124 protein-coding genes and 3 riboswitches (2 of these 127 only partly in view) are annotated in these 115,343 nt (G+C 40.7%); of the genes, 9 read left to right on the forward strand and 115 right to left on the reverse strand.

What is annotated here, in order from left to right:
- Both K7887_RS12305 and K7887_RS12310 read right to left on the reverse strand, forming a co-directional pair.
- Positions 1-135, reverse strand: partial view of a YppE family protein gene (locus K7887_RS12305; RefSeq protein WP_223489539.1) — the 5' portion only. Its footprint begins 228 nt before the window's first position; only the first 135 of its 363 coding nucleotides appear in the window; the start codon lies at positions 133-135; its stop codon lies off the left edge, out of view.
- Positions 136-171: 36 nt separating this feature from the next.
- A complete protein-coding gene (locus tag K7887_RS12310) occupies positions 172-429 on the reverse strand; it encodes a hypothetical protein (protein WP_223489541.1) in 258 nt (85 codons plus the stop codon).
- Positions 430-620: 191 nt separating this feature from the next.
- On the opposite strand from K7887_RS12310, the gene K7887_RS12315 reads away from it, so the two are divergent.
- Positions 621-725, forward strand: a complete 105-nt coding sequence (locus K7887_RS12315; protein ID WP_010193728.1) for a hypothetical protein — start codon at positions 621-623, stop codon at positions 723-725.
- Between the two features lie 91 nt (positions 726-816).
- Here the strand turns inward: K7887_RS12315 and ltrA are convergent, their stop codons facing one another.
- Together ltrA and K7887_RS12325 are read right to left on the reverse strand one after the other, a co-directional pair.
- Positions 817-2,091, reverse strand: a complete 1,275-nt coding sequence (ltrA, locus tag K7887_RS12320) for a group II intron reverse transcriptase/maturase (protein ID WP_223489544.1) — start codon at positions 2,089-2,091, stop codon at positions 817-819.
- A 537-nt stretch (positions 2,092-2,628) separates the two neighbouring features.
- On the reverse strand, positions 2,629-3,645 hold the full coding sequence (locus tag K7887_RS12325) for a DUF2515 family protein (RefSeq protein ID WP_223489545.1): 1,017 nt from the start codon (positions 3,643-3,645) through the stop codon (positions 2,629-2,631).
- A gap of 94 nt (positions 3,646-3,739) precedes the next feature.
- On the opposite strand from K7887_RS12325, the gene recU reads away from it, so the two are divergent.
- Positions 3,740-4,336 carry a Holliday junction resolvase RecU gene (gene recU, locus K7887_RS12330; RefSeq protein WP_223489546.1) on the forward strand — a complete coding sequence of 199 codons (597 nt, stop codon included), beginning with the start codon at positions 3,740-3,742 and terminating at the stop codon, positions 4,334-4,336.
- A 45-nt stretch (positions 4,337-4,381) separates the two neighbouring features.
- Positions 4,382-7,090 (forward strand): PBP1A family penicillin-binding protein, encoded by a 2,709-nt coding sequence (locus K7887_RS12335; protein WP_223489547.1) that lies wholly within the window; start codon positions 4,382-4,384, stop codon positions 7,088-7,090.
- A 50-nt stretch (positions 7,091-7,140) separates the two neighbouring features.
- Here K7887_RS12335 and K7887_RS12340 read toward each other — a convergent pair whose 3' ends face one another.
- The 18 genes from K7887_RS12340 to K7887_RS12425 form a co-directional block, all read right to left on the reverse strand.
- Positions 7,141-7,644 (reverse strand): YpoC family protein, encoded by a 504-nt coding sequence (locus K7887_RS12340; RefSeq protein ID WP_223489548.1) that lies wholly within the window; start codon positions 7,642-7,644, stop codon positions 7,141-7,143.
- On the reverse strand, positions 7,644-8,297 hold the full coding sequence (nth, locus tag K7887_RS12345) for an endonuclease III (RefSeq protein ID WP_223489549.1): 654 nt from the start codon (positions 8,295-8,297) through the stop codon (positions 7,644-7,646). The genes K7887_RS12340 and nth overlap by 1 nt, the downstream gene beginning before the upstream one ends.
- Positions 8,298-8,368: 71 nt before the next feature.
- The gene (locus tag K7887_RS12350) at positions 8,369-9,070 is read right to left on the reverse strand and encodes a DnaD domain-containing protein (RefSeq protein WP_223489550.1); all 702 of its coding nucleotides are present in this window, start codon (positions 9,068-9,070) and stop codon (positions 8,369-8,371) included.
- Positions 9,071-9,617: 547 nt separating this feature from the next.
- The gene (gene asnS / locus K7887_RS12355; protein WP_223489552.1) at positions 9,618-10,910 is read right to left on the reverse strand and encodes an asparagine--tRNA ligase; all 1,293 of its coding nucleotides are present in this window, start codon (positions 10,908-10,910) and stop codon (positions 9,618-9,620) included.
- Positions 10,911-11,043: 133 nt separating this feature from the next.
- Positions 11,044-12,231 carry a pyridoxal phosphate-dependent aminotransferase gene (locus K7887_RS12360; protein ID WP_223489554.1) on the reverse strand — a complete coding sequence of 396 codons (1,188 nt, stop codon included), beginning with the start codon at positions 12,229-12,231 and terminating at the stop codon, positions 11,044-11,046.
- Positions 12,232-12,252: 21 nt separating this feature from the next.
- The gene (locus K7887_RS12365; protein ID WP_223489556.1) at positions 12,253-12,726 is read right to left on the reverse strand and encodes a cell wall elongation regulator TseB-like domain-containing protein; all 474 of its coding nucleotides are present in this window, start codon (positions 12,724-12,726) and stop codon (positions 12,253-12,255) included.
- A gap of 12 nt (positions 12,727-12,738) precedes the next feature.
- On the reverse strand, positions 12,739-12,909 hold the full coding sequence (locus K7887_RS12370; RefSeq protein WP_168862580.1) for a YpmA family protein: 171 nt from the start codon (positions 12,907-12,909) through the stop codon (positions 12,739-12,741).
- A 373-nt stretch (positions 12,910-13,282) separates the two neighbouring features.
- Entirely contained in the window at positions 13,283-15,817 is a 2,535-nt protein-coding gene (locus K7887_RS12375; protein ID WP_223489557.1) for an exonuclease domain-containing protein, read from the reverse strand.
- A 182-nt stretch (positions 15,818-15,999) separates the two neighbouring features.
- Positions 16,000-16,386, reverse strand: a complete 387-nt coding sequence (gene panD / locus K7887_RS12380) for an aspartate 1-decarboxylase (protein WP_223489558.1) — start codon at positions 16,384-16,386, stop codon at positions 16,000-16,002.
- A gap of 3 nt (positions 16,387-16,389) precedes the next feature.
- Positions 16,390-17,250: a pantoate--beta-alanine ligase gene (gene panC, locus K7887_RS12385; RefSeq protein WP_223489559.1), complete on the reverse strand. Its 861-nt coding sequence runs from the start codon at positions 17,248-17,250 to the stop codon at positions 16,390-16,392.
- 5 nt (positions 17,251-17,255) lie between these two features.
- Entirely contained in the window at positions 17,256-18,086 is an 831-nt protein-coding gene (panB, locus tag K7887_RS12390) for a 3-methyl-2-oxobutanoate hydroxymethyltransferase (protein ID WP_223489560.1), read from the reverse strand.
- 248 nt (positions 18,087-18,334) lie between these two features.
- Entirely contained in the window at positions 18,335-19,288 is a 954-nt protein-coding gene (locus K7887_RS12395; RefSeq protein WP_223493640.1) for a biotin--[acetyl-CoA-carboxylase] ligase, read from the reverse strand.
- Between the two features lie 2 nt (positions 19,289-19,290).
- A complete protein-coding gene (locus K7887_RS12400; protein WP_223489561.1) occupies positions 19,291-20,508 on the reverse strand; it encodes a CCA tRNA nucleotidyltransferase in 1,218 nt (405 codons plus the stop codon).
- Between the two features lie 16 nt (positions 20,509-20,524).
- On the reverse strand, positions 20,525-21,658 hold the full coding sequence (gene bshA / locus K7887_RS12405) for an N-acetyl-alpha-D-glucosaminyl L-malate synthase BshA (RefSeq protein ID WP_223489562.1): 1,134 nt from the start codon (positions 21,656-21,658) through the stop codon (positions 20,525-20,527).
- Entirely contained in the window at positions 21,659-22,369 is a 711-nt protein-coding gene (bshB1, locus tag K7887_RS12410; RefSeq protein WP_223489563.1) for a bacillithiol biosynthesis deacetylase BshB1, read from the reverse strand.
- Complete coding sequence (gene mgsA / locus K7887_RS12415; RefSeq protein ID WP_223489565.1) at positions 22,362-22,781, reverse strand: methylglyoxal synthase; 420 nt, start codon at positions 22,779-22,781, stop codon at positions 22,362-22,364. The genes bshB1 and mgsA overlap by 8 nt, the downstream gene beginning before the upstream one ends.
- Before the next feature lie 13 nt (positions 22,782-22,794).
- The gene (gene dapB, locus K7887_RS12420) at positions 22,795-23,598 is read right to left on the reverse strand and encodes a 4-hydroxy-tetrahydrodipicolinate reductase (protein ID WP_223489566.1); all 804 of its coding nucleotides are present in this window, start codon (positions 23,596-23,598) and stop codon (positions 22,795-22,797) included.
- Positions 23,598-23,936, reverse strand: a complete 339-nt coding sequence (locus tag K7887_RS12425; protein WP_223489567.1) for a nucleotide pyrophosphohydrolase — start codon at positions 23,934-23,936, stop codon at positions 23,598-23,600. The genes dapB and K7887_RS12425 overlap by 1 nt, the downstream gene beginning before the upstream one ends.
- Before the next feature lie 157 nt (positions 23,937-24,093).
- Between K7887_RS12425 and K7887_RS12430 the strand changes: the two genes are divergently transcribed.
- Entirely contained in the window at positions 24,094-24,969 is an 876-nt protein-coding gene (locus K7887_RS12430) for a YitT family protein (protein ID WP_148988378.1), read from the forward strand.
- A 245-nt stretch (positions 24,970-25,214) separates the two neighbouring features.
- Here the strand turns inward: K7887_RS12430 and K7887_RS12435 are convergent, their stop codons facing one another.
- The 38 genes from K7887_RS12435 to K7887_RS12620 form a co-directional block, all read right to left on the reverse strand.
- Positions 25,215-25,895, reverse strand: coding sequence for a zinc metallopeptidase (locus K7887_RS12435; RefSeq protein ID WP_223489568.1), 681 nt, complete (start codon positions 25,893-25,895; stop codon positions 25,215-25,217).
- 84 nt (positions 25,896-25,979) lie between these two features.
- The gene (locus K7887_RS12440; protein WP_223489569.1) at positions 25,980-26,777 is read right to left on the reverse strand and encodes a sporulation protein YpjB; all 798 of its coding nucleotides are present in this window, start codon (positions 26,775-26,777) and stop codon (positions 25,980-25,982) included.
- Positions 26,778-26,836: 59 nt separating this feature from the next.
- Positions 26,837-27,433, reverse strand: coding sequence for a lipoprotein heptaprenylglyceryl N-acetyltransferase LhaT (locus K7887_RS12445; RefSeq protein WP_223493641.1), 597 nt, complete (start codon positions 27,431-27,433; stop codon positions 26,837-26,839).
- Positions 27,434-27,505: 72 nt separating this feature from the next.
- Entirely contained in the window at positions 27,506-28,300 is a 795-nt protein-coding gene (locus K7887_RS12450; RefSeq protein WP_223489570.1) for a menaquinol-cytochrome c reductase cytochrome b/c subunit, read from the reverse strand.
- A 36-nt stretch (positions 28,301-28,336) separates the two neighbouring features.
- Positions 28,337-29,011, reverse strand: coding sequence for a menaquinol-cytochrome c reductase cytochrome b subunit (gene qcrB / locus K7887_RS12455; protein ID WP_010193681.1), 675 nt, complete (start codon positions 29,009-29,011; stop codon positions 28,337-28,339).
- 3 nt (positions 29,012-29,014) lie between these two features.
- Positions 29,015-29,524, reverse strand: a complete 510-nt coding sequence (locus K7887_RS12460; RefSeq protein WP_223489571.1) for a Rieske (2Fe-2S) protein — start codon at positions 29,522-29,524, stop codon at positions 29,015-29,017.
- 246 nt (positions 29,525-29,770) lie between these two features.
- A complete protein-coding gene (locus K7887_RS12465; RefSeq protein ID WP_223489573.1) occupies positions 29,771-30,229 on the reverse strand; it encodes a YpiF family protein in 459 nt (152 codons plus the stop codon).
- Positions 30,230-30,379: 150 nt separating this feature from the next.
- Positions 30,380-30,916, reverse strand: coding sequence for a ReoY family proteolytic degradation factor (locus tag K7887_RS12470; protein ID WP_223489575.1), 537 nt, complete (start codon positions 30,914-30,916; stop codon positions 30,380-30,382).
- Between the two features lie 32 nt (positions 30,917-30,948).
- Positions 30,949-32,208 (reverse strand): tetratricopeptide repeat protein, encoded by a 1,260-nt coding sequence (locus tag K7887_RS12475; RefSeq protein WP_223489577.1) that lies wholly within the window; start codon positions 32,206-32,208, stop codon positions 30,949-30,951.
- A gap of 47 nt (positions 32,209-32,255) precedes the next feature.
- On the reverse strand, positions 32,256-33,167 hold the full coding sequence (locus tag K7887_RS12480; RefSeq protein WP_223489578.1) for a hypothetical protein: 912 nt from the start codon (positions 33,165-33,167) through the stop codon (positions 32,256-32,258).
- Between the two features lie 435 nt (positions 33,168-33,602).
- Entirely contained in the window at positions 33,603-34,895 is a 1,293-nt protein-coding gene (gene aroA / locus K7887_RS12485; RefSeq protein WP_223489579.1) for a 3-phosphoshikimate 1-carboxyvinyltransferase, read from the reverse strand.
- A 16-nt stretch (positions 34,896-34,911) separates the two neighbouring features.
- Complete coding sequence (locus tag K7887_RS12490; RefSeq protein WP_223489580.1) at positions 34,912-36,024, reverse strand: prephenate dehydrogenase; 1,113 nt, start codon at positions 36,022-36,024, stop codon at positions 34,912-34,914.
- Between the two features lie 57 nt (positions 36,025-36,081).
- Entirely contained in the window at positions 36,082-37,176 is a 1,095-nt protein-coding gene (gene hisC / locus K7887_RS12495; protein ID WP_223489581.1) for a histidinol-phosphate transaminase, read from the reverse strand.
- A 9-nt stretch (positions 37,177-37,185) separates the two neighbouring features.
- On the reverse strand, positions 37,186-37,992 hold the full coding sequence (trpA, locus tag K7887_RS12500; RefSeq protein ID WP_223489582.1) for a tryptophan synthase subunit alpha: 807 nt from the start codon (positions 37,990-37,992) through the stop codon (positions 37,186-37,188).
- The gene (gene trpB / locus K7887_RS12505; RefSeq protein WP_223489583.1) at positions 37,989-39,188 is read right to left on the reverse strand and encodes a tryptophan synthase subunit beta; all 1,200 of its coding nucleotides are present in this window, start codon (positions 39,186-39,188) and stop codon (positions 37,989-37,991) included. The genes trpA and trpB overlap by 4 nt, the downstream gene beginning before the upstream one ends.
- Positions 39,163-39,828, reverse strand: coding sequence for a phosphoribosylanthranilate isomerase (locus tag K7887_RS12510; protein ID WP_223489584.1), 666 nt, complete (start codon positions 39,826-39,828; stop codon positions 39,163-39,165). The genes trpB and K7887_RS12510 overlap by 26 nt, the downstream gene beginning before the upstream one ends.
- Positions 39,821-40,585, reverse strand: coding sequence for an indole-3-glycerol phosphate synthase TrpC (gene trpC / locus K7887_RS12515; protein ID WP_223489585.1), 765 nt, complete (start codon positions 40,583-40,585; stop codon positions 39,821-39,823). The genes K7887_RS12510 and trpC overlap by 8 nt, the downstream gene beginning before the upstream one ends.
- A complete protein-coding gene (gene trpD, locus K7887_RS12520; RefSeq protein WP_223489587.1) occupies positions 40,575-41,600 on the reverse strand; it encodes an anthranilate phosphoribosyltransferase in 1,026 nt (341 codons plus the stop codon). The genes trpC and trpD overlap by 11 nt, the downstream gene beginning before the upstream one ends.
- The gene (gene trpE, locus K7887_RS12525) at positions 41,593-43,107 is read right to left on the reverse strand and encodes an anthranilate synthase component I (RefSeq protein ID WP_223489589.1); all 1,515 of its coding nucleotides are present in this window, start codon (positions 43,105-43,107) and stop codon (positions 41,593-41,595) included. The genes trpD and trpE overlap by 8 nt, the downstream gene beginning before the upstream one ends.
- Positions 43,108-43,397: 290 nt before the next feature.
- Positions 43,398-43,778 (reverse strand): chorismate mutase, encoded by a 381-nt coding sequence (gene aroH, locus K7887_RS12530; protein WP_223489591.1) that lies wholly within the window; start codon positions 43,776-43,778, stop codon positions 43,398-43,400.
- Positions 43,779-43,802: 24 nt separating this feature from the next.
- Positions 43,803-44,897, reverse strand: coding sequence for a 3-dehydroquinate synthase (gene aroB / locus K7887_RS12535; protein ID WP_223489592.1), 1,095 nt, complete (start codon positions 44,895-44,897; stop codon positions 43,803-43,805).
- Positions 44,881-46,053: a chorismate synthase gene (aroC, locus tag K7887_RS12540; protein ID WP_223493642.1), complete on the reverse strand. Its 1,173-nt coding sequence runs from the start codon at positions 46,051-46,053 to the stop codon at positions 44,881-44,883. Before aroC ends, aroB begins: the two co-directional genes overlap by 17 nt.
- 128 nt (positions 46,054-46,181) lie before the next feature.
- Positions 46,182-46,964 carry a CheR family methyltransferase gene (locus tag K7887_RS12545; protein WP_223489593.1) on the reverse strand — a complete coding sequence of 261 codons (783 nt, stop codon included), beginning with the start codon at positions 46,962-46,964 and terminating at the stop codon, positions 46,182-46,184.
- Between the two features lie 327 nt (positions 46,965-47,291).
- Positions 47,292-47,738, reverse strand: coding sequence for a nucleoside-diphosphate kinase (gene ndk / locus K7887_RS12550; protein WP_223489594.1), 447 nt, complete (start codon positions 47,736-47,738; stop codon positions 47,292-47,294).
- 136 nt (positions 47,739-47,874) lie between these two features.
- Positions 47,875-48,837 (reverse strand): heptaprenyl diphosphate synthase component II, encoded by a 963-nt coding sequence (gene hepT / locus K7887_RS12555; RefSeq protein ID WP_223489595.1) that lies wholly within the window; start codon positions 48,835-48,837, stop codon positions 47,875-47,877.
- 18 nt (positions 48,838-48,855) lie between these two features.
- Positions 48,856-49,569, reverse strand: a complete 714-nt coding sequence (locus K7887_RS12560) for a demethylmenaquinone methyltransferase (RefSeq protein WP_223489596.1) — start codon at positions 49,567-49,569, stop codon at positions 48,856-48,858.
- Positions 49,570-49,572: 3 nt separating this feature from the next.
- On the reverse strand, positions 49,573-50,391 hold the full coding sequence (locus tag K7887_RS12565) for a heptaprenyl diphosphate synthase component 1 (protein ID WP_223489597.1): 819 nt from the start codon (positions 50,389-50,391) through the stop codon (positions 49,573-49,575).
- Positions 50,392-50,618: 227 nt separating this feature from the next.
- Positions 50,619-50,840: a trp RNA-binding attenuation protein MtrB gene (gene mtrB / locus K7887_RS12570; RefSeq protein WP_223489599.1), complete on the reverse strand. Its 222-nt coding sequence runs from the start codon at positions 50,838-50,840 to the stop codon at positions 50,619-50,621.
- 31 nt (positions 50,841-50,871) lie between these two features.
- A complete protein-coding gene (folE, locus tag K7887_RS12575) occupies positions 50,872-51,438 on the reverse strand; it encodes a GTP cyclohydrolase I FolE (protein ID WP_088018553.1) in 567 nt (188 codons plus the stop codon).
- A 135-nt stretch (positions 51,439-51,573) separates the two neighbouring features.
- Complete coding sequence (gene hbs, locus K7887_RS12580; RefSeq protein ID WP_010193643.1) at positions 51,574-51,846, reverse strand: non-specific DNA-binding protein Hbs; 273 nt, start codon at positions 51,844-51,846, stop codon at positions 51,574-51,576.
- A 359-nt stretch (positions 51,847-52,205) separates the two neighbouring features.
- Positions 52,206-53,684: a stage IV sporulation protein A gene (spoIVA, locus tag K7887_RS12585; RefSeq protein ID WP_010193642.1), complete on the reverse strand. Its 1,479-nt coding sequence runs from the start codon at positions 53,682-53,684 to the stop codon at positions 52,206-52,208.
- Between the two features lie 247 nt (positions 53,685-53,931).
- Positions 53,932-54,663: a hypothetical protein gene (locus tag K7887_RS12590; protein ID WP_223489601.1), complete on the reverse strand. Its 732-nt coding sequence runs from the start codon at positions 54,661-54,663 to the stop codon at positions 53,932-53,934.
- 21 nt (positions 54,664-54,684) lie between these two features.
- A complete protein-coding gene (locus tag K7887_RS12595; protein WP_223489603.1) occupies positions 54,685-54,891 on the reverse strand; it encodes a DUF2768 domain-containing protein in 207 nt (68 codons plus the stop codon).
- 343 nt (positions 54,892-55,234) lie between these two features.
- Positions 55,235-56,272, reverse strand: a complete 1,038-nt coding sequence (locus K7887_RS12600; protein WP_223489605.1) for an NAD(P)H-dependent glycerol-3-phosphate dehydrogenase — start codon at positions 56,270-56,272, stop codon at positions 55,235-55,237.
- Between the two features lie 17 nt (positions 56,273-56,289).
- Positions 56,290-57,600: a ribosome biogenesis GTPase Der gene (der, locus tag K7887_RS12605; protein WP_223489607.1), complete on the reverse strand. Its 1,311-nt coding sequence runs from the start codon at positions 57,598-57,600 to the stop codon at positions 56,290-56,292.
- A gap of 216 nt (positions 57,601-57,816) precedes the next feature.
- Positions 57,817-58,002 carry a capping complex subunit for YIEGIA gene (locus K7887_RS12610; RefSeq protein ID WP_223489609.1) on the reverse strand — a complete coding sequence of 62 codons (186 nt, stop codon included), beginning with the start codon at positions 58,000-58,002 and terminating at the stop codon, positions 57,817-57,819.
- Positions 57,992-58,891, reverse strand: coding sequence for a YIEGIA family protein (locus K7887_RS12615; RefSeq protein ID WP_223489611.1), 900 nt, complete (start codon positions 58,889-58,891; stop codon positions 57,992-57,994). The genes K7887_RS12610 and K7887_RS12615 overlap by 11 nt, the downstream gene beginning before the upstream one ends.
- Positions 58,888-59,493, reverse strand: coding sequence for a YphA family membrane protein (locus K7887_RS12620; RefSeq protein WP_223489612.1), 606 nt, complete (start codon positions 59,491-59,493; stop codon positions 58,888-58,890). Before K7887_RS12620 ends, K7887_RS12615 begins: the two co-directional genes overlap by 4 nt.
- Positions 59,494-59,616: 123 nt before the next feature.
- Between K7887_RS12620 and K7887_RS12625 the strand changes: the two genes are divergently transcribed.
- Positions 59,617-59,748: a YpzI family protein gene (locus tag K7887_RS12625; protein ID WP_010194104.1), complete on the forward strand. Its 132-nt coding sequence runs from the start codon at positions 59,617-59,619 to the stop codon at positions 59,746-59,748.
- A 451-nt stretch (positions 59,749-60,199) separates the two neighbouring features.
- Here the strand turns inward: K7887_RS12625 and fni are convergent, their stop codons facing one another.
- From fni to prsW, 9 genes are all read right to left on the reverse strand, one after another.
- Positions 60,200-61,261 carry a type 2 isopentenyl-diphosphate Delta-isomerase gene (gene fni / locus K7887_RS12630; RefSeq protein WP_223489614.1) on the reverse strand — a complete coding sequence of 354 codons (1,062 nt, stop codon included), beginning with the start codon at positions 61,259-61,261 and terminating at the stop codon, positions 60,200-60,202.
- Between the two features lie 38 nt (positions 61,262-61,299).
- Positions 61,300-62,442 (reverse strand): 30S ribosomal protein S1, encoded by a 1,143-nt coding sequence (rpsA, locus tag K7887_RS12635; protein ID WP_223493643.1) that lies wholly within the window; start codon positions 62,440-62,442, stop codon positions 61,300-61,302.
- A 294-nt stretch (positions 62,443-62,736) separates the two neighbouring features.
- Positions 62,737-63,318: a lysophospholipid acyltransferase family protein gene (locus K7887_RS12640; protein ID WP_223489616.1), complete on the reverse strand. Its 582-nt coding sequence runs from the start codon at positions 63,316-63,318 to the stop codon at positions 62,737-62,739.
- A 2-nt stretch (positions 63,319-63,320) separates the two neighbouring features.
- On the reverse strand, positions 63,321-64,004 hold the full coding sequence (gene cmk / locus K7887_RS12645) for a (d)CMP kinase (RefSeq protein WP_223489618.1): 684 nt from the start codon (positions 64,002-64,004) through the stop codon (positions 63,321-63,323).
- Positions 64,005-64,102: 98 nt separating this feature from the next.
- Positions 64,103-64,285 carry a YpfB family protein gene (locus K7887_RS12650; protein ID WP_223489619.1) on the reverse strand — a complete coding sequence of 61 codons (183 nt, stop codon included), beginning with the start codon at positions 64,283-64,285 and terminating at the stop codon, positions 64,103-64,105.
- Positions 64,286-64,348: 63 nt separating this feature from the next.
- Complete coding sequence (locus K7887_RS12655) at positions 64,349-65,011, reverse strand: flagellar brake protein (RefSeq protein ID WP_223489620.1); 663 nt, start codon at positions 65,009-65,011, stop codon at positions 64,349-64,351.
- Positions 65,012-65,107: 96 nt separating this feature from the next.
- Positions 65,108-66,448 carry a germination protein YpeB gene (ypeB, locus tag K7887_RS12660; protein WP_223489621.1) on the reverse strand — a complete coding sequence of 447 codons (1,341 nt, stop codon included), beginning with the start codon at positions 66,446-66,448 and terminating at the stop codon, positions 65,108-65,110.
- A gap of 18 nt (positions 66,449-66,466) precedes the next feature.
- A complete protein-coding gene (locus K7887_RS12665) occupies positions 66,467-67,510 on the reverse strand; it encodes a cell wall hydrolase (RefSeq protein ID WP_223493644.1) in 1,044 nt (347 codons plus the stop codon).
- A 196-nt stretch (positions 67,511-67,706) separates the two neighbouring features.
- Complete coding sequence (prsW, locus tag K7887_RS12670) at positions 67,707-68,357, reverse strand: glutamic-type intramembrane protease PrsW (RefSeq protein WP_223489622.1); 651 nt, start codon at positions 68,355-68,357, stop codon at positions 67,707-67,709.
- A 144-nt stretch (positions 68,358-68,501) separates the two neighbouring features.
- Between prsW and K7887_RS12675 the strand changes: the two genes are divergently transcribed.
- Entirely contained in the window at positions 68,502-69,476 is a 975-nt protein-coding gene (locus K7887_RS12675) for an asparaginase (RefSeq protein WP_223489623.1), read from the forward strand.
- A gap of 44 nt (positions 69,477-69,520) precedes the next feature.
- Here the strand turns inward: K7887_RS12675 and K7887_RS12680 are convergent, their stop codons facing one another.
- The 10 genes from K7887_RS12680 to K7887_RS12725 all read right to left on the reverse strand — a co-directional run bounded on the left by K7887_RS12680 (position 69,521) and on the right by K7887_RS12725 (position 79,183).
- A complete protein-coding gene (locus tag K7887_RS12680) occupies positions 69,521-70,489 on the reverse strand; it encodes a YpdA family putative bacillithiol disulfide reductase (RefSeq protein ID WP_223489624.1) in 969 nt (322 codons plus the stop codon).
- A gap of 113 nt (positions 70,490-70,602) precedes the next feature.
- Positions 70,603-71,883, reverse strand: coding sequence for a Glu/Leu/Phe/Val family dehydrogenase (locus K7887_RS12685; RefSeq protein ID WP_223489625.1), 1,281 nt, complete (start codon positions 71,881-71,883; stop codon positions 70,603-70,605).
- Positions 71,884-72,083: 200 nt separating this feature from the next.
- Complete coding sequence (locus tag K7887_RS12690) at positions 72,084-72,674, reverse strand: genetic competence negative regulator (protein WP_223489627.1); 591 nt, start codon at positions 72,672-72,674, stop codon at positions 72,084-72,086.
- A 99-nt stretch (positions 72,675-72,773) separates the two neighbouring features.
- Positions 72,774-73,688 (reverse strand): MerR family transcriptional regulator, encoded by a 915-nt coding sequence (locus tag K7887_RS12695; RefSeq protein ID WP_223489629.1) that lies wholly within the window; start codon positions 73,686-73,688, stop codon positions 72,774-72,776.
- Between the two features lie 151 nt (positions 73,689-73,839).
- Complete coding sequence (locus K7887_RS12700) at positions 73,840-74,616, reverse strand: metallophosphoesterase (protein ID WP_223489631.1); 777 nt, start codon at positions 74,614-74,616, stop codon at positions 73,840-73,842.
- 68 nt (positions 74,617-74,684) lie between these two features.
- Positions 74,685-75,140 carry a DUF2663 family protein gene (locus tag K7887_RS12705; RefSeq protein WP_223489633.1) on the reverse strand — a complete coding sequence of 152 codons (456 nt, stop codon included), beginning with the start codon at positions 75,138-75,140 and terminating at the stop codon, positions 74,685-74,687.
- 136 nt (positions 75,141-75,276) lie between these two features.
- On the reverse strand, positions 75,277-75,981 hold the full coding sequence (locus tag K7887_RS12710; RefSeq protein WP_223489635.1) for a LysM peptidoglycan-binding domain-containing protein: 705 nt from the start codon (positions 75,979-75,981) through the stop codon (positions 75,277-75,279).
- Positions 75,968-76,591: a CPBP family intramembrane glutamic endopeptidase gene (locus K7887_RS12715; RefSeq protein WP_223489637.1), complete on the reverse strand. Its 624-nt coding sequence runs from the start codon at positions 76,589-76,591 to the stop codon at positions 75,968-75,970. Before K7887_RS12715 ends, K7887_RS12710 begins: the two co-directional genes overlap by 14 nt.
- Entirely contained in the window at positions 76,588-78,120 is a 1,533-nt protein-coding gene (locus K7887_RS12720) for a RecQ family ATP-dependent DNA helicase (protein ID WP_223489639.1), read from the reverse strand. The genes K7887_RS12715 and K7887_RS12720 overlap by 4 nt, the downstream gene beginning before the upstream one ends.
- Positions 78,092-79,183 (reverse strand): YpbB family protein, encoded by a 1,092-nt coding sequence (locus tag K7887_RS12725; protein WP_223489641.1) that lies wholly within the window; start codon positions 79,181-79,183, stop codon positions 78,092-78,094. Before K7887_RS12725 ends, K7887_RS12720 begins: the two co-directional genes overlap by 29 nt.
- 251 nt (positions 79,184-79,434) lie before the next feature.
- On the opposite strand from K7887_RS12725, the gene K7887_RS12730 reads away from it, so the two are divergent.
- A complete protein-coding gene (locus K7887_RS12730; protein ID WP_010194489.1) occupies positions 79,435-79,683 on the forward strand; it encodes a ferredoxin in 249 nt (82 codons plus the stop codon).
- A gap of 62 nt (positions 79,684-79,745) precedes the next feature.
- Here the strand turns inward: K7887_RS12730 and K7887_RS12735 are convergent, their stop codons facing one another.
- Positions 79,746-80,330 (reverse strand): ECF transporter S component, encoded by a 585-nt coding sequence (locus K7887_RS12735; protein WP_223489643.1) that lies wholly within the window; start codon positions 80,328-80,330, stop codon positions 79,746-79,748.
- A 179-nt stretch (positions 80,331-80,509) separates the two neighbouring features.
- Positions 80,510-80,645: riboswitch (FMN riboswitch) on the reverse strand.
- Positions 80,646-80,845: 200 nt separating this feature from the next.
- On the opposite strand from K7887_RS12735, the gene serA reads away from it, so the two are divergent.
- The gene (serA, locus tag K7887_RS12740; protein WP_223489645.1) at positions 80,846-82,420 is read left to right on the forward strand and encodes a phosphoglycerate dehydrogenase; all 1,575 of its coding nucleotides are present in this window, start codon (positions 80,846-80,848) and stop codon (positions 82,418-82,420) included.
- Between the two features lie 70 nt (positions 82,421-82,490).
- Here serA and K7887_RS12745 read toward each other — a convergent pair whose 3' ends face one another.
- From K7887_RS12745 to K7887_RS12855, 22 genes are all read right to left on the reverse strand, one after another.
- Positions 82,491-83,303: a histidinol-phosphatase gene (locus K7887_RS12745; protein WP_223489647.1), complete on the reverse strand. Its 813-nt coding sequence runs from the start codon at positions 83,301-83,303 to the stop codon at positions 82,491-82,493.
- Between the two features lie 96 nt (positions 83,304-83,399).
- Positions 83,400-83,567 (reverse strand): hypothetical protein, encoded by a 168-nt coding sequence (locus K7887_RS12750; RefSeq protein ID WP_223489649.1) that lies wholly within the window; start codon positions 83,565-83,567, stop codon positions 83,400-83,402.
- A 16-nt stretch (positions 83,568-83,583) separates the two neighbouring features.
- On the reverse strand, positions 83,584-84,360 hold the full coding sequence (locus K7887_RS12755; protein ID WP_223489651.1) for a 3-hydroxybutyrate dehydrogenase: 777 nt from the start codon (positions 84,358-84,360) through the stop codon (positions 83,584-83,586).
- 21 nt (positions 84,361-84,381) lie between these two features.
- On the reverse strand, positions 84,382-85,668 hold the full coding sequence (locus K7887_RS12760) for a GntP family permease (RefSeq protein ID WP_223489653.1): 1,287 nt from the start codon (positions 85,666-85,668) through the stop codon (positions 84,382-84,384).
- 622 nt (positions 85,669-86,290) lie between these two features.
- Positions 86,291-87,562, reverse strand: a complete 1,272-nt coding sequence (locus K7887_RS12765) for a hypothetical protein (protein WP_223489654.1) — start codon at positions 87,560-87,562, stop codon at positions 86,291-86,293.
- Positions 87,552-88,088, reverse strand: a complete 537-nt coding sequence (sigX, locus tag K7887_RS12770; RefSeq protein WP_223489656.1) for an RNA polymerase sigma factor SigX — start codon at positions 88,086-88,088, stop codon at positions 87,552-87,554. Before sigX ends, K7887_RS12765 begins: the two co-directional genes overlap by 11 nt.
- 420 nt (positions 88,089-88,508) lie before the next feature.
- A complete protein-coding gene (locus K7887_RS12775; protein WP_223489658.1) occupies positions 88,509-89,060 on the reverse strand; it encodes an ECF transporter S component in 552 nt (183 codons plus the stop codon).
- Between the two features lie 2 nt (positions 89,061-89,062).
- Positions 89,063-89,485 carry a DUF4430 domain-containing protein gene (locus K7887_RS12780; RefSeq protein ID WP_223489660.1) on the reverse strand — a complete coding sequence of 141 codons (423 nt, stop codon included), beginning with the start codon at positions 89,483-89,485 and terminating at the stop codon, positions 89,063-89,065.
- 213 nt (positions 89,486-89,698) lie between these two features.
- A riboswitch (cobalamin riboswitch) is annotated at positions 89,699-89,900 on the reverse strand.
- Between the two features lie 78 nt (positions 89,901-89,978).
- Positions 89,979-91,763, reverse strand: coding sequence for an ATP-binding protein (locus K7887_RS12790; RefSeq protein WP_399208328.1), 1,785 nt, complete (start codon positions 91,761-91,763; stop codon positions 89,979-89,981).
- Entirely contained in the window at positions 91,760-92,479 is a 720-nt protein-coding gene (locus K7887_RS12795) for a response regulator transcription factor (protein ID WP_010194457.1), read from the reverse strand. The genes K7887_RS12790 and K7887_RS12795 overlap by 4 nt, the downstream gene beginning before the upstream one ends.
- A 69-nt stretch (positions 92,480-92,548) precedes the next feature.
- Complete coding sequence (ccsB, locus tag K7887_RS12800) at positions 92,549-93,712, reverse strand: c-type cytochrome biogenesis protein CcsB (protein ID WP_223489661.1); 1,164 nt, start codon at positions 93,710-93,712, stop codon at positions 92,549-92,551.
- 2 nt (positions 93,713-93,714) lie between these two features.
- A complete protein-coding gene (gene resB / locus K7887_RS12805; protein ID WP_223489663.1) occupies positions 93,715-95,376 on the reverse strand; it encodes a cytochrome c biogenesis protein ResB in 1,662 nt (553 codons plus the stop codon).
- 12 nt (positions 95,377-95,388) lie between these two features.
- Positions 95,389-95,919: a thiol-disulfide oxidoreductase ResA gene (gene resA / locus K7887_RS12810; RefSeq protein WP_223489664.1), complete on the reverse strand. Its 531-nt coding sequence runs from the start codon at positions 95,917-95,919 to the stop codon at positions 95,389-95,391.
- A gap of 186 nt (positions 95,920-96,105) precedes the next feature.
- Entirely contained in the window at positions 96,106-96,834 is a 729-nt protein-coding gene (locus K7887_RS12815) for a pseudouridine synthase (protein ID WP_223489666.1), read from the reverse strand.
- 611 nt (positions 96,835-97,445) lie between these two features.
- The gene (locus K7887_RS12820) at positions 97,446-97,979 is read right to left on the reverse strand and encodes a spore maturation protein (protein WP_223489668.1); all 534 of its coding nucleotides are present in this window, start codon (positions 97,977-97,979) and stop codon (positions 97,446-97,448) included.
- 3 nt (positions 97,980-97,982) lie between these two features.
- On the reverse strand, positions 97,983-98,573 hold the full coding sequence (locus K7887_RS12825) for a nucleoside recognition domain-containing protein (protein WP_223489670.1): 591 nt from the start codon (positions 98,571-98,573) through the stop codon (positions 97,983-97,985).
- Positions 98,567-99,721: a D-alanyl-D-alanine carboxypeptidase family protein gene (locus K7887_RS12830; protein ID WP_223489672.1), complete on the reverse strand. Its 1,155-nt coding sequence runs from the start codon at positions 99,719-99,721 to the stop codon at positions 98,567-98,569. The genes K7887_RS12825 and K7887_RS12830 overlap by 7 nt, the downstream gene beginning before the upstream one ends.
- A gap of 120 nt (positions 99,722-99,841) precedes the next feature.
- Positions 99,842-100,732, reverse strand: coding sequence for a superoxide dismutase (locus K7887_RS12835; protein ID WP_223489674.1), 891 nt, complete (start codon positions 100,730-100,732; stop codon positions 99,842-99,844).
- Between the two features lie 119 nt (positions 100,733-100,851).
- On the reverse strand, positions 100,852-101,340 hold the full coding sequence (locus K7887_RS12840) for a YpuI family protein (protein ID WP_223489676.1): 489 nt from the start codon (positions 101,338-101,340) through the stop codon (positions 100,852-100,854).
- A gap of 116 nt (positions 101,341-101,456) precedes the next feature.
- Positions 101,457-101,888, reverse strand: a complete 432-nt coding sequence (locus K7887_RS12845) for a hypothetical protein (RefSeq protein WP_223489677.1) — start codon at positions 101,886-101,888, stop codon at positions 101,457-101,459.
- 90 nt (positions 101,889-101,978) lie between these two features.
- Positions 101,979-102,557: an SMC-Scp complex subunit ScpB gene (scpB, locus tag K7887_RS12850; RefSeq protein WP_317849209.1), complete on the reverse strand. Its 579-nt coding sequence runs from the start codon at positions 102,555-102,557 to the stop codon at positions 101,979-101,981.
- Positions 102,544-103,326 carry a segregation/condensation protein A gene (locus K7887_RS12855; RefSeq protein WP_223489681.1) on the reverse strand — a complete coding sequence of 261 codons (783 nt, stop codon included), beginning with the start codon at positions 103,324-103,326 and terminating at the stop codon, positions 102,544-102,546. Before K7887_RS12855 ends, scpB begins: the two co-directional genes overlap by 14 nt.
- Before the next feature lie 118 nt (positions 103,327-103,444).
- Between K7887_RS12855 and K7887_RS12860 the strand changes: the two genes are divergently transcribed.
- The gene (locus tag K7887_RS12860; protein WP_223489683.1) at positions 103,445-103,963 is read left to right on the forward strand and encodes a DUF309 domain-containing protein; all 519 of its coding nucleotides are present in this window, start codon (positions 103,445-103,447) and stop codon (positions 103,961-103,963) included.
- A 71-nt stretch (positions 103,964-104,034) separates the two neighbouring features.
- Here the strand turns inward: K7887_RS12860 and K7887_RS12865 are convergent, their stop codons facing one another.
- The 13 genes from K7887_RS12865 to K7887_RS12925 all read right to left on the reverse strand — a co-directional run.
- Entirely contained in the window at positions 104,035-104,397 is a 363-nt protein-coding gene (locus tag K7887_RS12865; RefSeq protein WP_010194428.1) for a GNAT family N-acetyltransferase, read from the reverse strand.
- 155 nt (positions 104,398-104,552) lie between these two features.
- Positions 104,553-105,017: a 6,7-dimethyl-8-ribityllumazine synthase gene (gene ribH, locus K7887_RS12870; protein WP_060667020.1), complete on the reverse strand. Its 465-nt coding sequence runs from the start codon at positions 105,015-105,017 to the stop codon at positions 104,553-104,555.
- Positions 105,018-105,196: 179 nt separating this feature from the next.
- The gene (locus K7887_RS12875; protein WP_223489685.1) at positions 105,197-106,399 is read right to left on the reverse strand and encodes a bifunctional 3,4-dihydroxy-2-butanone-4-phosphate synthase/GTP cyclohydrolase II; all 1,203 of its coding nucleotides are present in this window, start codon (positions 106,397-106,399) and stop codon (positions 105,197-105,199) included.
- Positions 106,400-106,413: 14 nt separating this feature from the next.
- On the reverse strand, positions 106,414-107,067 hold the full coding sequence (ribE, locus tag K7887_RS12880; protein WP_223489687.1) for a riboflavin synthase: 654 nt from the start codon (positions 107,065-107,067) through the stop codon (positions 106,414-106,416).
- 4 nt (positions 107,068-107,071) lie between these two features.
- Positions 107,072-108,175, reverse strand: a complete 1,104-nt coding sequence (gene ribD, locus K7887_RS12885; RefSeq protein ID WP_223489688.1) for a bifunctional diaminohydroxyphosphoribosylaminopyrimidine deaminase/5-amino-6-(5-phosphoribosylamino)uracil reductase RibD — start codon at positions 108,173-108,175, stop codon at positions 107,072-107,074.
- A 141-nt stretch (positions 108,176-108,316) separates the two neighbouring features.
- A riboswitch (FMN riboswitch) is annotated at positions 108,317-108,467 on the reverse strand.
- A gap of 228 nt (positions 108,468-108,695) precedes the next feature.
- On the reverse strand, positions 108,696-109,136 hold the full coding sequence (locus K7887_RS12890) for a peptidylprolyl isomerase (RefSeq protein ID WP_223489689.1): 441 nt from the start codon (positions 109,134-109,136) through the stop codon (positions 108,696-108,698).
- A gap of 517 nt (positions 109,137-109,653) precedes the next feature.
- Positions 109,654-110,979, reverse strand: a complete 1,326-nt coding sequence (gene lysA / locus K7887_RS12895; RefSeq protein ID WP_223489690.1) for a diaminopimelate decarboxylase — start codon at positions 110,977-110,979, stop codon at positions 109,654-109,656.
- Between the two features lie 221 nt (positions 110,980-111,200).
- Positions 111,201-112,676 (reverse strand): spore germination protein, encoded by a 1,476-nt coding sequence (locus K7887_RS12900; protein WP_223493646.1) that lies wholly within the window; start codon positions 112,674-112,676, stop codon positions 111,201-111,203.
- Entirely contained in the window at positions 112,624-113,241 is a 618-nt protein-coding gene (locus K7887_RS12905) for a stage V sporulation protein SpoVABEA (RefSeq protein WP_317849210.1), read from the reverse strand. The genes K7887_RS12900 and K7887_RS12905 overlap by 53 nt, the downstream gene beginning before the upstream one ends.
- On the reverse strand, positions 113,242-113,592 hold the full coding sequence (gene spoVAE / locus K7887_RS12910) for a stage V sporulation protein AE (protein WP_223489692.1): 351 nt from the start codon (positions 113,590-113,592) through the stop codon (positions 113,242-113,244).
- Positions 113,592-114,602, reverse strand: a complete 1,011-nt coding sequence (spoVAD, locus tag K7887_RS12915; protein ID WP_223489693.1) for a stage V sporulation protein AD — start codon at positions 114,600-114,602, stop codon at positions 113,592-113,594. The genes spoVAE and spoVAD overlap by 1 nt, the downstream gene beginning before the upstream one ends.
- 12 nt (positions 114,603-114,614) lie before the next feature.
- Positions 114,615-115,073: a stage V sporulation protein AC gene (spoVAC, locus tag K7887_RS12920; protein WP_223489694.1), complete on the reverse strand. Its 459-nt coding sequence runs from the start codon at positions 115,071-115,073 to the stop codon at positions 114,615-114,617.
- Between the two features lie 14 nt (positions 115,074-115,087).
- Positions 115,088-115,343 carry the 3' portion of a stage V sporulation protein AB gene (locus K7887_RS12925; protein WP_223493647.1) on the reverse strand. The gene runs 167 nt beyond the window's last position, so 256 of the gene's 423 nt are visible here — the last part of the coding sequence; its start codon lies off the right edge, out of view; it ends in the stop codon at positions 115,088-115,090.

Genomic DNA, 115,343 nt, shown 5'->3' on the forward strand with positions numbered 1-115,343 from the left:
ATATGGCTTAACTGTTTGGAAAAAATCAGGTTCTTGTTTACTAGCTTTCGCTGACATAAAGTTTTCTTCTATCCTGTCCAATTCCATTAAAATTTGTTTTGTTAATTCCCTTACACTTTTATCATTGCCAGACATTTCTCTTCACCTCTAGCAATACATTACCACATCTTCTTATACAGAGTAAGCACTCTGCCTAAAGTCAATTGATTTTGGAGAGTGCATTTTCAACATCCGTTGCTCACCCATCACTTTTTCCACTTCATCCAGAGTGACATGCAGCCGCTTAATTTGATGTTTCATCACTTCTTCCATTTCTTCTCGTTCTATTTTAAGTGAATTTGACATTGTCTCCTCCAATACATCCATTTGAAGCATCATTTCATTGAACAAGTCCGCAATCTCATTTCTTGAAACAACTACATTGGACATACAAATCCCCTCCATACTTTGTTAGTTTATATTTTCTGCATTCATCCTCTACTCCCTTCCTGTGTGACAAAACTAGAAGCAATTCGTCAAAGAAAGTGTTTATTTGCAAAACACCTCCCATTTTTCGCATGATTGCTTACCTATTTGTAAAAAATAAGAAGGTAAAAAATACAGTAATAGGAGGTACAGTAATGTCTAAACAAAAGAAAAATCAACAACAACGTAAAAATCAAGTAGAAAGCGCACCAGGCCAGGAAGATAAAAAGTTAAAAGGGCCAAACCGCCCTTCTACCTGATATCAACCAATCGAGTAGAGGGAAAATAACTTAAATTATTTTCGCCCCTCTCACACCACCGTACATACGGTTCCGTATACGGCGGTTCAATTTATATTACAGTGTGTACTTTTAGATAATGTTCTAAAGCAGAGGGGAATCCCCTCTGCTTTAATCTTTTGTTTGAGATAGCTCTATGAATAACTTTTGATAGTCCGATGAACCGGTAACCTCTCCGACAGAAAGTTAACCCTTTCGCTTCTTCCTTCGGAATTCCTAGTTGGACAAGCGATTTGATTTGTTTTTTCGGTACCTTCCATTGCTTCCAAATGATAACTCTGATTCTGGAGCGAAGCTTCTGGTCTATCTCAGTCATTGCTGTTTTCATATTTGAAGTTCTAAAGTAATTAACCCATCCGATTATGACTTGTTTTAGTTTTATTATTCGATAGTCCAACCGTATACTCCAATTTCGCTTTGTTAATTTCCGAAGCTTCCGTTGGAATTTTTGAATGGAGTCAGGATGAGGTCGTACTTGATATTTCTTACTTTTACTATCGTAGTAGTAACCAAAACCTAAGAATTTCAAGTCATTGGGACGAGAGATTTTACTCTTTTCCATGTTGACTATCAGTCCTAATTTCTTTTCTATGAACCGTACAATTGAATCCATCACTCTATTAGCCGCTTTCTCACTCTTCACAAAAATTAGGGCGTCATCTGCATATCTTACAAATTGGAGTCCTCTACTTTCTAGTTCCTTATCCAATTCGTTCAACATAATATTACTCAGAAGTGGACTTAGGTTTCCTCCTTGCGGAGTCCCAACTGGTGTGGTCTCATATCTTCCATTCACCATCACTCCACTGACGAGATATTTTCTTATTAGAGAGATGACATCTCCATCATCTATTGTGTTAGAGATGATTCGCATGAGTTTATCATGGTGGACTGTATCGAAAAACCTTTCAAGATCAATGTCCACAACCCAGTTATGTCCATCATTTAGAAATTCAAGGCTTTTAATAATTGCCATCTCACAGCTTCTTTTGGGTCTGAAGCCATAACTAAATTCGCTGAACTGCTTTTCAAATATCGGGCTGAGTATTTGATGGATGGCTTGTTGAACTACCCTATCCACTACTGTTGGTATTCCCAATTTGCGCATCTTGCCATTTTCTTTTGGGATTTCCACTCTTAAGGCAGCTTGTGGTTGGTATTTTCTTGTTCTGATGCGCTGACGCAGCTCGTCTTTGTGCTCTTTCAGATATTGCTTTAATTCATCGACCGTTATTCCGTCGACCCCACTCGCACCTTTGTTTTTATAGACACGAAGGTAAGCTTCATTCATGTTTTGATTACTTAGTATTTGTTCTAAAAGTTCCACACTCGTTTCTCCTATCCGTTCACGTAGTAAGTGATTATTCCATTTTGGTTATCCTCTGAGATACGCTCATACGTTCACCATTAACACATTCGGAACACTTCACTTACGCATTCGTGGTGTCGAAACACTATAAATTGTTCAGCCCTTCATGGAATAATTCCACTACTATGGCTTCGGCTGACTTCTTGCGGCAAACCTTTTTCGACTGTACCTTGGTACATCCGCAAGACCTCCCAGGGTAAGACAACTATCTTTCCTCTTTTACTCGCCTGATTTACCCTACAAAGTTACGCACATCTTTTGGACTTTGACTTGTTGAGGAGCCTCATCCCTTTGAAGAGCCTTAGTATCAGATTTCTGTTCGTCGAGCCAAGATTTTATTCCACGCTTCCTCCCGCCCTTACCTCACGGTAAGTACCTTGCGCTTCCTTAGTGGTTGGTCGATGTGTACCCCCACAGTGGACTTTCACCACCTAGATAGATGCCATGCCTGGCACACTCAAAAAAACAGCTCTTTAATCAGAGCTGTTTTATTCCTTATAACCACTTTTTCAAAGCAATTAAGCTATGCATCTGATGCTGTTTGTGAATAAACCACTTCGTAATATCTATCTCCTCTCTATCTGTTTTCGGTTGCATTTCACTCCATTTAGAAAGATGTCTTGCCTGTCTAAAAACCCAGTCGTCTTGGTGAAAAGGCTGATGGGAAACCACAGGGTATACCGCTCTCAGAAAAGGAGTTTCTCGAAAAAACCCTTTATGGACATACTGCTCATAATCAAACCTAGACCCTGTATGTTCTGTGTTCTGTGAAAAGTTTAAAAAGGAGTTCGAAAAATCCGGGTCAAATAAAAGATTTGCCAATCTCTTCCCTAATTCAATTCTATTATGGAGCTTTTGAAACCCATGTACAGAATATCCATACAACTTTCCCTTAAGTGTTGGAAAAATGACACAACTGAAATGACCAAGATCTTGAAAGGCGTATACGCTAGTTCCATAGACCTTTCTTTTTAGTTTTTTGTTATGTAGAACCGGTTCTTGGATTAAATTTTGTTCATTTATAATGAGAGAAGTCATCAACCTTGCTACATCCCTTTTCTCCCAAAAATACTGCCATTCTGCTTCCATGAAACAGGAAACATGAAAACCTTTTAATAAATGAAATAATGGTTTGTTATATTTTTTGGACAACTCATATACTAATAATTGTGGATACGCATCATGGAATATCATCCAATTTGCTAATTCGTAGGTCATAAAAATCGGGTATCTCTTCTGCCATTTTAATGCAAGCTTGAACCATTTCCCCTCCAGATCCGTCATATTCCAGCCTGCATTTCGGGATACCATGCTCGCCAAAAAGGCCCACCGAATTTCTTTGTTTCTATCATAATAAGCTGCATAGGCTTTTGTCCTAGAAATATTGTCAACATTGTATTTCGCTGTATTTTTTCTAATAGTAGTGATAAAATTATTTTCTTGAAAGGAGTACTTATATTTCAATCTTCTTTCTCGTATTTCCGAATAGAGAGTTACCTGTTTCACGTACATACTCTCCTCCTTTCAAACGAAAAGTGACAAAGTTTACAAAAAGATGACGTTTTTTTCTAATATAAGATTAGTTTTAGTCTAGAGGGGGAAATTTATGACTATACGATACCCAAATGGTAAAGTATTTCAGGCAAGTAGCAATTCGCCTTCCAAAAAGACTGGTCCAACATTGTATGGCAACAGAGGGATGAGTTTAGAAGATGACCTTCATGATTCCAATATGTATTACCTCCACCAAGAAATTGCTGTTGTCCATAAAAAGCCGACACCAATCCAGATTGTCGATGTGCATTATCCAAAAAGAAGTGCCGCCGTCATTAAAGAAGCTTACTTCAAACAAGCTTCGACCACAGACTTTAACGGAGTATACAAAGGTAGGTATATTGATTTTGAGGCAAAGGAAACGAAAAATAAAACTTCCTTCCCTCTCCAAAACTTTCATGAGCATCAAATTCAACATATGCGCCAAGTTGTGAAACAAAATGGAATCTGTTTCGTCATATTAATGTTCAGTCTTTTTAATGAAGTGTATTTGTTGCCGGCCGATAAATTATTTCATTATTGGGACAGGAAAGAATCCGGTGAAAGAAAGTCTATTACAAAACAAGAGGTCGAACGTGATGGCTACTTGATCCCTCAAGGTTATCAGCCAAGAATCGATTACATCAAAATAATAGACATGTATTATTAACAGCTCCGGAATAACTGTATGTGTGAAGAAAGGCAGGTCTGAAACATGACTGAAAAGTATCAATCAAGAGAACAGAGACGACAAGCTATGGAAGAAGAACGCAGTGCAAAATCCGGCACGAAAAAGAAAGGCCCAAAGAAAGGTCTATTCAAAAAAATATTCTTATCTGCACTTATTATCGGTATTGTAGGATTATTAACAGGTATAGGAACTTTCGCTTATTATGTCCAGAGCACACCACCGCTGGATGAGACATTACTAAAAGTCCCTGTTCCTTCCAAAGTTTATGGGATGGACGGAGAGCTTGCTGCTGAAATAGGCGGGCACGAAGCCAGGGAGTATGTCGATTCAGATGAAATTCCTGATCTCGTAAAAGATGCCTTTTTGGCTACAGAGGATGTTCGTTTTTATGAGCATAATGGAGTGGATTATAGACGTCTAGCTGGAGCAGTATTGGCAAACGTTACAAGAGGCTTTGGTGCTGAAGGTGGAAGTACCATTACTCAGCAGTTAGTAAAATTATCATTTTTGTCAACTGATAAAACCTTAAAGAGAAAAGCGCAGGAATTCTATTTGGCTTATCAATTAGAATCCCGTTTTACTAAAGACGAAATTTTGGAAATGTACTTAAACCGTATTTATTTTTCAAATTATGCTTATGGAATTTCCAATGCCGCACAGAATTATTATGGAAAGTCCCTTGACGAGTTAGAACTGCATGAAGCAGCTATGCTTGCAGGACTTCCACAAAGTCCCAACAATTATAATCCTGTCACAAACCCTGAAAATGCTGAACAACGACGTAACATCGTCCTGACTCTTATGGTGAAGCATGGAAAGATCACAGAAGAAGAAGCGGATGAAGCAAGAGCAATTCCAGTAGACTCCACTTTGGCTGACGATGTGGAGAAAACAAATTACTCCAATAAATACAACGCGTTTATAGATCGTGTCATTGAAGAAATATCTGAGCAATTAGGGGATGTTGATCCACAAGCAGACGGCCTTGAAATTTACACAACTCTTGATGTAAATGCACAAGAACAAGTGGAATACATCTTATCCGATGAAAGTGGCATACCGCATCTAGAAAACGAAGATTATCAAGCAGGAATTGCTTTAATTGATACTCAAAGTGGTGAAATTCGCGCTATTGGCGGCGGTAGAAACCATATGAAGACAGGTACCAATTATGCAACAGATATACGAGTTCAACCAGCATCAGCGATTAAGCCGATTCTTGACTATGCACCTGCAATTGAGTTCTTGGATTGGTCCACCTATCATCAAATTAATGATGAACCTTACAGTTACTCATCCGGAACAGAGATTAATAACTGGGACAACAAACATAAAGGTTACTTAAGCATGAGACAACATCTGGCAGATTCCCGTAATATTCCTGCATTAAAAGCTCTGCAAGAAGTTGGTTTGGATAAAGCAAGGGACTTTGCTGTTAAACTCGGCATACCACTTGAAGAAGAAATAAATGAAGCTTATGCTATTGGCGGATTTTCGAATGGTATCTCCCCTCTTCAAATGGCTGGAGCATACAGTTCATTTGGAAGCGGTGGAGTTTATACCGAACCATTCGCAGTAACGAAAGTCGTTTTCCAAGATGGTACTAGCGTTAACTTGAACAAAGAATCAGAAGTAGTTATGAAGGATTCCACTGCATTCATGATTACAGATATGCTTAAAACATCTGTACGAAGCGGATTAGCCACTGCAGCAAATGTACCTGGATTGAATATCGCAGGAAAGTCAGGAACCACTAACTTCTCTGAGGATACAATATCAGAATATGGAATACCTGAAGGTGGAGTTCCAAGCACTTGGTTTGCCGGATACACCCCAACTTATACTGCAACAGTTTGGACTGGTTTTAGGAAAAACGGAACAGATAATTATTTGCGACCAATTGACGGTGTAAACCAAGATCAATATTTATCAAGAATTATCTTTAAGCAATTAATGGAGAACATATCCACGACAAGTGAAGACAAAGCAGACTTCCCTGTTCCAAACAGTGTTGTCCGTGTTCCAATTGAAAAAGGATCAAATCCTCCATTAAAAGCAAGTGAGTTTACGCCATCAGATCAAATTACGAATGAATATTTCGTAAAAGGAACAGAACCTACAAAAGTTTCCAAAGAATATGATAAGCTCCCTACTCCATCTGGTTTTACTGCAAAGTTTGACGAGGAAGCAAATGTCATTAATCTAGATTGGAAATACCCTGAGGAACGTTTAGAAGGTGTAACATTTACTGTAAATGTAGCTGTTAATGAAGGATCTCCTCAGCCTCTAACTGAAACGAAAGATCTCGGTTTGGTTGTGGAGTCACCAGACCCTGGTGCTACCTTCACCTTTGAAATTATTGCAGTACAGGATGAAAACAATGAAAATAGAAGTGATGCTGCAACACAGACCATAACGATTCCTGAAGCGGTCGAAGAGGATGATGAAAGTATCATTCCAGAGATTCCGAATCCTCCTGGTGATGGTGAAGAGCCTCCTGGCGACGGTGTAGAACCTCCTGGTGACGGCGAAGAACCTCCTGGTGACGGCGAAGAGCCTCCTGGTGACGGCGAAGAGCCTCCTGGTGACGGCGAAGAGCCTCCTGGTGATGGTGAAGAACCTCCTGGTGATGGTGAAGAGCCTCCTGGTGATGGCGAAGAATCTGATGACGCAAATACACAGAGCAACACAAATCGAAATGGACAACGTGATGATTCCGAGGATAACGATTAACACGAAAAAGGCTACCTGCAATGGTAGCCTTTTTTATATACTATTTTTCTTTATTTCTTCTCTACAGCCTTCATTTTATAAAAAAGCTTGGCGCTTTCCGTGAAAAGCTGTTGAAGCTGAATAAATGCGTGATACATCTCAGGTTTCTTAATGATAAATTCAAACCTCTCATCCACATTTACCGGCTTCCATTTTAATTTTTCCACTTCTTTTTTCCAATCAACTAAACTTCTTACAGGGTGACCATTCATCCAAAACAACATCTGCAGGAACCAAGCAATCGGAAGAATGATTTCTTCTCTCGCCTCCTTGCGATTCCTAATTTCATGAAGAGAATTTAAAAGGGTTTCTTTTTCTTTCCATCTATTGAGAATAAGCGGTATCGAGTCACTTGTCTTTTCCCAAGGTAATTGATGTGGTGCTGCTCCCTGATAGTAAGCTATATCATATTTGAATGGGATTTCAATAATATCTTCCAATCTAAAGGTCTTTATGGGAATGGAGTCTTGCTTTGAATAAAAATGGGGATGGAGAAAGGTAACCGGTATCTTCATTAGCCCACCTTCTTCTTCATTCTCTTCTTACCTTCTCTGCACATCTCAAGTAAAGGACAGCTTTCACATTGAGGGTTCTGAGCTTTACAATGATATCTCCCAAAGAAAATAAGTCGATGATGCGTGTCAGACCATTTCTCTTTTGGTATTTTCCTCATCAGTGTCTTTTCTACTTCTAATACGCTGTCCTTCCACTTGCAAATGCCTAAACGCTTACTAACTCGTTCTACATGTGTATCAACCGCAATCGCCGGGACACCAAAGGCAACGGATACTACCACATTGGCTGTTTTTCGGCCAACACCTGGCAACTTAATAAGTTCATCCCTGTCTTTAGGGACTTGTCCATTGTATTCTTCAAGAAGGAGTTGGCATAAACTCCGAATATTTTTTGCTTTATTTCGAAACAATCCGATGGATCGAATATCTTGTTGCAATTCTTCTAGGGTAACTGCAAGATAATCCTCAGGCTTCTGGTATTTTTCAAACAGGTTCTTGGTTACTTTATTTACAAGTGCATCCGTACACTGAGCGGACAACGCAACTGCAATTACTAACTCGAAAGGATTTTTATGATTTAACTCACAATGTGCATCAGGAAACATTTCCCCCATGACATCTACTACTTCTTTTATTTGCTTAAGATTTAACATTCGATAAGTCCTGCCTTTCCTTAATTGATAGAAAAAGGAACACGCAATTCCACATTACGTGTCCCCTTTTGTTAATCAAGCCAGTTATAAAATGGAACAGTTGAATTGCTTGATTTACTTGGTGGTACAGATGTTGCCTTTTGTTGATTTTTACGAAACTTTTTGCCATACTCATTGGCTTGATTAATTGTCTTTATGCCATTCTTCTTCCACTCAAAAAGAATCCTATCAATATAACGAAAATTCAACTTACCCGAAATTACAGCCTCTCTTAATGCAGCTTTAATAATGGTTGGATCATGATGATCCTGGTCCATCCACATATTAAGGGATTCGCACTCAAACGGAGATAAAGGTCTTCCGAATTCCTGCTCAAACACTGTGTAAAGGTTGATTTCTTGTTGTTGATTCAATTGTTGTGAAGCTTGTTTGTTTTGATCCATCATATAGGTGATCATTTTTTCCCATAGGGGTTGGAGAGAATATCGTTCGTATTTGATGGAGTACTCGTCCATTTCATCACTGATGGACACATACCCTTTTTGAAGTAGATGACGTAAGATTTCCATGCATTCTGTAGGATCTATTGTCATCTTATCTGCGATTTCCATAGGGGTTGGAAAAATTATGCCGCTTTCTACAAATGAATGTACATGTAGAAGTAGTAGAAACTCTTTTTCATTTAACCCAAGTTTTACGTAATTGTTTAACAAATATTTAGGAACGGACAGGTTGCCCTCTTCCATGAATTGAATAAATTGCTCTTTTTTCATTTGAGACACCTCTCCGATAAGTATAACAAATTTCTACTGATTCTTCATAGGTAATATATTTCAATCTGATGATCATTATTAAAAGCTTCACCCACTTTAGGTGAAGCTTTAGCAGATAATGAAGACCTCTCTCACTATTTTTTGAAGCAATTGAAGTCTTCATACACCTTTTCAAGACCTCTCCCATCCTTGGTAGACGCAACTGAGGTCTTCATACACCTTCTCAAGACCTCTCTCATCCTTGGTTGACTCAACTGAGGTCTTCATACACCTTCTCAAGACCTTTCTCATCCTTGGTTGACGCAACTGAGGTCTTCATACACCTTTTCAAGACCTCTCTCATCCTTGGTTGACGCAACTGAGGTCTTCATACACCTTCTCAAGACCTCTCTCATCCTTGGTTGACGCAACTGAGGTCTTCATACACCTTCTCAAGACCTTTCCTATCCTTACTTGAAGCAACTGAGGTCTTAAGATGAGATTTTTCTTACGAAATATAATCATAAAAACAGTCACCCGACTTCAAGGCGGGTGACCATTGTTATTATTATGGATATAGACGGTTTAGTAATCTTGGGAATGGAATTGCTTCACGGACGTGCTCTGTTCCGCTGATCCATGCGACCGTACGTTCAAGGCCTAGTCCAAAGCCTGAATGAGGCACTGAGCCGTATTGACGAAGCTCTAAGTACCACTTATATGCATCAGACTCCAAGTTATGCTCTTCTAAGCGTTGTTTTAACAGGTTATAGTCATGAATACGTTCAGATCCACCAATGATTTCTCCGTAGCCTTCAGGTGCGATAAGGTCTGCACACAACACTACATCGTCTCGCTCAGGGTGTGGTTGCATGTAGAATGGTTTGATTCCTACAGGATAATGCGTAATGAAAACAGGCATTTCATAGCTTTCAGCAATCGCCGTTTCATGAGGTGCACCGAAATCATCGCCCCACTGGATATCATCAAAACCTTTTTCATTTAAGAATTTAATGGCATCATCGTAAGAAATTCTTGGGAATGGAGCTTGGATTTTTTCAAGCTTTGATACATCTCTATCCAGAATTCCCAATTCCAATTTACAGTTTTTCACAACTGATTGAACGATGAAAGAAACATATTGCTCTTGAACAACAAGGTTGTCTTCGAACTCATAGAACGCCATCTCAGGCTCAATCATCCAGAACTCAATTAGGTGACGTCTTGTTTTAGATTTTTCCGCACGGAATGTCGGTCCGAATGAGAATACTTTACCAAGCGCCATTGCTGCAGCTTCCATGTAAAGTTGTCCACTTTGAGATAGATATGCGTCTTCGTCAAAGTATTTCGTAGCAAACAGTTCAGATGTTCCTTCCGGAGCACTGCCTGTTAAGATTGGAGGATCTACTTTAGAGAACCCATTATCGTTAAAGAATTCGTAAGTCGCACGAATTACTTCATTTCTAATTTTCATGATGGCATGTTGTTTTTTGGAACGCAACCATAAGTGGCGGTTGTCCATTAAGAATTCTGTTCCATGATTTTTTGGAGTGATTGGGTAGTCAACCGCTTCATGAATCACTTCTACTCCTGTTACACCTAGCTCGTAACCGAATGGGGATCTTTCGTCCTCACGCACGATTCCCGTTACATATACAGAAGTTTCTTGCGTAACAGATTTTGCTGCTTGGAATACAGACTCATCTACTTCCGCTTTTACAACTACCCCTTGAATAAACCCGGAACCGTCACGTAATTGTAGGAATGCAATCTTCCCGCTTGATCTTTTGTTGGCAATCCAAGCACCAATGGTTACTTCTTCTCCAACATGTTTATGTACTTCAGATATTGTTGTTTTCACTACTTTATTCCCTCCAGCATTGTTCTTGCAATGTATTTACACTTTTATGTACATATCCTCTATTATACAAGCCTGTAATATGGTAAGCAAACACTTTTCCATACATTCTATAAAAGGGGAAAGCTAAGTAATATTACTTAGCCGCCACTTTTGCCATATAGTTTGCGATTCGCTCAACAGCACTTTCCAATAAGTCAAGACTTGTTGCATAAGAAAGACGAACATAATCATCCGCTCCAAATCCGGAACCAGGGACAAGTGCCACTTTTTCTTCTTCCAGCAAAGCTTTTACAAAACTGTCTACGTCATTAAAACCAGCCATTTTTGCAGCTTCAATCGCTTTAGGGAACAGGTAGAAAGCTCCTTGTGGTTTAAGACAATGGAATCCTGGAATTTGATTCAGTTTTTCAAAAATGATATTCAGCCTTTCTTCAAACGCTTCACGCATTACTTCTACATCATCCTGCGGGCCTTGATATGCAGCAATGGTTGCATATTGGGAGATGGATGTAGGGTTGGATGTACTATGACTTGCTAAGTTTGTCATCGCGCTGATAATGGTCTGGTTCCCTACAGCATATCCTATTCTCCAACCAGTCATAGAATGGGACTTAGAAACGCCGTTAATGATGACTGTTTGCTCTTTCAGTTCCGGAGAAAGTTGAGCGATAGATACGTGCTTGTTTCCATCGTATAGAAGCTTTTCATAAATCTCATCCGATACAATTAGAATATTATGCTCAAGACATACTTTCCCTAATTCTTCTAATTCTTCCTTCGTGTAAACCATACCTGTTGGGTTACTTGGAGAGTTCAATACTACTGCTTTCGTCTTTGGAGTGATCGTGGCTTTCAGTTGCTCCGCAGTAATTTTAAATTGATTTTCTTCCTTCCCTTCTACATATACAGGTACTCCTTCAGCAAGCTTTACTTGTTCTGGGTAACTAACCCAATAAGGAGTTGGAATGATCACTTCGTCCCCTTCATCAAGGATAACTTGGAAAAGTGTATATAGAGCGTGTTTGGCACCGATGCAGACAATAACTTCGGACGGTTTGTAAGTTAATTCTTGATCCCGCTCAAGCTTGTTGATGATTTCTTTTTTTAATGCAGGCAGTCCACCTGATGGCGTGTATTTAGTAAATCCTTTATCCATTGCCTCTTTTGCAGCGTCCATTATATGTGCCGGTGTATTAAAGTCAGGTTCACCTGCGCCTAAACCAATGACATCATGACCTGCGTCTTTAAGTTCCTTTGCCTTGGCCGTAATTTCCAAAGTTGTGGATGGTGTTAATGTTGATACCCTTTTGGCTAATTTCATTTTTACTTCCTCCCGCTACCATTAAAAGATTATTCGTTGAAAGTATTCTCCATTTTCGAATTTCACGTAATAGAGATTATATTGATCATTGCTGTCTTTAAATTTAATTTCCCACAATGGAGTGTTTTTTTCCATCGCTAGAGAGATGGAAATAATCTCTTTCGGTTCCCTGTCTGTTTGAAGATAGTTCAACACTTCTTCTTTTGGGATTCCGTCTTTCTTTTTCATTGTATGGACAATTTCCTTGCTTTCTTTCACCCACACAACAAGTTCTTCTTTTTCGCTGTCCATTCCTTGTACAATAACATAGGAATTTGTACCATTGTATGCCGCTACTTCTTCCACTGTTTGTAGCTCTGCCCCTTTTTGGGCAACTGCCACCCCTTTTTCTATCTCATCTTTAACTGGTGACATGGCTGTTTGATATATAGAGATAAATTGCCACAAAAAGATGATGGCAACCATAATAATGCTAAAAATAATCCACTTTTTCATTTCATCACTTCTTTATGTACGATATATTGTAAAAACTGCTTTTTCTTTATCATCCTGGTCTAAAGCCAAGCCGAACATAAGGTTTTCTCTTTTTAATGTTCTGTTTAATGTATCCACGATTTTATATAAATCGGATGAATTCTCCACTGTCACAGTTGACAAGACCTCTATTTTACTTTCCATCCCAAAATCCTCCTGCGTTTAAACAATTTTTGTTACTTATACTGACCTGTATTGTCGGTTAGAATATAAGTACTGAATCACCTATAGTGTTCAAACACATTATAACAGTTTCTATTCAGTTAAGTACATTGATGTACGTGAAAGTATAAAATTTGCTCCTATCCCACACCAACTTGATGGGTGAATCTTTCTAATATGGAAGATTCACCCCTTTTTTAGTTATGGTTTCATAAACGTCGCAGTTGATTTCCGCAAAAGGCTTCGCTTTCCTAGGGGCGCTGCTGGAGCCTCCTCGGCTTTGCCTGCGGGGTCTCCACCTAGCGCTATCTCCCTCAGGAGTCTTCGCCTTTTGCTCCAATCAACTGCTTTAGGTCTAATTTATTCTACTCATAATGGCAAAGAAGGAGTCTTTTTTGACGATGGCGTTTGGGATGGATTGTAGGAAGGTGTTACCGTATCTTTTTTCCACCACTCGCTTATCAAAGATAAATATTTCTTTTGGACCTTCTGCTTCTAAAAAGCGACTTATCATTGCTTTAAATCTTAGTACTGCTATTGGTAATGATACATCTGTGAATGAATTGCGGCCTTGTCCTTCAATAGTGGCAATTTTAGCTGCCATCACCGGTTCATCCATTGACTTAAATGGCAGTCGCATGATCACGAGTGTGTCTATTTTTTCATCTTGTAGGTTAACTTCTTCTAGGAATCCGTTTGTTACAAACAAAATGGCTTTTTCGAAATTGGCTGCAGCTTTAAGAATTTTTTGCTTTCCGCCAGACAAGCTGCTTTGACTCACCACTACAGTTTCTTCTGCATTTGGCAGGGATTTGATTGCTTGGTAAACAGCACTCAACATTTCAAGGGAAGAAAAGGTGACAAGAATTCTTCCGCCCCTATCTTCTAAAAGCTCTAAAAGTTGCATGGCAGCGATCTCGTTAAATGCTTCATTTTTCCCTCTTGTAATTGCCGGCATGTCTGTCGGAATAAATACGCCTGGATAATTAGTTCCTGCGTTTTCAACAGATATGGTCTTGGGGTAAAAGTCTGTCAGCCCTAACTCCTCAAGCATGTAGTCAAAGTTTTTGTCCACACTTAACGCAGGTGAAACAAAGAGCACACTGCTCTTTTGCTGATAAAATTTTTCAGCAAGATTACCGGAAACATCAAGTGGTTGCTCATAGATGGTAACCGAATTTTTTGCCCCTTTAGTGTGAACATCAAACCATGTTAATCCATGCTTCTCAACACTGAATAACAGGGCGTGAAAGGTATCCCTCATTTTTTTTAAAGGTGTTGATTCAGCCTCTTTCTCCAATGATAAAAGGACTTCTGTCAACTTCATATACAACCTTTGGGCAGCTTCTAGAACAGCATACCACCCTGGTGATTTTTCCTTCAACACATCATATCTGTATATTACTCTTGATTGACCTTTCTTTGTTCTCAAAAGGCAGTAACTTCGTATCAACCGGAAAGCCTCGTCCAGCTCTTCTTTTGCCTGTTGGACGACAGTGGTGTCCTTTAGTCTTGATAAGGTAAAATATAAATCCAGGTAGCTGATTTCTTTCCCAAGGAACCTGCCTACACTTTCTTGAAACAGTCCTGCATCTTCTACAAGAAAATAATCCATTTGCATGAATGCTTCGGGTTTCCAAATCTCCTTTGCCAGGAACATATGATTAGTAAAGATGATAGAGGCACTTTTCACTCTATTCTTTGCTCTAGTATAAAAACAGAGATCATCCAAAGAGTCATCTGTTGAAACTCCGTAAGAACAGTTTATTGAATCCCAAAGCAACCTTCCACCAGACGATAGAGAGAGCTCTTCCATATCTCCTGTTTCCGTTTCCGTTAACCAAACGAGAATCTGCGCCTTTGTTAATACAGCATCATAGTTATCGTCCGCTTCTGCTAGGACCGTAACTAACCTCGACAAGCTTAAATAATAATACTTTCCTTTTATTTCTGATAACAGAAATGCTGCATGCTTATTTTGTGATAATATTTGTTGTTCAAGCTCCTGCTTCGTTTCTTTTGTTGCAGAACTCACTACCACTTTTTTATTATTTTCCAGAGCAAAAGCGAGTGCACCTAACGTATGCAATTTGTGGGAGGCTGTAATTTCCAATAAACCATGTTGCCGAGCATCAAGCAGGGCAGTTAATTCTTTATCAAAGGGACTTAATAAGCCTTTCACTCCGGTTAGCATCTCGCTTTTGGCTTTTTCTAGTTCTTCTATAGGCTCTAGCGAAGCTTTTCTAACAGCTAGCTTCTCATCATATAGAACATGGTTAAGAGAAGATGACACACCCTTTTGTTGAAATAATAGGTGAATATCACTCTTCATCGTATGTAAGAATGTATGTAATTGGTTTATCGTAACGGAAGGAAGACTTTGAATCTTCTTCAAAAGCTTCAGAAAAATAATGGCGGTAGCTTCTGCATCACTATCCGCTCTATGTGGATTATCATGATTCAATTCATAATAAATCGATAAATCCGTTAATTTATAGCTTTTCTGTGTAGGCAGTAAAATCCTTGCCATTTCCACTGTATCAAATGTATTTCCTGAAAATGTGGGATGACCGCTTGTTTTCAGCTCATGTTGTAAAAAAGAAAGATCAAAAGGTACATTGTGTGCCACTAATGATGATCCTTTTAGCATTTCACACAGCATAGGAGCGATTTGTGCAAACGTTGGTGCCCGATCGACCATTTCCTGATTAATATTGGTTAGTTGTTCAATAAAAGGCGGAATGGTACATTGAGGGTTCACAAAACTTGCAAAGCGCTCGACTATTTCACCATCTTCTATTAAAACAGCGCCAACTTGTATTATTTTGTCATTTTTCTTGGGAGTATTCCCTGTCGTTTCCAAGTCAAGAACGACAAACCGCTGTTTCATTTCATTCCACCTCATTACATCTCTTCAACATATATAAAAGGTACCATAGACACGAACTGAAAAAAATATGTATTTTTATTTTTCCCATGTTTAAATAGAAAAACCCCCTGTTTTGAGGGGGAATTCCACTTAACAGTTGATTTTCGTGCCTTCCACTACAATCAAGGTTGTTGCATTCAAATTTATACCATAACGGTTGCGGCTGGTTCTGTGCCTAGCATTTCGATTATTTCGTTGTTTTCGTTCATGACCGCGACTTTAGGTTGATGGTCTTTTACTTTTTCCTCAGCCATCATTGCATAGGATATAACGATTATAACATCTCCTTCTTGCACTAGTCTTGCGGCCGCACCATTTAGGCAGAAGTCTTTTCCGCCTCTTTTACCTGGTATAATATATGTTTCAAAACGCGCACCATTATTATTGTTAACAATTTGCACTTTTTCGTTAGCAGCCATACCAACTGCATCGAGAATGTCCTCGTCAATAGTGATACTGCCTACATAATTCAAATTAGATTCTGTAACCCTAGCTCGATGTATTTTTGCATTCATTAGTGTACGAAACAATTACTATTCCCCCTTAGAGTATGAAAAAACAATGTTGTCTATTAGCCTTGCCTTTGAAAATTTCACTGCAATAGCAATGATGATGGTCTCCTCTTCCTTTACCTTCTTCCGTTCTTGAAGGGTCGGGTACGCGTAGATCTCCACATATTCCGCTTTGTATCCTGTATGAAGGAAAATATACTCCTCTATTTCTTTTTTAACGGAATGGACATCCATTCCTTCTTCCAATTTCACTTTGCCGAGTGTAAGTGCTTGGTACAGGGATGGGGCTTTGCTTCTCTCCCCTTCACTCAAATACACATTGCGGGAGCTTTTCGCAAGACCGTCTTCTTCCCGGACTGTCCCCACTCTGACCAATTCAATTGGCAGATGGTAGTCTTTTATCAAACCGTCAATCACGGCAACTTGCTGTGCATCCTTCATGCCGAAGTAAGCTGTGTCTGGTGTGACAATCTGAAACAGTTTCATGACAACGGTCGCTACTCCGTCAAAGTGGCCCGGACGATGTTTTCCACAAAGAACATCCACTCGTTGTTCCACTTTAATGATCGTTGTACGGTTCTCTTTGTACATTTCTTCTACTGAAGGGTAAAAAAGATAGTCCACTCCACGTAATTTTGCAATCTCTTCATCCCGTTCAAAGTCACGTGGATAAGCCTCTAAATCTTCATTAGGTCCGAATTGCAAAGGGTTTACAAAAATGCTTAACACGACGATGTCATTGTTTTCACGAGCTTCTTTTAGTAAAGTTTGATGCCCTTCATGAAGAAAACCCATGGTAGGAACGAAACCGACTTTTTTCCCTTGCTGTTTTTCTATTTTAATGACATGTTGCATGTCAGATATGTGTTTAATAATTTTCACGTTTCTTATCCCCCATATAATCGATGCAGCGTTTCCTCTTTCATCGTAAAACTATGTTCCGGCTTAGGAAAAATATTTTCTTTCACCTCATGAACATACTGTTGCAGACCATCTTTCATCAACACCTGGGAATCCACATAGGATTGCACAAATTTCGGAACCCGGTCTACTCCGTATTTCACGACATCATGGTAAACGAGCACCTGACCGTCCACATCAACACCTGCACCTATCCCGATTACAGGGATGGTAAGTTGAGCAGCTATATCCTTGGCAAGTTGCTTTGGCACGCATTCTAAAACCAGAGCCATTGCCCCAGCCTCTTCAGCTGTCCTTGCATCTTGAATCATTTTCTTGGCACTTTCCACATCTTTCCCTTGCACTTTATAGCCTCCAAGGACACCCACTGATTGCGGCGTCAGACCTAAATGTGCCACCACTGGTATTCCAGCGCTTGTCAAAGAGGAAATAACATGGAACACTTCCCCGCCGCCTTCCACTTTCAACGCATGTGCCCCTGAATCCTGAACAATCCTTTTGGCATTCAAAAGGGTGTTTTCCATGGAAAGATGATAGGACATGAAAGGCATATCTGTTACGACAAACGTAGATGGTGCCCCGCGTTTTACTGCCTTGGTATGATGAATCATGTCATCCACCGTAACAGGTACCGTCGATTCATAACCAAGGACGACCATGCCAAGAGAATCTCCCACAAGTATCATGTCCACTCCCGCTTCTTCTGCGAGCTTGGCAGATGGGTAGTCGTATGCCGTTAACATGGCGATTTTTTCCTTGTTTTTTTTCATTTTCAAAAAGTCCGATGTAGTTTTCATTTTCCTTCCTCCTTTTTAATAAGGGGAGGAAAAGAACCGAAAAAAATCCCTCTTTTGCGCATGCGAAAGAAGGATGTTGTGTACAGCTCAAAAAAATCATTCAGTTCAATCCCTCTGTCCCAGTCCTTTGGATCAAGGCAGATATTTGGTTGGTTGTTAAAATAACTAAAAAGTTGTCAGGTGCAGTTCTTTTATAGATACTGCCCAACACCACTATTATAGTGTAAGTGATGAAAGAATGCCATCATTTAATCGCTTCCAATTTGTATATCCGCTGAGTGTATATAGTGGACTACTTCTTGGTCATCTTCTAGCATTAACACACCGTCTTCTGTTATCCCCTTTGCTCTTCCTTCAAGGGTACCTGTTATCGTACGGGCAATAATTCTCTTTCCAATACTGATAGCATAGGACTCCCATAGTAGTTTTATCGGATAAAACCCATGTTGGAGATATTTTTGATACAAATTTTCAAATTTCAGGAGAATGGTTTGTATAAGCTCTGCACGATTGACTTTTTCCCCGAGTTCTATGGACAAGGAGGTTGCAATGGAATGAAGATCTTCAGGGAATTGTTCCAAAGATTGATTCACATTTATCCCCATGCCGATAATGACAGAATTGATTTTATCTGCTTCTGCCTGCATTTCAGTCAGGATACCGACTGTCTTCTTTTTATTGATCAATATATCATTAGGCCATTTAATATCAGGACGCAAGCCGGTCACCTCTTCAATCGCCTGAGTAATCGCAACTGCTGTCAATAACGTCAATTGGGGTGCTTTGGCAGGTGGTAAGTTAGGACGTAAAATCAAACTCATCCAAACACCGGTATATTTTGGTGAATACCAGGCCCTGCTTAATCTCCCTCTGCCGGAAGTTTGTTCCTCCGCCACCACCAATGTCCCCTCAGGTACACCGTCATAGGCTAATTGATGGGCAATTTTTTGGGTCGAAGTGACGTAATCTTCAAAATGGATTTTCCGCCCCAGTGTTTCCGTTTTTAACCCTAAAGAGATCTCATTGTGGGATATTTTATCGGGAATTGTTTTTATGCGGTATCCTTTTCTTCTTACTGCCTCAAGCTCATACCCTTCCTGCCTCAAGTCTTCGATATGTTTCCAAACGGCTGTTCGTGAGCACCCTAACTCTTCGCTTATCTTTTGGCCGGAAAGGAAGTCACCTTCAATTTCAGTGAACATTTTTAATAGTTTGGATCGTATTTCTGTAGCCAATTGTACACCCACTCCTTCAAAGCCGCTCTTTCATTTTCTGTTTTCTCATGAATCAAAGCCATCTCCATGTCTGAGAGTATCTCGGAAATCCACTTTCCTCGTTTTCCTCCTGCCAGTTCCATTAGGTCATGACCGTCGAACACAATATCTTTCAAACTGTATATCGGCAAATTCTCATATAATTCATATATCTTCTTTTTAGAGGTTTCTTCGTCCAAACCTAGCACACACATCACTTGGTGAGCTTCTAGTGACCGCTCAAGTCCCGCTCTGTATACAGATTCCCTTTGCCATCCATCTTGTTGGATCTTTTCCATAAGCAGTAAGTTCTCTATTACTGACTTATTGATCTTCTTTGGCAGTTTCCAACTCGTTAAAAAACCTTCCACTACATGCTTGTCAATCTTCAAAGTGTATGCCAATATCGTCCAAATTGCTGACCGGTTTTTAATGCTTTGGAGCGGCATGTCCCCTAGCTCCAACAATTGCTTTTCTTTCCCTTCAAGCTGCGGGAGGAAAGAATGAAGGCCTGCGGTGACCAAAAGTTCTAATCCAAACTTAATCCCTTGTCCAAGTAAAAGCTTTTCCATTTCTATCGTTTTTCTTTCAATAGAAACGTTCGCAAGCAGCGCTTTGTCTTTTTGAATTCCCAAAAAAGTGTCTGCTTCTAAAGAAAAGGACAATTGACTGGCAAACCGGACAGCACGAAGCATTCTCAAGGCATCCTCCTTGAAGCGGTCCGTAGCCCTGCCTACAGTCCGAATGACTTTCCTGTTTATATCCTTCTCTCCGTCAAATGGATCAAGAATTTTACCGACTTTATTCATCGCAATTGCATTCATCGTGAAATCTCTTCGTTTCAAGTCTTCCTCTAAGCTCTTCACAAAGATCACTTCATCTGGATGCCGATTATCTGTATAGTTTCCATCTGTACGGAACGTTGTCACTTCATAGCTTTCCTCTTCTGAAGAAACAACAATGATTGTTCCATGTTCCGCACCGACATCTACCGTTTTTGGAAATATGGCTTGTATTTCTTCTGGAGTGGCGGAAGTGGCAATATCAATATCCCCTATCACTCTGTCCATCAGGGTATCCCGAACAGAGCCCCCTACAAAGTAAGCTTCATGTCCGTTCTCTTCTAAACGCTCAATGATTTCGATTCCTTGTCGGAAGGCTTTGTTCATGGTTACTCCCCCGTTTTCATCCCTCGTGCTTAATCAATTGTTTATACATATCTTCATACTGTTGCACTATTCTCCGTGAACTGAAATGTTCTTTCACACGAGAAATGGCATTTTCAGCAAACTCTTTATGAAGTGTTGCATTATCCAATATTCTTACTGCATTTTTCGCTATATCTTCCACATCTCCAACATCACTTAAGAATCCGGTTACTCCATCGTCTATCACTTCTGGAATTCCACCAATCTTGGTGCCTACAGAAGGAACACCGCACGCCATTGCTTCTAATAACACCAGTCCGAAACTCTCTTTTTCTGATAAAAGTAACATAAGGTCACTGATAGAGTACAAATCCTCAAGGTTTTCCTGCTTTCCTAGGAATAGCACCTTATCTTTTAATCCAAGTTCTTTTACTAAATTACAGACTACTGAAATTTCGGGTCCATCTCCAACAAGCAGCAACTTGGATGGTACTTGTTTTTCAATCAAATGGAATGACTTCACTACATCTTGAACCCGCTTTACTTTTCGGAAATTGGACACATGGATGACGACTTTTTCAACATCTGATATGCCATATTGCGTTTTCAGGTCCTGCGTATCCTTTTTAGAATAAACCCGTTCATCAATAAAATTATAAACAGTTTGAATGGCTTTTTGTGGTTGCAGAAGGTCATATGTCTGTTGAACAAGCGACTCAGAAACTGCTGTTACCACATCCGACCCTTCTATTCCAAAACGGATCATATCATTTAACGATGGATCGTAGCCTAAAACCGTGATGTCCGTTCCATGCAGTGTGGTTACTATTTTTAATTTGTCATCCGTCATTTTTTTTGCCAAATAAGCACAAACGGCATGTGGAATGGCATAGTGGACATGCAGCAAGTCTAACTTTTCCCTTTTTGCCACTTCTGCCATCTTGCTTGCTAAAGCCAAGTCATAAGGCGGGTATTGAAACACAGAGTACTGATTCACCTGTACTTCATGATAATAAATATTGCTATACACTTTATTTAGTCGAAAAGGCATACTTGAGGAGATGAAGTGAATTTCATGCCCTTTTTCTGCTAAGAGTTTCCCTAATTCTGTTGCAATTACCCCAGATCCCCCAACCGTTGGATAGCAGGTAATGCCTATTTTCAATTTCAATTAAATCCCACCTAGTAAATCATAGTTTAGGACAAGTGGTCCTTTGGCAAAAAAGCCTTCTGCATACTTGGAACCGATTTGCTTTCCATATGCCCGTTCGCGGCTGATGACTGCGTCCACATACCCATTGGTAAGAGGCGTGTCGACTCCGTCTTTATCTTTTTCAAATTGACTTGTATAAGCTTGAAGCGCCGATTCTTTTTTATTTATTTGATCAGATATATCTATGTAAAATTCGGGTTTATTCATCCCATTTATTTGATAAAAATATAGGTTTTCTGGTTTATGTGCCTTTTGGTTCTTATCGTCTTCCACCATTCTGACGCCAGAAGAAAACACGGCCTCTTCCACTAGCTTGGCGCAATTCCCATGATCAGGATGGCGGTCCTCATGGTAAGGGGCAAAGACAAGTCTTGGCCTATATGTTCGAATGACAGAAATAATCTCGGTTATGTATTCTTCTTTCATAAATAAGCCTCTATCGGGCAGTGAAAGCTGAATAAGTTCATCAAGTTCCAAAATACTTGCGGCTGTGGCTGCTTCTTTCTGACGGATTTCTACGGTTCCATTAGAAGATTTCTCTGCATGAGTCAAGTTACAAATGCCGGTTCTATAGCCTTTTTCTTTAAGCTTGGCAAGTGTTCCCGCCATACCGATTTCGACATCATCCGGGTGTGCCCCAAAAGCCAGGATGTCCAGTGGTTCAGTCATGGCTCTGTGCCTCTTTACCGTGAACAATCTCTCTCCAGCTAAGTTCTCCTCTTGCAAGGCCATGAATTAAAATTTCCGCAGTTCCCATATTGGTTGCCAGTGGAATGGAATACACATCACATAATCGAAGCAATGCCGTCACATCCGGTTCATGTGGTTGTGCAGTCAATGGATCACGGAAGAAAATCACCAAATCCATTTTATTTTGAGCAATCATGGCACCAATTTCTTGATCGCCGCCAAGTGGTCCGGACTTAAATCGATAAACAGTCAAACCTGTAGCCTCCGCAATTCTAAGGCCGGTTGTACCGGTCGCGAAAATCTCATGCTTTTCCAAAATGGTTTTATAAGCGGTAGCAAATTGTATCATATCCGGTTTTTTCTTATCGTGTGCAATTAAAGCTATCTTCATGACAGTTCCCCCGTTACTCGATAATATTTTCCAAGCCGTACACTAGCTCTTCCAAATTCATGATCGTTTCCACAGACAATTTAACACCAGACATGAAGCTTGCTCGATTGTAGGAATCATGGCGAATCGTCAAGGATTGTCCTTCTCCTCCAAACATCACTTCTTGGTGCGCAACAAGACCAGGCAGTCTGACACTATGAATGCGAATTCCGTCTTTCGTTTCTGCGCCTCTTGCTCCTTGGATTGTTTCCTCTTCCTCAGGATGACCCTGGCGTTTAGGCTCACGAGTTTTGGAAATAAGTTCTGCCGTCTTTATGGCTGTGCCAGACGGAGCATCCAATTTTCTGTCATGATGCAATTCCATGATTTCCACGTCTTGAAAATGCTTCGCTGCCATTTGGGCAAACTTCATCATGAGAATAGCCCCCACAGCAAAGTTCGGAGCAATAATGACACCGACTTTTTTGGATGCTGCAAGGTCTTTAAGTTCTTTAAGCTCCTCTTCATTAAAGCCGGTCGTGCCTACTACAGGGCGAATCCCATATTCCATCGCAAGCTTCGTATTGATCTTTCCGATTTCAGGAGTGGTAAGGTCGATGAGTACATCTGCTTCCACATCTTGAAAACAAGTTCTTGGGTCATTGTAAATTGGCGCATCAATTTTAGGAAACCCTTCCACATCAGAAAGCAGTCTGCCTTCATTCACTCTATCAAGGCAAGCAACCAACTGAAAATGTTCGGTATTATGTATTAAATCCACTGCTTCTCGTCCCATCCGTCCACGTGGGCCCGCAAGAATGATCTTGATGTTTTTCATTATTTCCCTTCCCCCTCAATCCTTGTCCATCTATCTTTATCTCTCGTTTGAAACTTTTCCATCACACGGTCGTGTGCTTCCTGTAAATCTATATTAAGAGAATTGGCGAAGCAGATCATGACAAACAGCATATCACCTAACTCTTCTTCCACCGTATTTTCTTTCTCTGTGCTTTTTTTCGGCTTTTCCCCATAATAGTGATTAACTTCCCGCGACAACTCACCAAGTTCCTCTGTCATCCTCGCAAGCATCGCTAACGGACTGAAATAACCTTCTTTAAACTGGGAAATATAATTGTCAACTTCCTTTTGCATCTCTTGCATCGTCTTTTCACTCATGCATATGTCACCTCACCCTATCATGTTAGCTAAAACCTTATCATTTGACAAATGATTGAGCTTGATTCTTTACTTCATCAGTTATCTCATTTACTTATCTTCCTCCTGTCTATTATAATAGAGAGGTTGTAAACTATCTAGGTCTTGGAGGTTCATCATGTTAAAAGGCTTGAAAATAAAAAATATTATCTACATACTGATCGGTTCTGCCATTTTTGCATTTGGTCTTGTCAACTTCAACATGCAAAACAATCTAGCAGAAGGCGGCTTTACTGGTATTACCTTGCTTTTATATTTTCTGTTCCGGTTCGATCCTTCCTATACCAACCTGTTACTGAATATCCCTATCTTTTTCATCGGTTGGAAGCTGCTTGGAAGAAACACGTTCTTTTACACATTGATCGGGACATTCAGCTTGTCCTTGTTTTTATGGATATTCCAAAGGGTTCCTTTGATGTTCCCCCCTCTTGAAGATGATTTGACTTTAGCAGCGTTGTTTGCAGGAGTATTCATCGGGATAGGTTTGGGAATTATTTTCCGATACGGAGGAACCACGGGCGGAGTCGATATTATCGCACGTCTTGCGCATAAGTACATTGGATGGAGTATGGGAAAAGCGATGTTCATGTTTGATGCTGTCGTTATTGTCCTCTCATTAATCATGTACTTAACCTACCAGGAAGCGATGTACACGCTTGTTGCTGTGTTTGTTGCCGCTCGTGTAATTGATTTTATGCAAGAAGGAGCTTATGCTGCCAAAGGGGCAACCATCATTTCCGAAAAGAATGAAGAAATCGCATCTAAGGTTCATGCGGAAATGGATCGCGGAGTGACTATATTACGTGGACAAGGCTCCTTTTCAAAGGTCGAACGCAATGTGTTGTATTGCGTTGTTGCGAAAAATGAGCTGGTAAAGTTGAAAAATGTCATCACCTCTGTTGATCCGCATGCGTTTGTGGCGGTCAGTGATGTACATGATGTGCTTGGCGAAGGATTTACGTTGGATGAGAATAAGAATCCGATGGAGCGCTAGGTATTGCTTTTGTAAGGTTAGCTGTGAAATTGTCTTGCATGCACTATGAAGACAGTTCCACAGCCTTTTTTCTGTTCAGATTGTCTTCATCACCCTTATAAAGACCGTTTCACAACGTTTTTCCTGTCAAAATTGTCTTCATCCACATCATGAAGACAGTTCCACTATAATTTCTGGCTCAAAAGTGTCTTCATTGCAAAAATAAAAAAGAGCAGCCACTAAAATGGCTGCTCCTAAACAACTAACTATTCCCTACTACCCAAATATATCAAAATAAACCTAACCAGCTCGGCTACCGCGACAGCAGCCGCTGCCACATAGGTCAATGCCGCCGCATTCAGTACCTTCTTTGTCTCCCGCTCTTCATTGTTATTAATGATACCAAGCGACACCACTTGATCCATCGCTCTATTTGAAGCGTCAAACTCAACAGGAAGCGTAACAAGTTGAAACAGCACTGCAGCTGCCATAAAGATGATCCCCACAAGAATCAGGTTACTTGCACCGAAGATTATCCCGGCGAAAATCAAGAAAAACGACATATTCGAACCAAGGCTAGCAACCGGTACTAAAGAATGACGAAACCGTAAAAATGCGTAATCCTGGTTGTCCTGAATGGCGTGGCCTACTTCGTGAGCAGCAATTGCCGCACCTGCTATGGAATTCCCGTGATAATTATGGGATGACAGTCTGATGGTTTTTGAGCGGGGATCATAATGGTCAGTCAAATGCCCCCTGGTCTCTTCCACCCTGACGTCGTGAATTCCGTTATCGTGTAAAATTCTCCTGGCAACCTCTGCTCCGGGCATCCCGGATGAGGAAGCAACTTTAGAATATTTTTTATAAGCGCTTTTCACTCTTGACTGCGCCCATAATGGGACAATCAGTAAGAAAGCAAAGTAGATTAGATACATTCCCAATCCCATTAGCAAGTCCCTCCTTAGCTTTATATCACAAAGCTATTGTAGTCTTCCTATTAGGATTATTTTATTTGCTTTATTTTATCCCTGTCAATCTTTAAGCTTTTTGCGCATCTCGAGTTTTTTAGCCCCCAAGTATTTACGGAAGGCTACATAAGAAAGTGTTAATAAAATAAAACTCCCTGTTGAAATCATCACCCATAAAAACGACGGGTCTGTCTCATCTTCTTTAAGCTCTTTAAAAAGGGATTTAAGATCGGCTTCAATTACCTGCATATCATCGAATTCCTCTGAATGGGAAAGCAAAGCCTCCCTGTTTTTATCTAAATAATCAATATGGGCATCGACTTTTTGTATATACTCTGGCTTAACATCCATCCTAACACTAGGATGAATCATATCGTATTCCAATAAGAGTCTACGATATAATAATTCATAAGTATCGCTGTCCCTCGTATCAACAGAATCCTTCAATTGTTGAAAAGTCATAATCAAAGGATCTTCCATCTCCACCCACATCGGCTGGTGTTCGGATGTCATGGCATCTACAGCCAAACGGAGTCTGATGATCGCCCTGACTTTTTCTTCGTGTGGAAGGAGTGTATCACTTAGGGAGGCCATTGATTGTTGATGAACGACAGAAATAATTCTTACCTCATCAGATGGGATCTGCTGGTTTGTCACCATCAGCTTTGTAAATTCGTCTGAAAAAATGTCGAGCAGGTTGTGCGCTTCTACATATCTTTCCGTTTTTACAAGCTGAAGAGCGTCATCCATAATAAAATTCAGAGCAAATGGCTCCAATGATTCATGAGAGTGTGCTTTTATACCTGTCGGGAAAATAAGTAAAAATAATAGAATGGCTACTATAAGTCTTTTTGCTTTCATCGCTTGTCCCTCCCATATTCTCTACTAAATGTTATGAGAGTGTGGACAAGGTTAGAACATTAATCCAAGGACAACTTCATTCTATTATTCCGTAAAGAAAAATAATACGCGATGCCGATGGAAAATATACTTAACCAAAATGTGAAATAACCAATCTGAGGCAAATATTTCATTAGGCTGCCGTACCAAGGCATCATTTTAAAGACATAGTCAATAACATCATTATGTAAAGTCCAAATCCCTGCCGCAACAAGGTGCCATAGTTTGAAGCGATAATACGGACTATACAGAACTCCTTGCACAGCCATTGCTCCATGGGAAACGATCAGCATATACCCCTCTATCGGCAAATAGCCAGTTTCCATGAGTGTTAATATATTCATTACCACAGCCCATATTCCATATTTCACTAGCGTAATGATCGCTAACGCCTCAAACAGTTTGAAATTCCTTTTTAAAATAAATCCTACCAAGACAAAGCAGAGAAATAGACTTGCCGTAGGACTGTCCGGGACAAAGATAAGAAAAATGGCAGGGGTTTCTGCTAATTGATAGCCATACCAAACATACCCATAGATGGTGCCAAGAACATTAATGATCAACACCAACCATAGCATCACCGGTGTCTTCAATAAGTGTATAAACCAAGTTAACATCATGTTTCCTCACTTTTTTCAATTGATGTTTCCATTATACAAAAAAGCTGGCTAAATTAGCCAGCTTCTTTGTTATTCTGCTTCTGCAGCTTTTTCATTCATTTCAACTAAGTAGTCACCTAGGATTTGAAGTTCTTCATCTGTTCCTTTGAAAAGGTCAGCAGGCATTCCGCCAACACCTTCAACTGCAATCTTCTGATAATCTTCAGAAGCGAAGTCAGGGTTGTCGATTAGAGATGGAGCCATACCAGGACTACCTTGTAGGTTGTCACCGTGACAGGATAGGCAAGTGTTTTCTTGAAGAATGACATAGCCTTCTGCTTCCATGTCTATTTCAATATCAATTTCATCTGTGATTTCACCTTGCTCAGCTGCCGCTTCCCAGTCATGAGAATCAACAGACTGCCAAGTCAAGAAGAAAATTGAAGCGATACCGAGTAACATAAGACCTGTAGCAATTGGACGCTTACTTGGGCGACGTTCAGGACCACGATCTAGGAATGGAGCAAGTAACAATGCACCAAACGCAAGACCTGGCATGATCATTGCACCAATAACTGTGTATGGTCCAGCTGCGTATTGATATTTAAGTAACTCGTATAAGAATAAAAAGTACCAGTCTGGCAACGGGATATATCCAGTATCAGTCGGATCTGCCACACGCTCCAATGGTGATTGGTGAGCGACAGTCAGGCATAGGAATGCGATTAGGAAAACCGCACCAACCATCCATTCTTTTAGCAAGAAGTTTGGCCAGAATGCTTCCGTTTTACCAGGAAACTCGGAATAATCTTTTGGAATATTAGGTTTGCGTACTGCCGGGACACGCGAGTCACCAACAAACTTCATACCTTTTCCTCTATGCATATAGGTTCCCCTCCTTTGTTATCAAAATAATGAATCTTATAGCGGTCCTGAAATACCTTGCTTACGAATCATGACAAAGTGAGCACCCATCAAGCCGAATAGAGCTGCAGGTAAGAAGAATACATGAATCGCAAAGAAACGAGTCAGTGTTTGTGCACCAACGATTTCAGGATGTCCAGCTAGTAGCGTTTTCACCATATCCCCTATCAATGGGGTTGCAGCGGCGATCTCTAACCCTACTTTTGTAGCAAATAATGCTTTCATATCCCAAGGTAATAGGTAACCTGTAAAACCAAGACCTAACATGATGAAGAAGATAAGTACTCCTACCACCCAGTTAAGTTCACGTGGTTTTTTATATGCACCTTGGAAGAAAACACGTAGTGTATGTAAAAACATCATTACGATAACCAAACTGGCTCCCCAGTGGTGCATACCGCGTACGATTTGACCGAACGCAACTTCATTTTGTAAGTAGTAAACGGATTCCCACGCATTTTTAATGTCCGGAACATAATACATAGTCAGGAACATACCTGAAAGTACTTGGATAACTGTTACGAAGAACGTCAATCCACCAAAGCAATAAACGAATGCGGAGAAGTGATGTGCTGGGTTTACGTGCTCAGGTACCTCGTGGTCGGCGATATCGCGCCACATCGGCGTAATATCTAATCGTTCGTCAACCCAGTCATAAATCTTATTTAACAATTATTACGCCTCCCCTTTTGGTTTTGCGCTACCTAAATATACAATACCATCTTTCACTTCATGAACGTATACATCAAGCGGAGATAGTGGTGGTGTATTAGGTACGTTGTCACCATTTTTGTAGTATAAACCGTAATGGCATGGACAGAAGAACTTATCCGGGTTACCTGGGTCTGATGCCCAGTTAACAGTACAGCCTAGATGTTTACAAACTGGAGATAAGGCAATAATATCACCCTTTTCATCCTTGTAAATCCAAGCAGTTCTAGGCTCTTCAGATTCATACCAAGCATCAACCTGCTTAATCTTGAAAGGGAAGTTTTGCGGCTCCGCAGTTAGTTCACTTTCTTCACATACAGCAACTAATTCTTGGTCATTTCCAGCTTTAAGTACCGGATCAATTGCAAAACGGACCATTGGCATCAGCATACCTGCTGCCATGAAACCGCCTACACCAGTAAGGGTATAGTTTAAAAATTGACGTCTAGACACGCGATGGTTTTTCTCACTCATTGTTTTCCCCCCTCTATAGAAAGAACTAAGTCCATACGGACAGTAGATTATAACACATAGAAAACTAGGACATTCTCATGATATATCAATCTTGTCCCAAGGTCAATAATCTCCTGCCTTGAAAAAATGGCAAGGTTGTGACTTATTTTCAATCCTTTTAAAATATTTTTGTTTTTTTATTGCTTTTTTAATATCATTTTGCTAGCAGTTTGCCTTTTGGGATATTTTGCACCATTTTCTATACTTTTAATCCTGCCATTTTTGAATAAACATCGGTAATAATTGATTCATCTGATCTTGAATGATTTTCTGTTTGTACTTATCTTCCATATCCTCTAATGGAATCGCGGGAAGCCATACAAGCTTACCTTCTAATTGCTGCTCATTTTGACTCCAAGAACTGTCAGATGTCATGAGAAATACATGTTTAATATTGTTTTCTTTTATATGTAGAGAGAGATTGTTAAGCTGCTCTACTTTCTTCTCCGCTTGATCTGTTTCCACATAGCTGAATGGCGGCAACAGGATAACCCTTCCTTTAAACTGCCTTTCCAATTCGTAACTTAATATGTTTATGTATTCTCCGTGAGATGCGATCGTCTTGATATTCTCACCGAAACTAATCGGCATCAGGGGAATGATGACGGTATCTATGTATTCTTTTGCTTGAACGTACTGGGATATATCTTTGCTTGTCCATTTCATGGTTTCGTTTCAACTCTTTCTTTTGTGGATTTATTGTCGTTCTTTAAATATAAGTTTTGTGGTGGGTGAGGTCAAATGTTTTGGGCATTACATAAGATTTCTAAATCAACAAAAACCCCCGCAACATTCGAGTTGAGGGGGTACAAATTCTTATAATCTTTTCAACTGACCTGTCAGTTTACGAAACGCCTCTTCATCCTGGCGGTCCAGAGCATCATCGATCAATTTCAGTAGCTTTTCTTTTTGAAAGGTGTAAATGGATTCTTCTAGCATCCGCTCTGCTAAAATCCGATCCTTTTCATTGATTTGGGGCTGCTTCGGCATAAACGGATTATCTTCCAGCACCGCTGCGTATTGTGGTGAATGATAGACAGATCGGAAATTTAACTGTATATAAATATCCTCATCACGATTAAGCCTAATGTCATGGAAGGACTTTTCGGCGTCCGTCGTCATCACATTTTCCTTATAAAACCTGAATGGCACTTCCTCTACACAATGGGTTGACATGATAATTCCCCGTGGACAGAACTGAGCTTGCTCGACAAAGTGAACTTTCTTCATCAATTGGTCATGACTCATCAAATAGTTTAAAATCCATACACATTCACGTCTTTTTAACTGATAGTTTCCTAAGAACCACCTTATAAAGTCCTTCTTCTCGTTGACAGATACAGGGGTAGCCACAACTATCGTCCCTCCTCTGCGTAGAATATTCCCTACTCTTGTAAATTTAAATACAGATCTTGCAATTCTATGTTGGTTGGGTCAAGTTGTATTAGTTTTTCAAAAAGCGGCTTTGCTTCTTCTCGTTTCCCTTCCTCCAATAAGAAGTGTGCATAATCGTAAAGGAAGCTGCTGTCATCTTTAAAAGAAGTATATGCTTGACGGTAATGATTTAATGCATCAGAATATTTTTCGGTTTGTTGATAGGCAACAGCTAGGTCCCAATCATATTGCGGGTCTGTCTCTCCAAAGTTAATGAGTTCATTTAGGCAGTCTATAACATCTTCATAGCGCTCTTCCTGCAAGAAGATTTTCGTTAAAGTTAAGGCTGCTTCCACATATCCGGGATCGATGGCAATGGCTTCCCTCAGTAACTTTTCTGCTTCTTCCACATTTTGCTGCTTCATTGCCACTTTCGCTCCGTAAACTTGCAATTCTTTGTTATATTCATTAACCGCTAATCCTTCTTTTGCAACACGCAAGCTGTCTTCTAATAATCCTTCGTGTTCGTATGCTTTTGCAAGATATAAGTAAAGAGAGGAGTATTCATAATCCATTTCTTTTACCTGATTAAGTTTTTCGATACTGGTCTTGAAATATCCTGCCTGAAAAGCGGTAAATCCGTATTGAAATAATACGTCAATTTTCAACTCTTTCTGCAAGGCCTGGTCGAAATAAGGCATCGCTTCCTCAAATTGACCTGTAGCACTGTAGCATTCAGCGAGTCTTTCTTGCAAGGAGAACTCAATTTCATCCGCATGTGGAAGAACTGATTCATAATATGGAATGGCTTTCTTATAGTCACCTTGAGACAGATACACTTCCCCTAAAGCAAGGCTGATGATTGGTTCCTTAGGAGCAAGCTTTTTGGCAGCAAGCAATTTTTGCTCGCTGACCTCAAATAGTCCCTGTGCCTGATAAAGGTCTGCAAGAAGAAGCAGAGACTGAATGTAGACCTCATCATCGTCCCCTATGTTTTCTAATAAACCCATCGCTTCATCTTCTTCATCAAGGTCAATGTGGACTTCAGCCAATGAAATAATGAGGTCCGACTCATTCGGAAACTGGTATAGGAGGTTTTGGTAAAGTTGTTTGGCGTCTTCAAGCATGCCGAGTTGCTGATAGATCTGGGCAGTTTGAAATAAATCCTCTTCTCCAAATTTTGATTCGTTTTCTTTTAGGATAGTAAGACCCTGTTCTATTTCCCCGTTATCTATTAGTTCTAGAGCTTTATCAATTACTGTGTAAGACAAAATACTACTTCCCTTCATTTTTAAAATCCGCAGTCACACGTTCTTCTTCAAATCTTTTCAGAGAGTAAGAAATGCCCTGGAATGGTTACTGTACATTCTTTTCCAAAGCCTGGACGAAATAAAACCTCATCTCCCGCTTTGATAACCGTTCCTTTTTGAACTGTAACTTCTGGAATATGACTATCATAATCCAGATTTTCAATAGTTTCAATAATATGGCCTTCTGGTGACAAATAGAGATTATAGTCTAATTCTCCACCGACCCGCAAATCTCCTTTAGTCGGGTAGATACCAATTTTCATTAATAGATCCAAATCAAGAGGTTTCCCCTGTTCTGGGCACTCGGTGGAATGTGTTAATTTCTCTTCTTGCATGATTAATTTCCACTCTTTTTTCTTCCTGGTTTTTTTGGATGGAGAAATGTTTTGCCAACACGGCAGAAATGTGATCGGAAATTGATACAAGGCATCTTTTATCCACCCCCATGGGACGGAAGAGAGTTCTGTTGTATCATCCATCTGCAAAAATATAGCAGAAATCTTATAGCGCCTGCATTGTCGTACAAAAGAAGGTGTGAGTTTATGGAAGGGAAGTCTTACCGCAAAATAATAATCAATCGGACTATTTAATAAGAAAGTTCTCGCTCTCTTTAATGTTTGCAATAATTCTTTTTCACGCTGAACGGTAATGAGAGAAAGAAGGGTTGTACAACCTTTTTTCAAATAGTTCTCGGTGATGAACTGTTTGAACTGCGGAAACGGCATTTGTTCAAGGTTATCGACAAGCATAACATGTCCGGGTGTGAGTACATAGGGGGAAATATCCATTCTCATGGATTTTGAATTGGTAAAAGGGCCTTCTTTCATGTAATGAATTTTGCTGTCTTTCACTAGCAGATTGGTATGGAGGAGTGTTGATTTGTTTTTGACCACATTTGCGGCTTCTATAATATATTCCATAGCATCCCCCTCTTAAATGTTCTTAAGACAAGCTATGCGACTGGAGGGTTAAATATGCTGTTTTGGAGTGTGATGATTTGGGGGACGGAAAAAGTTAGGGTTGCTAGTTGGAGGTCGGAAGTTCGGATTACTAATAAAAAGTTACATACCCCCTAGTGGTATCCTACCTCAGAATCGGGCGATATTTCGAATTTACGGGCGATTTTCAGCGTAATCGGGCGATAATTTCATTTTACGGGCGATTTTTAAGACTAATCGGGCGATAATCTAAATTTACGGGCGAAAATGAAATTTCACTAGCAAAATGGTTCCACTAACCCATGCAAAACTAGTAATATACCCCCTCTTAACCGACCAACGACCCTCGATGTTCAAAGCTAAAAAGTACAACAAACTAAAAGAGGCCCATCTCCATGGACCCCCTCATCTAAAAACTTACCCTCTTCTCAAACTCTCCATATGCTCAAAGAAGCTCGGGTAGGAGACATTGATTGCCCCATCATTTTGAAGAACTGTTTCTCCCTCCGCAATTAAGCTTGCGATGGCTCCCATCATGCCGATACGGTGATCTCCGTAACTGTCTAGGGTGCCGCCATGCAACTTTGTCTTGCCCTTAATGATCATCCCGTCCTCTGTTGCTTCAATGTCAGCGCCAAGCTTCTTCAGCTCGTTCACAACCGTATCAATTCGGTTTGTTTCCTTCACCTTCAGCTCTTCCGCATCCTTGATGACTGTAGTTCCTTCAGCCTGTGTCGCCATCAAAGCGATGATTGGCACTTCATCAATCAGGCGTGGGATGATATCGCCACCAATTTCCACACCTTTAAGTTCAGAAGATTCCACAGTAATATCGGCATAAGGTTCCGGTCCTTCCTCTACAACATTTGAATAGGAAAGACTTGCCCCCATATTTTTCAGAACATCTAAAACTCCAGTACGAGTAGGATTGAGCCCGACCCGGCGCAATGTAATCCTGCTGCCAGGCACAATCGCACCTGCCACAAGGAAAAACGCTGCGGAAGAGATATCTCCAGGAACAACAACATGCAGATCAGACACCAGTTTCTGCCCACCTACCACGCTTACCTTGCATTCTTCCTCTTCTTTTACTTCCACGCCAAACGCACGCAGCATCCTTTCTGTATGATCACGAGATTTAAAAGGTTCACTCACAGTGGTTACCCCTTCAGCCTGCAATCCTGCCAAAAGAATGGCGGATTTCACTTGTGCGCTTGCCACAGGTGACACGTAATCAAGGCCGCTTAAGCCACCTCCCTGAATAGAGATCGGCGTAAAGTTGCCATCCTGATTTCCTTGTATCCTTGCACCCATGTCGCGCAATGGAGCAGTCACCCGTTTCATCGGCCTTTTGGCGATAGACTCGTCCCCAATCAGGACAGAGTGTATAGGTAAGCCAGAGAGAATCCCCATCATCAGTCTTGCTGTTGTTCCCGAATTCCCGACATCCAATACTTCTGATGACTCTCGAAGTCCCTTCAATCCGTTTCCATATACCGTCACATTGGAGCCATCCTGTTCTATCTTCACTCCAAGCTTGGAGAAACAACTGATTGTACTTAGGCAATCATCACCCGGTAAAAAGTTTTCCACTGTCGTTTTGCCTTCCGCCATAGAGCCGAACATAACGGAACGGTGGGAAATGGATTTATCTCCGGGGATTTGGATGGTTCCTTTTAACCCACTAGCGGTACCTGTAAGTTTTTTCATTTACACTCTCTCCTAACTAGACAATATAAGTTTCATACATGGTGTGTTTACGTAAGCAATCTTCTGCAGATTGGCGATCGTCCTCTGACTGGAAGCTAAGTCTCAACACGCCATAGATTTCTTCTCTTGTTTCCATGATACGAATATTGGTAATGCTTATTTTTTCTTTTGCAAGAATACCGGTGATTTCTGATATGATCCCGGGATAATCAGGAACATCCACATATAAATCGTAAAATGACGGAATCGCACCTTTGGACTTTACCGGAAGGCCGTCACGGAACTCCTTGGCCTTGCTGAAATACTCAAGCAAGAAGGCTTCGTTATCCTGTGACAAATGGTCTCTCACCACTTCCATTTGCTCCATCCACTGATCTAAAAGTGTTAGGATGGTTGTTTTATTATGTATCAGGATGTCTTTCCACATCGTCGGGTTGCTTGAGGCAATCCTTGTGATATCCCTAAATCCACCAGCTGCAAGTCTTGAGACAAACGGGTTGGTAGATTGCATGTCCTCTGCCTGATGAACAAGGCCAGCTGCGACCACATGAGGAAAATGGCTGATGACTCCGGCAACCAGATCATGTTCTGAAGCAGACATGGTGATAAAATTCGCCTTCGTTCCGGCAAGCCACATTTTGGTTAAGGCCACTTCTTTTGGATTCGCATCTTCTTTAAATGGAGTAAGCACATAAAAAGCATTTTCGAAAAGATGGCTTTTGGCAGCAATTACACCACTCTTATGGGAACCTGCCATGGGATGCCCCCCTATGAATGTAACATTTTCCTGAGGGAAAAGGGTAGCCGCTAAAGTGGTAATGCTATTTTTCGTGCTTCCTACATCGGTAATGACAACTTGTGGTTTCGTGAATGTTATCCCACTTAAATGTTTTAATACTTCATTTGCCTGCATGACCGGTACAGAAATGACAATAAAATCTGCATCTCTTGCTTCAGCATCATAATTTTCACAGAACTCATCGATGACTTTTAATGACTTTGCTAATTTCGCCTGCTGGGTATTTATATCGTATCCTATTATACTCGCGTTAGGGTGTTCTTTTTTTATCGCAAGGGCTATGGACCCGCCAATCAGCCCAAGTCCGATCACCAACACTTTCCCGTTCAATTCACTTCACCGCCTGATGTCTTTATATATGTAAATAGAGAGGATATCTCCTCTCTATTAGATGGCTTGCTTCATTTTATATTCCTTCAAGTAAGAGATGATTTCTGCGTTTTGCTCTTTTGTTCCGACTGTAATACGTAAACAAGTCGGGTAACCTAATGCTTTTCCAGATCGCACAATATACCCTTTTTTCATCAAGTATTGAAACAATACATCGGAGTCCGTCTGAAAGTCTATCAAGATGAAGTTCCCCTCAGAAGGATAATAGGCAAGCTTCATTTCCTCGCAGAATGCGTAATATTGCTCTAAACCTTCTTTATTCTTTGTTACACACTCTTTTATAAAAGATTGGTCTCCTACTGCCGCCTTTGCGGCAACTTGGGCCAGGGAGTTTGTATTAAAAGGTTCCCTTGCCGGTTCGATAAGACGGATAAGCTTTTCATTGGCAATTCCATATCCGATGCGGAAACTTGCAAGGCCGTAAGCTTTAGAAAAAGTACGGGTAATCATAAGGTTCGGATATTCGTTTAGGAGTTTCACCGTTTCCGGGTAGTCCTGTGAAGTGACATATTCCTTGTAGGCTTCATCCACAACAACTAACGTACTGGCAGGGACTTTCTCTAGAAAAGAAAGAAGCAGCTCTTCCTTGATATAAGTTCCTGTAGGATTATTCGGACTGCATAACCAAACGATTGCTGTGTTCTCATCAATGGAGTTAAGCATTTCGTCGAGCTGGTGATACCCATCTTTTAATGGAACTTCTCGAACTTCTGCCCCTTCAATAATGGCGTTATGCTTATATTGCGGGAAAGAAGGAGTTGGCATGACAGTATTCTTACCAGGTTTTAATAGTGCCCGGCAGACAATTTGAATGACCTCATCAGAACCATTTCCGAAAATAAGCTCTTTTTCTCCTACACCTGTTTGGACTGCAAGTACTTCTCGCAAGTCTCTTGCGTAGCCATCAGGGTACGTAGCGGACTTGCTTAGCTCCGCGATCAATGCCTGTTGAACAGACGGAGAGCAACCATAAGGATTCTCATTAGAAGCGAGTTTCACTATTTTCTCAAGTCCTAATTCCCTCTTCACTTCTTCCATTGTTTTCCCTGGTTGATACGGGGTCAAGTTAAGCAGTTGTTCTTTAATATCCATCTTCAACATTCACCTTTCTGCTAAAAGTGGAGAAATAAGCTCCTCTATTTGTTGCTTTAATTCATGCAATGTTTTTTCTTCATCAACTTTAAATTGCTTTTCTTTTTGTTCGATCATGTTAATGAGTGCACTTCCCACCACAAATCCATCACAATATGGTTTTAAGGTTTGTATGTGTTCACTCTCTGAGATTCCGAATCCCACTGCAGTCGGTACGTTGCTTTTCTTTTTCACTTCTTCAAGAAAAGCATACAACTCCTCGGAAAATTCCTTACGCACCCCTGTCACTCCAAGGGATGAGATACAATATAAAAATCCTTGGGCATGTTCTGTGATCGTATTCATCCGTTCTTTGGAAGTTGGGGCAACAAGTGATATATAGGTTATAGCATGTTCGCTGCATTTCTCTCGTATGCGCCCGCTCTCTTCAAACGGAAGATCCGGAATGAGGAGCCCGTCTACCTGATTTTGCTTCGCTAAAGCGAAAAAGGATTCTTCCCCTAATTGTAACACAGGATTGAAATACGTAAAGAGGATGATCGGAATTTTCAGTCCTCTTCTTCTCATTTCTCCAGCAAGCTCCATGGTGCTTTTTATGGTTGTTTTATGAGCTAAAGCCCGCTTGGAAGCACGCTGTATAACAGGGCCGTCTGCCAACGGATCGGAGTAAGGGACCCCAAGCTCTAGTACGGATGCTCCAGCTTCCTCTAATAGAAGGGCCAGTTTTATTGTCAATTCCGGTGTTGGGTCTCCAGACATGATAAATGGAATAAACAGCTTGTCATGTTTTGGCAATCTCTCTAGATACGTAGTCATTCTACTGTCCCCTCCATTCTATTCATTAATGTATGCACGTCTTTATCCCCGCGTCCTGATAAACAAACGAGTATCGTTTTATCACTTGGCATTTTTGCCGCTTCTTTATAGGCAGTTGCGAGAGCATGAGCCGACTCAATTGCCGGGATGATGCCCTCTTCTTTTGCAAGGATATGAAGGGCTTCCAACGCTTCCTCATCTGACACACTTTGATATTCCACTCTGTTGCTGTCTTTTAAATAGGCATGCTCTGGTCCAATACCAGGATAATCAAGTCCAGCTGAAATGGAATATGGCTCAATGATTTGACCATGTTCATCTTGAATTAGGTAAGTGAGCGATCCATGAATGACTCCCTTCGTCCCTTTCGTTAACGTTGCAGCATGGTGGGGGGTATCGATGCCTTTACCGGCAGCTTCCACACCGATAAGTTCCACTTCATCATCCACAAATGGCGCAAACATTCCAATTGCATTGGAGCCGCCACCCACACAGGCTACGATTTTATCAGGCAAGCCACCTTCTCTTTCCTGGAACTGCCTCTTGGATTCTTCCCCGATCACTCGTTGAAACTCCCGTACCATATATGGATAAGGATGTGGGCCTACCACAGAACCAATCATATAGAAGTGGTCTTCACAATGCTGTACCCAGTAGCGAATCGCCTCATTTGTAGCATCCTTTAGCGTTTTATTGCCGCTTGTCGCAGGTATTACTTCTGCTCCTAATAATTTCATACGAAAAACGTTTAATGCCTGACGCTCAATATCTTCCTCACCCATGAACACCTTACACTCAAGTCCAAACTTGGCAGCAACCGTTGCTGCAGCCACTCCATGCTGTCCTGCTCCAGTTTCGGCGATAATCTTCTTTTTTCCCAAACGCTTTGCAAGCAAAGCCTGGCCGATGGCGTTATTAATCTTATGTGCGCCAGTATGATTCAAGTCTTCTCTCTTTAAGTAGATTTTCGCTCCACCAATACGGCTTGAAAGTTTTTCAGCGTATGTCAAAGCTGTGGGTCTCCCGGAGTATTCCTTTAAATAATAATGATAGTCTTCTAGAAAGGTTGGATCTTTTAAGGCCTCTTGTAAGCCTTGTTCTAATTCTTCCAACGGCAGCATCAATGTTTCAGGCACATACTTGCCCCCGAACTCCCCAAATCTACCGAAGCTATCTGGTGTTTGTACGTTTGTCATGTTCCCTCACCATTCTTTCTATCAGATTCATTTTTTCTTTACTTTTGGAAAAATTTTCTTCTACCCCACTCGATAGATCGATTCCTTGTGGAGAAAAGGGTAACAGCTCTTGCAATGTCGCTACATTTATCCCGCCTGCAATCATATACGGAATATTATATTGTTTTGAGAGCTTGTCATAGAGAGGGATATGCGCCCAGTTGAAGCTTGTTCCCGTCCCTCCGTACTGATTGCCGACCTTTTTATCTACCACAAAACCATCTATCGTTCCAATGAAAGGTATTAATTTTTCTACACTGGTTTCATCTACATGATGAATCACCTTCCAGATATCCACCTTACATTGTGACTTCAACTCTTTTATAAAAATCAGGTCCTCATCTCCATGGCATTGAACGATATCAAACGGAACAGTGCCGACAGCATGAAGGATTTCTTCTATAGTTTGATTGACAAAGATTCCTACGAGCTCTTTGTTCCGTGGAGGAAGGGTCGCTACCCATTCTGCCACCTGTTCGGGTTTTACCTGGCGCTTACTCTCTGCGAAAACAAAGCCTAGATAATCTGCGTCCGTATGAACGGATATCTTATAATCTTCCAAACTTTTGTTGCCGCAGAATTTAATCTTTGTTTTAAACACGTTCAAGCTCTCCAAATAATCTTCTTACTCCGGTCCCTGGCGTTTGATCTTTCATGAACGCTTCTCCTACAAGTACAGCGCTCGCTCCAAAACCTTTTACTTGGCGCAGGTCATCTGCAGTCAGTATGCCACTTTCACTCACAAGCAAGGAAGAGCTAGGAATATGAGCTGCCAGTTCCTTGGTCGTTTGAATATCTGTTTCAAAGGTTGCAAGATTTCTATTATTGACTCCAATGATCTTTGGAGTGATTGTTTGCAAAAGTTGAGTTAACCTATCCAAGCTGTGCACTTCTACCAGTACATCCAGGCCTAAATCTGTTGCTTGTTTGTATAAGGCAGCCAGTTTTTTATCGGGAAGAATTTCGGCAATCAACAATATCGCATCTGCACCAATACGGGCACTTTCCTCCACCTGAATCGGATCTATAATAAAATCTTTTCTCAGTACAGGCAGGCTTGTTGTTTCCTTTACCATCATCAAATCATGCTTTGATCCTTTGAAGTAGGCCTGATCTGTAAGCACCGATATCGCATCCACCCCAACTTTTTCATATTCCGCTCCAATATCTATAGGGGCAAAGCTTTCTTTTAGGATTCCCTTTGACGGGGAGGCCTTTTTCATTTCTGCTATTACGCCTAGATGACGCTTGGGATTGGCAAGTGCATCATAAAAGGAGTAACGCTGGACCTGTTTCTGAGAGGGAAGCGTTAGATTTTTCACTTCCAACTTTTTTGTCTCGACAATATTAGTTAACATGTTCCGTCACCCCTGCCTTCTTTAGTTGTTGTAGTAATTCGTACGGCTTATTCTCCTCAATCAATTGAAGGGCAAGTTCTACACCATTATGGATGGTGTCGGTAATTCCGGATACATAAAGAGCCGCTCCAGCATTTAAACAAACGATATTTCGTGCACTTTCATTGCTTTTGTTTTGAAAAATTTGTTTGATTAAATGGGAACTCTGTAGACTGTTAGATACCTGAATGTCCTCAAGTCTACCTCGTTCAAGCCCAAAGTCCTCTGGCGTTATCGTATAAGATGATATTTTCCCGTTTTTCACTTCCACCACATGCGTGCTAGCAGTGATCGTAATTTCATCCAACCCGTCTTCCCCTGCTACAATCAACACATGTTCGGAACCGAGCTCATTCAACACTTCCGCCATTTTATAAGCATAATCTGCTGAAAATACCCCAATTACCTGCTTTTTACAACGAACAGGATTGGCAAGCGGACCAAGCAGATTGAAGATAGTCCGGAATCCGATTTCCTTTCTAGGAGCGACCGCATGCTTCATTGCCTCGTGGTAAATAGGGGCAAAAAGAAAGCTCATTCCATTGACTTTAAGGTTTTCTGTCGCTTCTTCAAGTGTTTGCTGAACGGGAAGTTGCAGCTGCTCCAACACATCTGCACTTCCGCTAGATGAAGAAACTGCCCGATTTCCATGTTTGGCTACTTTTGCACCGCCACTTGCCGCCACAATTGCAGAAGCAGTAGAAATATTGAAGGTAGAAGCTCCATCCCCACCTGTACCGCATGTGTCGATTAAATGAGGATGCTCATAAGATATCGGCTTCATATGACCTCGCATTGCTTTTGTGAAACCCAACATTTCCTCGGAGGTCTCTCCCCGGAACCTTAGAATAGAGATAAAACTTGCAATCTGAATGGAGGTGACTTCCCCTTTCATCATTAGATCCATCGCACTTTCCGCTTCTTCTGTTGATAGGTTCGCTCCATCTATTAATTTCGTTAAATAGGCTTTAAACATAGCTGCATGACCCTCCCGTCTTTTTTGCAAAATATTTATTCGCTAGTTGGATTGTTTCAATTAATGCCGAGGCTTTATTGATCGTTTCTTTATATTCCAGTTCCGGAACAGAATCTGCTACCACGCCTGCACCCGCCTGAACATAAAAGCTGTTCTCGCGTTTTTGAATGGTCCTGATGGTAATGCAAGAATCAATATTTCCGTCAAAACCGATATAACAAATAGCCCCTGCGTATGTGTTTCTTACTGTCGGCTCGAGCTCTTGCAAAATCTGCATCGCCCTTACCTTTGGTGCCCCTGAAACAGTTCCAGCGGGAAAAGCTGCCAGCAGTGCTTCTACAGGTGTGTAACTTGGCGAAAGCTCTGCCTTCACAATGGAAATAAGGTGCATCACCCTTGAAAAATAAACAAGCTCTTTCATGACCGGCGTATGGACGGAACCATATTTTGCGACCCTTCCTAAATCGTTTCTCGCAAGATCGACAAGCATATAATGTTCTGCCTGTTCTTTTTCATCTTGCATTAGATCCTCCGCCAACCTTTGATCTTCCTCTTCACTTTTTCCTCTTTTCCTGGTACCGGCTATCGGATGAATCTCTAACTTCTTATCTTGAATTTGTATGAGCCTCTCAGGAGAGCTCCCTATCAGTTCCATTTCGTCATATTTGAGATAGAACAGGTAAGGCGAGGGGTTTTGTCTTCTTAGCACTCGGTAAACATCAAAACCTTCCATGTCTGCTTCTAACTCAAAACGCTGGGAAAGGACGCATTGAAAGATGTCACCTGTCTGGATATATTTCTTGATCTTTTCTACATGTTCAATGAATCTTTCTTTTGTGTAATTGGATTGAACAGCCAGCTCTGCTTTTTCTGGGTCCACTTCCACAAGCCCTTCATTCTCTTGGCGCTTTTTAATTAAAGAAACTTTATCAAGTATTGATTGTTTTGCCTGACTAAATCTATCCTTTAGCTCTTTTTCATCTTCCTCACCATCTAATCGGATATAATGGATAAAATGCAATTCATTTTCCTTGTGGTCACATACGACAATATCCTCGCAATACAATAAATTTGCTGTATGTTCCCCGCCGTAGGAAGGGTGCATTGCTACTTTTTCGATCGTTGGAATAAAATCATAACTTAGGTATCCAACCGCTCCCCCGGTAAAACCTATCTTCTTTTCCAGGAGTTTTACTTGCAGTAGTTTGTTAGCTTGTTGGATGACCTCATTCAATTCATTAGATTGAAAGAGAATGTGATTGGTCTTTTCTTCTCGCAAAGAAATCGTGGTATCCTCAGCGGTTATCTTTAAAAATGGATTTAATCCAATAAAGGAATATCTCGCCCAATCTGATTTAGGTTCTTTACTTTCCAATAGATAAACCGCTTCATTTCTTAAAGACTGAAAGATGGATACGGGTGTTAAGGTGTCTTCAAAAAAACTTTCCATAATGGGAATGGTTTTGTAATGTTTGCTTGCATGCAGAAATTCTGCAAACTGTTGCATGTGATCTCCTCCATTTTCAAGAAATGGAGAATGAGTATTGTAACGAGGCGTTACAGAATGAGGAAAAACAAAAACCCAAAGACAGAGGATAGTCTTTGGGTAGATTTATAGATACATTCTAACCTCAGCTAATCTCGACTCATTCTCAGCTATTCTCTTCTCAACTCGGCTCAATAATAAAGTTAATGGTTTTGATAATACTCTTTGGCTCTATAGCCCTCAACTTGTTACTCTCTAAACTAATCTCTAAACTGTTTTATTACTTGTAAGTACTATATGATAGAAGATTGCTAATTGTCAACCGATAAAGTTTTAGCAAGGTCCGGTCGTAAGCTTACCGCCTCATGCAAATAGATATGGAGAATGTCTTTTTGCGCTACTTCCGTGTTTACTGTCATCATGATTCTGATACAGGAAGGCAGTGAGTTCGGGACAGCAATTTCTTTTGTACACATGACAGGGACATAATCCCAGCCCTCAAGGTTTCTTAGTGCCTTGGCGGGAAAGCATGCCGTGATATCCGCCGTCACGGAAATGAGCACTTGCGCGACATCTTCTGCCACAATGTTGTTTGATTGGATCATGTTTTGTAATAATTCTTCTGTTTTACAGATGATTTCTTTTTCAGAATTCTCTAGAACAGTTGTTGCGCCTCTTACACCTCGAATCACCGAATTCCCCCTTTTAGATTATTTTTAATAAAACTCTTGTAAAGTTTCTAGTATGAGTTCATCTGGTACGGAACGCAGTCCTACATTTCCTACTGACTGGATCAATACCATATGTATATGACTGTTCTGTGTTTTTTTGTCTTTTTTCATCCAACCTAACAATTCTTCCGGGGAAACGGATGATCTTATCTTTGTTGGAAAGCCGTAACGTTCCCATGCTTCAGACAAGTCAGTGCTTAGTTCCAGTTCGGGATTCAGCTTTTCACTTAGTCTTGTTGCAAAAAGCATACCAAGCGCTACTCCGTCTCCATGCGTTACTTTTCCATAACCATAAGCTGCTTCAAGAGCATGACCTAATGTATGGCCAAAATTTAAAATTGCCCGCAAACCCGTCTCTTTTTCATCATTTGACACGACTTCCGCTTTGATTTTTATTCCGTTTTCCAAGCATACGAGCAGTCTGTCTTCTGTGAGGTCGTCCAGGCTTTTAATATTTTCTCTAATCCATTGATAGAACTCGTCGTCCCAGATAAGAGAATGCTTGACCACTTCTGCAAATCCTGAGCGCATTTCTTTTTCAGGAAGGCTTATTAGGAAATCAACATCATAAATGACTGCTTCCGGCTGATAAAAGGAGCCGATCATATTTTTCCCTAGCGGATGATTAATGGCGACCTTCCCGCCCACTGCACTGTCATGTGCGAGGAGTGTAGTTGGAATTTGGATGAATTTGATTCCCCTCATAAATGTAGAGGCCACAAACCCTGCAATATCGCCTACCACTCCTCCACCGAGAGCAATAATGACAGAATGGCGGTCCAAACCATTTTCAAGCGCAAAAGTCTGAATCGCATAATAATTGTCAAATGACTTGGCTTCTTCCCCATTAGGAAGTACATAAGAATGGACGGAAAAATTTTGCGTAAGACTTGAGACTATATTAGAAAGGTACAGGTCAGCAACAAGATCATCTGTCACAATTAGCAATTTACTTGGTTTCTTTTGAAAAGATTCAAGTAACTTTGGCAGTTGTTCTATTGCCCCTTTTCCCAAAAATACAGAATACTCCTTTGAGGCAGTCTGAACGGTAACCTGTTTCCCATTAGAATTTTGCGGCATGATCTCGCATCCTTTGGACATTTTCCTTGATAAGATCCATTCGATCCTGTCCGAATTGTTCTACAATAGCTTGAGCGATTTCCCAAGCGACCACAGCTTCCGCAACCACGCTTGCAGCTGGAACCGCACAACTGTCGGAACGTTCTATACTTGCCTGGAACGGCTCTTTTGTATCAATATCAACGCTTTGAAGCGGCTTGTAGAGGGTAGGAATTGGTTTCATGACTCCTCTTACGACAATCGGCATCCCCGTCGTCATGCCGCCTTCAAAACCTCCAAGATTATTGGATAATCTGTAATAGCCTCTGTCTTCACTCCAAGCAATCTCATCATGCACCTTGCTTCCCGGAAGGCTGGCAGCTTGGAATCCAACGCCAAACTCCACACCTTTAAAGGCATTGATGCTCATAATCGATGCGGCAACCTTTGCATCTAATTTCCGGTCATAATGCACGTAGCTCCCTACTCCAGCAGGAACACCTTCCACTATTACTTCTACTATACCGCCAATAGAATCTCCGTTCTCTTTGGCTGTGTCAATCGCATCCATCATCTCTTGCTCTACTTTTTTATCATAGCAACGAACTGGAGAAGCTTCGGTTTGCGCTTTTAAGTCATCAAGATTTTTGATAGGCTGGGGCTCTGCTTTCACGCCTCCTATTTCAGTTACATGGCCTGCTATCTTAATGCCTAGTTCAGCGAGGAATTTTCTTGCAACAGCACCTGCTGCTACCCTAACGGTCGTTTCCCTTGCGGAAGAACGCTCCAGCACATTCCTCATATCACGGTGACCATATTTAATCGCTCCATTTAGGTCAGCATGTCCGGGACGGGGCTTTGTCACCTTCCGTTTTACTTCTTCTTGATCTTCTTGGGAAAGAGGTTCAATCCCCATTATTTTCGTCCAATGCTTCCAATCATCGTTTGTTACCGCCAAGGTTATGGGAGAACCTAACGTTTGACCATGACGAACTCCACTTAGAATATCTACGGTATCCTTTTCAATTTGCATTCTTCTGCCACGGCCATGCCCCTTCTGTCTTCTTGCCAGATCATCATTAATATCCTCGACAGTCAGTGGCAGCCCAGCTGGGACACCTTCCAATATGGTTGTCAATTGCGGTCCATGCGACTCGCCAGCAGTCAAATATCTCATCGTCATCAGCCTCTCCTTTATCTCTTTAAAGCTTTTAAGCGTGTAAGTGAAATTAATTATGTAATACTATAACACAAGTGTAGCGGATTGTTCTAGTAAAAAAAATGTTCGTGCATAAAGTTTGAACGTCATATCTTCCTGTAAAAAAACGTGTCTACCACTTCAAAACCGTACTTTGCAGGCTGAAAGATCTGTTCGGTACTTCCTACAAAAAGAATGCCGCCCTTTTTGAGCGAATTACTGAATTTGTGGTAAAGCTGCTCCTTCGCTTCCTCCGTAAAATAAATCAAAACGTTCCGGCAGACAATCAAATCGTGTCCGGTTTCAAATGGATCAGAGAGTAGATTTAGCCTTTTAAAAATCACGGTATTCTTTATTTCATCTTTGACCTTATAGAAGTCATCTTGCTTGGTGAAATACTTATTTTTGACTCCCGAAGGAACTTCTTGGAGCGATCGTTCCTGGTATGTTGCTAGCTTTGCCCTTGCAATAACGTTTGAGTCTATATCGGTAGCTTTAATTTTTACATCTTTTAGTGGCAGGAAGTTGCTTAGGACCATGGAGAGTGTATATGGCTCCTCTCCTGTCGAACAAGCAGCACTCCAAACTTTTGGACTTTTGTTTTCTTTAATCATGTCAGGGAGGATCTTCTTCTCTAAGATTTCCCAACGTTTGTAATTGCGATAGAACTCAGAAACATTAATGGTCATTCGATCGAGAAACTCAAAAAGTTCTTGTCTATCTTTTTCTAGTAGCCGGTAATAATCATTAAAATTCTTCAGTCCCTTTTTTTCGTAGAGAGAGGTCAGCCTTCTTTTCATCTGCCCTTCTTTATACAATGCCAGGTCAATGCCTGTCTTCTTTTTTATTTGTTCAATAAACTGATTGTAATCGTCCCTCATGTTTTTCATCTACTTTCTCTCTGTATCTGTAATTTTAGTATAGCTGATTTGAGATTGGAGATGGGAAGTAGCCTCAAAAAATTTTCCGATGTACCTTCTACACTTAAATTTCACCCTTTTACCGTTTGGACTCCCACCTTCTACATTTCCCATCATACCTTCTACATTTTCCAAACAACCTTCTACCTTTCAGCTCAAATGTTCTACAAATTACCCTTCCCACCTAAAAAACAGTCACCGTAATTCGTCCTCACCATCAAAGAAAGCATCAAAAAACACCCCTCTCAATTTGAGAAGGGTGTCTTCAGATAAAGCGTTTTCAATTTATCGTAAATATTAGTAGATCCAGTTGTTTACGTCTCTTTTGTACTCAACAAGACCTTCGCCTTTGAAGAAAAGACCGATTTCGCGCTCTGCACTCTCAGAAGAATCAGAACCGTGAATGATGTTCTTGCCTACGATTACGCCGTACTCTCCGCGAATAGTTCCTGGAGCTGCATCTTTAGGGTTTGTAGCACCCATCATGTGACGCGCGGTAGCGATTACATTTTCACCTTGCCAAACCATTGCGAATACAGGACCAGAAGTGATGAATTCTACAAGTTCTCCGAAAAACGGACGCTCTTTATGTTCACCGTAGTGCTCTTCTGCCAATTCAGTTGGAATTTGCATTAATTTTGCACCAACAAGTTGGAAACCCTTTTTTTCGAAACGAGAAACGATTTCACCGATAAGGTTACGTTGTACGCCATCAGGCTTTACCATTAAAAATGTTTTTTCCATAATAATTTCTCCACCCCATTACGATTATGTAAGGTCAGGTAAACCCTAACCTACCAAAATATATCACGGTTTTTACAGTTTCGCAACAGAAGATGGAGAATTATCGTAATATTTTACAAAGTTCACGAAATTGGGCCTAATATTTACGTTTTCCAATATACTTTGCCACATTGTTGAAGGTTCTTTTAGCGACACCATTCGGAAGATTTTCCAGTTCCTTGAATGCTTTATTCAAATAACGATCACTTAGCGCAAAGGAACGGTCGATGGCATCTGACCCTTTAATCATATCAATAATCTCTTTTATCTCCTTAGAATCACTGTGTTCGTGAATGGTACGGATTTTTTCGTTCAATACAGGTGATTCCATGGCATATAGAACCGGTAACGTAATATTCCCCTGCAGAAGATCACTTCCAGCAGGCTTTCCGAGCTGTTCTTCGGTGGAAGTAAAGTCTAGTATGTCATCTGTAATTTGGAAAGACATTCCGACATAATAGCCAAACCAATAAAGGCTCTGGTGAACAGACGCAGGGACTCCGGATGTGATGGCGCCAAGCTGGCAGCTGACTGCAATTAGGATAGCGGTCTTCCTTTTTATTCTTCGCAGGTATGTCCGCAAGTTTTGATCATAGTTATACTTATCCCGGATTTGTTCGATTTCGCCCTTACAGAGTTCTACAAGAGTATTGGAGAGGATGCGGTGTGCTTCGATGTCTTCTACTTTTGTCATCATTTCAAGGGATCTTGCAAAGATATAATCCCCAGTGTACATCGCAATGCGATTATCCCATTTTGCTTTAATCGTCGCTTTACCACGCCTTAACTCCGCGTCATCGATGACATCGTCGTGAACAAGGGATGCCATATGCATGAGTTCGAGGGCGACCGCCACATTCTTGACTTTATGAATGTCGTACGTTCCTAGTTTTGCGGCCAATAGAACAAAGACTGGTCGAATCCTTTTCCCGCCAGCCTGAAGTAAATGTAACGAAGCCTCTTGCAACAAAGCTCGTTCCGTTTGAATTGTAGCTTCTAATTCATTTTCAATTATTTGCAAATCGTTATTTAAAAAGGAATACATCATCTTTAATTTCATGTAGGTCACCTTTACAAACTATTTTCTAGGTTTAACTCCTAAATGCATGGCAGCGACTCCACCTGTATATGCCTTTACCTCAACTGGTTGGAAACCTACTTTTTCATACATCTTTTTCAGTTCTTTCATTCCCGGGAAGTCCTTAGCCGATTCATGTAACCAAGCGTACTCATTATAGCTTTTGGCGAAAACCTTTCCAAGCATCGGCATTACGTATTGAAAATAAAGAAAATAGACTTGACGGAAGCCTGGCATGGTAGGTTGTGATGTTTCTAAACAAACAACCTTTCCGCCTGGCTTGACCACCCTGTACATCTCTTTCAAGACTTGGAAATAGTCAGGCACATTACGTAACCCGAAACCAATCGTCACATAATCAAACGTATTATCTTCAAACGGAAGTGCCATCGCATTTCCATGAATCAATTCAATATTTTTCTTTCCAAGGTTTTTCACTTTTTCTTTGCCGATAGAAAGCATGTTTTCACTAAAGTCCAGGCCAACCACTTTTCCACTCGTGCCGACCGCCTCTGCCATAGCGATGGTCCAGTCCGCTGTTCCGCAGCATACGTCCAATGCTGTAGCGCCATCTGCCACATTCATTCTTTTCATCGTATCTTTACGCCATGCTACATGACGTTGGAAACTGATGACTGAATTCATTTTGTCATAGTTTTTATATATTTTTTCAAAAACGTTATGAACACGCTCTTCTTTAGATGGATGTTGCATGGCTTACCCTTCTTCCGCATACTTTTTCGATGAAAATGGGATTTCATAGAAAAGGTCTTGTATTCTTGTTTCTAATAGTTTGTTCATTGTTGGAATGGAATGCGTCAACTGTTCTATTCTTTGTTTGATATGATCGATATACCGGTCAATAAGGTATAACATATAGGTTTCCTGTTCTTTGGAAGCAACATCCTTTTCCCCTTTAGAAAAGGCAATTCTTCGCAAAGTGTCAAAAAGGAAAGTAGATCTTTCGTGACAGAAAAGTTTGCGTTCCTGAATTAAGCGCTTTAATAAAAGAAAGTTGCCGCTTAATTCTTTCAGAACCGAGTTGGAGAAAAAGCCGGATACCGACTGAATAAGAGAGGATTCGATCTTTCCCAGACTGTCCATTAACGGTTCAATTCCTTCCAGCTCTTTATGATAATAGGCAATTTTATGCTCATTTATTTGTTTTATGGAATGTGCGAGTGTTTTTATCATGGAAATGTCATTAACATCTGCCAGGAGCCTGTAATAAAGGCCACTATAAAAATCCCCTGCCAAAACAGTCAATTGACGACTTTTTTCATCGCCGTCTTGTAGTTGACCCGCTTTCGCATTTGTCACCATATCATGGGTATCAAGGGCAATCTGGACAAGCATGGTCGATAATATGTATTGTTCTTTTTTTTCGTCAGATATATCAATGGATTCCAAGATGGAATAAAGTAGCAATAACTTATCCTCATCAATGGCAGGGTATTCAATATGTTTATTTAAATATGGATGTGTAATCAGATTATGTAGTTTCTCTTTTATTATGGATATATGTATATGACTCACTAAAGACCACCCTTGTTCCCTTTTCTTGACTAGCATCGTCTGTTTCACAAAAGCTTTCAGACAATAAAGTCGAACTAAAATAGACAAAGTTAATTATAGCACATTAGTGAAGCATATTGTTTAAAATGGGCTATCTTTCTTTAGTTTAACCCGCTATTGAATAGATAATAAGAAAAGCAGAGAAATATTTATTCGTCTGCTTTCTTACTCTAGGTTTATAATAGCTTTCAGTCTGTTTCCATTTCTCCATGGGAAGATTGGATGAGCGCTTTGCCTCTTATCTTGATCGCGGAGGTATGCTCTGTGAACTGGGCAATCATCACTTCTCCTCTGTCAAGCTTTTCGGAATGATGGAACCGCGTGTCTGTTCCTCGTGTAAGGCCAATGACACTTACGCCATCTTCCTTCGCTTTGATTACAATAAAGTCGTTCGAGTTTGTTTGACTCATGACAATCCTCCTTCTAGTTTACAGTATTGGTTTATCCTTTAATTAAAGATAAAACTTCCGCTCTTGCTGCAGGATCATTTTCCAATACACCGCGAACTGCAGATGTAATGGTCATTGCACCTGGCTTTTTGACACCGCGCATGGTCATGCACATGTGCTCTGCTTCCACTACAACCATTACTCCATGTGGATCAAGGGATTCTACAATGGATTCTGCTATGGTAGAAGTAATTCTTTCTTGGAGTTGTGGTCTTTTTGCAACCGCCTCCACCGCACGGGCAAGTTTACTGAGTCCAGTAACTTTTCCGCCTTTAGGTATGTATGCCACATGGGCTTTTCCGAAGAAAGGAACTAAGTGATGTTCACACATGGAGAAGAAAGAGATGTCTTTAACAAGTACCAATTCTTCATGCGCTTCCCCGAACACTGTCTTAAAATGCTCTTTAGGATCTTCATTTAGGCCGGCAAACACTTCCGTGTACATCTTTGCCACACGTTTAGGTGTATCTAGTAGTCCTTCGCGATTTGGGTCTTCCCCGATTGCTTCCAAAATCATTCTTACTGCTTCTTCTATTTGAGCCTTATTTACTTCTGTCATTTATTTATCCTCCTACATTACCGCAAAATAGCTGTAATGTGATTCTAGCATATGTTTTTTTAAAAAAGCAAAAATAAAGAGGCGCAAACTATGCGCCTCTTCAAGATGACATTCATTTGACTATGTAGCTGTCAATTATTTCACAGCATCCTTAAGTGCTTTACCAGGTTTGAAAGCTGGTACTTTGCTTGCAGCGATTTCGATCTCTTCCCCAGTTTGTGGGTTACGACCTTTACGCGCAGCACGCTCACGTACTTCAAAGTTACCAAAACCGATTAATTGTACTTTGTCACCGTTTTTAAGTGCGTCAAGAATTGTATCGAAAACAGCATCAACTGCTTTAGTAGCATCTTTCTTGGAAAGTTCACTAGCTTCAGCAACTGCATTGATTAAATCTGTCTTGTTCATGCCATTCACCTCCTCCCAAAGGAGTTATCGCTATTCTAAACCAAAATAGCATTTTAGTCTAGCAAAAGCCTTTAGTACTAACATTTGTTCACAATTTTGATTGATTCTATACATAGTAGAATCGCTTAATCTTGTAACTAGGCTTATATTAACCCATTAAACACTAGATTTCAACAAATTTCTCACAAAAAAGTGCTTCTAGAGGAATATTTCGCCAATTTAGAGAAGATTTTCTGTTTGTAGATTAACATAAGAATCCCTTTATATCAAGCGTTTCTCTGTTTTAATACACAAAATAAGCTTCCCATCTGTGTTATTTCCACAGTTGGGAAGCCTTTAAACCTTTTTCGACAGAAGTCTTATAGAATTATTGCGATTAGGCCGCCGGAGCCTTCGTTGATGATTCGCTCTAGTGTTTCTTTCAGCTTGTATCTGGCGTTTTCAGGCATTAGCGATATCTTTGCATGGATTCCTTCTCTAACAATGGAGCTCAGGGAGCGTCCGAAGATATCGGAATTCCAGATAGATAGTGGGTCATCCTCAAAGTCTTGCATCAAGTAGCGGACAAGTTCCTCGCTCTGTTTTTCGGTACCGATAATCGGTGCGAATTCACTTTCCACATCAACCTTAATCATGTGAATAGATGGCGCCACAGCCTTTAATCTGACCCCAAAGCGAGATCCTTGGCGGATAATCTCTGGTTCTTCAAGACTCATATCTGTAAGAGCAGGAGAGGCAATGCCGTATCCTGTCTGTTTCACCATTTTCAGTGCATCTGAAACTTGATCATACTCCGCTTTTGCATAAGCAAAATCTTGCATTAATTGCAGCAAGTGATCTTTTCCTCGGATCTCCACTCCCACTACTTCTTTGAGAATGTGATCGTACAGATCGTCTGGAGCATATAGATCGATTTCCGCAATCCCCTGCCCCATCTCTATTCCTGCAAGACCGGCCCTGTCAATGAATTCATACTCGCTGAATTGACCCACCACACGGTCCACGTCACGTAGACGCTTAATATCCTTTACCGTGTCTTTTACAGCCTCTTGGTAGCTTTCACGCAACCAGTGGTTATCTTTAAGCACCATAACCCAGCTTGGAAGATTAACATTCACTTCAAGTACCGGGAATTCAAATAGTGCTTCTCTTAACACATTGTAGACATCGGATTCCCTCATGCTTTCGACACTCATCGCAATTACCGGGATATCATATTTTTCACATAGCTCCCGCTTTAACGCCTCTGTTTCCGGATGATGCGGCTGTACGGTGTTGATAACCATGATGAATGGTTTACCAACTTCTTTTAACTCTTCGACAACCCTTTCCTCTGCTTCGATGTAATCTCTGCGAGGAATTTCGCCTATTGAGCCATCTGTTGCAATGACAACACCAATGGTGGAATGCTCTTGAATTACTTTTCTGGTTCCAATCTCCGCTGCCTCATGGAATGGGATTGGCTCTTCATACCACGGAGTATTGATCATCCTCGGACCATTTTCATCCTCATACCCTTTTGCACCAGGCACAGTATAGCCCACACAGTCTACAAGACGGATATTTACATCAAGGCCCTCATCTACTTTAACCTTAACTGCCTGGTTAGGAACAAATTTAGGCTCTGTTGTCATAATCGTTTTACCAGCTGCACTTTGCGGCAGCTCATCTTGAGCACGAGCTTTATCAGACTCGTTTCCTATATTCGGCAGAACCACTAACTCCATGAACCTTTTGATGAACGTTGATTTCCCTGTACGAACAGCTCCTACGACCCCTAAATATATATCGCCGCCCGTACGTTCAGCGATATCTTTGAAAATATCTACTTTTTCCAAGTGATTCCCTCCCGACATTTATCTTGGGATTTTCATTTTCTAGTAAGGATATAATCTATGACACTATATGTGTATGATGTTGTCCTAATTAAATATGACTACTTTAATAGAAAATTCATCCCGTTTCCCTCTTTATTTTTATATATGGTTGATATCATGAATTAGGGGGGCATTATGTTTCATGTTAATAAAACAAAAAACCCTTCTTTAGAATGTATTCTCTAAAAAAGGGTTCATGACAACTATTCTATTCTTTATTTAAAAACACTGGTTCATTGTTCTCATCTACCGTGTAGGCAAGCGAGAAAGCAGGTACAAACACGGAATGTTCCACTATGATGTCACGGATGTCATCCCCTGGTTTATACTTATGTTCATGTTCTTGCAGAAAATCGTACAAGTCAATAGAATAATCTAATTGAGCTTGTCCTGCGTTATTTAAAACAAATGGCAAGTTTTTACCAGAGATTGGACTTTCTGCAAAAGGCTCCGATTCATAGCCGAGTTTTTCCCAATCCAATTTGAACGCCTGATCATTAATTACTTCTTTTATCGGGGCATAACCGTTATTCGAGCGCTTGTACATATCAATTCTAATGTTAATATCGCGAATCTGCTCAGCCACCCGAAGGTCGATCAGCTTCACTTTAGGATCTTCTTCAACATCCACAAGCACATAAAGGTAGACTCCACCACTCTCAAAGGCCGTTCCAGGTGGTTCTTGTATGTATCGTGGAGATAGTTTATTAAAATCAATTGGATACTTTTGATAGATCGGTGTCTCCATATCCCTGTCTTTTATCGGTAACAAGCCACCAGATGCCTCGCGGTATTGATCGACTGAGGACTGTACCGCTTCTAGTTGATCTAAATAAGGGACTTGGTTTTCCTTTAAACGATCTTGGGGGTATAAACAGCCAGTAAGTACGCTGCTTACCATCATAAGTCCTACTAGTAGAAAGAACCTATTTAATTTCATAAATTATTCCTTCCTTCATCATTATTGCTCCGGTACAGGACCACTGAATACAACATAAAAAATTATTAGACCGGCAAATAGAATCAATAAAAAAGCAACCGTATTCAAAATACCTCTGATAATGGCGTTTTTCACCTTGAATCTAGTAAAATAAACCGTTAAAACGGATACAATCATGAATCCCATCGCTACAAACGATATCCACATCTTCATTAATGCAGGTGACATCCTCATCTCTCCTTTTCCGTGAAACATTATAGCATAAGATATACATGAAGTGAAACAACAAAAAAAAGCTGAAGTAAAAGGGGCCCTTTTTACTTCAGCGGTAAAAGAAAGACTAAATAATCCAATCCCACAGCTCAACCAGTGATATCCTCATACACATCTTATGCGGCACTTTACATACATGCATCGCCAAATGCCTATTTATCGCAAAAAAGCTTGTAAAAATTATGGATTTCTTTCCTGAGCACCCTCCTATGGTTTCTTCCTTATAAGTTATGCACATCAAAAGGATGGGTGTTTGTTTATTTTATGCTTCTATTATTTTTAAAAGTGGCATTAAAGTTTACTGAACTCTGTCACCAAGTAGCTGTGCAAGATCATCCAATTCTGTGGTTTTGGAACGGCTCATTAGCTCATCCACCGCATCCTTTGGGTCCACTCCGTCAAATAATACATGATAAAGTGCAGATGTCAGCGGCATTTTCACTTGCAGCTTCTGGGAGAGCTGATAAGCAGCCTTAGTTGTACGTACACCTTCTACTACCATTCCCATGCTATCTAATACCTCTTCAAGCTTCATGCCTTTCCCTAACATGTTTCCAGCTCTCCAGTTTCTACTGTGAACACTTGTACATGTTACGATAAGGTCTCCCATCCCTGTCAATCCCAGGAATGTAAGCGGATTGGCACCAAGACAACTTCCAAGGCGAGCAATTTCAGCCAGCCCTCTAGTAATCAAAGCAGCTTTCGCGTTATCCCCATAGCCAAGTCCATCTGTAATACCGGCAGCCAACGCAATGATGTTCTTAAGAGAACCACCGATTTCGACTCCTACTACATCACTATTTGTATAGACACGGAAATGCTGGTTGATAAATAGGTCTTGTACCTTTTCAGCAGCAGCAACATTTAATGAAGCCGCTGTAACCGTCGTAGGTTGTCTCATGCTTACTTCTTCTGCATGGCTCGGTCCTGAAAGAACGACAACCGCCTCACGGATAGATTCTGGCAATTCATCTTCTATCACTTCCGACACTCTTAAGTGTGTATCAGGTTCAATTCCTTTACTTACGTGAACAAATAAAGCAGGTGCCTTCAAATAACCTTTTAATTGTTGGCACACTTCCCTCATCGCTTTTGTAGGTACTGCCAGCACAATGGCTTCTACAGATTCAACAGCCTCTTCCATAGATGTGAATCCTACAATCTTTTCGGATAGCTTAATATTCTTTAAGTATTTTTCATTCGTATGACTTTGATTGATTTCATCAATTTGAGCTTGTTTATGCCCCCATAGACGTACTTCATGATTATTGTCGGCAAGTACCATTGCAAGGGCAGTGCCCCAGCTTCCCGCTCCCAATACAGCAACCTTTTTCACTGACTCACTCCTCCCTTTTACTTTCGTGGACGTGCGATTAGTTTAATAGGTGTTCCTTCAAAGCCAAACGCATCTCTGATACGGTTTTCCAAGAAACGTTTGTAAGAGAAGTGCAGAAGCTCTGGATCATTGACGAAAATAACAAAGGTAGGCGGTTTTACTGCAACCTGTGTCGCATAATAAATTTTCAATCGTTGCCCTTTATCTGTTGGCGTCGGGTTCATCGCAACTGCATCCATGATAACATCATTCAACACCGTTGTTACCACACGCATAGAGTGATTTTCACTTGCCATGTCAATTTTAGGAATAAGTGTATGAACTCGCTTCTTTGTTTTAGCAGACAAGAACACAATCGGTGCATAATCCAAGAACAAGAAGTGATCTCTGATTTTTTGCTCAAATTCCTTCATTGTCTTTTCATCTTTTTCTACGGCATCCCACTTGTTAACTACTATAACAATGGCTCTTCCCGCTTCATGTGCATATCCTGCGATTTTTTTGTCCTGTTCAATGATTCCTTCTTCTCCATTGATCACAACTAAAACAACGTCAGAGCGTTCAATCGCACGTAGCGCACGTAATACACTGTACTTTTCAGTCGTCTCGTATACTTTTCCTTTTTTCCGCATACCAGCTGTATCGATGATAACGTAATCTTTCCCGTCATAGGAGTAAGGAGTGTCGATTGCATCTCTTGTTGTACCTGCAATGTCACTTACAATAACACGATCTTCGCCAAGCAACGCGTTTACAAGGGAAGATTTCCCGACGTTTGGACGGCCAATTAATGAAAATTTAATGATATCCTCATCATATTCCTCTTCTTCATCTTTCGGGAAGTTCTCGATTACAAAATCAAGTAAATCTCCCAACCCCAAGCCATGTGATCCCGAAATTGGAATCGGCTCACCAAAACCTAGTGCATAGAAGTCATATAATGTATCTCTCATGTCAGGATTGTCCACTTTATTAACAGCAACCACTACTGGCTTTTTAGAACGATAAAGGATTTTTGCTACCTCTTCATCAGCTGATGTTAACCCTTCACGGCCGTTTGTCATGAAAATGATTACATCCGCTTCATCAATCGCAATTTCAGCTTGTTCACGAATTTGCGTCATGAACGGTGCATCACTAATTTCTATTCCACCTGTATCAATAATATTAAAATATTGGTTTAACCATTCTCCAGAGCTGTATATTCTATCTCTAGTAACTCCTGGTACATCTTCTACGATGGAAATTCTCTCTCCAACGATTCTGTTAAATATTGTGGATTTTCCCACGTTTGGTCTTCCAACGATCGCTACGGTTGGTTTTGGCATGGTGACCACCCTCCCATTTTTCTATAAAATTTATGTAATATTTCTTTCATACTAATCATTCGATTTTCTTAGTCTTTACAAAAGAATGTTTTAGAATACTTTGTGGTATCTTCTAATAAAAGAAACCCTCCTGCAAAGGAAGGTCTAACTTGAATAGTTTAACATTATTCCCCGCAATAAGGAAGTCTGACTTTTTGCAAAGTCACAATGTTAGCTTTAATGTTTGACAATAATATATAATTCCTCACCCAACCCATGTGCAATTCCGTCTAGTATCGCCTCAAGATTTGCTGCAACAAACTCCATTTCCTCTTTTGTTTCACAAGTGAAAATAGGAGCTCCTCCTGCTATCTTGGCAGCATTGGTCGTAATTACAGCAAGTATATATTTCTCAACTTCCATCCTGCTTGTTCACCTTTTCCTTCAAGTTTTTCGTAGGCATTCTTATAGCATTTTCCAATGTTGGTACCCGTTCAAGGATTGCCATCCCTATTTCCAAATCCTGTTCTTGCGGTAAAAGGAACACTCCCACACGTCCATCATCTAAGTCCCTTTTTGCCAAGGGGACAAGTGCTGGCGTTCCGGAATCACGGTAAACTCCAAGTGCAGTGGACATGTCATGGAGAATCGCCTGTCTCTGTCCCAGATTTGCTATCGTCGTTCTCGCATTAAAATTTTTCGGTTTTAAAATAAATCCCATCCCATATTGCAAAACTTCTTTTTGGCGCTCAGGTAATCCAATATTCATGATATAGATATTATCGACATACAAGCCTGCACCATCAAAATGAGGCTTCACATATTCAATATCTACAATATCTTTCAACTGCCCGCCAGTCATTAATTTATGGGAAATGAGAGCCGCAGAAATACCAACAACTAACCCTACCCAAATGTTTGCTGCCAAATAGGCAAGCGTGGCCAAAAAAGCAGTAATCATGACAAGATAGTTTCTTCCTTCAAAGGCAATGGCAATTCCCTCGATATATGTACTTCCTCTTGGTACCAATTCAAATGCATCCAATTCAGTTAGCGTGTTCCTTTCCATATTTCTTACATCACGAAATTGGGACGCTGCCAGAGCTAGAAAGGTAATAGCCGCAAACTCCTCTTCCATGATGGCTGGAACAGCAATAGTACCTAAACCTGAAGCAATGAAAGCGAGCGATAAGTGTATGATTTTCCCATGCAAATAGGTAGGATATTGACGATAATCCGTAACAAGCATATAAAGCCTTGTCGCTAAACCTATTAAAACCCCAAAAATAATGGGCAATGTATACTCATTCATCCTTGTCTCTCCCTTACGCGCTTTTGTATTAAAGAATCTAGTTGTATCGTCAACGTTTCAAACATCATCCATGTCGCCATCCCCGCTGAAGATAGAGCAAGAACCGCCAAAAACTCGAATGATCCAGTATCCGAATAGGAAAAGATTCGATCCGTTACTATACTTCGCAAAATCTCGCCCAGTAAGACCCCTGCAAGCATATACACAAACCTTTCCCTTTTTGTTTTAAAAAGGAGCAATGATAAATATAAGATAATGACGGAAAGCATCCACGTCCTATCTAGAAAAATCCAGACCGGATCATATATTTCAAATATGATAAAACATACATACGCCAACGCAACGGTACAGATGGAAAAATAATGTAAAATATATTTTTGCTTTAATGAAATCACTAATAAAATAAGAGCAGTAACTGCCAATACAAGAAATGAGGCGGTCATGGTGAAGCCGAACATTTGTACAGTGGTGGTTGATCCTGCTATTACTACTAACAAAAGAATAGACAAAAATGTTCTGATTGTAGATTTAGGGAAGAAAAACGTAACGATGATCCAACCCATCCAACTTAAAAAATAAAAATATTGACCTGTTGTTTCCATTTTTCTCCCTCCTCTCACCAAATCATTATGCCTAAAAAGAGAGAATACTAATCATGAAACACAGTATGTTTTTACCGATTACGCAAATAATATGAAACAGATTCTGAGAAAAGAGGTGATCATATGGGAAAAGATAGACAAGAACGAAAACTGAAAGCCCAAAAGAGAACGGAATCAGACCGCGATCAATCTCTGAAGTATCCTGGAGCAACAAGTATGGAAGGCCCTGAGGGTGCAAGAGAGCGAAATAAATAACAAAAAACCGGGTAAAACCGCCCGGTTCTTTTTAGGTGATTGGTTAGAATCCGCTGTTCCTTTCCGCAAATGGCTTCGCTTTCCTAGGGGCGCTGCTGGAGCCTCCTCGGCTTCGCCTGTGGGGTCTCCACCTAGCGCTATCTCCCTCAGGAGTCTTCGCCATTTGCTCCAATCCACAGCTAGGAACTACATGAAACGAACCGTTACCGCTTTTTCAGTCAATATGGTGATATCGGTTAATGAGATAACCTTGTTGATTGGAGTGGAAGTCGCGCAGACGCCCGCGGGAGGAAGGGACAGGTGAGACCCCGTAACGGAGTGAGGAAGCTCACGGACCGCCCGCAGGCAAGCGAAGCGCCTGAAACGGAAATCAACTGGATTTTTAACTTTCCCTCATTTAAAAAACGCCTTCTTTCTATTATTGAGAAAGAAGGCGTTGGTTTGTGGATTTTTAATTTTGTAATGTTCTGTTGCTGTAAGTTGAGCAATCTACTCCACGTTGGGTCAACCAATGATAGGTTTCACCAGTAATCATGATGGGAGCTTGTTGCAATTCTTCTATAGTAGAGGCCCCAAGTGCAGTCATCATCCACCTTAATTCGTCATGTGTTTGATGAATTAATTGAATTAAACCATCTTGCCCTTCTTCCATAAATACTTTTAGAAAGTAACCTGCCAAGCCAACAGCTGAAGCACCTAGAGCGATAGCTTTGGCAATATCCATTGGCTTTTGTATTCCACCAGATCCTATAATCGAGGTGCCAGGTACAGCATGTTTCACTTCCGCAATAGAAGCTGCAGTAGGAATTCCCCAATCATTAAAGAACTCCAACCTTTGTGTACGGCGCTCATTTTCTATTTTAGAGAAGTTAGTCCCGCCGTAGCCACTAACATCAATAACAGAAACTCCTACATCTACTAATTTCTTAGCCGTCTCGCGACTAATACCAAAGCCTGTTTCTTTTACGATCACCGGCACGTTCAAGGATTTCACGATTCGCTCAATTCTTCCAAGGGCACCGGAAAAATCACGATCACCTTCAGGCATGACTAGTTCCTGTATAACATTTAGGTGAATTTGAAGGGCATTCGCTTCCAGCATGTCCACTGCCTGTTTAGCTTGTTCAACAGTTGCCTCACTTCCGAGATTCGCAAAAATCAAACCGTTAGGGTTCGCTTTTCTAACTATCTCGTAGGTAGCTGCCTCATCTTGATCCTTGATGGCAGACATTTGAGAGCCTACTGCCAAGCCAACATTGCAAATCTTCGCCACTTCAGCCAGTGCTTTGTTAATTTCCCACGTTTTTTTGCCGCCCCCACCTGTCATTGCGTTGATAAAAATAGGCGAACTTAGTGTAAGTTCGCCTATTTTTGTATTCAATTGAATGTCAGTGGTGGAGAGGTTAGGCAAGCTTTGATGAACAAACATTACATCGTCAAATCCAGTTTGCCTTACTTGTCCTGTAGTTAATGCATGTTGTATATGGTCCATTTTCCTTTGAGCTCTACTCACCTGTTATCACCTTGACATCATTATTTGTATATCGTTTATTATTTCTTAAGCTTGCTTAGTTTATCCCCTATCATTTCGCCCAATTGGAAACCGCCAGTGTCCTCTGATTGGTTATACTGACTGTAATCCTCTTCTTGTTCAGGCTCTTCCAACTCACGGATGCTTAAGGAGATTCTTTGATCCGCTTCGTTTACATCCAACACTTTTACTTGTACTTTATCGCCTTCTGTTAAGACTTCATGCGGCGTACCGATATGCTTGTTGGAGATTTGAGAGATATGAACCAAGCCTTCTACACCAGGAAGTACTTCAACAAAAGCTCCGAAGGAAACCAGGCGTTTTACAACACCTTCTGTTACACTGCCTGCAGATAGCTTTTCTGATACTTGGGACCATGGTCCAGGTAATGTTTCTTTAATAGATAAAGAAATTCTTTCATTGTCGCGATCTACAGAAAGGACTTTAACATTAACCTTTTGGCCTTCAGTCACAACATCTGAAGGTTTTCCAACATGTTCATATGACAGTTGAGAAATATGAACTAATCCATCTACTCCACCGATATCAACAAATGCCCCAAAGTCGGTAATTCGTTGTACGGTCCCTTCAAGCACTTGACCTGTTTCGATGGTATCTAATAATTGATGTTTTTTATTTTGCATCTCTTCCTCTACTACAGCACGATGAGAAAGGATCACACGATTCTTCTCTTTTTCAAGTTCTACCACTTTAAACGTTAATGTTTTCCCTTTATAATCGGAAAAGTCATCAACAAAGTAATTTTCAACTAGGGATGCAGGAACAAATCCTCTTACGCCAAGGTCAACTACAAGTCCACCTTTGACAACATCTTTGATTTCAGCTTCGAACACTTCTTTGGATTCGAATTTCTTTTGCAGATCTTCCCATGCCAAGTCAGCATCCACCGCTTTTTTAGATAGTACTAGTAATTCTTCTTCAACCTTTGTAACTTTAAGTTGAAGTTCCTGGCCTTCTGAAACGACATCTGTCGCTTTTTCAACATGAAGGCTGGATAGTTCACTTATTGGGATGATACCATCTAGCTTGCTGCCCTCAATTGATACAAGGACCTGTTTTTCTTCTACTTTTGTAACTGTTCCAGTCACTGTGTTGCCAACCTCTAAATTATTAACTTCTACTTGATTCATGTCTTCCACCATCATTATTACCTCCTCCATACAAACCAGCTAATCCATTATTTATGTAAGTAACGGTAGACGTTACGTAAGCATGCCGGCATTTGCCTATGCATGCGAACTTAACAAAAGTTGCATTTGTTTCGTGTAATAATTCATAAATTAACGGATGTTAACTTACTTGATTGATCGGACAGATCAATTAGAACTGCCAGGTGATAAATTAGCAGAAATAGCCTTAACAAATTCCTACATAATTTAGCTTCCTTCTACTAACTTCTAATAAATAGGACATTTTGTCAAGTCAAAACTCTTAAACTATCTGTTTTTTTCGATAAGTTCTTTTATGGAATCCATTACCACTAAAGTTGCTTCTTCTGCCGAGATTTTCTCCAGACGGTGTTGGGTAAAATCGATAGGCTTTCCATACACCACTTTCAGGGGTTGAAACTTCTTGTAAGGTCCGATGACCGCACACGGTACTATTGTTGCTTCGGAACGGAGTGCAAAAAATCCTGCACCTGCCAAACCCTTGCCCAACTCACCTGTTTTACTTCTCGTACCCTCAGGAAAAAGTCCTAAAACATGCCCCTCTTTCAGCACTTTCAAAGCTTTTCTCAATGCTTCCCTATCACTCATTCCTCTTTTTACTGGAAAAGCATGCAGCTTTGGAAGAATAGTTTTCAAAATAGGTACATGGAAGATCTCTTCTTTTGCCATAAAGTGAACGGTTCTAGGTGAAGTAATTCCGACTACTGGAGGGTCCAAATTATCTATATGATTGGAACAAATTAATACGGAACCTTCTTTAGGTATATTTTCACTGCCCACCACCTTAATGCGGTACAGTGGCTTAAGCACAACAGAAACGATGAACTTGGCAAATGAGTAAAATGTCATGGTTATCTAGTCTCCTCATTCTGATGAACCAAATCCATGATTTTTTCCACAACTTGTTCAATGTTCAAGGAAGTGGTATCAATTTCTTTAGCATCCTCTGCCTTTTGTAATGGGGCAATTTCGCGCTCGGAATCAAGTTTATCTCTTCTAGCAATTTCTTCTTTCAGTTTTTCAAGGTCTGAGTCAAAGCCCTTAGAAAGATTTTCAGCATGTCTTCTATGTGCTCTTTCGTCTACAGAAGCCAAAAGGAATACTTTTATTTCAGCATCAGGAAGTACATGGGTTCCGATGTCTCTTCCGTCCATCACCACTCCGCCTCTTTTTGCTAGTACTCTTTGTCTTGCAACCATTTCTTCACGTACATGTTTATGCTTGGCAACAATGGATACATTATTTGTCACCTCATGTGTACGGATTTGCTCTGTTACATCTTCATCATTTATGTAGACATGTTGCGTCTGGTTGTTTGCAATTCGAAGGTCGATATCCATCTTTTCTACTAGTTGTTGTAAAGATACCTCGTCTTCTAGGTTAACATCCTCTCTAATTGCCTGGAATGTCACCGCTCTGTACATGGCGCCTGTATCAATGTATAGATACCCTAGTTTGTCTGCTACAATTTTTGCTACCGTACTTTTACCTGCCGCTGCAGGGCCATCAATTGCTATAGATAATTGTTGTTTCATAGTTCCTCCTGAATGTACCTTTTATCATTTTTTTACATGAAAAAAGCAGGTCACCCTGCATATTTTCTTAGACTTATTTCATGTATATTTTATCATACTCATCTACTATGGTCGAATGTTTCTATATGTTCTATTATCTTCATGCCGCCTACTCCCTCATACTGAATGACCTTGCTTAAAAAAGGGGCCGAGTCAGTATATAACAAGAGTCCTTGTGCACAAATTAAACAGATTAATTGAATGACGATCAGTTTGATGATAATCCTTTCCACTCTTTTCATATTATACTCCTTCTATTCCATCATTCTCTATACTACTTACAGTATGGATGGAATTGGAAGTGTTTATGCTAAAGAATGCGTTTTTCTTAACAAGAGTTGCTGTTCAAAGCAATACTTCATAATGATTTGTCTTTGTATTTCATTAATGGGATCAAATTGCAATGATGCTTTCCACCTATTCTTTGCCTTATCCTCCACTAATCTAATTATCTTACTTTTGAGTTTTAAATAGTGCGTTTCTCCATTATTTAAATGGATAACAAAGGTGGTGAAAATGTGACCTTTTTCAGGTAGACTGGCGTTTTCAGGCAAAATAATTGCTGTACCCCCTGCACTAATATCGTGTGTGACGGTAATGAAAGGAGTAAAATGACAGGATAGAGGATGAACCGATACATCAATATTACTTTCGACCCTCACATACTGCCTCCTTTGAACTTTCAACACCTGGTGGTAGCCAGGAAAGGACAGTTGTACCATTGGAATTGCCTGTTTCATTCTTCCGAGTACTTCACTTTCAAATGTATATGCCACACCTTCCTCTGTCACATATGTGATGAGTAGTTGCGTACCGTTCAATATGTATGTCGTTCTCCCGTTCTCAATATGTGATGGATAGTCCACATAAAATTCTTTCTCTTTTACTTCCTGTACTTTACATCTATATTTCTCAACTTGATCATCGTTTCTCACTTGCAGCGTTAATACGACCCCTGGCTTTAACAAAAAACTGCCTCCCTTGAATACCCGTTCTCTCTATATACTTATTAAACCATTTTACGAAAAAAAGGAAAAGCCAAATTTGACTTTTCCTCCATATAATTACAAATCATATAGCAGTTCCGGATTTTTTAATTTTTCCACCTTTTCTTCACGTCCATCATTGGCATTGATGAAAATCTGATAGGTGTCATTATCAATTGTCCCCAGAAACTCATAACACAGTACCTCTTCGCCGAGATCGTTGTTAATGATGGCAAGGGAATCTTCCATGATCATTACCTTTTCGTTGATTCTCTGAGTTGCTTCATCAAGCGAAATCCCAGGTTCAGGTATTTCTCTGAGATGGTGGGACATTAAGTAATCTTTAGCAGAAAATCCTACAATTTCACCTGTTTCAAGGCTTACTTTCATTTTGATGGAATCTGGATATATCCTCACTCCATCCACATTTGACACAAATGTAAAGATACCAAGTTTGTTGTATTCTACACTCTCGTATAAATCCAATGTGTCAAATTTATTCTGTTTCAAAAAGTTTCTAGCTTTCTCAGTTGCTTCGTTTAAGCTGATGTTCTTCTTTTTTGCTTCTTTATTTTGGACCAGGTAAATAGGTATACCACCCTTTTTGGCAATATCCATGTAAGTGTCCTGCTGATTTTTATCGACAATTTTTAAACTGTAGAAGCCAAACTTCGAACCTTCCCCATTTTCAGTAATGGTGATCTTTTCATTTCCTTCAAGTTCTAAGTATTTATCGGCAATTTTTTTTGCCTCTTCTTCCGTGATTGTTTTTCCTGAAAGCTGGCTGAAATTCTTATCCTCCTGATTCATGGAGGTAAATGTCGGCCCGAAGTCTGCTTCATCATATCCTTCTACGTTTTTCTCGACCGTTTTAAAACCATCAATGATTGTATTATCCTGCGGCTGGTCTTTTGCAGAAAGCGCCAGTTCTACATCCATCCAGCGCAAATTGTTGCTCATAACCATGCTCTGAACTCTTCGCAGCTCTTGTTTAATTTCATCCGACTTTTGATAAAGTGCTTGAAGTGTACTATATTCTTCATCTGTTAAAGGATTTTTGTCCAAGTCCCTGACTGCGACTTGATACGTATAGTCCCCCGTATTCGTCAAGAACTCTTCCGTTTTGTTAAATGGCAAGAGTGTCAATGGTAACTGACCTACGTCATTCTGAGCTTCTGATGTGATTCTCCACACCTCGGCAAAGGATGGGGAAAGTTGCTCTCTTGAACTCATTGCCAAGGTCGTTCCTATTTTGTCATGCAACAGATCTACATGATAGACAAGGTCATGAAAAGCACGCTGATAATTGTTTTCCGCATTAATGAGGACTGCGTTTTTATCTTGATGCTCTTGATAACCCCAATAGCCTGTTCCTGCTACTGCAATTGCTAAAACAGCGATGATAACAAGTCTCAACATAATTCTTCACCCTCTTCTTTAGTCACAGAAAATGTGCTTTCCAATTCGCTTAATTTGCGGACGTCCCCAAATCCAACCACTTGTTGCCGTATCAGGATTAAAATAATACGTTGCTCCCTCGGATGGGTCCATTCCGTTGATCGCATCGACGACCGCTCTTTTCGCCGTTTCATTTGGAGTTAGCCAAATTTGACCGTCAGCAACAGCTGTAAACGCAAGCGGTTCAAAGATTACCCCTGATACTGTATTTGGAAAAGTCGGTGAATTGATACGGTTTAGGATTACTGCAGCTACCGCAATTTGACCCTCATACGGTTCCCCGCGCGCTTCCCCGTAAACGGCATTTGCCATCAATTGAATATCATTTTCCGAAAATCCACCAGGCATATTGGTTGCACTCTGTGCTTCTCCTTCATCTTCTGCCGGTTGATCTTCAGGAGCTGCCTGTTCTTCAGGAGCTGGTTCTGGTTGTTGTTGTTCCGGCGCTGGTTGCTGCTCTGGCGCTGGCTGCTGTTCCGGTGCTGGTTGCTCCGGAGCTGGCTGCTCTTGTTGTTGTCCTGGAGCAGGTTGTTGTTGATTAGGTGCAGGTTTCGCTTGATCCTTTTGCGGAGCAGGGGTTTGCTTTTGATATTGAGTTTTTTGCTTTGCCCACTGATTTGTTGCTCCTTGCTTAGCCTTATCAACCGTTGCTTGGGATGGTTCTACTTGATACTTTAGTTCCATACCGCCGTAATGCGTGAATTTTTTACCGGAATTAATCTGTTGATGTACCCAATCTTTATAGAATTTTGTAGACTTATGAAGCATTTCTTTCGTTTTAGGCCCAACCAGTCCATCCACTTGATCTAGACCAAATTCCTGCTGAAAGTTTTTTACAGCCCAATATGTGGTCCATCCATATACCCCATCAATCCTTGCATGGTAATAACCGTTATATTGGAGGCGTGCTTGCAATTCGACAACATCATTACCTGTCGCGCCTTTTTGAATGATTTGTTCAGAAAAGGCACTGGCTGAGTTTTGATTTATCGAAAATAACATACATGTGCTAAAAAGAAACATACATGAAATTATTAGTAACCGTTTCACCTTACATTTCCTCCTTTGTCTTCTTTAAACAATTGTTACAATGTATTTTCTGTAGATATTGGTATTTTATACAGATTCATTTGGAGAAAAGAGGTATTCCATAATATGGATGAACCCTCCATAAAAAATAGCCCGACACATACGTTAGTGTATTAAACGTTTGTGCGGGCTATATTTCTACGGTATTTGCGAGCTTTACTTTTCTTAGGCCAAGCCACCATAAAAAAATCATAAATGGAACCATATATAATCCCCAATATTTCTGAGAGAGGATAATCATGTCATACATTCCGTGCAAGAAGATCGGAGTCAATAAAGACAACGTAAGGCATATCCGTTTATGCTTGCTATTGGTGTTAAATTTCCCTTTCCCAAGATAATAGCCCATAATCACACCGAATAAAGCATGACTGGAAACAGGGAGAATGGCTCTGCCCAAGGCGAGTTCCACTCCATTTGCAATCAAGAAGAGAATATTCTCAGCTGTAGCGAAGCCTAAAGATACGGCTACACCATATACAATTCCGTCATAATGTTCATCAAAATGGAGATTTTGATAGACAAGATAAATGAGGATAAACCACTTGAAGAATTCTTCAAGAAGACCTGACATAAGGAAAGCTTTTACTAAGTGTGAGGTGACCCCAAGCTCGAGTTCAATTACGTACTGCATGAACATGAGCGGAAACACAAGCAGTGCACCAAATATAAATATTTTAAATACATAGGTGATTGGTTCTTTTTCAAAAGTATCCTTTAAATAAAAATAAGACAACAATGCTAAGCCTGGAGCAATCCCGGCGGATACAACTGCCAGCATAAAAAAGCCTCGTTTCAATCTGTTTTTTTTTATCGTATCATGTTATCGTAATTAATGAAATAAGATGTCTAAACTTTTGGAAATTGTTTGTAAAATAAAGCAAAGGTTCACAAATTAGCCTAAATTAATGAGGTGCTTGCGATAATGAAAAAGAAAATCATGATTATTCACACAGGTGGGACCATCTCGATGTCAGAAGACGAACAAACCGGCGCAGTAACGCCCGGTGAACGAAATCCTTTAACGACAATTCCGTTAGTCGTCGACTCTAACATTCATATAGAAAGTCATGAACTATTCAATCTTCCTTCCCCACATATTACATCACAACATATGCTTTTGCTTTCCAAATTTATTGATCAACAGGCCATGGAACACGGTATCGAGGGTTTTGTAGTTACCCACGGAACGGATACTTTAGAGGAAACCGCCTTTTTTCTGGATTTAACGGTCCAGACTCGGGTACCAATCGTGCTGACCGGAGCAATGCGTTCAAGCAACGAAATTGGTTCTGACGGCCCTTATAATCTTCTTTCTTCCGTAAAGGTTGCAGCAAGCGAAGAAGCCAAGAATAAAGGCGTGCTAGTTGTGCTGAATGATGAAGTACATACCGCCAAGAATGTAACAAAGACACACACATCTAATATCGCAACATTTCAGAGCCCTCAATACGGTCCAATTGGGATTGTGACAAAACGAGGAGCATTTTTTCACCACTCGCCCGTTTCCGAAGACAAATACCAGGTAGATTCCGTCACAAAGAATGTCATGCTTTTAAAAGCATATGCCGGTATGGATTCAAGTATTTTTCATGCTTTAAAAGACATGCAAGTTGATGGTGTCATATTAGAAGCTCTCGGACAAGGTAATATTCCTCCAACAGCTGTGGAAGGAATTAAGTCTTTAAGAGAAGCAAACATCCCCGTTGTGATGGTATCACGTTGCTTTAACGGAATAGTCCAAGACATCTATGGCTATGAAGGAGGCGGGCGCAGGTTAAAAGAGCTTGGCGTAATATTCTCGAATGGACTTAACGGACAAAAAGCCCGAATTAAACTGATGGTTGCACTAGAAAGTACGATTGACCCTGATAAACTGCAGGAATTATTTTTAAGATAAAATGGAATGCCAGTTTCCACAATTGGAAACTGGCACTTTTATTTCTATGCACGTGCCTTAATACATTCGGCGATCATGCCGCCGTGAAAGCGACCGTTTTCAATAAAGATTTCGTTAGCATTATTGCCTGCTGCAATAACACCTGCAATGAAAATCCCTGAAACGTTTGTTTCCATCGTTTCTTCGTTAAATGTTGGACGTCCTGTCTCATCATCTATCCCGACACCCATCTTAGTTAAAAAGGAATGGTCTGGATGGTAACCAATCATGGCAAACACGTGATCATTATAGATCGTTTGCTCTTCGCCATCTTTATTAACGAATGAAATCTCTTTCTCCGTAATGCTAGTCACATTAGATTCAAACTCCATGCGGATGGTGCCGTTACGTACCAACGCATCAAATTCGGGAAGGATCCAAGGCTTCACACTTGGTGAATATGTCTCTCCTCGGTAGATGACGGTTACATGTGCATCTGCTTTTACTAATTCCAAAGCTGCATCGACACTGGAGTTTTTACCTCCAAGTACAGCAACATGCTTATCAAAATAAGGATGCCCTTCCTTGAAATAATGCGATACTTTATCCAAGTCAGCACCAGGCACATCCAGTTTATTGTGATTATCATAATAGCCCGTTGCAATGATGACATACTTTGTGGAGTAGGAATGTTTGGAGGTATGTACGATAAATGAATCGTCCTGAACTTTTTCCACATGCTCTACTAATTCAAACGCGTTCACTTCAATTTTCTTTCTCTTCACTACTTCCCGATAGTAAGTCAGGGCTTGGATTCTAACAGGTTTTCTATTTTCTGTAATAAAAGGCACTTCGCCTATCTCCAGCTTCTCGCTTGAGCTGAAGAATGTTTGGTGCGTTGGGTAATTGTAGATGGCATTTACAATGTTTCCTTTTTCTATGACAAGCGGGGATAGCCCTGCATCTTTTAGTGCAATGGCTGCTGCCAAGCCGCATGGACCACCGCCGACAATGATGGCATCTCTGTTTATCACCGTTGTTCAACTCCGTATTCAGTATTTGAGTATTATGAAAATCTAAGGGTTTTCTCCAAAATGAAAATCCCCCATCACTATATGATAGGGGATTGTGAAAGCTTAAGCAAATATTAAATCCAGCCTCTAAAGCGGGAAGCTTCCGCCATTTTACGTGCACCGACCATGTAAGCGGATAAACGCATGTCAACACGACGGCTTTGTGATGTTTCGTACACATTGTTGAACGATTTCACCATTACTTTTTCAAGCTTTTCTTCTACTTCTTCTTCTGTCCAGTAATAACCCTGGTTGTTTTGTACCCATTCAAAGTAAGATACCGTCACTCCACCTGCACTTGCTAGCACATCCGGAACCAGAAGGATGCCACGGTCTGTTAGGATTTGTGTACCTTCAATAGTTGTAGGTCCATTCGCTGCTTCTACAACAATTTTAGCACGAATATTGTGTGCGTTCTCTTCTGTGATTTGGTTTTCGATAGCTGCCGGAACCAAAATATCACATTCAAGCTCAAGCAATTCTTTGTTGGTAATAGTGTTGTTGAAAAGTTTTGTCACCGTTCCGAAACTGTCACGACGATCCAACAAATAGTCGATGTCCAATCCGTTTGGATCATATAGTCCACCGTAAGCATCAGAAATACCTACAACTTTTGCGCCTGCATCATGCATGAACTTGGAAAGGTAACTACCCGCATTACCGAAACCTTGTACAACCACGCGAGCACCTTCAATGTTAATACCTTTTTTCTTCGCTGCTTCACGAATGCAGATGGTAACCCCTTTGGCAGTAGCTGATTCACGGCCATGGGAACCACCTAGTACTAGAGGTTTTCCAGTAATAAATCCTGGAGAGTTGAATTCATCTATTCTGCTATATTCATCCATCATCCAAGCCATAATTTGGGAGTTGGTGAAGACGTCTGGAGCAGGGATATCTTTTGTTGGTCCTACAATTTGACTGATTGCGCGAACATAGCCACGGCTTAGTCTTTCTAGTTCTCTAAAAGACATTTCACGAGGATCGCAGACAATCCCGCCTTTACCTCCACCGTATGGAAGATCCACTATTCCACATTTTAAGCTCATCCAAATGGATAGTGCTTTTACTTCTTTTTCAGAGACATTTGGATGGAAACGAATTCCACCTTTAGTTGGTCCAACTGCATCATTATGTTGTGCGCGATATCCAGTAAAGATCTTCACAGATCCGTCATCCATGCGGACAGGGATCTTCACCGTAAGCATGCGCATAGGTTCTTTTAGTAATTCATAGACTTCTTCGGGATAGCCTAGCCTTTCTAATGCTTTATGTATAACAACTTGTGTCGATTTTAATACATCTAACTTGTCTTCGTTAGAACTTTTTTTATCATTGCTTTTCTCGGCTACCATAAGTAAACCTCCTAGATTGTCTCACATAATAAGATTGAAATAGTCCATCTTCATGACATAGTATACACCTTACTTCAACTTATGCAAAGATAGAAAATAAACTTTTATTAAAAAAATGTAACCGATTTCAAAACGTAAGAAATATCAGAAAATACTTACAGCCTACACTACAAAATGATTTATGTAGAATAGGCTGCTTTCTAATTAAAATACGAATTTATTTGCTTCATAGCTGAATGGTTCATAATCAATTTCCCATATTCTTCTATTCGGTGTATCGTCATGGTCGATGGTGTGCCGTATTCAGACAATAGTGCAATTAAGGTGTCGATATCCATGTCTGCATCCACATCTTCTTCCATCAGGAGAAGATAGAACATTTGATCATGCGAATAGATAATACCGCCATTTATATTGAGGCATTGAAGCCTTTTGGCTAAATCGATTAAGTGGTCAAAAGATTGAAACACATAAAACAGTTCTTGGCATTCATCTACTGTCACTTGCATTTCTATATAATCATCATTGAACTCTTCTTCTATTTCCTCATGTTCTGTTGATGTTACAATTACCACCATACCCTGAGCTTGAAGAGCATATACTTCTACATTCAATGATCCGCTCACTTCAAAACCCAGCTCCGCACTAGCTTCATCAATCATGTCACGAAACAGCTGATGAACCTTTTGCGAATCTTTCCATAAATCCTCTTTTGTTAACCCGCGATCTTCCAAGTCATCAAAAGTGAGGAATATCTTTATCTTGTTGTAGTTTAAACGTTCCAGCCGCATGAAAGACTCCTCCCAACCTTTAACACCATAGAACTTCTTACATTTTATGATAAAAGGTGTAAGTTGGTTCGTGAGTAATTCTTATTATTGAGCATGAAATCAGTTCATTCTGACCCTTAGCCAATCTTCCCATTCTTTCATGGAGTTTCCGATCATATGATCAGCATATTGCCTTTTTTTATTTTCTGGCATTTTATCCACTGCGGTACCACCCAAACCAATGATGAGGGCCGGATATTGTTCTTTAAGCGCTGTCACCATTTCCAATGTTTTGGGCAGGTTGATGGACAGTGTACATGACAGGAATAAAAATTTAGGCTGGACTTCTTTTAAAACAATATGAATATCTTCATCGGCAATACTAGTACCTAAGTATATGGTTTCAAAACCTTTTCTACGCACAAACAGTGTATATATCAATAACCCCAGTTCATGCCATTCACCCGGGCCGCATACTGACACGGTTTTAGGTAGGAATCCATTCACTGGTAACCCATGAAGAATCATTCCAATTCGAGAACGCAAAAATGCAGACGCAAAGTGTTCATGTGCGCTTGATATTTCATCATTTTCCCACATGTCGCCAACCTTCACCAATAGCGTACCCAAAATATCTATCAACACTTTTTCTACAGAATATAAGCTGAAAATTTTATCCATTAATTCATGAGCTTGACCTTCATTGAACTCCAATAGAGCTTCTAGCAATTGGTTTAGCAAATCAGTAGATAAATCCTCTTGATCCGTATGTTGTGGGGAATCTGATTCCAAAAGAGCCTGAGTGTTTTTTTCAAAGAGTGAAACAGCTTGACTGATGGTAAAGCCTTTATTTACCCTCTGTATCAGCCACTTCAGTATTTTGATATGCTCTTCCGTGTATAAGCGGTGCCCGGACTCATTCCTTACGGGAGCGATGATCTGATATCTTCTTTCCCAGGCCCTTAATGTACCCGGTTGGATACCCAGCATTTTGGATGCTGCCTTAATATTGTATTTACCTTCATTATTTGCCATACAGATCCCTTTCTCTCTTTTCAAAATCATTACTTGCATTATATAGCACGAATGTTACTGTGTAAACTTTGTATAGGTTTTGAACAGGTTACATCTTTTCTGCAAGACCTAAGAAAGTTATGCCAACAAAGTAAAAAGCGGCACCTGAAAATCAGGCCTCCGCTCGTGTAGTAACGGTCAATATATGTGTTTCAGACGGGGCACCAAGCCTAAGCGGTACTAAGGACGTCCCAAAGCCATTACTGATTAACTGTGTTGTATGAGGCAAATGAGTCAGCCTTCCTTTTTCATGAGGGCCGAAACCAAAAATCCTAATTTGCCCGCCGTGGGTATGCCCGCTTAATACCAGACTGATTTTTTCAGCAGCTGTAAACTTGTCAACAATTTCGGGTTCATGACTGATTAAGATTTTAAAACTTTCGCTCTTCGTTTCTTCTAGAGCGGTCTTAAGTTCGTCCCGTTCATGGACCAAGTCGTCCACCCCAACTAATTCCAGCCGATCTCCATGTTCGCTTTCAAATAAGTAGCTAGTGTTATCTAGTATTTTTACACCATGTTGAAGAAGAAGGGAATCTAATTCGTGATAATCGACCTCATAGTCATTATTTCCCCATACGAAAAAAACAATGCCCAGCTTCTTTAGTTGTTCAATATTTTCAGATACTTGTGTTAGAGGCACTTTCTTTTCCATCAAGTCTCCACCTATAATCACCAAATCTATGTTGTTTATTTTGCTTATGAACTCAGGGCTGATTTTCCGTTTATGAATATCTGAAATAAAGAAGATTCTTATTTCACCAAAGCTTTGCGGAAAATCTGGAAATGCAAGAGTTTGCTCGATAATATTTTCTTGCATTGCTTGCTTATACATATAGAAAAGAAGTGATACTCCAAGAAGAGCTACCACTCCAAGTATGATCCATATCATCTCGAACTTCCCCTTTTGTGCATAGTTGTAATCCAACTATATCATACAAGCCAAACTTTGTATCAAACTCACTTTGTCTCATGATATAAATTGATATCAAACTCTTTTTTCATAAGATCAAACACTTGGTGTCTTTGCTTCCAGTCTACAGGCTTTGACCAATAGTCATCACTGCGTTTTACCATTTCTTTTCTAAGGTCATGGTACTCTTTTTCCGCCTTATCTTTTTTATACAGCAGGTACTTAATCATCCCAATCTGATAGGCAATAAACATGACAATCCAAAAATGAATGGAGCGATCAAAGAAATAGGAAATGCTTGCTGAATAAGAAGAAGATTGCTTGAAAATAAAGAAGTAAATGTAGATTAAAAATAACCCTAAAGTAATGCAGCAGGATATTCTCCATCTCCATTCCCTTTTTTTGAATGTATCTTGTTTTCGTTTTTTGTCCACTAAGAGTTGTAGTGTTTGTTTTGTTGCTTCGTCTGTATGATGATTGAGCGTTTTGATTACATGTTCCACTGTCATCCCCTCTTTCCAACCTGTCCTACTAGAAAACTATGCAGAACAAGCCCACTCTATGATTTACTAATGGAAAGACTGAGAATAAAAGAAAAAACACAGAGAGATTCTGTGCTTTCAGGTTGTTACATAAATTTTATCTATTAACTGGTATGAGAAGCTTTTGGCCGACGTTTACTTGGCCGTTTACAAGGTTATTGTGGTCGCTGATGATTCTTTCTCCATCTCTGCTGCTGAAGTATTTCATCGAAATGCGGTAAAGAGTTTCACTTTCTTGGACGATATGCTCTATATATGTCACATTGGATGATTCCTCTTCCACTTCCTCTTCGGTTACATCCACTTCTTCGGTTTCAGGTTGTGATGCAGGAGCGGAGTCACTTTGCTCAGTAGTACTTTTACTCTCTTCCTTCTCTGCAGTTTTCCCTGGACCATCTGCTGTTTCATTTCCTTGGTCTGTAACCTCTTCCGCTTCATTGTCTCGGGTAGACATCTGTTCAGCAGCAACAGGCGTTTCCTCGTCATTCTTATCAGCTTTGTCTACAGTACTTGCAGAAACATTCTTAGGAATGGATATTTGTTCCACGTTTTTAACTGCCGGCGTAAACATTTTGTCCAAGAAGTTGGTCTCCTGATTATTAAAATGTATAGCCATAATACTGATAGGAATTAGCAAAAATAATACACCTATCAGCCTGACGAACGGAAAGTTTACTTTCCATTTTGTTTTTTTGCTTCGTTTTTGTGCGTGAAGCTCACTTCTGGATGGTAGTTTATTCGATTCTTTTTCAACTTCTTCCCGTAACCCGTCTGCTTGATCTAACCCTTTATTGTTCTCCATCGCTCACCACTCCCGTCTTCCACTTGTTTTTAGTTTTCAAATAGTCTGCTCTAATCTTGCAAGCAAGCAACATATCAATCAGGAAATGGGCCCAAATGGTAACCCATAAACTGCTTGTGACTTCATAGGTGTATCCTAATATAAAGCTGATAATGACAACCGAGATGAACAATACCCATTTATGTAAGTACCTGATATGAAGTACTGCAAACAAAATACTGGCAACCCAAATTCCAAAATGGGTTTGTAACACTCCTCGAAAAAGGAATTCCTCTGCAAAGGATATAATGAATGCCAAAATAATGATGTGCGGGAATGATCTTGTCTGAAACATTTTCTCATTAATACCGCCATCATCCAAAAGGCTTTTAGGCACCCTTTTCATAAGTAAAAGATCCGCGCCTACCACAATAAGTGCGACGACTGTCCCAATGACAAAAATGTCTACTGGCTGCCATGCAAATATTTCTTTAAAGGATCCGAAACTGTTAAACAAAAAATAGGCTAGTACGAGTCCGATTGCGAAAAAAGCTATTTGAGAAAGATAGAGATGATATAAAAGCTCTCTAGGATTCATATGTTTAATAATTTCTGCTTGTCTGTTTTTCAATTCTCATCTTCCTGCCAAAATATTTTTTTCAAAACCTTCTCCCAGGTTACAGGTTCATCTTCATTACTTTTTGAAGTGATTTTAATTTCCCTACTATAACTATCCAAATTCAATCCACAGTTATCACAACATTGTTGAATAGGGGTGAACATATCTTCATCAAAATAATGAAGCAATTCTTTTCTCCTGCAAAAAGCTGTGGTAGTCCAATTATTAAATTCCTCAAGCTTCGAACGTTTCATGGAAGTTCTTTTATCAATTCTTCCCTGTATCATTTCTATGCATTGTTCAAGAGTGGTGATATTGAGTTTCCCGTGTCTGTTTAAGAACTCGCTTAGTTGAAAAAAGAGATATCTCCAATGGGACTCCTGCTCTGGATATTGTTCTACCCATTCTTTCATTTGTTTCTTTGATAAAGAATCTATTTCAACGTATTTATTCACCAGATTCTGAAGGATAAATGACACCCACGCCTGATCAGGTAATTCATTGCCTATTATGAATTCTGGGAGCATCGCATCTTCCTTACTTTTCAGCAAGATTGCAATACTTTGGTTTCCCCCTCTTCCTGCACGACCAATTTCCTGGACATAAGACTCCATTTGAGTTGGTTGGTGGTAGTGAAGAACGTATCGTACATTACTTTTATTAATGCCCATCCCAAAAGCACTTGTACAGCAGATAATATCAATCTGGTCCATCAAAAACTGTTGTTGAATTAAAATTCGTTGTTCTTGTGATAATCCAGCATGATAATACGCGACCTTATCTACTCCATTTTCTGTTAGGTATTCATAAAGTTCTTCCGTCTTTGTTCTGCTTGAAAAATAGATGATACCTGGGGGTTGCAAGTCTGTTACCAATTCCAGTAACCGTTCCCTTTTTTCTTGGTTATTGATTACTTCCTCCACCTTCAAGGCTATGTTTGGCCTGTCCAATGAATTGATGTGAAACACAGGTTCTGACATACTTAAAAATGCTTGAATATCTTGTATGACCGCTTTTGTTGCTGTAGCAGTCAAGGCCAATGTTGGCGGTTCTCCAAGCATTTTTTTGACCGTTCCCAATTTCAAATAATCAGTCCGGAAGTCATGGCCCCATTGGGATACACAATGCGCTTCATCTACTACGAACAAATCGATACGTACTGTTTGGAGTTTCTTGATCCATTTATCTACCTGTAGCATTTCTGGTGAAATGAATAGGAATTTATAAGTATTCAAGTCAACGGACAACAGCTTTTCTTTTTCCGAGAAGGTTAAAAATGAGTTTAAGGCGACGACGCTTTTTTCTCCATTTGACCTTAGTTGTTGTACCTGGTCTTCCATTAAGGATAATAAAGGGGAAACAATGACAACTGTGCCCCTAAGAGCGTAACCTGGAAGTTGATAACATAGGGATTTACCTCCTCCTGTAGGAAGCAACGCAATGACATCTTTCTTTGAGAGGACATCCTCAATAATTTCTTTTTGTCCCGGTCTAAAAGAAGAAAATCCTGTTTTAACTTCCAGCAGGTTGTTTAGATTCATCGCTATCCCCCATCCTTGTCAGCACTAACCTTATTTGAAAATAGCTGATATCCAGATTGTTCAACTTCTCTTTTATTCTTCGAAGTTGATGTGTTTGCAAATCATGAATAACAGCCTTGATTACTTCTACGTCGTCCTCTTTCACATAAGGAGTTATCGAAAAATCATGAATCTGCATAGCAATCTCTACAACGTGATCTTCAATGGTACTTTCCTTCAATCTCCGGATATTGGCGATCTCAGGTAGACTGAGTCCTTGATGGAGCAGCTTCAAACTTTTTTGTGTCGTTTCAGTAAGCAGTGGTCTCACCAGCAAATCACGACAAATTAAAAAAAGACTTTTGTAGTTTGAAGCTGCACCTTTTTCCTCTAAGCTTTGAATGATAAAGTGCAGAGCTGATTGGAACTCTACGTGAATCCAGGCGGAGTCTTTTTTTAAGGTTTTGGCTATTTGCTCATCTGTATTTCCTGTATGCCGATAACCGGACAGTTTAAGTGCAAAGACAGTTGCCTGATTGGTCGGCAATTGAGAAAGCATACTGTTTGTTTCATTGAATAAATCGTTTAACAACTGTTTCTTTGAACTGCCTTTTTGACTCAATAAATAATTTTTTACCCACCCTTGGATATTATCGTCATATTGTATAGGGATAAAGGTATTATCCTTCCCTGCCAGATTAGATAAAGTTTGAATAAGCAGTGAATATCTCTTCCAAAAAGTCAAACTTTTATCTTTGTATGCATATCCATTTAAGTAGGGAGCAAAATAATAAAGTTTTTCGCCATCTGACAACTGCTTTTTACCTTTGTCTGTAACTTCGCAATGGTCGCTATGTACTTCACGAATAAGTTGTTCCGCCTGTAAATAATGTATTGTTTGTTGAAGAAAGTTTCTGTTTAGATCGGGAAAAAGTCCATATACATTCACCAATGAGAAGATATTGGCATCCTGTATAGTTTGAGAAGATTTCTTTCCTCTAAATAAATGGTATATCGCTGAAATGCTCCGTTCTCCTCTAAATGATTCCAGGCATTTCAGACACAAATATTCGAATGATTTCATCAAATTTCTACACCTTTCTTCCCCTACAGTCATTTTATCAAAATTTTGTAAAGGATGACATGTTTATCACATCTTTTCGTCGGGTAATCTAACAATATGTTTCAAAACCCTTGTGTGATAAGCATTCTCATTGAGTTTTCTATTGAAAAGTTGGGAAAACAGTTTTACAATATATAATATAAGGAATTGGTTTCCATCTAGATATTGGAAATCATTTAATTGACTAGTTACTATTTGGGAGGTTTATTTTCATGGCAAAATACACGATTGTTGACAAAGATACTTGTATCGCTTGTGGAGCATGCGGTGCTGCAGCTCCAGACATCTACGACTACGATGATGAAGGTATTGCATTTGTAACACTTGATGACAACCAAGGAATCGTAGAAATTCCTGATGTACTTGAAGAAGATATGATGGACGCGTTTGAAGGCTGTCCTACTGATTCAATTAAAATTGCTGATGAGCCATTCGATGGCGATGCATTAAAATTTGAATAGTTATAATAAAGAAGAAGCCCCGAATCCTTATGGAATTGGGGCTTCTTCTTTATTGCTTCTATTTAGACATTCTTTATTTCTAACTGACGGTCGAGCCAAATTGCAAGCTTCTTATATAACAATAAGAACAAGAAAGTGACAATCAACCCTTTGATTATATTAAATGGAAGGATACCCTTCACTATTCCTTCAATCATCTGAGCAGAAGACCCTGATGGGACATTAAGAAAATATGTGAATGCAGGCAAGAAAATATAGTAGTTGAGCACACTCATGATTACTGCCATGGAAACTGTACCCGCTACCAAACCTAATCCTAAACCTTTTGTTGTACGGATTTTATTAAAGATAAAATAAGTTGGCAGGATAAACAATACACCTGCAGTGAAATTAGCCAACTGACCAACAGGAACTCCTGTCATACTTCCTTGCACAATATAATGCAGGATATTTTTAATTGCTTCGACTGTGATACCTGCTACTGGTCCGAAAATAATGGCTGCCAGCAATGCTGGGACGTCACTGAAGTCCACAGATAAAAATGGTGGCAACAAAGGCAGTGGAAAGCTTAGCCACATAAGCAGGTAAGAAATACCGCTTAACATACCGACTGTTACCATTTTTTTGACGCGTTTTGATTGATTCATTTTTCTTCTCTCCTTTTCAAATGGAGATCCACCTCGTACGAAAAGAGAGAATTCAAAGATGTGTGTTTATTTCTTGATGCCAAACCACGCAAATAACCGCTTGTCAAAGTAACAAACGGGAGTACGAAGGCATCAGGAAATAAGCATCGAAAAAAATAGAAATTTCGACAACTTTGAACCTCCATCTTCTCCCATCCAGACTATACTGTCGGCTTTGGAATCGCACCAAATCCTGCCCCAACATCAGGCTCGCGGGCTTAGAGAATTTCTCTCATCACCGCCGATCGGGAATTTCACCCTGCCCCGAAGATAGATCATATTATTAACTTACGAGTTTATTATACTCAAAAAATAGTAAAAAGGGAAGAGAAATGAACTGGTATTCATTTTTTATAGGAATTTTGAAACAATAAGCGCTTACATAGGTTCGACCTGTTGTAAAGTCATTGACAGGCTTCCTGATAGATGATAAATTATCAGAAATTTTATTATATTTTTTTGGAGGGATTGCATTTATGTTTCATGTGCTCGTTGCAGATTCTATAAGTTCAGAAGGACTGACTCCGCTATTAGAAGCGGAAAATGTTAAAGTATATCGGAAAGATCGTGAAGGAGACGAATACAAACCAGAAGACATTGATGCGCTACTCGTTCGAAGTGCCACCCAGGTGGATGATGCCCTTCTCTCTTCTCTTTCCAATCTCCAAGTAGTCGCTAGAGCCGGAGTAGGCGTGGACAATATTGATATAACCGCTGCAACCAAAAGAGGCGTAGTCGTCATAAATGCACCCGATGGGAATACCATATCCACTGCAGAGCATACTTTTGCCATGATTTCTTCATTAGTGCGCCATATACCTCAAGCAAATATGAATGTGAAAGGCGCCGAATGGAGCAGAAAGAAGTTTATAGGTACAGAGTTATTCGGAAAAACGCTTGGAATTGTGGGATTTGGCCGTATTGGCGGCGAAATTGCCAAGCGTGCTAAAGCTTTTCAAATGAAAGTAGTAGTATACGATCCGTTTTTAACAGACACGAGGGCTGAGAAATTAAGTGTCACCTCGTTACCTTTAGATGAAGTGATGAAGCAAGCGGATATCATTACCGTACATACCCCTCTCACAAAGGAAACGAAAGGTTTGTTCAATAAAGATAATATCCCTCAATTAAAGAAAGGTGTTTATCTTGTTAACTGTGCCCGTGGTGGAATCATTGACGAAGAAGCATTGCTATACCATTTAAACACAGGCCATGTTGCTGGTGCTGCTCTAGATGTATTTGAGGTGGAGCCTCCAACCAACCGTGATCTTGTACAGCATGAGCATGTAATTGTTACACCTCATCTTGGGGCATCCACCAAAGAAGCACAATACAATGTTGCTTTCCAAGTTTCAAAAGATGTGCTGGCATATTTAAATGGCCAATCTGTTAATACAAGCATCAACCTGCCTACTATTCCAAAAGAAATTTACAAAAAGATTCAACCATTTTATCAACTTGGAAAAACCTTGGGATCCATTCTTTCTCAATCTGCCAAAACACCTATCGAAGAGATTACCGCAACGTACGCAGGTGTTATAACGGAGTGGGAAACATCTATTTTGACTAAAAGTATTATTGCAGGATTTTTACGGAATCGTGTCGATACGACTGTCAATGAAGTGAATGCTGCTACCATTGCAAAAGAACGTGGCATCAGTTATGGAGAAAAACATCAAACAGATAGTTATGGATACTCCAATATTATTCAAGTCGAGGCACGGGGAAATGATGTTAACTTAGTAGTAAGGGCGACATTCATTGAAGGTTTTGGCGCTAGAATTGTGCATATGAATGGATTTGACATCGACTTTGCACCTAGCGGCCATTTGCTTTATGTGCAGCATACGGATCGCCCTGGTGTAATCGGACAACTCGGGCTCATATTCGGTAAACACGAAACAAATATCGCAACCATGCATGTAGGACGGATGCTTCAAGGCGGAAAAGCCATTATGATGCTTTCTTTTGACCAGCCGCTTGAAAAAGTGCTCGTAGATGAAATCCTTCTCATACCGGATATTTCTTCTGCGATTATTTTAGAGTTGTAGGCTACCATAAATGATCCCCTTACTTTTTGGTAAGGGGATTTCGTTTGTCATTATTTTAGTAAGGAAATAATTAACCTAATTCTACTTCTCTGCGTTCTCCTCTTTTAAAGGTCATAATCGTTTTGTATCCTACTTCTTTAGCAAGCTGAACAGCCTGGTCATAATCGGCACCTACATGTTCAGGCACATGGGCATCCGAGGAGAGCACAATCGGCACCCCTTTGTCATGACACATTTTCAGCAAGCGTTTATCCGGATATAGCTCCCCTACCGGTTTCCTCAGTCCCGCAGTACTGATTTCCACACAAGTCTTAGAGTTGGCAAGTGCGGAAGCTGCTCGTTCATACTGCTCTAATAGAAATTCTTCATCCTTTGGTACGTATTTGAAAATCTTTACTAGATCTAGATGTCCGATTATATCGAACATATTTGACTCAGCAAGAGTAACAACCTGGTCAAAATATTTCGTATATACGTCATTGGTATCACGGCGATCCCACTCTTTACGAAACTCGGCCAAGTCAATCCCAAAGTCTCCAACCCAATGTATGGAACCGATCACATAGTCAAAAGGATAAGCATCAATAAATTTTTTCATCTCGGCATGCTTGCCAGGTGTATAGTCCATTTCAATGGACATTTTCACATTAATATTTTCATTCCAGGCCTGTTGGAAAAGTTGATAATACTTGGCCATATCATAATATCTTCGTTCCTCCACCCAGGGGTTGCTGAGAATATCTTTTGTTTGATAGAAATGATAGGCATGTTCTGAGACACCAAACTCTTCTATCCCTTTTTGTTGAGCTACTTTTGTAAATTGTTTCAAATAATCTAAAGTTAATGTCCCTCTCTCCAAATGGTTATGATAATCAGTCAGCATCGTATCATATCCTCTCTCTTCTATTTTTGCTTATTATACTATTTATCATAGAGAGATGGGTTATATTTTCAAAAAATTCATAAAGAAAAAAGATGCTTAATCAGCACCTTTTTCCTCATCATTTAATAGCGGGGTACTATCTCCCAAATTGTATAAGCTTCCGTCCTGATGGCCCGAATCATGATAGAACTCCTGCTCAAGCTTGAGATTTGTAGCCGTTGCTTCCTCTTGTGCTCTCAGCTTTTCTTTTGAAACCTTCTTCATCCCTTCACCTCTCCAATTATTGTGCAGTGTACCCACCGTCCATGACAACTGCTTGACCAGTAACACCTTTCGCCTTATCGCTTGCTAAAAAGAGCGCATAATCAGCAATTTCATCTACTGATAATAAACGCTTTTGAGGTACAAGCGGGTAAATGACCAATTCCAAGGCCTTTTCCAATGGAATGTTTCTAGTGTTTGCAAGATCTTGCAGCTGATTTCTAACAAGTGGGGTATCAACATAACCGGGACATAATGCATTCACTGTTATGCCGTGCTCTGCTCCTTCTAATGCAGCCACTTTCGTTAGTCCGACCACACCATGTTTCGCACTGTTATAACCAGCTTTCCCGGCAAAACCAATTAAACCGTTGATGGATGCCATGTTAAGAATACGACCAAAGCCGTTCTTTTTCATTAATGGAAAGACATGCTTGGTAGCCATGAATGGTGCGATAAGCATTATTTTCAGCAATAATTCGTACTTTTCAGTAGAGAACTCTTCGATAGGCGCAACGTGTTGCATCCCTGCATTATTGATCAGGATATCTAGGGACCCAAAATGTTCATATGTCTGGTCCAATGCACTTTTTACTTCTTCTTCTTTTGTCACATCACATTTAACCCCAAACACTTCATGCCCTTTGTCCTTCAATTGTTTGACCGCTTTTTCAATTCCTTCTTCGTTAATATCGGAAATAGCGACTTTCGCTCCATTCTCAGCAAAACGTTCCCCGATCTCATACCCTATTCCTTGTGCTGCCCCTGTGATAAATACAACTTTATTCTCAACCATCTTATTTCCTCCATTCCATTTTTACATAATTCCGATGCTTGCCATAATAATAGCCACCACAACAGCTACAGTTGGAATCAATAATGCTACCACTGCGATGTCCTTATAAGAATCTTTATGGGTTAGACCCGTTACCGCAAAAAGCGTAAGTAATGCGCCATTATGAGGTAAAATTGAAGCCCCTGAGGCAATGGCAGCAATACGGTGAAAGGCATCTGGATTCATTCCGGTAGATTGCGCCAATTGATAATATTGGTCTCCCAAAGCTTCCAGGGCGATACCCATACCTCCTGATGCAGAACCTGTAATCATCGCCATTAACTGAACGGACAATGCCTCGGAAATTAAGGGGTTCCCTTTTATCCCAAGTAGAATATCCGTTAACGTTTCAAAACCAGGAGCAGCAGTAACGACAGCACCGAAACCTACTGCTGCACTCGTATTGATGATGGCCATTACAGAACCAGATGCACCGCCATTAATTGCTCCAATAAACGATTTGTATTTTTTTATATTAAAAAGCATGATAGCCAATGTTCCCACAATCAGGGATGGAATGATGTCCCACTTAAAACCATTTAGTGTGATTACCACAATTAATAATGGCAGGAAGGACAATATCCAGTTAGGTAATTCTTCAGCTTTGATTTGTTTTACTTCCTGGCCCCCTTTTGGCTCATCAAATGTGTCACCCACTTTGGTTAATCGTCCTTCTCTCCACTTTAAATAGAAATAACCTCCAACAGCCATAATCAACCCGGCTACGATTCCCATAATAGGTGCTGAGAGCGGAGTAGTTTTAAAATAAGGAATAGGAATCAGGTTTTGGATTTGAGGCGTACCTGGCAAGGCAGTCATCGTAAACGTGAATGCTCCTAAAGCAAACGTACCCGGCAGCAGTTTTCTAGAAATATCCGCTTCTCTGAATAGTGCGATCGCAAGCGGATAGATGGCAAATACCACCACAAATAAACTCACCCCACCATATGTCAACACTGCTGCAGCAATTAACACTCCGAGAATGGCTCTCTTCTTGCCTAATAATTGAGTGATCTTAAATGCGACAGCTTGAGCTGCACCAGTGTCTTCCATCAATTTTCCAAAAATGGCCCCAAGTAAAAATACTGGAAACCATTGTTTTGCAAAGTCGACAAAGCCAGTCATATACGTTTGGGTATAGGCTGGTAAGAGATCTAGACCGCTTAATAACGCTACTACCGCAGAAACAAGTGGAGCTATCCAGATAATGGACCAGCCGAGGTATGCTAATAACATTAAAAGCACCAGCCCGACAATAATACTGAACATATGTACCCTCCTTTATGTGGGAGAAATGGGAATCTTCCATATATGGAGGTAGTATCCTCTTTTGGGGTTGGAAATATGTATATAGGTAGACGGGATGGGGGTTGAGGTTTTTGTAGAGGAGGTTGAGAGCGATTAAAAGGATCTACTTTCAAAATTAGGTAACTAGGGAGGGTTCTATTTGACCGAAGCAACTTGCTTTGCACCTTAAGAGTCTTATAGAAGCGGTCTATACGACCGAAGCTTTGGCAAGAGCTGCTCTTAAGTCTTATAGAGCCCTTCTATACGACCGAAGCTCTGGCAAAAGCTGCTCTTAAGTCTTATAGAGCCCTTCTATACGACCGAAGCTTTTGGAAAAACTACTCTTAAGTCTTATAGAACCCTCCTATACGACCGAAGCTTTGGCAAGAGTTGCTCTTAAGTCTTATAGAACTCTTCTCTCTTACCGTTTTTGCTTTTCTGAAAGAATTTCGGGCGGAGAGAACCCTTCCGTTTTTGCTTTTCCGAAAGAGTTTCGGGCGGAGAGACACCTTCTCTGTTACCATTTTAGCTTTCCCGTAGAAGTTTCGGGCAGAGATACCCCCAAAAAGTAAAAAAGCGTGCTCATCTGCACGCTTTTTAAACTTTACTCGCTATATGGAATTGGGTTCGGAGAGTAAGGCACGCTTACTTCTTCATTGAGTGTGATAGTTCCTATCGTTCCATCTTGTGAAGATTCAAACACCACACCTCTAACTCCAAATTCTTTTGCTACCATCATCATCGCTTCAAGGGCAAAGATTGTTTCGTCGTTATTTTCAAGTACGCTGCCATCCCCTAGCTTAATCCTAACCACTGTACCATCACTTTCTAGCCCCAATCCCTCCACTTGCACCGTAACAGGAATGGATGGCTCTAGTTTACTGTTCTCAGCTTGCTCTGGTACACTTGTCATCGCTTTGAGAGCATCACCAATGGAAGTATACCGTTCATGACCTGGGACAAGTAAAGGCAGGCTACCTGTGTGATATTTGAAATAAGCCCTCTTGTTTTTAGTCTGGTATTCTACCGGTCCATCATATACATCATTGCCAACTTGCACACCTTTGGTTGATCCGTTATCACTAAATAAGAAATGAGTATATTGATTGCTGAAAGTATCACTAAGTTCTTTAGAGAAAAGATTATCTTGATAGGTTGTTAAACCTTTAGCCATATCAGTTACATCTAAGATTGGCATCGGTCTATCTAACCCTATGTCGCCTTCTGATATTTTTACATTGTCATTAATAGTCGGCACCATGACCCCATAATCCTCGTATGCAATCCCCCCTCGCACCTTATTGAGAGCATCTACATATGTTTCATTTTCACCACGAGGAACAATCACCGTCAGTGGAGTGGTAGAACCACCATGTTCATAATTATCTGCCTCCAACAAGGACACCCCAATGGTAACAGCGTACTCGGATTCTACATTATAGGAAGGTGTAACAAAACTTTTACCATCTGCTGAACTGATCTCCGCTGCAGCAAAGTCATTGGATTCCTCATCACCTTCTGCCTTTAGTGAAGTTTCTTCCTCTTCTTCGATGGCTTCTCTGCTGGTGTCTGCGGCAGAATCATCTGAGTTTTCATCTGAATTCATTGTTGCGATGTCCATACTTTCTTCTGAACTGCTATCAGAGCCACTTAAGCTCATATCGAACTGCATGTTGTTTACGAACATAGGTGCAACCAGGGCGAAAAGGACTAAAGCCGCAACCAATGCAAAAGCAGGTACTATTTTAGACCGGCGAGGGGAATGGGCTAGTTTTGGTTGTATATCTCTATATATTTGTTTCGGGTCACGATCATCTTTAAGTTTAGGCATTTGCCTTAACAACTTTTCCATTTGTTCTTCGTCATTATGACGCATTGCTGTTTCCTCCTTTCTCTTGAAGTTCTTCCATATATGCCTTCAAGACCTTTAAGGCTCTATGTTGAGTTGTTTTCACCTTACTTTCCGTCCAGCCAAGAATTTGGGCTGTTTCTTGAATAGTAAGGGCTTGTATGTACCGCAGGATAAGGACTAGTCGGTGATCGACTTTACATTTATCCAAACACCGGTACATTTGTTGGACTTGTTCATTTTGTACGGCTATCTCTTCAGGAAGTGGAGCGTGATCTCTGACTTGTTGTTTATTCCAGTCGAAAGTTTCAAGTAGTTTGTTTTTCCATCCTTTTTGTTTGCGAAAGGAATCAATGGCAACGTGCTTGGCAATCGAAAACAGCCAGGTCTTTTCACTGCTTTTCCCTTCAAAACGATCATAGGAACGCAAAACTTTTATATAAACTTCTTGAACGAGGTCTTCCGCTTGCTCCTTGTTGTTCACCATGTAATATAAGAACTGATAAACATCCTGGTGATATTTTTCATAGAGCTCTTGAAAAACGGTATTCATAGTTTCCCTCCGTTCATTTCATTAGTCGTATATTATAGTAAGAAAGTTACATTACAAATATATTAAAAAAATTACAATTTGACTAGGGTTATTTGGTAATTATTTCTTTTGTTTTTTGTGTGTAATATAAGTATAAGGGATGTCCGTATAGGATTGTAGGGATTTTTGTAGGCTTTTCCAAAGAGGTTATATACATATTTCGACCTATTTTGATTACGCCGCTGTTGATTTCCGCAAATGGCTTCGCTTTCCGCGGGCGACCTTGAGCCTCCTCACTTCGTTGGAGGGTCTCAACAATGTCGCTACTCTCCCGCAGGAGTCTTCGCCAACTGCTCCAATCACCAGCTAGAAATTCCTAGTAACTCTGCTTCAATTTTTTACATAGTAAAGCGCCAACCCAATTGGATTGGCGCTCCTCTTTTATTTCTTGTAGGTGCTGCTCATTTGATATTGTGCTAGGCTCTCTTTTCTTTTGATGATAAAGGGTGCTCTTTCGTTTAAGAGTTTGGAAAGGATCGGATACAACACGATAAAAAATACGACATTTCCAACTGCATGGTTTATATCAAATGGTAGTCCAGCAAGATAATATGGCCAAAATGGAAATCCTCCGACAATCATGTTTTGGATCGAGAAAACAAAACCGAAAAACAGCCCGCAAAGTCCAGCATAGATGGAAAGGATAAATACTGGAATTCTTTTAAACCATATCCCAATTGCTCCACTTAATAATCCAATAATGGACCATGCAAAGATTTGTGTGAATGTCCACATGCCAGTACCAAGGACCAGGTTCGTTGCAAAGGTAGTACCTACTGCAAGAATCACACCTGAAACCGGCCCCATCCAGAAAGCACATATAATGATGATTGCTGTCACTGGCTGGACGTTAGGTACGGAGGCGAAAACGATTCTCCCCACTACACAAAGGGCTATTAATACACCAAGTAGCGCTATTTTTCTGGTTGTCATCATCATTCCACCTTTTGATAATCAAAATGAACTTCGTCGTTCTCCTCTAGCGTATAATCACTTGCACCGACCATTAAGCTTTCACCGTTGACGGAGATGTTCCAATAATAATCAGATTCTTCCTCAGAGCCCAGGCCGTCAATTCCGACGATGAAATCTCCTCCAAATCCTGTAGTAAGCTCAAAATTGCGGTCCATGACTTCCATCAAAGACTCCCCTTCCTCAAACTCTACAGTCTCCTCACTGATGACTTCTTCGCCTTCTTTCGTTAGTTTGATCGTGGTGGAAAGTTGGCTTTCTTGTTGTTCTTGAGTTTCAGCAGGTGTTTCATTATTAGCTGTATGATTTGTTTCATTTCCTGCATTAGCACAGCCTGTAATGGCAAGAGTTAATGATAGTAAAAGTGTTAGTAAAAGTTTTTTCATATGTTTTTTCCCCTTATGTAATTAATTTGCAGTGCAAGTTGTAAAACCGTATCTTTTCTCCTCCTATCTTTACCCCTAATGTCCCAATCGATCTGTGATGAGCAAAACAAAAAACCTCATCCAATTTCAGGATGAGGCGATAACGGCAATGTCATAATACGACAAATAAAGACAGATTTCTGCCGTCTCTCCTACTCAACCCCCGAAGTATTGAAACTGGTATAATAATTGGCAGGTCTACTGACTTATGCTTCTTCCTACTTTGAGCCTTCCCATATGAGGACCTAATTTCTTAAGCCCGTTCATACAGTGGTCATCTCATTTCGTCCACATTTACAGTTGCGGGGACAGTTTTGGCATTTCACCAAATTCCCTATTAAGTCACCATCGTGACACCAACTATTTCGTATTGCTATTCAATTAACTATGTTTCATATTACAAGATATGTCTGGTCTTGACAAGATAATGTTTCATAGAAAACAAGATTTTTCGCTACACATCTCCATTTTGAGAGTGTTTTTGCGGAATATACATGGAAAATGTCGTTCCCTCGTTCTCTTTTGAATGAACGGATATGGTACCCCGGTGTGCTTCTATGATGTTTTTCACAATGGCAAGTCCCAGTCCTGTACCTGCACGCCCTCTTGTACGCGCTTTGTCCGCCTTATAGAAGCGTTCAAAAACAAAAGGCAGATCTTCTTCAGGTATGCCGTGCCCAGAATCTTTTACATCTATTTTGACACCGTTGTTTATTAATTTTGCATGGATGATTATGGTCCCATCGTCTGCTGTATGGCGAATGGCGTTGTCCACCAGGTTTGTCATTACCTGTTCCATACGGTCTACATCCATTTGGATGGCCCCATCACCTTCTACATGTGATTGCAACACGATAGACTTTTCTTTTGCAAGGCCCTGAAACTTTCTTGTTATCTTTTCGACAAAGGCGACAATATTGGCATTTTCATAATTCAATGAAATATGACCGGCTTCCATTCTCGCAAGATCTAATAAGTCATTTACGAGGCGCCCCATTCTTAAAGATTCATCATAAATAACGGAAGCAAGTTCTTTTTTCTCTTCATCCGTTCCGGCAATATCATCGACAATTGCTTCACTGTAGCCTTGCAGCATGGAAATTGGTGTACGCAATTCATGGGACACATTGGCAATGAAATCTTTACGAAGTTTGTCCAACCTTCTCTCTTCCGTCATATCCCGTATTACTGCAACAGCGCCGCGGATATGGGTTTGCGTATATAGTGGACTCATTACGATTACCCACGTACGTCCTTGATAGGTTAATTCTATACTTTGTTCTTTTTCAACAGAAATAGCCCGTTGGAACATTTCCATTACCTCACCTGGCAAGTCTTCCCCGCTGGCATTGCCTTCTTGATAGTACCAGGCTTGTAAAAATTTCTCCGCCGGTGGATTCGTTACAAGAATGGTGCCATCTCGGTTTAAGGTGATAACCCCATCTGCCATACTGCTGAGAATGTTGGCTAAATGTTCCTTCTCTTGATTCAAAGCGTTAATATTAAACTTGAGTTGTCTGCCCATTTGATTAAAGGCCATCCCAAGTTCCCCAATTTCGTCCGATGTTAAAATTGGAACCTTAGTATCGAACTTCCCTCTTGCGACTTCAAAAGCAGCCTCTCTCATATTACGCAGAGGTGCTGTAATTCTTGTAGACAAGAAGAATGCGAAAATGGTCGTTAAAAAGATTGCAAAACCTGCAGCAAGCAGAATAAGTTTTGTTGTTTGTTTGGTTGTTTCTTTTACGGCAAGCAGGGACTGATAAACGAAAACAGCTCCATCTTTATCCTCATTAATATGCAAAGGAATTCCGACGATCATCACTTCGCCTTGCATTTCATCTGTAATTTGGAAATCGGGCAAATAAGTCTTTTTCGTTACAATCGGCTGATCTTCAAAGACGAGGGAAAGGTCCGGGTCGTTTAGGAAGAATTCAGCAGGTAAATGGTCGATTTGAGATGTCGGAGAATGAGAGTACTCTCCCTTGTCTGTAAAAATAACCACCTGAGACACTTCATCAACAAGCTCCCAAGCTATTGATTTCGATTGTTCCATGTCTTCATGCTGTTCCAAAATTAATGAAATCTTACTCGCTGCCTGGGTCAAATCCTTTTCTGCTTCCTGTACATGGTAATTCTCAAAGAATTCTAGTAAAAGAATGGTTAAAACAAATAATACAAATGAAACTAAAAGTAACACAGTAAGCCAGAGCTTACCAACTACACTTCTCCAAATCATGATTCATTGCCAACCTCGAATTTATAGCCTACGCCCCATACTGTTACAATCATTTTAGAGGCTGGTTCTGACACTTTGTTCAATTTCTCGCGTAGACGTTTCACATGCGTATCAACTGTTCGTAAATCCCCAAAGAACTCGTATTGCCATACTTCTTTCAACAGTTGCTCGCGGTCGAAAACTTTATCAGGAGATTTTGCAAGGAAGTAAAGTAGTTCATATTCTTTAGGGGTAAGATTTATTTCTTTCCCTTCAGATGTCACTCTGTGTGCATCATTATCGATGGTCAAATGAGGAAATACGATGACATCCTTTGTTGTCGTTTCAGTAGTCAGGAACGTTGTGCTAGAGGAGCGACGTAATAACGCTTTCACTCTAAGCACTACTTCTCTTGGACTGAACGGTTTTACAATATAGTCGTCTGTTCCCATTTCAAACCCTTGCACTCGGTTCGTTTCTTCCCCTTTAGCTGTCAGCATGATAATAGGTGTCGCCTTTTTCTCCCTGATTTCTTTACACACTTCCATACCGTCCATGCCAGGCATCATAACATCCAGCAGTATGACATCATATTCTTTTTCAAGCGCCATCTCCAGAGCTGTGTTGCCGTTATCTGCTTCTTCAATGACGTAATTTTCTCTTTCAAGGTACATTTTCAATAACCTTCTAATACGGTCCTCATCATCCACTACAAGGATTCTCACTTCTTTTTCCATATTTCTTAAACCCCCTTTAATTATCTGCAAGAAAAGCCCCCACAATATTGTGAAGGCCGGTTATCTGTATTACATCGCGTAGGAATGAAGCCCTGCAATGATTAAGTTAACGCCAATTAAGTTAAACAGGATGATCGCAAAACCAACAAGCGTGAGCCATGCGGATTTTTCGCCTTCCCATCCTTTAGAAAGACGGAGATGAAGATATCCTGCATAGAATAACCATGTGATAAACGCCCATACTTCTTTTGGATCCCAAGCCCAGAATCTTGACCAGGCTATTTGAGCCCAAATGGCGGCAAAGATAAGTCCACCAAGTGTGAAAACAGGGAAGCCTATTGTTACTGCTCGATAGCCAATTTCATCTACCACATCAAGATTCACCTTAGCAACTGCAGGCTTTAACGCTTTTCCGATAGGTTTTCTAATAATAACTCTTATTAAAAGATATAATATTGCTCCACCAAGTAGAGACCATATTACCGTGTTTAGTTTTACCGTGTTAATCCATGGCGAAAGATTAACAAGGGAATCCATTCTGTTTTCGGTCAATAATTCCCCTTCATTTGGGCCAACAATGGGATACAAGTTATATACCACCTGTTCTTCTGCCCCATCTTTATTGATGTAAGAGAATTGTGCCTCGTAATCCACTGCGCCAAACCCAATGGAGATGAATATAAAACCAAGGAAAGAAATTAACACATAAAGGGTAAATTCAACCCAGAAAGGCTTCTTGCCCTTTTTACTATAATCTACCACTTTCACCAAATAAATCAAACCTGCTGCAAAACTGACAGACAGAATAGCTATGCCTAGTGCTACCGTTGATACGTGAATCGCAAGCCAATGACTTTGCAATGCAGGTATCAAAGGAGAAATATCACTTGGAAACATAGCTGCATATGCAATCAACAGCAAGGCTATTGGGAGGGTGAAAACTCCCAGTGTACTAGTTTTATATATGAAATAAATAACGATAAAAGCTAAGACCATCATCATACCGAAGAAAGTTGTAAATTCAAATAGATTACTTACAGGTGCATGTCCTCCAGCAATCCAACGGGTAATAAAATAGCCTAGTTGAGCTGTAAACCCTAGGATTGTGATGAAAATCCCTATTTTCGCGGCTTTATTTCCTTGCTTACCGCGAATGGCCCCACCGAAGAAGGCTGTACCAATCAGATAAAGAATAAATGCAATATAAAGCAAATTACCACTTAGCTGAGCCATTTTTAAGCCTCCTCTTTCTTTTCTATCTTTTGTTCCTGCGTTTTTTCGGCTTCCACTTGATCTACAGGAATAGAAATAGAAGTATTTTCTAGCGCTTTATTAATTTCATTTTTTAATCCAAACCAGTTCTTGTTCGTATGACCCGCCACCATAATCTCATTGCCGTTCCTTCTGATCCAAACACGACGGTGGTTCCAATACATTCCTTGAATGACACCAATCATAAAGATCGCTCCGCCTGCGCCGAGAATCCATAATGTCAGGTCTTTTCGAACAGTCAATCCTGATACATTGCGCGTTTCTACCCCGGCAAATGTCATCTTGTTCTGGTTTGTACCATTAGGTTCTATGTTTTGTCGTATTGCTACGAGTGCAATTTCCCCCTCAGGCGTTTCAGGTGTAACCATTCTGAAAACGAATGCAGGATTATTAGGCACCCTGGTCTTGGTTGCAGGTTCTCCACCTTCTAAAGTGAAATCCGGAAAGTAATTTACGAGTTCCGCAGACACGCCTTCACCAAGGTCATATGTTTCTTGCGGATTTAGCAAGTCCACTTTTATTGTACCAAAACTGTCACCAGTATCCTTGTTTTCCAAGTTGAATGACATGCTCTTAAATTCATTCAATTTATAGTCTACTTGATAAAGAGCATAATTATCATGCTTCAAAGGCTTGTTCACTTGAACGGCATGCTCTTTTACTTTTTCTAATTCCGGTTCAGCCCCAACGATGTACTCCCCTTTACGCTCATATAAAACCGCGTTTGTTTGGAAATTACTCGCAATGGCATCTTCTCCAACTCTCGAAATAGCGGAATTGAATATTTCGTCGGAAGATTCACTATTATAAGTTTCATAAATAAAGCCTTCATTTTTTAAGTAGTATTGACCACCGGTACCCGGAATAAGCTGAGTTTCCCCTTCACGGACCCAAACTGTTTCATCCACATACATACCCGGGAAAAATCTAAGCATAGCACCAATAAGGAAAATGATGATTCCTATATGATTTACATAAGGACCCCATCTGGAGAATCGATTTTTCTCAGCAAGAATATTTCCATCTTCTTCTCGAACGTTAAATTTACGTTTCAGTAAACCTTGCTTAGCTTTTTCGATTTCTGAGCTTGGATCTTCGTCCACCACCGTCGTTCCATAAACCCTTTGGCGTTTCATGAAGCTCTCATGCCTTGTCACCCTTTGAGTTTTCAACGATTTATGTAAAGGGATAAATCGGTCTAAACTGGCGATGACTAAAGAAATACCTAAGGCAGCGATTAATAGCATGTACCACCAGGACCCATATAAATCATGGAAACCTAACGCATAATACATTTCTCCTGCAAACCCGTACTCTTGCTCATAATACATTTCAGCTGGGATTGCCTGATTGATATAATCTTTTTGAGGAAAAATAGTTCCGATGGAAGAGGTAACAAGAATAATGAAGATGATCCAGATACCAACTTTAACGGATGAAAAGAAATTCCATACTTTATCTATTATCGTCTTGTTATAGGTTTGTGAACGTCTCGCACTACCTTCATAGCGCATATCCAAAAGTTTTTCTTTACTTTGATCGTTTTCCGTTGGTTTTCCGCACGCTTCACAAAGTATGGTACCCTCTGGATTTAGGTGTCCACATTCACATTTTATTTCACTCATACGTAAAACTCCCTATTGTTTAGGTTTGATCATTTCCATGAATTCTTTGACGTCTTCCTCTGTTAATTCACCTGAATGCTTTTTCACGACCTTGCCGTTTTCATCCAGAAGGATAGTAGTAGGCAATGGTAGAATTCCATAGGCCTGTCTTACTTGGTCACGTTTATCCATCGGGATGGGAAAGGTTAATCCATGGCGATCTCTGAATGTTTTAACTGCCAAATCTGTTTCTTGGATATTTACAGCAATTACTTCTACACCCTTTTCTTTAAAGGCTTGATATTGATTTTCCATATAAGGCATTTCTCGTTCACACGGCTTACACCATGTACCCCAGAAATTAAGAAATACACCTTTTCCACGGTAATCTGAAAGCATCACTTCATTGCCTTCAAGATCCGTAAGTACAAAATTTGGTGCCTCATCCCCCACATCCACAATCTCTTTGGACTGGAAGAAGTTTGTATACATGGTATATCCGATTGCGACTAAAAGAAGCAGTAGTATGCTTGTCCGCATCAGTAAACGTTTCTTTTTGTTCATATACATACTCTCCTAAAACTGAGACATTTCATCCTTGTTATTATAACATTTACTACTTTTTGCATAGATAATAGAATATGAAGGTTTTGTGACCGAAAAACAGACGATCCTAAACACAGGAGACAGACACAAACAAAAGCGGAAGCTGCCTTGTAAGCTTCCTCCGCTTTTACTAGTTTTTTACTATTATTTCTTCGGTTTTGTCGCCATCACACGAAGCTGTTTCACTTCATGCGGAGTCAACTCTCTTGCTTCCCCTGCAGACAGTCCATGCAGGTTTAGGAAACCATAACGTTCCCTTTTTAATTTCATGACCGGATGGCCGATCGCTTCAAACATACGGCGAACCTGTCTGTTACGACCTTCATGAATGCTAATTTCAAAGATAGACGTGTTCTTCGTTCTTTCCATGGATAGCAGTTTTATGCGAGCTGGTGCCGTTTTACCGTCCTCAAGCTTAATACCTCTTTCCAAGCTTTTGATTGCTTCTCTTGAAGGAATTCCTTTTAGCTTTGCAACATAGACCTTTTCTACTTCTGATGTCGGATGCATAAGCGCATTTGCGAACTCACCGTCATTGGTCATGAGCAACAACCCGGAAGTATCATAGTCTAATCTACCAACAGGATAAATACGCTCCTCAATGTATGGGAAGAAATCTGTTGCTACTTTTCTACCTTTGTCGTCACTTACACTAGAAATGACGCCTCGCGGTTTGTATAGTAAGAAGTAAACTGGTTTCTCGCGTTCAACGGGAATCCCTTCTACCTCAATTTTGTCATTTGGGTTAACTTTTACCCCTAATTCTTTTACCACTTTATCATTAACTCTTACTTTGCCTTCTTTTATTAATTCTTCTGCTTTTCTTCTTGACGCAATCCCTGCGTGTGCAATAACTTTTTGTAACCGTTCCATATCTTTCACCTCATTCAACATCTTACCCGACTTTCACAATAAAAGCCAAGATTTCTCTACTTCTATGATTCCCAATGTTTGCAAACTCTAATTATACCTGTTGTTATTTGTAAAAAGAAAGAGGAAATAATAGATAACCTTAATTGGCTCAATATAATAAGAAAAACCGAGCAAAAATCTCCCGGTCCATTTTTAGTTGCTTGGTTATGCACCGCTGTTCCTTTCCGCAAATGGCTTCGCTTTCCGCGGGACGGCGCTTGAGCCTCCTCACTTCGTTGCGGGGTCTCAACCTACCGTTACTCCCCCGCTGGAGTCTTCGCCATTTGCTCCAATTCACAGCTAGAAATTACGTTGAAAAACGTTCCTGTTTTTCAGACAATTTGATTAGATTATTTTTCATTAACCATAGTTGAATGAAGTCATCTTGTTGATTGTAGTGGAAGGCGCGTAGACGCCCGCGGGAGGAAGGGACAGGTGAGACCCCGGAAGGCGAAGCCTGAGGAGGCTCACGGACCGCCCGCAGGCAAGCGAAGCGCCTGGAACGGAAATCAACGGTAATATAGTTTTCTAAACTAAAATAAAAACGCCGAGATTTCTCTCGACGAAAAAACTTACATGGCAAAGAATATAGTAACGACCAGAATGGATACAATGATCCCCACTACATCCGCCAACAAACCTACTTTCAACGCATCTCCCATTTTCTTAATACCAACTGCCCCAAAGTAAACCGTAATGACATACAGCGTGGTATCCGTACTTCCTTGGAGGACAGAAGCAAGTCTCCCCATAAAGGAATCCGGCCCGTAGGTTGCTATCATGTCTGTCGTCATTCCAAGTGCTGCTGTTCCTGAGATCGGCCTGATAATGGATAGCGGAACGATTTCGGCGGGAATGCCTATTGCCTGCATAGCAGGTCTGACAAACTCCACCAGAAAGTCTAAGGCGCCTGAAGCCCTGAAGATCGAGATGGCAACGAGCATCCCTACCAAGAACGGGATGATGGATATCGCTATCTTGATGCCTTCTTTTCCGCCCTCCACAAAAGTCTCGTATGTGGGAACTTTTTTAAACGTTGCGTATAAAAGAATGAACCCAATAATGATAGGTATCATCCATAACGATATGAGTGAAATGAGTTGCATGGACTACCTCCTTTTCGCCATACGCCTGTAATAGAATAAGCGGTCTATTGTAATAGCAGCGATAGTGGAGCAAAGGGTGGCAACAAGGGTGGGACCGACTATTTCTGTAGGAGAAGCAGATCCATAATTCATCCTGATCGCAATGACCGTTGTTGGGATCAGAGTAAGGCTTGAAGTGTTGATTGCAAGAAACGTTATCATGGAACGGCTTGCTTCTATTTTCCCTCCGTTCAGTTCTCTCAGTTGTTCCATCGCTTTAATTCCCATGGGGGTTGCAGCATTTCCAAGGCCGAACATGTTCGCAATCATATTAGAGAGCATATATCCCATTGCAGGATGATCTGGCGGTACCTCCGGAAAGATCCTACGAACGATAGGTTTAAAAAGGGAAGCCAACTTCTCTAGTAGTCCAGCTTCCTGAGCTATCCTCATTAGTCCAAGCCAAAAGACTAGTATACTGATAAAACCGATGCAAATCGTTACCGCATCCTTTGCACCAGTAAATATTGCCTCGTTCACTTTATCCATCGTTCCATTAATCATCGCGAACAAGATTCCGATAATTGTCATGGCCACCCAGATAATGTTTACCATGAAATCTTTCCTGCCATGATGAAAAAGATATCTTTGAAGATACTCCAGAAACCGCCTTTCTTTTCTTGTTTCCGTTCGAAATAGATCGGTGTTTCCACTACAGCCTCATCATGGACAATCAGTGTGTACTCCCCCACCACTTCCGGAACATTTTCCCCGTCTTTCCATTCCTTTTTCGGGGTTTCAAGTGTCACCTTAATTCGTACATTTTCTCTTTCCTTTTTTGTCATAGGATATTTTACATCACGGGAGAGGGAGACTTTTCCTTTGTAAAAATCATCTTTCACATTGTCTAATTCTCCCTTTTCGGCTATATCATATAATTTATAGTCGACAAATGCCCTGTTGAACATATAGATATGATCTTTCCAATCATCCGGACCATTCAATGTCACGGCAATAACATCTAAACCTTCTTTAGAAGCAGTGGTAATAAGGGTGCGCTTTGCCCGTTTTGTATATCCTGTTTTACCACCTGTTGCGTATTGGTACATACCTGTTACCAAGCGGTGTTTATTAGTCCAACTCCTGTCCCATGATTCACCAGGGGCAGCTGGCGCACGGTAAACTTTTGTACCTGTAACCTCTTTGAACTTATCATTTTCCATTGCATATCTAGTCAATAGTGCCATGTCGTATGCAGTAGAGTAATGGTTCTCATGGTCATCCAATCCATGTGGATTTGCAAACTCTGTGTTAGTCATGCCAAGCTCTGCCGCTTTATCATTCATCATGAAGACAAAGCCTTCCAAACTGCCTCCAACATGTTCGGCTATCGCAACCGCAGAGTCATTTCCAGAGCGGAGCATCAAACCATACACTAGATGCTCAAGTTTGATTTTTTCCCCTGGTTTCAGGTAAAGGGATGAGCCTTCTGCCCGGACGGCCTTGTCACTGACCTTCACAATCTCATCCAGTTTTCCCGATTCAATTGCCAAGATAGCGGTCATCACCTTAGTGATACTGGCAATCCTCTGCTTGTCATGTGCATCTTTTTCGTAAATGATTCTGCCGCTTTCCTGTTCAATCAAGACCGCATTTCGAGAACTGACACCTACTTGTTCTGCATGTACATTATATGGAATGCATATGGAGAAAATCAGCAGCGAAACTATCGCGATGCTGAGCATTTTTCTTATGAGAGACATCCAATCCCATCCCTTATCTATTTTTGTACAAGTTTATGCGTGACCTGTCCTAGATTATGAATGGTTTTTATGTCGAATGAATGGAAACGAAAAAAGAGAGGCATAGGCCTCCCACACAAATCAAGATGGTTTCCATTTCAATCTTGACGCTTCTTGGTAGCGCTTTTCAACGTCTTTCCAATTGACAAGATTCCACCACTTATCGATATAATCTTTGCGGTTATTTTTATATTGAAGATAATAAGCATGCTCCCAAACATCTAACCCAAGTAGAGGAATCGTATCCCACTGCGTAAACAGCTGTTGCTTTTCCGTTTGTAAAATTTCCAATCGGTGTGCACGCGGAGACCAAACAAGCAAAGCCCAACCGACACCTTCCACTTTGTCAGCAGCTTCTGAAAAATGTTTTTTGAATTTTTCATAACTACCAAAGTCCTGGACTATCTGCTGCATTAGTCTTCCGCTTGGCTGCCCCCCGCCATTTGGTGACATGTTATCCCAAAACATCGTATGCAAATAATGGCCGGATCCATGAAACGCCGCTTCCCGTTCCCAGTGTTTGATAAGATCAAAGTCACCTGTTTCGCGCGCCTCGAGCATTTTCATTTCCGCTTTATTTAAACCGTCTACATAGCTTTTATGATGCTTTTGGTGATGCAGCTCCATTATCTCTCTTGAAATGTATGGTTCAAGGGCGTTGTATGGATATGGTAGTGGTGGCAGGGTATGCTGTCCTATCGGCACCCTCCCATTATTCACACGTCTTCCTGAAACATTACGCATCCCTTCTTCCGTCTCTTCCACACATCTTTTAATATCTAATATGTCAGACTCGTAGAGATACTGTTGTTCTTGTGTATGTTGAACTCTTTTAAGTATCCCCCTTACTTCGGCTAACCAACTGCTGCGAAAATCTTCTTTGCCACCTTGGTTGGAGGTCAATATTTCCAAACACCAGTCTTCCACATCGCTTAAAAATTGTTTAAAAACAAACTGATTTTGTTTGATCATCCTCACCCTCCCCTGCACTCATCGTTTTATTGTATGCACCATCTGGGCGATATGGAACAATGGTACAGGGATATAAAAATAAAAACACCAACCCAAGAGAATGGGCTGGTGCTGTAGTATTAATTGCTTTGCATCATTTTTGTCCGGTAGTCGGTTTCATAATACTCTAACTCTTCACGAACTGCTTGAAAATCGCCCTCCAAGCCTCGAATCACCAACTTCAATGATTCTGGAGGCGCCTCATGGAACTGAATGGAATTTTTTCCGGTATAAGCAGAACGGCTGTCCTCATACCAAGCATCGTTTCTTGGAGCAAAGAACTCTTCAATACATTGATGGTAAATGTTATATAAAACTTTTTCAGCAGCTGACTTTCTAAACGGTTCACTTTTCAGGATAACTTGACAAGCATTCAACCCTTCGTCACAGAATACAGCAAGTCGACGAGTATTCAATAAAAGAAGTTCTACATACTCCTGTTTTGTAGAAGACTCTTCCATTAATGTGGAAAGTGTAGCTTCATTTAAGAACGCATTCAATTGATGTACTGTATTTCCTAAAAAGCTCTCAACCTGTTCTGTTTGTGATTTTACAATTGTATTTGCCATTGAAAAATGACCCTCCAAGTATTAGTTTTTTCTCATTGTCAGTTTCTACTACGTTACGTCTCTAATGTTAAAAGTATTACTAGCAATGCTAGAATGTACTTCTAGCTTGGCCTACTTCATGAAGAAGGTTGTGCTAAAAATTGAAGCGGCGAGGAAAGTTTATAGTCACCTTGATTGTGAATGCCTTCAAAGATATCTCTTACTTTAGGGATATTCACTCCTTCAAAATAACCCGCCAACTCTTCTTGCGTATTAATATAGATTCGTTTTCTTTGACGAAAACTCGGGTTTTTAATTAAACAAATAATGGCTACCAAATCTTTAAAGGTAATTTTCTTTTCACCAATCTCGAAAATAGGATCTGCCTCTCCACTCAATGTGGGGATGAACTCTGCAAAGGTTTCGTCATAATACCGAATATACAGCACATGTAATGTTTTTTCTTGTCCATCATCTTCAAAAGTCACTTCAGAGCGGTTGAAAAAATCCTCAGAAGTGTTGGGTTGCGCCTTTTCTAATTCATACCCTCTACAATTTATTATACGCATACAGTCACTCCTACCTGCTAATCTGTCATAGGGGCTTACTTATTAATAGCCTCCCATACTACTATTTTACCATAAGAGGATTAAATAATCTTAAGATTCAAATGTTTCTTGAAACTTTTCAAAGAACAAATCAGCTTCTTCGTCTGTTTCTTCCATATTTACAGATAGCGGCGGCAGTTCTTTAATATCTTTAAGCCCGAAATAATCCAGGAATTCCTTGGTAGTTCCATATAGAATGGCCCTTCCTGTTCCTTCCGCCCTGCCAACTTCTTTCACTAAGGCCTTTGCTGCCAATGTTTGTAGCGGCCTTTCACTTTTCACACCACGAATACTCTCCACTTCTGTCCGCGTAATCGGCTGCTTATATGCAACAATCGCCAATGTTTCAAGTGCTGCCTGTGAAAGTGTTTGGGAAGAAGGCGATTCTACCAGCTTTTTCAGATAGGCAGAATGCTCTTTTTTAGTAGTCAATTGATACGTACCTGCAAGTTCTATGAGGGTGATACCCCTCTCTTTCTTTTGATAACCTTTTTTCAACTCATCTAAAATATCCATTGCGACATGTTCCTCGACTTCTAGAACATTTGTAAGTTCCTTAAGCGTGAGGCCTTCGTCTCCTGCTGCAAAAAGGAGGCTTTCTACAATTGCTTTCCAATTAATAATAGCCACTTTCTTCGTTTTCTCCTTCCTTGTAAGACACATATATATCCGAAAAATTGTTATCCTGTTCCAAAAGAATACTATTCTTTTTCAAAAGCTCAAGTATCGCCAAAAATGTCACAACAATATACTCTTTGCTAGATTCTGGGAAAAGCTCATAAAAGTGTTTACGCCCCTTGAATTGTCGGAGGTCTCGGATTAGTTCTTCCATTCTCTTTTCAATCGGAATCTCCTGGCGTGTAATCCTCGTTTGCATTGGCTTCTGTATTTTCTTTCTTCGCATTAGTTTCTGCAATGCGCCGAGCATATCATATAAGGAAACATCCAGGTTCACTTCTTCAGGTTTTACTTCCTTCATCAGACCAGTTAAATCACTTGGGGGCTTCGTAAAAAGATGGCTTCGTTCCTCTTCCATCTCTTTTAAATCATCCGCCGCCTCTTTATACTTTCGATACTCAATTAGCCGATTCATCAATTCTTCACGAGGATCCTCTTCATATTCGGTAAATTCATCTTCCTCGTCCAGGATTTCCTCATCATGCTTTGGAAGCAGCATTTTGCTTTTAATTTCAATAAGGGTAGCCGCCATGACTAGATACTCACTTGCAACATCTAACTGAAGTTCTTTCATCGTATGTATGTATAATAAGTATTGCTCGGTAATTTGAGCAACCGGAATATCATATATATCAATTTCCAACCTGTTTATTAAATGTAATAATAAGTCCAAAGGGCCTTCAAAGGCCTCTACTTTCACATTGTATTCCTGCACAATCATTCATCCACCTAACATAAACATCAAACTATACAATAGTATAGAGTATTGTAGCAAGATTTTATAGGGTTTTCATGATTATGTTAAAATATTATTAGATTTGTATTGAGGAGGAAATCCTTTGTATCCAAAAGCTTACCTTGATTATTTATATCATTTTCATTGTGATAGAGACTATTTTGAATGCCATGAAGTACTAGAAGAATATTGGAAGGAAAAAGAAGCGATTGATCGCGAAATTCATTGGGTCGGCCTTATCCAAATTGCCGTGGGTCTCTACCATCAACGACGGGGGAATTTCAAGGGATCATTGCGGATGCTTCAAAATGCCTGTAGGATCATCGGCAAGGAGTCGTCAGCGATTAATGCGTTGGGGCTTGATAGTGGACGATTGGTTAAAATGCTAGATGAGCGGATTGTATGTGTGACTAAACAAGAACCCTATGTGAGTATGAATTTGCCGATTGCAGACCCTGATCTGCAACTTTCTTGTGACGCTTTGGCTAAAAGTGCGAGTAAGGTTTGGGGAGCACCCAGTGATTTGCTTGATGGTTCATTGGTGAACAGACATACACTAAGGGATCGATCTGATGTGATTGAGGAAAGACGGAAGCAGCTGGAATTGCGGAGGAAGGGGTAGAACGAACACCTCCACAACATAAAAACGACGTGCTTTCATAAAGAAAGCCGTCGTTTTTCTCATATATGCAGTTATTCACTGCATTCATTTTCATTTAAATCACATTTTTCAATAAATGCAGTAGTATATTGTGTTGTTTTGACTGCTTTGTTTGGATAAGTCTGCGTGAGCGCTACAACCATTCTTTTACCAAATCCTTGCCCACGATGGGAAGGAATTACACTGATGTGTTGAATGGTGAAGCTTTCCTCTTCCAACTCGATACCAATCAAACCGATAATATCGTCTTCCTTCCAAAGGAAAAGCTGCCAGTTTTCTTTCTCTTCGTAGTCTCTCATCGATTGCTGTAATTTCTTCAGCTCTTTTTCAGTTGGCATAAAGGACATAAGACCCATAGCAATTTTCTCAAAGCTCTTCTTATAACGAATTAACATAAATTACCCCTCATTATCGAAAAAACTTTCATAAGTATAACTACAAGTAGTATAGGAAATTAGATGAAAAATGTTCCTATCTGAAAGATTTTCTTACTCTTAAGTATACATTCTATCCAAACAAAGCTTTAAAGTACACCTTTTTAAAATAAATCTTAAAATTCGCGTAATAAATTTGCCATTTCAATGGCAGCCGCAGCAGCTTCCCAGCCTTTATTTCCTGCTTTCGTACCTGCTCTTTCGATAGCTTGTTCAATCGTTTCTGTTGTCAGTACCCCGAAGATCACCGGAATACCAGATTGCATAGAAGCTTGAGATACTCCTTTTGCCGCTTCGTTACATACATAGTCGAAGTGTGGAGTAGATCCACGGATTACAGTTCCGAGGGTAATTACTGCATCGTACTTACCGGAGTCGGCCATTCTTTTTGCTACCAATGGGATTTCGAATGCACCCGGTACCCATGCTACGTCCACTTGGTCTTCTTCTACGCCGTGTCGTTTTAGTGCGTCTTGTGCTCCGCCTAGAAGCTTGCTTGTGATGAATTCATTGAATCTGCCAACTACGATTCCAACTTTAAGTCCTGTACCTACTAAATTACCTTCAAATACTTTTGCCATGTTAAGTTCCTCCTAATGTTTATCTTTTAATACCGTTGTTACTTTCCGCAAAATGCTTCGCTTTCCGCGGGGCGACCTTGAGCCTCCTCGGCTTCGCCTGCGGGGTCTCAACATTGCCGCTTCTCCCCCGCTGGAGTCTCCGCATTTTGCTCCAAGTAACAACTATCGTACTGGACTATTTAAAAATGCAACATATGCCCTAATTTTGAATGCTTGGTTTTTAAGTAACTTTCATTTGCTTCTTTGGTGGGCATTTGAAGTGGGACGCGGTCCACTACTTCCAACTCATAGCCCTTCAACCCTGCAATCTTTCGAGGGTTATTGGTGAGAAGTTTCATTTTAGATACGCCAAGGTCTCTTAAGATTTGCGCGCCAATTCCGTAATCTCGCAAGTCTGCTCCAAAACCCAGCTTTTCGTTAGCTTCGACCGTGTCGTACCCTTCTTCTTGCAACTTATAGGCACGCATCTTATTTAACAAGCCGATCCCGCGTCCTTCTTGTCTCATGTAAAGAAGCACGCCATTACCTTCCTTCTCAATTTGTGCAAGTGCTGCATGAAGTTGCGGGCCGCAATCACATCGATTCGAACCAAACACATCACCCGTCAAGCATTCAGAGTGAACGCGGACAAGCGTTGGAGCGGCGGAATCAACTTCACCTTTTACCAAAGCAATATGTTCTTTTCCATCCACTACATTAGAGTAGCCGACAGCACGGAAATCACCGAATTCAGTTGGAAGTTTTATTTCCACTTCCCTCTGGACCAATTTATCTTTCCGGTTACGGTATTGAATCATATCTTTAATAGTAATCATTTTCAGATCAAATTTGTCTGCGATTTTTCTCAGCTCCGGCACACGTGCCATAGAGCCGTCTTCGTTCATAATTTCACAGATGACACCTGCTGGGTAGGAGCCGCTCATTAACGCTAAGTCGACTGCTGCCTCTGTATGACCTGCTCTTCTTAACACCCCGCCTTTTTTGGCGACAAGCGGAAAAATATGGCCTGGTCGTTTAAAGTCTCCTGCTTTGGATGTTGGTGATAAGAGTTCCAGTATGGTAGTGGAACGCTCAAATGCAGAGATGCCAGTTGTGGTGGATTTATGATCAATACTGACAGTAAAGGCAGTTCCATGTGAATCAGTATTATGATTTACCATTGGCACAAGGTCCAGTTTCTCCGCCAACTCTTCTTGTACAGGGACACAAATCAGTCCGCGACCATGGGTTGCCATAAAATTCACTACAGCAGGTGTTGCCTTTTCCGCTAGAGCTACGAAATCTCCCTCGTTCTCTCTGTCCTCATCATCACAAACGATGATAACTTTGCCCTGTTGTAAATCTTCCAATGCTTCTTCTATCGAATTAAATAATTCACTCATCTTTCTCACCCACCTTATTTAAATCCATGCTCTTCTAAAAATGATGCAGACATACTCGATTTACTTGAAGGAGTTCTATCCTGTTGCTTTAAAAGATGCTCCATATATTTTGCCAACATGTCCACTTCAATATTGACGGTATCACCTTTACCTTTTCCACCTAGAATCGTTTCATTTAAGGTGTGGGGAATGAGGGAAATAGTAAAGCTGTTATCTGACACCCCAAATATGGTTAGGCTTGTGCCATCGACTGTTACCGACCCTTTAAGCATAAAGTATCGTGATAAAGTATCATCTACAGAGATGGTATAATAGACCGCGTTGCCCATTCTTTTTTTATCTTGAATGGTTCCTATTCCGTCCACGTGCCCACTGACAAAGTGTCCACCGAACCTCCCGTTTGCGATCATTGCTCTTTCTAGGTTCACCTTGGAGCCGGCATTTAATGTCTTCAGCGAGGTTGCACGGATCGTTTCAGGCATAACATCTACTGTAAAACGGTTAGAAGCAAACGTTGTAACAGTAAGGCAAACACCATTGACTGCTATACTGTCTCCTAGCTTTACATCCTCTAAAACTTTTTCCGCTTCGATTTCTAGAATAATTGCTTGATCGCCTCGAATGATTTGTATAATCGTTCCTATCTCTTCAATGATTCCTGTAAACAAGTGCTCACCCCCGTTCTTCTAGTTTCGGTGTTGAAACAATCTTCAGGTCCGAACCAATCTTGGTGACCTCTTTGATTTCAAGCTCCATCACTTCATCCATTGTTGCAAACCCCTCCCCGCCAACAAGCGTAGGGGCACCTTTTCCACCTATCAATTTAGGAGCGATATACGTTATTACTTGTTGAATAGCCTTCTCCTTAAGAAAACTGCCATTTACCGTGGCTCCACCTTCTACGAATAAAGAAGTGATTCCTTCTTCTCCAAGCAACGCAAGGAGGGAGTTGACCTCTACTTTTTCCATAGGAAGAGTTAAGACTTTAATTCCTTCTTCTCCCTCTAAAGCAGCCACTTTCTCCAAATCGGGTTTAGAGCCTGTGATGATCCATGTAGGCGCCTTGCCATCTGTAAGCACCTTTGAGCTGAGCGGTGTTCTAAGGTGAGAGTCAAGGATGATTCTTATTGGGTTTTTCCCGCCATTTGGCAGCCTGGTGTCTAGACTTGGATCATCAGCAAGTACCGTCCCAACTCCCACTAAGATCGCATCATGCTGATGACGATATTGATGAACATCCATACGCGCGTCCGGACCAGTTATCCACTTACTCTCATTAGTGTGAGTTGCTGTTTTGCCATCCAGACTGGCAGCGGTTTTTAATGTGACATAAGGTTTTCCTGTTTTTATGTAATGAAAGAATACTTGATTTAACGCCAAAGCTTCTTCCTTACATACCTCTAGGTCCACTTCTATTCCTGCCTTACGAAGCTTTTCCACTCCTTTTCCCGCAACTAAAGGATTTGGATCTGTGGAAGCGATAACCACTCTGCTAACCTGAGATTGAATGAGAAGATCTGAACATGGAGGCGTTTTGCCGAAATGACTGCAAGGTTCCAGTGTTACATAAACGGTTGAGTCTCTTGCTTTGTCCTCGCCTGCCATTTGGATCGCGTTCACTTCTGCATGAGCTTCTCCCGCTCGTAAGTGTGCACCAAAGCCAACAATTTCTCCATATTTTACTACTACACAGCCGACAACCGGGTTTGGAGAGGTTTGACCTGTTGCACGTTTGGCCAGATCAATGGCAAATTTCATATAATACTGATCTTCCAAAGCAAATCCCCCTCCTGAACTTCTATCGATAAAAATAATAAAAACCTCTAAGAATATAGCCTTAGAGGTTTGGTTTGGATTAAAATTGCGTATAGGAAAATAAACAGTGTTCATACATGAATTTTTCACTGCTTGCAATCTATAATCCTTCTCCCATCCAGACTTTCACTGTCGGCCCTGGAGTTACACCAGATCCACCGCTTTTCTTTTTCAAGAAAACCGGGTCACGGACTAAGAAACAAAAAGTTTCATCACCGCCGGTAGGGAATTTCACCCACCCCCGAAGGACATTCATATGTAGTTGTATACCGTTATTATTTTAGCATATCTTCCTGATAAGTAAAATTTAAAGTTTCAGATAAGTTTGTTAAACGATCAAAAACCAGTAAATTATGCCCCAAACCAGGGACATGGCGAGCAACACGCCTAGTAAGATCCAATTCTTTTTATTCATGCTAGTTACCTGCTTTCTTTTCTCGTAAAAAAAGAGAGAGCATCTCTGCTCCCGCTTTTAAAACTATTATTCAGCGTCTGTTACTTCTACTTTCTCCATAACGTCGCCATTTTTCATGTTTCTAGCTGTTTCAAGTCCAGAAGTCACTTTACCAAACACAGTGTGAACACCATTTAAGTGTGGTTGTGGCTGATGTACGATAAAGAATTGGCTAGAACCAGTATCTCTTCCAGCGTGAGCCATGGAAAGGCTTCCTGCTTCATGATTATGTGGGTTACCTTCTGTTTCACATTTGATCGTAGTGCCGCTACCGCCTGCACCAGTACCAGTTGGGTCTCCACCTTGGCTTACGAAACCAGGGATGACACGGTGGAATGTTACACCGTTGTAGAAGCCTTCGTTTGCTAATTTTTCAAAGTTAGCAACTGTGTTAGGCGCTTCGTTTGGGTAAAGTTCGAATTCGATTTTTTCTCCGTTTTCCATAAGTATGTATCCTGTTTTTGCCATTATGAACATCTCCTTGTATCTAAAAATTAAAAGAACCAGTTATAATCATACATGATTATAGTACGAAAAGGAAGTCAGATGGCCGGTAAAGCCGCTTTTTCATTTTTATATCTCATAACCACCGCAGTTGATTTCCGCAAATGGCTTCGATTTCCACGGGGCGACCTTGAGCCTCCTCGGCAAGCCTGCGGGGTCTCAACATTGCCGCTACTCCCCCGTAGGAGTCTTCGCCATTTGCTCCAATCCACAGCTAGAAATTACGTTAAATTAGCGTTAATGGATTTTCAGGTTGCTAGGTCAAATAACCTTTTGCCTTTTAGTGAATGAAGTTCCCTTGTTGATTGTAGTGGAAGGCGCGCAGACGCCCGCGGGAGGAAGGGACAGGTGAGACCCCACAGTCGCAAGCCGAGGAGGCTCACGGACCGCCCGCAGGCAAGCGAAGCGCCTGGAACGGAAATCAACAGGTTTTTAAAAAGCCCACCCCCGGCTAAAAGGGTGAGCTTTGGTTGAATTGGGTTTATTTTGTCAGCTTGGTTTTTGCTTGAAAAGGTAAATCCAGTCTTACTAGGTCTTCGAATGTTTCGCGGCGGATGACTAGTTGTGCTTCCCCGTCTTCCACAAATACAACCGCGGGTTTAGTGATTCGGTTATAGTTGTTTGCCATTGCATATCCGTATGCTCCGGTGCAGAATACTGCCAAGTAGTCTTCATGATTAGCTTTTGGCAATGGAAGGTCCCAAATTAACATGTCTCCTGATTCACAGCACTTACCTGCTATCGACACCTTGTCATCTGCTTCATCTTCCACTCTGTTTGCCAGTACCGCCTCGTATTTTGCCTGATATAATGCTGGACGAATATTATCCGTCATACCACCATCGATGGCCAAATAATGCCTGATATTAGGAATCTCTTTTTTAGATCCTACAGAATAGATGGTAGTTCCCGCATCTCCTACTAATGAACGACCAGGTTCAATCCAAATTTCCGGCATTTTCAAGCCATGATCTTTTACAAAGGATTGAACGTCTGTGATGATTTCTTCTACATACACAGAAGCAGGAAGAGGATTGTCTTCTTCCGTATAGCGAATGCCAAATCCACCGCCAAGGTTTACAACGCGCGCTTCAAATCCTTCTTGTTCGTTCCATTCCTTTAATGTATCAAAAAGTTTGCCTGCAGCAAGCTTAAATCCTGTTGTTTCAAAGATCTGAGAACCAATGTGACAGTGAATGCCCAGCAAGTCCAAATGAGAAGCATTAGAAGCAATCTTCATAGCTTCGTGTGCCTGGCCGCTTTGCAAGTCAAAACCAAATTTGGAGTCCTCTTGACCTGTTAAAATATAATCATGTGTATGTGCATTAATACCTGGTGTAACACGTAGTAGAATTGGCATCGTATATCCATGTTTTGCACAGATGTCTTGAAGCAAAGTCAATTCCAAGAAGTTGTCTACAACCACACAGCCAATCTTCTTCTCTACAGCCATTTCTAGCTCTTCGACACTCTTGTTGTTGCCGTGAAAGTGGATGCGTTCTACCGGAAAGTCCGCCACGAGTGCCGTATATAGTTCGCCTCCTGACACGACGTCCAGTGATAAGCCTTCTTCTTTTATAAGCTGAAACATAGCAACAGAAGAAAATGCTTTGCTTGCGTATGCTACTTGAGCTTTTACACCAAGATTTTTGAATGTTGTTTGAAAGTCGCGTGCACGTTGTCTAATTAGTGCTACATCATAAACGTATAGTGGAGTGCCATAATCGTTTGCCAGTTCAATTGTGTCCACTCCTCCTATTTCCAAGTGTCCTTTTGTGTTTACTTTACTAGTTCCATGAAAATACATATGAAATTCCCCTCGCGCAGTTAGTTTATATGTAACCCTATTTAATACCATATTCTCTATTAGAGTATTATGGATGTGCTCTAGCCCTGATAAAAAAATTTAAGCAAAAAACAGCTAAACAGAATCTTTAGCTGTCTCTAAACTCTTTCATTCTGTACTTGATTAAACTAAACTTTACCACACATAAATGCCTCTATCAAGCGAATATTCTTACTAGTTTGTTATTGAGGCTGTCTGAAACGATTTCTCGGATGAACTATGCTCGGGCGAATTTTTGCACCCGGTGTACTTCTCCTAACAAGAATCATAAGCAATGCTTTTGGACTGAACGGGATGAATGGCCATAAGTATGGAGTATTCAATGAACGAGTTCCCGCAAGGAATAATACTAATAACGTCACTCCGACCACCAATCCTGGCACGTGAAATAATGCAACAAGCACTAATAGCAGCAACCGCATTATTTTATTGGCCACACTCAATTCATAACTTGGGGTTGTGAATGAACCAATAGCCGCTACCGCCACGTATAGAATAACCTCTGGTACGAAAAGCCCTACATCAATGGCAATTTGCCCAATCAATACAGCGGCAATTAAACCCATCGCTGTAGAAAGGGCGGTCGGTGTGTGAATCGCTGCCAACCTTAGAAACTCCACTCCTATATCTGCAAGAAAGATTTGAAAGACAACAGGGATATTGGATTCTTCATTTGGCCCGATAAAGCTTATCTGCTCTGGAAGCAGACTTGGTTCTAAAATCATTAAGAACCATAGTGGCAGAAGGAACAAAGAAGCAAAGATACCGCAAAAGCGTACCCAGCGGACAAACGTACCAACTGCTGGAGACTGACGATATTCCTCTACATGTTGCACATGATGGAAGAATGTAGTCGGTGTAATGATGACACTTGGCGAAGTATCCACCATCACGATGACATGCCCTTCCAACAGATGAGTAGCTGCAATGTCAGGTCTTTCCGTGTAACGTACGAGCGGATATGGATTATAGCCCTGCTTTACAATAAACTCTTCAACTGTTTTATCCGCCATGGTCAGCCCATCAATATCGATATTTTTCGTTTCTTTTCGAACGATATCAACCAGATCAGGGTCTGCCACATCCTTTATGTATGCAAGACAAATGTCTGTTTTTGAACGTTCTCCGACTTGGAAAATTTCATAGCGGAGTCTCTCATCCCTAATTCTTCTACGGGTCAGCGCAGTATTAACAATAATATTTTCTACATAACCGTCCCTTGCTCCCCTTACCACCTTCTCCGTATCAGGTTCTTCAGGATTGCGTCCTGGGTAAGAACGAGTATCAATGACAAAACCGCTGTGTTCCCCTTCCAGTAAAATAACAACCAGTCCGCTGAGCACTTGGTCGACCACTTCATCCATATACTCAATGTTATTTACTTGCTGATTCACCAATCGATTATGAACAATCTCTTTTACCTTATATGTCTTCTTTTCAAAATCATTAACATGCAGCAATTCTTCCATAAGTTCTATTATAAACAACGTGTCACATAGACCATTTACATAATAGAGGTTCAACTCCTTACCAAGAACGGTGAACTTCCTTACGCCAAGGTCAAAGCTGACATCAAGCCCTACTTCGTCTTTAAAAAATTTTTCGTTATTCGTCAGCTTCGGTGATATCGGTACTTTTTCCATTCCATTGTGAGACATCATACCCATTCCTCTCTAAAATGATTTCGACCGCTTTGCTGGTAATGGGAGCTCCTCGTTTTACATCATCTCTCCTTGCCATCTTGCCTATATCGCCAATTCCGACAATAAGCGGAAAATGCAATTCATCTAAACAATACACGGTATCTCCATTTATTCTTCCAATATCCATTTCTTGTATTCCACTTTTATCAACTCCTTGAGAGGAGACTTGCAAATCACGGTCAACCGTTATGTGCACTCTTGTCCATTCCGATTGGTGTGTCTTGGAAGCAACGGCGATTACTCCTAATACTTCAATCTGTTCATGAGTGGCCACATATCGAAGAGCCCGTTCACCGGCACCCTCTCCAAGAAAACCGCTGTCATCAAACATTACAAAAACGGGTTCACTTTTCGCCTGCAATATTAGCTTCACTAACTCCTCCCCACTAAGCAGGGTAGGATTGCCGAATGAAGCGGAAATACATCTGCCGCCATAGTGTTTTGCAACGAGCTGTATCGTCTTCTTGGCATATACATCTCCATCGGTTATTAAGATGACCCGTTTTGTAATCACATCCATCTACCCTTTCGGTTTAAAGATTAGTGCGGCGATAAAAGCAAATAGAATGGCTGCTGAAATTCCCGCAGAAGTTAACTCGAATATTCCCATTCCAATTCCGATAAAGCCATGTTTCTCTGACTGATGCATGGCACCATGTAGTAAGGAATGACCAAAGCTTGTAATTGGGACGGTTGCACCTGCACCTGCAAAATCAATCAGCTTATCATATATTCCAAAACCGTCCAGGATTGCCCCAGCTACAACAAACGAACTCATCACATGAGCAGGTGTAAGCTTGGCAAAATCCAGTAATAGTTGCCCAACAACACAAATCAGCCCGCCGACTATAAACGCTATTAAATATTCCATTATGGACCCACCCTCTCTAACACAACTCCATGGGCGATGGTTGGAATCGATTCCTTTTGCTGAATCATAGTAGGGCTTAGCAATGCTCCTGTTGCAACCACAAGGACTTTCTTGATCATGCCAGTCATCAGTTCATTAATGAGATGGGCATAGGTTACGACCGCACAACAGCCACAACCACTTCCGCCGGCGAATACTTCCTGATCCGGCCTGAAAATCATCAATCCGCAATCGCTATGCTTCACCGTAATATCATAGCCTTCTTCTTTTAGAAGTTCTTTTAAAATAGGACTGCCTACACCAGAAAGGTCGCCTGTGACAATCAGGTCATAAGTGTCCGGATTCACATTTAGATCTTGAAAATGCGCTTGAATCGTATCAGCAGCTGCTGGTGCCATGGCAGAACCCATGTCAAAGGGGTCTGTGATGCCAAGATCTATAACTCTTCCGATGGTAGCTGAGGTAATACGGATCGGGCTCGGTTGCTTGCTGACAAGCGCAGTTCCAGAACCAGTCACAGTGAAAGTTGCGGAATCAGGTTTTTGTCCTCCATATTCGGTTGGATAGCGAAACTGCCTTTCTGCTGTGGCATTGTGGCTGCTGGTGGAGGCAAGCACCGTATTAGCAAAACCACCGTCCACAAGCGCTGCACCGACTGCCAATGTTTCCATCGAGGTGGAACAAGCACCAAACATGCAAAGGAATGGAATTTGATGATGCCGAGCCACATAATTAGCCGTTACATTTTGGTTAAGTAAGTCCCCTGCAAGGAAAAAGTCAATGTCTTTGTATTCCAGGTTCACCTTTTCCAGACAAGTTTGAACAGATTGCTCCATCAACCTTCTTTCGGCAAGCTCCCAATTATCTTCACCACAGTGGAGCTCATCATAAGTTTTATCGAACAAAGATCCAAGGGGCCCTTCCGCTTCTTTCGGCCCAACGGCAGTTCCTGTGGAGCTAATATAGATTGGTTGTTCGAAAACCCAACTTTGTCTTCCTGTTAGTCGCACTACTTTTACCCCCTAACCAGTAAAACTCATATTTAGTAAATACCTGATCATGCCTACTACATAGGCAGCCACCACTCCAAACACAATGACACTACCAGCAAGTTTAAACATATTGGTCGCAACTCCTAGAACAATCCCTTCACTCCGGTGTTCCATCGCTGCACTTGTCATGGAGTTTGCGAAACCAGTGACAGGCACAGCTGAACCTGCCCCAGCAAATTGACCGAGTTTATCGTAAATGCCAAGTCCTGTCAGCAGAGCTGATATTAAAATGAGAGTAGCTACTGTAGGGTTTCCCACATTTTCTTCTGAGAAGTTAAACATGGTCATATAAAAATTTTGTATACCCTGCCCAATCAAACATATCAGCCCTCCTACAAGAAAAGCCTTGACGCAATTGATAACGTAAGGTGGTTTAGGCTGGAACTTTTTTATGTTATTTTTATAATTATCTTTAAGCTTTTCACTCATGATTGCCACACCTCCTACAAATTGACAAACACTAACCAGTGATATAATGACCCAATTATTTTCCCGAACACAATGGCCATTAAAAGAATCGCCATCTGACCGTCAACCCCGATCCTTTTTGCCAATATCGGTAACACATTCAGTACCTCCGTCAATGCTGCAGCAAGCAAACCGACAAACACCCCGCAAAACAAACCAATCGGGATGGCGAGAAAAGAAGGCAGATGAAAAGCGACACTGTTTAAACTGATCCAACTTCCAAACAATGCG

The organism is Sutcliffiella horikoshii (assembly GCF_019931755.1).
Classification (GTDB): domain Bacteria; phylum Bacillota; class Bacilli; order Bacillales; family Bacillaceae_I; genus Sutcliffiella_A; species Sutcliffiella_A horikoshii_E.

What these genes read in the sequence shown, in the direction of transcription:
- hepT (WP_223489595.1), bottom strand. Translation starts at nt 48,837, where the DNA reads ATGAAATTAAAGATGATGTATTCCTTTTTAAATAACGATTTGCAAATA.
- K7887_RS12560 (WP_223489596.1), bottom strand. Translation starts at nt 49,569, where the DNA reads ATGCAACATCCATCTAAAGAAGAGCGTGTTCATAACGTTTTTGAAAAA.
- lysA (WP_223489690.1), bottom strand. Translation starts at nt 110,979, where the DNA reads ATGTATTTTCATGGAACTAGTAAAGTAAACACAAAAGGACACTTGGAA.
- K7887_RS12325 (WP_223489545.1), bottom strand. Translation starts at nt 3,645, where the DNA reads ATGTACGTGAAACAGGTAACTCTCTATTCGGAAATACGAGAAAGAAGA.
- K7887_RS12480 (WP_223489578.1), bottom strand. Translation starts at nt 33,167, where the DNA reads ATGGAATATATTATAGAAGCCGCAAATGTGGTCAAAAACAAATCAACA.
- K7887_RS12780 (WP_223489660.1), bottom strand. Translation starts at nt 89,485, where the DNA reads ATGAAAAAACTTTTACTAACACTTTTACTATCATTAACTCTTGCCATT.
- K7887_RS12855 (WP_223489681.1), bottom strand. Translation starts at nt 103,326, where the DNA reads ATGATTGTGCAGGAATACAATGTGAAAGTAGAGGCCTTTGAAGGCCCT.
- K7887_RS12900 (WP_223493646.1), bottom strand. Translation starts at nt 112,676, where the DNA reads ATGTCTCACAATGGAATGGAAAAAGTACCGATATCACCGAAGCTGACG.
- serA (WP_223489645.1), top strand. Translation starts at nt 80,846, where the DNA reads ATGTTTCATGTGCTCGTTGCAGATTCTATAAGTTCAGAAGGACTGACT.
- K7887_RS12445 (WP_223493641.1), bottom strand. Translation starts at nt 27,433, where the DNA reads ATGTTAACTTGGTTTATACACTTATTGAAGACACCGGTGATGCTATGG.
- K7887_RS12875 (WP_223489685.1), bottom strand. Translation starts at nt 106,399, where the DNA reads ATGAGTGAATTATTTAATTCGATAGAAGAAGCATTGGAAGATTTACAA.
- K7887_RS12590 (WP_223489601.1), bottom strand. Translation starts at nt 54,663, where the DNA reads ATGAAATTAAATAGGTTCTTTCTACTAGTAGGACTTATGATGGTAAGC.
- K7887_RS12675 (WP_223489623.1), top strand. Translation starts at nt 68,502, where the DNA reads ATGAAAAAGAAAATCATGATTATTCACACAGGTGGGACCATCTCGATG.
- K7887_RS12745 (WP_223489647.1), bottom strand. Translation starts at nt 83,303, where the DNA reads ATGCTGACTGATTATCATAACCATTTGGAGAGAGGGACATTAACTTTA.
- trpD (WP_223489587.1), bottom strand. Translation starts at nt 41,600, where the DNA reads ATGTTTAAAGCCTATTTAACGAAATTAATAGATGGAGCGAACCTATCA.
- aroC (WP_223493642.1), bottom strand. Translation starts at nt 46,053, where the DNA reads ATGAGATATTTGACTGCTGGCGAGTCGCATGGACCGCAATTGACAACC.
- K7887_RS12790 (WP_399208328.1), bottom strand. Translation starts at nt 91,763, where the DNA reads ATGATTTGGAGAAGTGTAGTTGGTAAGCTCTGGCTTACTGTGTTACTT.
- K7887_RS12365 (WP_223489556.1), bottom strand. Translation starts at nt 12,726, where the DNA reads ATGAAAAAGTGGATTATTTTTAGCATTATTATGGTTGCCATCATCTTT.
- bshB1 (WP_223489563.1), bottom strand. Translation starts at nt 22,369, where the DNA reads ATGACTGAACCACTGGACATCCTGGCTTTTGGGGCACACCCGGATGAT.
- K7887_RS12835 (WP_223489674.1), bottom strand. Translation starts at nt 100,732, where the DNA reads ATGATCAAACAAAATCAGTTTGTTTTTAAACAATTTTTAAGCGATGTG.
- K7887_RS12820 (WP_223489668.1), bottom strand. Translation starts at nt 97,979, where the DNA reads ATGCAACTCATTTCACTCATATCGTTATGGATGATACCTATCATTATT.
- K7887_RS12690 (WP_223489627.1), bottom strand. Translation starts at nt 72,674, where the DNA reads ATGCGGCTGGAACGTTTAAACTACAACAAGATAAAGATATTCCTCACT.
- K7887_RS12795 (WP_010194457.1), bottom strand. Translation starts at nt 92,479, where the DNA reads ATGGAAAAAGAAGTGAGAATCCTTGTAGTGGATGATGAGGACCGTATT.
- spoVAE (WP_223489692.1), bottom strand. Translation starts at nt 113,592, where the DNA reads ATGGAATATTTAATAGCGTTTATAGTCGGCGGGCTGATTTGTGTTGTT.
- K7887_RS12435 (WP_223489568.1), bottom strand. Translation starts at nt 25,895, where the DNA reads ATGGGATTGGGAATGTATCTAATCTACTTTGCTTTCTTACTGATTGTC.
- panB (WP_223489560.1), bottom strand. Translation starts at nt 18,086, where the DNA reads ATGAAAACTACATCGGACTTTTTGAAAATGAAAAAAAACAAGGAAAAA.
- sigX (WP_223489656.1), bottom strand. Translation starts at nt 88,088, where the DNA reads ATGAATACCGTTTTTCAAGAGCTCTATGAAAAATATCACCAGGATGTT.
- K7887_RS12610 (WP_223489609.1), bottom strand. Translation starts at nt 58,002, where the DNA reads ATGGAAGTTGAGAAATATATACTTGCTGTAATTACGACCAATGCTGCC.
- ccsB (WP_223489661.1), bottom strand. Translation starts at nt 93,712, where the DNA reads ATGGCTCAGCTAAGTGGTAATTTGCTTTATATTGCATTTATTCTTTAT.
- K7887_RS12700 (WP_223489631.1), bottom strand. Translation starts at nt 74,616, where the DNA reads ATGATATGGATCATACTTGGAGTGGTAGCTCTTCTTGGAGTATCACTT.
- mtrB (WP_223489599.1), bottom strand. Translation starts at nt 50,840, where the DNA reads ATGAGTCAAACAAACTCGAACGACTTTATTGTAATCAAAGCGAAGGAA.
- cmk (WP_223489618.1), bottom strand. Translation starts at nt 64,004, where the DNA reads ATGAAACAACAATTATCTATAGCAATTGATGGCCCTGCAGCGGCAGGT.
- K7887_RS12695 (WP_223489629.1), bottom strand. Translation starts at nt 73,688, where the DNA reads ATGGCAAATAATGAAGGTAAATACAATATTAAGGCAGCATCCAAAATG.
- K7887_RS12755 (WP_223489651.1), bottom strand. Translation starts at nt 84,360, where the DNA reads ATGGTTGAGAATAAAGTTGTATTTATCACAGGGGCAGCACAAGGAATA.
- K7887_RS12425 (WP_223489567.1), bottom strand. Translation starts at nt 23,936, where the DNA reads ATGAGTGAAAAGACGATGCAAGAGATGCAAAAGGAAGTTGACAATTAT.
- K7887_RS12775 (WP_223489658.1), bottom strand. Translation starts at nt 89,060, where the DNA reads ATGACAACCAGAAAAATAGCGCTACTTGGTGTATTAATAGCCCTTTGT.
- K7887_RS12350 (WP_223489550.1), bottom strand. Translation starts at nt 9,070, where the DNA reads ATGAAAAAAGAGCAATTTATTCAATTCATGGAAGAGGGCAACCTGTCC.
- K7887_RS12545 (WP_223489593.1), bottom strand. Translation starts at nt 46,964, where the DNA reads ATGAAAAACATGAGGGACGATTACAATCAGTTTATTGAACAAATAAAA.
- ndk (WP_223489594.1), bottom strand. Translation starts at nt 47,738, where the DNA reads ATGGAAAAAACATTTTTAATGGTAAAGCCTGATGGCGTACAACGTAAC.
- aroA (WP_223489579.1), bottom strand. Translation starts at nt 34,895, where the DNA reads ATGAAAAAACTTACAGGTACCGCTAGTGGGTTAAAAGGAACCATCCAA.
- K7887_RS12905 (WP_317849210.1), bottom strand. Translation starts at nt 113,241, where the DNA reads ATGGATGTGATTACAAAACGGGTCATCTTAATAACCGATGGAGATGTA.
- K7887_RS12640 (WP_223489616.1), bottom strand. Translation starts at nt 63,318, where the DNA reads ATGACATTTTACTCATTTGCCAAGTTCATCGTTTCTGTTGTGCTTAAG.
- resA (WP_223489664.1), bottom strand. Translation starts at nt 95,919, where the DNA reads ATGAACAAAAAGAAACGTTTACTGATGCGGACAAGCATACTACTGCTT.
- dapB (WP_223489566.1), bottom strand. Translation starts at nt 23,598, where the DNA reads ATGAAAAACATCAAGATCATTCTTGCGGGCCCACGTGGACGGATGGGA.
- K7887_RS12625 (WP_010194104.1), top strand. Translation starts at nt 59,617, where the DNA reads ATGGGAAAAGATAGACAAGAACGAAAACTGAAAGCCCAAAAGAGAACG.
- K7887_RS12710 (WP_223489635.1), bottom strand. Translation starts at nt 75,981, where the DNA reads ATGGAGAACAATAAAGGGTTAGATCAAGCAGACGGGTTACGGGAAGAA.
- trpB (WP_223489583.1), bottom strand. Translation starts at nt 39,188, where the DNA reads ATGACAAACGTACAAACACCAGATAGCTTCGGTAGATTTGGGGAGTTC.
- recU (WP_223489546.1), top strand. Translation starts at nt 3,740, where the DNA reads ATGACTATACGATACCCAAATGGTAAAGTATTTCAGGCAAGTAGCAAT.
- K7887_RS12815 (WP_223489666.1), bottom strand. Translation starts at nt 96,834, where the DNA reads ATGGAACGGTTACAAAAAGTTATTGCACACGCAGGGATTGCGTCAAGA.
- ribH (WP_060667020.1), bottom strand. Translation starts at nt 105,017, where the DNA reads ATGGCAAAAGTATTTGAAGGTAATTTAGTAGGTACAGGACTTAAAGTT.
- K7887_RS12825 (WP_223489670.1), bottom strand. Translation starts at nt 98,573, where the DNA reads ATGGTAAACATTATCTGGGTGGCCATGACAATTATCGGAATCTTGTTC.
- ypeB (WP_223489621.1), bottom strand. Translation starts at nt 66,448, where the DNA reads ATGTTGAGACTTGTTATCATCGCTGTTTTAGCAATTGCAGTAGCAGGA.
- der (WP_223489607.1), bottom strand. Translation starts at nt 57,600, where the DNA reads ATGCCAAAACCAACCGTAGCGATCGTTGGAAGACCAAACGTGGGAAAA.
- K7887_RS12460 (WP_223489571.1), bottom strand. Translation starts at nt 29,524, where the DNA reads ATGAGTGAGAAAAACCATCGCGTGTCTAGACGTCAATTTTTAAACTAT.
- K7887_RS12360 (WP_223489554.1), bottom strand. Translation starts at nt 12,231, where the DNA reads ATGAAATTAGCCAAAAGGGTATCAACATTAACACCATCCACAACTTTG.
- prsW (WP_223489622.1), bottom strand. Translation starts at nt 68,357, where the DNA reads ATGCTGGCAGTTGTATCCGCCGGGATTGCTCCAGGCTTAGCATTGTTG.
- K7887_RS12595 (WP_223489603.1), bottom strand. Translation starts at nt 54,891, where the DNA reads ATGTCACCTGCATTAATGAAGATGTGGATATCGTTTGTAGCGATGGGA.
- K7887_RS12375 (WP_223489557.1), bottom strand. Translation starts at nt 15,817, where the DNA reads ATGAAACAGCGGTTTGTCGTTCTTGACTTGGAAACGACAGGGAATACT.
- K7887_RS12685 (WP_223489625.1), bottom strand. Translation starts at nt 71,883, where the DNA reads ATGGTAGCCGAGAAAAGCAATGATAAAAAAAGTTCTAACGAAGACAAG.
- K7887_RS12430 (WP_148988378.1), top strand. Translation starts at nt 24,094, where the DNA reads ATGTTAAAAGGCTTGAAAATAAAAAATATTATCTACATACTGATCGGT.
- trpE (WP_223489589.1), bottom strand. Translation starts at nt 43,107, where the DNA reads ATGCAACAGTTTGCAGAATTTCTGCATGCAAGCAAACATTACAAAACC.
- hbs (WP_010193643.1), bottom strand. Translation starts at nt 51,846, where the DNA reads ATGAACAAGACAGATTTAATCAATGCAGTTGCTGAAGCTAGTGAACTT.
- nth (WP_223489549.1), bottom strand. Translation starts at nt 8,297, where the DNA reads ATGTTAAATCTTAAGCAAATAAAAGAAGTAGTAGATGTCATGGGGGAA.
- K7887_RS12370 (WP_168862580.1), bottom strand. Translation starts at nt 12,909, where the DNA reads ATGGAAAGTAAAATAGAGGTCTTGTCAACTGTGACAGTGGAGAATTCA.
- K7887_RS12765 (WP_223489654.1), bottom strand. Translation starts at nt 87,562, where the DNA reads ATGCGTCATAATGACGAAGAACAAATGGAAAAGTTGTTAAGGCAAATG.
- K7887_RS12845 (WP_223489677.1), bottom strand. Translation starts at nt 101,888, where the DNA reads ATGCGTATAATAAATTGTAGAGGGTATGAATTAGAAAAGGCGCAACCC.
- K7887_RS12840 (WP_223489676.1), bottom strand. Translation starts at nt 101,340, where the DNA reads ATGGCAAATACAATTGTAAAATCACAAACAGAACAGGTTGAGAGCTTT.
- resB (WP_223489663.1), bottom strand. Translation starts at nt 95,376, where the DNA reads ATGAGTGAAATAAAATGTGAATGTGGACACCTAAATCCAGAGGGTACC.
- K7887_RS12395 (WP_223493640.1), bottom strand. Translation starts at nt 19,288, where the DNA reads ATGTTCACTGAAATTGAAGGTGACTTCCTTTCCGGCCAAAAGATAAGC.
- K7887_RS12735 (WP_223489643.1), bottom strand. Translation starts at nt 80,330, where the DNA reads ATGAATCAATCAAAACGCGTCAAAAAAATGGTAACAGTCGGTATGTTA.
- K7887_RS12335 (WP_223489547.1), top strand. Translation starts at nt 4,382, where the DNA reads ATGACTGAAAAGTATCAATCAAGAGAACAGAGACGACAAGCTATGGAA.
- K7887_RS12830 (WP_223489672.1), bottom strand. Translation starts at nt 99,721, where the DNA reads ATGTCTCTCATAAGAAAAATGCTCAGCATCGCGATAGTTTCGCTGCTG.
- K7887_RS12650 (WP_223489619.1), bottom strand. Translation starts at nt 64,285, where the DNA reads ATGAAAAGAGTGGAAAGGATTATCATCAAACTGATCGTCATTCAATTA.
- aroB (WP_223489592.1), bottom strand. Translation starts at nt 44,897, where the DNA reads ATGCCGCAAAATTCTAATGGGAAACAGGTTACCGTTCAGACTGCCTCA.
- K7887_RS12760 (WP_223489653.1), bottom strand. Translation starts at nt 85,668, where the DNA reads ATGTTCAGTATTATTGTCGGGCTGGTGCTTTTAATGTTATTAGCATAC.
- K7887_RS12865 (WP_010194428.1), bottom strand. Translation starts at nt 104,397, where the DNA reads ATGTTAATTCGTTATAAGAAGAGCTTTGAGAAAATTGCTATGGGTCTT.
- hisC (WP_223489581.1), bottom strand. Translation starts at nt 37,176, where the DNA reads ATGGATATTAAAGAACAACTGCTTAACTTGACCCCGTATCAACCAGGG.
- K7887_RS12440 (WP_223489569.1), bottom strand. Translation starts at nt 26,777, where the DNA reads ATGAAAGCAAAAAGACTTATAGTAGCCATTCTATTATTTTTACTTATT.
- K7887_RS12465 (WP_223489573.1), bottom strand. Translation starts at nt 30,229, where the DNA reads ATGAAATGGACAAGCAAAGATATATCCCAGTACGTTCAAGCAAAAGAA.
- K7887_RS12725 (WP_223489641.1), bottom strand. Translation starts at nt 79,183, where the DNA reads ATGAAATCATTCGAATATTTGTGTCTGAAATGCCTGGAATCATTTAGA.
- K7887_RS12615 (WP_223489611.1), bottom strand. Translation starts at nt 58,891, where the DNA reads ATGAATGAGTATACATTGCCCATTATTTTTGGGGTTTTAATAGGTTTA.
- folE (WP_088018553.1), bottom strand. Translation starts at nt 51,438, where the DNA reads ATGACAGAAGTAAATAAGGCTCAAATAGAAGAAGCAGTAAGAATGATT.
- spoVAC (WP_223489694.1), bottom strand. Translation starts at nt 115,073, where the DNA reads ATGAGTGAAAAGCTTAAAGATAATTATAAAAATAACATAAAAAAGTTC.
- K7887_RS12310 (WP_223489541.1), bottom strand. Translation starts at nt 429, where the DNA reads ATGTCCAATGTAGTTGTTTCAAGAAATGAGATTGCGGACTTGTTCAAT.
- K7887_RS12890 (WP_223489689.1), bottom strand. Translation starts at nt 109,136, where the DNA reads ATGGCAAAAACAGGATACATACTTATGGAAAACGGAGAAAAAATCGAA.
- K7887_RS12665 (WP_223493644.1), bottom strand. Translation starts at nt 67,510, where the DNA reads ATGTTTCTTTTTAGCACATGTATGTTATTTTCGATAAATCAAAACTCA.
- K7887_RS12400 (WP_223489561.1), bottom strand. Translation starts at nt 20,508, where the DNA reads ATGAACAAAGCCTTCCGACAAGGAATCGAAATCATTGAGCGTTTAGAA.
- mgsA (WP_223489565.1), bottom strand. Translation starts at nt 22,781, where the DNA reads ATGAAGATAGCTTTAATTGCACACGATAAGAAAAAACCGGATATGATA.
- K7887_RS12730 (WP_010194489.1), top strand. Translation starts at nt 79,435, where the DNA reads ATGGCAAAATACACGATTGTTGACAAAGATACTTGTATCGCTTGTGGA.
- K7887_RS12340 (WP_223489548.1), bottom strand. Translation starts at nt 7,644, where the DNA reads ATGAAGATACCGGTTACCTTTCTCCATCCCCATTTTTATTCAAAGCAA.
- rpsA (WP_223493643.1), bottom strand. Translation starts at nt 62,442, where the DNA reads ATGGTGGAAGACATGAATCAAGTAGAAGTTAATAATTTAGAGGTTGGC.
- K7887_RS12620 (WP_223489612.1), bottom strand. Translation starts at nt 59,493, where the DNA reads ATGGAAACAACAGGTCAATATTTTTATTTTTTAAGTTGGATGGGTTGG.
- trpC (WP_223489585.1), bottom strand. Translation starts at nt 40,585, where the DNA reads ATGTTAACTAATATTGTCGAGACAAAAAAGTTGGAAGTGAAAAATCTA.
- K7887_RS12315 (WP_010193728.1), top strand. Translation starts at nt 621, where the DNA reads ATGTCTAAACAAAAGAAAAATCAACAACAACGTAAAAATCAAGTAGAA.
- K7887_RS12720 (WP_223489639.1), bottom strand. Translation starts at nt 78,120, where the DNA reads ATGAATCTAAACAACCTGCTGGAAGTTAAAACAGGATTTTCTTCTTTT.
- trpA (WP_223489582.1), bottom strand. Translation starts at nt 37,992, where the DNA reads ATGACTACGTATCTAGAGAGATTGCCAAAACATGACAAGCTGTTTATT.
- K7887_RS12450 (WP_223489570.1), bottom strand. Translation starts at nt 28,300, where the DNA reads ATGCATAGAGGAAAAGGTATGAAGTTTGTTGGTGACTCGCGTGTCCCG.
- K7887_RS12750 (WP_223489649.1), bottom strand. Translation starts at nt 83,567, where the DNA reads ATGAAGAAGGTTTCAAAAGAAAAGCTGAGAGCACAAGAGGAAGCAACG.